This window comes from Nonomuraea sp. LPB2021202275-12-8 (genome assembly GCF_037044575.1).
Lineage (GTDB): Bacteria > Actinomycetota > Actinomycetes > Streptosporangiales > Streptosporangiaceae > Nonomuraea.
This window is the reverse complement of record NZ_JBAHWD010000010.1, coordinates 1-108761: the sequence shown is the minus strand read 5'-3', so window position 1 is coordinate 108761 and position 108761 is coordinate 1. Positions and strand designations below refer to the sequence as shown.

The 108761-nt window shown below is 69.3% G+C and carries 125 protein-coding genes, 2 tRNA genes and 1 pseudogene (1 of these 128 running past the window's edge); 67 read left to right on the top strand and 61 right to left on the bottom strand.

All coding sequences use genetic code 11. From position 1 onward, the window contains the following. A protein-coding gene (gene mshD, locus V5E28_RS20640) for a mycothiol synthase (RefSeq protein WP_336208593.1) crosses the window boundary here: on the top strand, positions 1-202 show its 3' portion. Its footprint begins 764 nt before the window's first position; 202 of the gene's 966 nt are visible here — the last part of the coding sequence; its start codon lies off the left edge, out of view; the stop codon is at positions 200-202. Here the strand turns inward: mshD and V5E28_RS20635 are convergent. The 3 genes from V5E28_RS20635 to dcd all read right to left on the bottom strand — a co-directional run bounded on the left by V5E28_RS20635 (position 135) and on the right by dcd (position 2572). Further along, positions 135-1139: an inorganic phosphate transporter gene (locus V5E28_RS20635; protein ID WP_336208592.1), complete on the bottom strand. Its 1005-nt coding sequence runs from the start codon at positions 1137-1139 to the stop codon at positions 135-137. The two genes, mshD and V5E28_RS20635, sit on opposite strands and share 68 nt — an antisense overlap. A gap of 4 nt (positions 1140-1143) precedes the next feature. Beyond that, positions 1144-1761, bottom strand: coding sequence for a DUF47 domain-containing protein (locus V5E28_RS20630; protein WP_049567507.1), 618 nt, complete (start codon positions 1759-1761; stop codon positions 1144-1146). Positions 1762-1996: 235 nt separating this feature from the next. Further along, complete coding sequence (dcd, locus tag V5E28_RS20625) at positions 1997-2572, bottom strand: dCTP deaminase (protein WP_336208590.1); 576 nt, start codon at positions 2570-2572, stop codon at positions 1997-1999. A 112-nt stretch (positions 2573-2684) separates the two neighbouring features. Here dcd and V5E28_RS20620 point away from each other — a divergent pair. Next, positions 2685-2755 (top strand) — tRNA-Gly (locus V5E28_RS20620). Positions 2756-2885: 130 nt separating this feature from the next. On the opposite strand, the gene V5E28_RS20615 is transcribed toward V5E28_RS20620, so the two are convergent. The 6 genes from V5E28_RS20615 to V5E28_RS20590 all read right to left on the bottom strand — a co-directional run bounded on the left by V5E28_RS20615 (position 2886) and on the right by V5E28_RS20590 (position 8686). After that, positions 2886-3299, bottom strand: a complete 414-nt coding sequence (locus tag V5E28_RS20615; RefSeq protein WP_336208589.1) for a type II toxin-antitoxin system VapC family toxin — start codon at positions 3297-3299, stop codon at positions 2886-2888. Further along, positions 3296-3556 (bottom strand): CopG family transcriptional regulator, encoded by a 261-nt coding sequence (locus tag V5E28_RS20610; RefSeq protein WP_132610645.1) that lies wholly within the window; start codon positions 3554-3556, stop codon positions 3296-3298. Before V5E28_RS20610 ends, V5E28_RS20615 begins: the two co-directional genes overlap by 4 nt. Positions 3557-4022: 466 nt before the next feature. Then, complete coding sequence (locus V5E28_RS20605; protein ID WP_336208588.1) at positions 4023-4220, bottom strand: hypothetical protein; 198 nt, start codon at positions 4218-4220, stop codon at positions 4023-4025. A gap of 195 nt (positions 4221-4415) precedes the next feature. Beyond that, positions 4416-4928, bottom strand: coding sequence for a hypothetical protein (locus V5E28_RS20600; protein WP_336208587.1), 513 nt, complete (start codon positions 4926-4928; stop codon positions 4416-4418). 406 nt (positions 4929-5334) lie between these two features. Beyond that, positions 5335-6225: a hypothetical protein gene (locus tag V5E28_RS20595; RefSeq protein ID WP_336208586.1), complete on the bottom strand. Its 891-nt coding sequence runs from the start codon at positions 6223-6225 to the stop codon at positions 5335-5337. Positions 6226-6685: 460 nt separating this feature from the next. Continuing rightward, the gene (locus V5E28_RS20590; RefSeq protein ID WP_336208585.1) at positions 6686-8686 is read right to left on the bottom strand and encodes a BRCT domain-containing protein; all 2001 of its coding nucleotides are present in this window, start codon (positions 8684-8686) and stop codon (positions 6686-6688) included. Here V5E28_RS20590 and V5E28_RS20585 point away from each other — a divergent pair. Together V5E28_RS20585 and V5E28_RS20580 are read left to right on the top strand one after the other, a co-directional pair. Beyond that, positions 8679-9053 (top strand): hypothetical protein, encoded by a 375-nt coding sequence (locus V5E28_RS20585; RefSeq protein WP_336208584.1) that lies wholly within the window; start codon positions 8679-8681, stop codon positions 9051-9053. The two genes, V5E28_RS20590 and V5E28_RS20585, sit on opposite strands and share 8 nt — an antisense overlap. Before the next feature lie 24 nt (positions 9054-9077). After that, complete coding sequence (locus tag V5E28_RS20580) at positions 9078-9467, top strand: hypothetical protein (RefSeq protein ID WP_336208583.1); 390 nt, start codon at positions 9078-9080, stop codon at positions 9465-9467. A 115-nt stretch (positions 9468-9582) separates the two neighbouring features. On the opposite strand, the gene V5E28_RS20575 is transcribed toward V5E28_RS20580, so the two are convergent. The 3 genes from V5E28_RS20575 to V5E28_RS20565 form a co-directional block, all read right to left on the bottom strand. Further along, on the bottom strand, positions 9583-9837 hold the full coding sequence (locus tag V5E28_RS20575; RefSeq protein WP_336208582.1) for a hypothetical protein: 255 nt from the start codon (positions 9835-9837) through the stop codon (positions 9583-9585). Positions 9838-10015: 178 nt separating this feature from the next. Further along, positions 10016-10534: a hypothetical protein gene (locus V5E28_RS20570; protein WP_336208581.1), complete on the bottom strand. Its 519-nt coding sequence runs from the start codon at positions 10532-10534 to the stop codon at positions 10016-10018. 38 nt (positions 10535-10572) lie between these two features. After that, positions 10573-11223: a hypothetical protein gene (locus V5E28_RS20565; RefSeq protein WP_336208580.1), complete on the bottom strand. Its 651-nt coding sequence runs from the start codon at positions 11221-11223 to the stop codon at positions 10573-10575. 261 nt (positions 11224-11484) lie between these two features. On the opposite strand from V5E28_RS20565, the gene V5E28_RS20560 reads away from it, so the two are divergent. Both V5E28_RS20560 and V5E28_RS20555 read left to right on the top strand, forming a co-directional pair. Continuing rightward, positions 11485-12195, top strand: a complete 711-nt coding sequence (locus tag V5E28_RS20560) for a hypothetical protein (protein WP_336208579.1) — start codon at positions 11485-11487, stop codon at positions 12193-12195. Positions 12196-12341: 146 nt separating this feature from the next. Further along, entirely contained in the window at positions 12342-12782 is a 441-nt protein-coding gene (locus V5E28_RS20555) for an NADPH-dependent F420 reductase (RefSeq protein WP_336208578.1), read from the top strand. Between the two features lie 97 nt (positions 12783-12879). Here the strand turns inward: V5E28_RS20555 and V5E28_RS20550 are convergent, their stop codons facing one another. Continuing rightward, complete coding sequence (locus tag V5E28_RS20550; RefSeq protein WP_336208577.1) at positions 12880-13236, bottom strand: VOC family protein; 357 nt, start codon at positions 13234-13236, stop codon at positions 12880-12882. 82 nt (positions 13237-13318) lie between these two features. Here V5E28_RS20550 and V5E28_RS20545 point away from each other — a divergent pair, with 82 nt between their 5' ends. Continuing rightward, complete coding sequence (locus tag V5E28_RS20545) at positions 13319-14215, top strand: aminoglycoside phosphotransferase family protein (RefSeq protein ID WP_336208752.1); 897 nt, start codon at positions 13319-13321, stop codon at positions 14213-14215. A 34-nt stretch (positions 14216-14249) separates the two neighbouring features. On the opposite strand, the gene V5E28_RS20540 is transcribed toward V5E28_RS20545, so the two are convergent. Beyond that, a complete protein-coding gene (locus V5E28_RS20540) occupies positions 14250-15053 on the bottom strand; it encodes an inositol monophosphatase family protein (protein WP_336208576.1) in 804 nt (267 codons plus the stop codon). A gap of 134 nt (positions 15054-15187) precedes the next feature. Here V5E28_RS20540 and V5E28_RS20535 point away from each other — a divergent pair, with 134 nt between their 5' ends. Both V5E28_RS20535 and V5E28_RS20530 read left to right on the top strand, forming a co-directional pair. Beyond that, positions 15188-15466 (top strand): hypothetical protein, encoded by a 279-nt coding sequence (locus V5E28_RS20535; RefSeq protein ID WP_336208575.1) that lies wholly within the window; start codon positions 15188-15190, stop codon positions 15464-15466. A gap of 640 nt (positions 15467-16106) precedes the next feature. Continuing rightward, positions 16107-16400, top strand: a complete 294-nt coding sequence (locus V5E28_RS20530; RefSeq protein WP_336208574.1) for a GNAT family N-acetyltransferase — start codon at positions 16107-16109, stop codon at positions 16398-16400. 182 nt (positions 16401-16582) lie between these two features. Here V5E28_RS20530 and V5E28_RS20525 read toward each other — a convergent pair whose 3' ends face one another. The 4 genes and pseudogenes from V5E28_RS20525 to V5E28_RS20510 form a co-directional block, all read right to left on the bottom strand. Then, positions 16583-17128 (bottom strand): dihydrofolate reductase family protein, encoded by a 546-nt coding sequence (locus V5E28_RS20525; RefSeq protein WP_336208573.1) that lies wholly within the window; start codon positions 17126-17128, stop codon positions 16583-16585. Positions 17129-17257: 129 nt separating this feature from the next. After that, positions 17258-17959 carry a helix-turn-helix transcriptional regulator gene (locus V5E28_RS20520; RefSeq protein WP_336208572.1) on the bottom strand — a complete coding sequence of 234 codons (702 nt, stop codon included), beginning with the start codon at positions 17957-17959 and terminating at the stop codon, positions 17258-17260. A gap of 366 nt (positions 17960-18325) precedes the next feature. Further along, positions 18326-18778: a RidA family protein gene (locus V5E28_RS20515; RefSeq protein ID WP_442945845.1), complete on the bottom strand. Its 453-nt coding sequence runs from the start codon at positions 18776-18778 to the stop codon at positions 18326-18328. 220 nt (positions 18779-18998) lie between these two features. After that, a pseudogene (locus tag V5E28_RS20510) lies at positions 18999-19166 on the bottom strand (VOC family protein); the annotation flags it as partial. 153 nt (positions 19167-19319) lie between these two features. On the opposite strand from V5E28_RS20510, the gene V5E28_RS20505 reads away from it, so the two are divergent. The 6 genes from V5E28_RS20505 to V5E28_RS20480 all read left to right on the top strand — a co-directional run bounded on the left by V5E28_RS20505 (position 19320) and on the right by V5E28_RS20480 (position 24362). After that, positions 19320-19709: a TraR/DksA family transcriptional regulator gene (locus V5E28_RS20505; RefSeq protein WP_336208570.1), complete on the top strand. Its 390-nt coding sequence runs from the start codon at positions 19320-19322 to the stop codon at positions 19707-19709. A gap of 48 nt (positions 19710-19757) precedes the next feature. After that, a complete protein-coding gene (locus V5E28_RS20500; RefSeq protein WP_336208569.1) occupies positions 19758-22454 on the top strand; it encodes an ATP-binding protein in 2697 nt (898 codons plus the stop codon). 184 nt (positions 22455-22638) lie between these two features. Next, on the top strand, positions 22639-23388 hold the full coding sequence (locus tag V5E28_RS20495; protein WP_336208568.1) for an SDR family NAD(P)-dependent oxidoreductase: 750 nt from the start codon (positions 22639-22641) through the stop codon (positions 23386-23388). Positions 23389-23444: 56 nt separating this feature from the next. Then, positions 23445-23789 carry a DUF1801 domain-containing protein gene (locus tag V5E28_RS20490; protein ID WP_336208567.1) on the top strand — a complete coding sequence of 115 codons (345 nt, stop codon included), beginning with the start codon at positions 23445-23447 and terminating at the stop codon, positions 23787-23789. Between the two features lie 41 nt (positions 23790-23830). Further along, on the top strand, positions 23831-23953 hold the full coding sequence (locus V5E28_RS20485; RefSeq protein WP_336208566.1) for a hypothetical protein: 123 nt from the start codon (positions 23831-23833) through the stop codon (positions 23951-23953). A gap of 52 nt (positions 23954-24005) precedes the next feature. Beyond that, positions 24006-24362, top strand: coding sequence for a hypothetical protein (locus V5E28_RS20480; RefSeq protein ID WP_336208565.1), 357 nt, complete (start codon positions 24006-24008; stop codon positions 24360-24362). 52 nt (positions 24363-24414) lie between these two features. On the opposite strand, the gene V5E28_RS20475 is transcribed toward V5E28_RS20480, so the two are convergent. Then, positions 24415-24960, bottom strand: coding sequence for a GNAT family N-acetyltransferase (locus V5E28_RS20475; RefSeq protein ID WP_336208564.1), 546 nt, complete (start codon positions 24958-24960; stop codon positions 24415-24417). Positions 24961-25148: 188 nt separating this feature from the next. Here V5E28_RS20475 and V5E28_RS20470 point away from each other — a divergent pair, with 188 nt between their 5' ends. Further along, complete coding sequence (locus tag V5E28_RS20470) at positions 25149-26303, top strand: retropepsin-like aspartic protease (protein ID WP_336208563.1); 1155 nt, start codon at positions 25149-25151, stop codon at positions 26301-26303. Positions 26304-26334: 31 nt separating this feature from the next. Here V5E28_RS20470 and V5E28_RS20465 read toward each other — a convergent pair whose 3' ends face one another. Beyond that, on the bottom strand, positions 26335-26910 hold the full coding sequence (locus V5E28_RS20465; RefSeq protein WP_336208561.1) for a DUF305 domain-containing protein: 576 nt from the start codon (positions 26908-26910) through the stop codon (positions 26335-26337). 54 nt (positions 26911-26964) lie between these two features. After that, positions 26965-28554: a peptide chain release factor 3 gene (locus V5E28_RS20460; RefSeq protein WP_336208560.1), complete on the bottom strand. Its 1590-nt coding sequence runs from the start codon at positions 28552-28554 to the stop codon at positions 26965-26967. A 146-nt stretch (positions 28555-28700) separates the two neighbouring features. On the opposite strand from V5E28_RS20460, the gene V5E28_RS20455 reads away from it, so the two are divergent. The 3 genes from V5E28_RS20455 (at position 28701) to V5E28_RS20445 (ending at position 32129) form a co-directional block, all read left to right on the top strand. After that, positions 28701-29417: a spermidine synthase gene (locus V5E28_RS20455; protein ID WP_336208559.1), complete on the top strand. Its 717-nt coding sequence runs from the start codon at positions 28701-28703 to the stop codon at positions 29415-29417. A gap of 252 nt (positions 29418-29669) precedes the next feature. Further along, positions 29670-29996, top strand: a complete 327-nt coding sequence (locus V5E28_RS20450) for a hypothetical protein (RefSeq protein WP_336208558.1) — start codon at positions 29670-29672, stop codon at positions 29994-29996. Positions 29997-29999: 3 nt separating this feature from the next. Further along, on the top strand, positions 30000-32129 hold the full coding sequence (locus V5E28_RS20445) for a carbon starvation CstA family protein (RefSeq protein WP_336208557.1): 2130 nt from the start codon (positions 30000-30002) through the stop codon (positions 32127-32129). Here the strand turns inward: V5E28_RS20445 and V5E28_RS20440 are convergent. Continuing rightward, entirely contained in the window at positions 32068-32343 is a 276-nt protein-coding gene (locus V5E28_RS20440; RefSeq protein ID WP_336208555.1) for a response regulator transcription factor, read from the bottom strand. The genes V5E28_RS20445 and V5E28_RS20440 overlap by 62 nt on opposite strands. Positions 32344-32482: 139 nt before the next feature. On the opposite strand from V5E28_RS20440, the gene V5E28_RS20435 reads away from it, so the two are divergent. Beyond that, entirely contained in the window at positions 32483-33013 is a 531-nt protein-coding gene (locus V5E28_RS20435; RefSeq protein ID WP_336208554.1) for a DUF6609 family protein, read from the top strand. A 39-nt stretch (positions 33014-33052) separates the two neighbouring features. Here V5E28_RS20435 and V5E28_RS20430 read toward each other — a convergent pair whose 3' ends face one another. Beyond that, entirely contained in the window at positions 33053-33859 is an 807-nt protein-coding gene (locus tag V5E28_RS20430; RefSeq protein WP_336208553.1) for a class I SAM-dependent methyltransferase, read from the bottom strand. Between the two features lie 131 nt (positions 33860-33990). On the opposite strand from V5E28_RS20430, the gene V5E28_RS20425 reads away from it, so the two are divergent. Continuing rightward, positions 33991-34935, top strand: a complete 945-nt coding sequence (locus tag V5E28_RS20425) for a DNA polymerase domain-containing protein (protein WP_336208552.1) — start codon at positions 33991-33993, stop codon at positions 34933-34935. A gap of 19 nt (positions 34936-34954) precedes the next feature. Here the strand turns inward: V5E28_RS20425 and V5E28_RS20420 are convergent, their stop codons facing one another. From V5E28_RS20420 to V5E28_RS20395, 6 genes are all read right to left on the bottom strand, one after another. Then, positions 34955-35473 (bottom strand): hypothetical protein, encoded by a 519-nt coding sequence (locus V5E28_RS20420; RefSeq protein ID WP_336208551.1) that lies wholly within the window; start codon positions 35471-35473, stop codon positions 34955-34957. 174 nt (positions 35474-35647) lie between these two features. Further along, positions 35648-36253, bottom strand: coding sequence for an energy-coupling factor transporter transmembrane component T family protein (locus V5E28_RS20415; protein ID WP_336208550.1), 606 nt, complete (start codon positions 36251-36253; stop codon positions 35648-35650). Further along, a complete protein-coding gene (locus V5E28_RS20410) occupies positions 36250-36924 on the bottom strand; it encodes an energy-coupling factor ABC transporter ATP-binding protein (RefSeq protein WP_336208548.1) in 675 nt (224 codons plus the stop codon). The genes V5E28_RS20415 and V5E28_RS20410 overlap by 4 nt, the downstream gene beginning before the upstream one ends. Further along, the gene (locus V5E28_RS20405; RefSeq protein ID WP_336208547.1) at positions 36925-38088 is read right to left on the bottom strand and encodes a thiolase family protein; all 1164 of its coding nucleotides are present in this window, start codon (positions 38086-38088) and stop codon (positions 36925-36927) included. It abuts the gene before it with no gap. Continuing rightward, complete coding sequence (locus tag V5E28_RS20400; RefSeq protein ID WP_336208546.1) at positions 38085-39443, bottom strand: class I adenylate-forming enzyme family protein; 1359 nt, start codon at positions 39441-39443, stop codon at positions 38085-38087. Before V5E28_RS20400 ends, V5E28_RS20405 begins: the two co-directional genes overlap by 4 nt. Before the next feature lie 7 nt (positions 39444-39450). Beyond that, positions 39451-40050 carry a biotin transporter BioY gene (locus V5E28_RS20395; RefSeq protein WP_336208545.1) on the bottom strand — a complete coding sequence of 200 codons (600 nt, stop codon included), beginning with the start codon at positions 40048-40050 and terminating at the stop codon, positions 39451-39453. Between the two features lie 242 nt (positions 40051-40292). Here V5E28_RS20395 and V5E28_RS20390 point away from each other — a divergent pair, with 242 nt between their 5' ends. Both V5E28_RS20390 and V5E28_RS20385 read left to right on the top strand, forming a co-directional pair. Further along, entirely contained in the window at positions 40293-40877 is a 585-nt protein-coding gene (locus V5E28_RS20390) for a DedA family protein (RefSeq protein WP_336208544.1), read from the top strand. Positions 40878-40945: 68 nt separating this feature from the next. Further along, positions 40946-41494 carry a GNAT family N-acetyltransferase gene (locus V5E28_RS20385; RefSeq protein ID WP_336208543.1) on the top strand — a complete coding sequence of 183 codons (549 nt, stop codon included), beginning with the start codon at positions 40946-40948 and terminating at the stop codon, positions 41492-41494. Here V5E28_RS20385 and V5E28_RS20380 read toward each other — a convergent pair. Further along, positions 41481-42098: a dienelactone hydrolase family protein gene (locus V5E28_RS20380; RefSeq protein WP_336208542.1), complete on the bottom strand. Its 618-nt coding sequence runs from the start codon at positions 42096-42098 to the stop codon at positions 41481-41483. The genes V5E28_RS20385 and V5E28_RS20380 overlap by 14 nt on opposite strands. 66 nt (positions 42099-42164) lie before the next feature. On the opposite strand from V5E28_RS20380, the gene V5E28_RS20375 reads away from it, so the two are divergent. Further along, on the top strand, positions 42165-43367 hold the full coding sequence (locus V5E28_RS20375; RefSeq protein WP_336208541.1) for an FUSC family protein: 1203 nt from the start codon (positions 42165-42167) through the stop codon (positions 43365-43367). 19 nt (positions 43368-43386) lie between these two features. Continuing rightward, positions 43387-44061, top strand: coding sequence for a hypothetical protein (locus tag V5E28_RS20370; protein WP_336208540.1), 675 nt, complete (start codon positions 43387-43389; stop codon positions 44059-44061). Here the strand turns inward: V5E28_RS20370 and V5E28_RS20365 are convergent. The 3 genes from V5E28_RS20365 to V5E28_RS20355 form a co-directional block, all read right to left on the bottom strand. Continuing rightward, positions 44051-44419, bottom strand: a complete 369-nt coding sequence (locus tag V5E28_RS20365; protein ID WP_336208539.1) for a hypothetical protein — start codon at positions 44417-44419, stop codon at positions 44051-44053. The two genes, V5E28_RS20370 and V5E28_RS20365, sit on opposite strands and share 11 nt — an antisense overlap. An 84-nt stretch (positions 44420-44503) precedes the next feature. Further along, positions 44504-47956, bottom strand: coding sequence for a tetratricopeptide repeat protein (locus V5E28_RS20360; RefSeq protein ID WP_336208538.1), 3453 nt, complete (start codon positions 47954-47956; stop codon positions 44504-44506). Positions 47957-48081: 125 nt separating this feature from the next. After that, complete coding sequence (locus V5E28_RS20355) at positions 48082-48774, bottom strand: response regulator transcription factor (RefSeq protein WP_336208537.1); 693 nt, start codon at positions 48772-48774, stop codon at positions 48082-48084. 175 nt (positions 48775-48949) lie between these two features. Between V5E28_RS20355 and V5E28_RS20350 the strand changes: the two genes are divergently transcribed. From V5E28_RS20350 to V5E28_RS20305, 11 genes are all read left to right on the top strand, one after another. Next, positions 48950-49201, top strand: a complete 252-nt coding sequence (locus V5E28_RS20350) for a MoaD/ThiS family protein (RefSeq protein ID WP_336208751.1) — start codon at positions 48950-48952, stop codon at positions 49199-49201. A 73-nt stretch (positions 49202-49274) separates the two neighbouring features. Further along, on the top strand, positions 49275-49940 hold the full coding sequence (locus V5E28_RS20345) for an LmeA family phospholipid-binding protein (RefSeq protein ID WP_336208536.1): 666 nt from the start codon (positions 49275-49277) through the stop codon (positions 49938-49940). 37 nt (positions 49941-49977) lie between these two features. Beyond that, on the top strand, positions 49978-50490 hold the full coding sequence (locus tag V5E28_RS20340) for a sigma-70 family RNA polymerase sigma factor (RefSeq protein ID WP_336208535.1): 513 nt from the start codon (positions 49978-49980) through the stop codon (positions 50488-50490). Continuing rightward, complete coding sequence (locus V5E28_RS20335) at positions 50490-51311, top strand: anti-sigma factor family protein (protein ID WP_336208750.1); 822 nt, start codon at positions 50490-50492, stop codon at positions 51309-51311. The genes V5E28_RS20340 and V5E28_RS20335 overlap by 1 nt, the downstream gene beginning before the upstream one ends. A gap of 28 nt (positions 51312-51339) precedes the next feature. After that, positions 51340-51891 carry a TlpA family protein disulfide reductase gene (locus tag V5E28_RS49570; protein ID WP_442945844.1) on the top strand — a complete coding sequence of 184 codons (552 nt, stop codon included), beginning with the start codon at positions 51340-51342 and terminating at the stop codon, positions 51889-51891. A gap of 32 nt (positions 51892-51923) precedes the next feature. Beyond that, positions 51924-52007: a putative leader peptide gene (locus tag V5E28_RS49565; protein WP_350668905.1), complete on the top strand. Its 84-nt coding sequence runs from the start codon at positions 51924-51926 to the stop codon at positions 52005-52007. Between the two features lie 60 nt (positions 52008-52067). Continuing rightward, the gene (locus V5E28_RS20325) at positions 52068-52481 is read left to right on the top strand and encodes a DUF4395 domain-containing protein (RefSeq protein WP_336208534.1); all 414 of its coding nucleotides are present in this window, start codon (positions 52068-52070) and stop codon (positions 52479-52481) included. Then, positions 52478-53317, top strand: coding sequence for a sulfurtransferase (locus V5E28_RS20320; RefSeq protein WP_336208533.1), 840 nt, complete (start codon positions 52478-52480; stop codon positions 53315-53317). The genes V5E28_RS20325 and V5E28_RS20320 overlap by 4 nt, the downstream gene beginning before the upstream one ends. Next, positions 53317-53619 carry a DUF1416 domain-containing protein gene (locus V5E28_RS20315; RefSeq protein ID WP_336208532.1) on the top strand — a complete coding sequence of 101 codons (303 nt, stop codon included), beginning with the start codon at positions 53317-53319 and terminating at the stop codon, positions 53617-53619. Before V5E28_RS20320 ends, V5E28_RS20315 begins: the two co-directional genes overlap by 1 nt. Positions 53620-53719: 100 nt before the next feature. Next, the gene (locus V5E28_RS20310; RefSeq protein WP_336208531.1) at positions 53720-54271 is read left to right on the top strand and encodes an RNA polymerase sigma factor; all 552 of its coding nucleotides are present in this window, start codon (positions 53720-53722) and stop codon (positions 54269-54271) included. Further along, positions 54268-55155: a methylated-DNA--[protein]-cysteine S-methyltransferase gene (locus V5E28_RS20305; protein ID WP_336208530.1), complete on the top strand. Its 888-nt coding sequence runs from the start codon at positions 54268-54270 to the stop codon at positions 55153-55155. The genes V5E28_RS20310 and V5E28_RS20305 overlap by 4 nt, the downstream gene beginning before the upstream one ends. A 20-nt stretch (positions 55156-55175) precedes the next feature. On the opposite strand, the gene V5E28_RS20300 is transcribed toward V5E28_RS20305, so the two are convergent. Further along, complete coding sequence (locus V5E28_RS20300) at positions 55176-55724, bottom strand: helix-turn-helix domain-containing protein (RefSeq protein WP_336208529.1); 549 nt, start codon at positions 55722-55724, stop codon at positions 55176-55178. Positions 55725-55839: 115 nt separating this feature from the next. Here V5E28_RS20300 and V5E28_RS20295 point away from each other — a divergent pair, with 115 nt between their 5' ends. After that, the gene (locus tag V5E28_RS20295) at positions 55840-56775 is read left to right on the top strand and encodes an ADP-ribosylglycohydrolase family protein (protein ID WP_336208528.1); all 936 of its coding nucleotides are present in this window, start codon (positions 55840-55842) and stop codon (positions 56773-56775) included. Between the two features lie 106 nt (positions 56776-56881). Then, complete coding sequence (locus V5E28_RS20290; RefSeq protein ID WP_336208527.1) at positions 56882-58141, top strand: hypothetical protein; 1260 nt, start codon at positions 56882-56884, stop codon at positions 58139-58141. Here the strand turns inward: V5E28_RS20290 and V5E28_RS20285 are convergent. Genes V5E28_RS20285 through V5E28_RS20275 form a run of 3 tightly spaced genes read right to left on the bottom strand, consistent with a single transcriptional unit; the run spans position 58131 to position 60363 of the window. Further along, complete coding sequence (locus tag V5E28_RS20285) at positions 58131-59060, bottom strand: hypothetical protein (protein WP_336208526.1); 930 nt, start codon at positions 59058-59060, stop codon at positions 58131-58133. The two genes, V5E28_RS20290 and V5E28_RS20285, sit on opposite strands and share 11 nt — an antisense overlap. A 2-nt stretch (positions 59061-59062) precedes the next feature. After that, entirely contained in the window at positions 59063-59707 is a 645-nt protein-coding gene (locus tag V5E28_RS20280; RefSeq protein WP_336208525.1) for a hypothetical protein, read from the bottom strand. Beyond that, on the bottom strand, positions 59707-60363 hold the full coding sequence (locus tag V5E28_RS20275) for a hypothetical protein (RefSeq protein WP_336208524.1): 657 nt from the start codon (positions 60361-60363) through the stop codon (positions 59707-59709). The genes V5E28_RS20280 and V5E28_RS20275 overlap by 1 nt, the downstream gene beginning before the upstream one ends. Positions 60364-60530: 167 nt before the next feature. Between V5E28_RS20275 and V5E28_RS20270 the strand changes: the two genes are divergently transcribed. The 4 genes from V5E28_RS20270 (at position 60531) to V5E28_RS20255 (ending at position 67559) form a co-directional block, all read left to right on the top strand. Next, on the top strand, positions 60531-62519 hold the full coding sequence (locus V5E28_RS20270; RefSeq protein ID WP_336208523.1) for a hypothetical protein: 1989 nt from the start codon (positions 60531-60533) through the stop codon (positions 62517-62519). 81 nt (positions 62520-62600) lie between these two features. Continuing rightward, complete coding sequence (locus V5E28_RS20265) at positions 62601-65570, top strand: ATP-binding protein (RefSeq protein ID WP_336208522.1); 2970 nt, start codon at positions 62601-62603, stop codon at positions 65568-65570. A 56-nt stretch (positions 65571-65626) separates the two neighbouring features. Beyond that, the gene (locus V5E28_RS20260) at positions 65627-66856 is read left to right on the top strand and encodes a MurT ligase domain-containing protein (protein ID WP_336208521.1); all 1230 of its coding nucleotides are present in this window, start codon (positions 65627-65629) and stop codon (positions 66854-66856) included. Then, positions 66846-67559 (top strand): type 1 glutamine amidotransferase, encoded by a 714-nt coding sequence (locus V5E28_RS20255; protein ID WP_336208520.1) that lies wholly within the window; start codon positions 66846-66848, stop codon positions 67557-67559. The genes V5E28_RS20260 and V5E28_RS20255 overlap by 11 nt, the downstream gene beginning before the upstream one ends. A 29-nt stretch (positions 67560-67588) precedes the next feature. On the opposite strand, the gene V5E28_RS20250 is transcribed toward V5E28_RS20255, so the two are convergent. After that, positions 67589-67951, bottom strand: coding sequence for a DsrE family protein (locus tag V5E28_RS20250; RefSeq protein WP_336208519.1), 363 nt, complete (start codon positions 67949-67951; stop codon positions 67589-67591). A gap of 77 nt (positions 67952-68028) precedes the next feature. Here V5E28_RS20250 and V5E28_RS20245 point away from each other — a divergent pair, with 77 nt between their 5' ends. The 4 genes from V5E28_RS20245 (at position 68029) to ygfZ (ending at position 70475) form a co-directional block, all read left to right on the top strand. Continuing rightward, positions 68029-68526, top strand: a complete 498-nt coding sequence (locus tag V5E28_RS20245) for an FABP family protein (protein WP_336208518.1) — start codon at positions 68029-68031, stop codon at positions 68524-68526. Positions 68527-68532: 6 nt separating this feature from the next. Beyond that, positions 68533-68829 (top strand): DUF2470 domain-containing protein, encoded by a 297-nt coding sequence (locus tag V5E28_RS20240; protein ID WP_336208517.1) that lies wholly within the window; start codon positions 68533-68535, stop codon positions 68827-68829. A gap of 284 nt (positions 68830-69113) precedes the next feature. Continuing rightward, a complete protein-coding gene (locus V5E28_RS20235) occupies positions 69114-69527 on the top strand; it encodes a Fur family transcriptional regulator (RefSeq protein WP_336208516.1) in 414 nt (137 codons plus the stop codon). Between the two features lie 9 nt (positions 69528-69536). Then, the gene (gene ygfZ, locus V5E28_RS20230) at positions 69537-70475 is read left to right on the top strand and encodes a CAF17-like 4Fe-4S cluster assembly/insertion protein YgfZ (protein WP_336208515.1); all 939 of its coding nucleotides are present in this window, start codon (positions 69537-69539) and stop codon (positions 70473-70475) included. On the opposite strand, the gene dtd is transcribed toward ygfZ, so the two are convergent. Further along, entirely contained in the window at positions 70472-70897 is a 426-nt protein-coding gene (gene dtd / locus V5E28_RS20225) for a D-aminoacyl-tRNA deacylase (RefSeq protein WP_336208514.1), read from the bottom strand. The genes ygfZ and dtd overlap by 4 nt on opposite strands. A 59-nt stretch (positions 70898-70956) precedes the next feature. Here dtd and V5E28_RS20220 point away from each other — a divergent pair, with 59 nt between their 5' ends. Beyond that, a complete protein-coding gene (locus tag V5E28_RS20220; protein WP_336208513.1) occupies positions 70957-71871 on the top strand; it encodes an asparaginase in 915 nt (304 codons plus the stop codon). Positions 71872-71877: 6 nt separating this feature from the next. Here V5E28_RS20220 and V5E28_RS20215 read toward each other — a convergent pair whose 3' ends face one another. Then, entirely contained in the window at positions 71878-73485 is a 1608-nt protein-coding gene (locus V5E28_RS20215) for a DUF2207 domain-containing protein (RefSeq protein ID WP_336208512.1), read from the bottom strand. Positions 73486-73583: 98 nt separating this feature from the next. Between V5E28_RS20215 and V5E28_RS20210 the strand changes: the two genes are divergently transcribed. Next, on the top strand, positions 73584-74255 hold the full coding sequence (locus V5E28_RS20210; RefSeq protein WP_336208511.1) for an ankyrin repeat domain-containing protein: 672 nt from the start codon (positions 73584-73586) through the stop codon (positions 74253-74255). 9 nt (positions 74256-74264) lie between these two features. On the opposite strand, the gene V5E28_RS20205 is transcribed toward V5E28_RS20210, so the two are convergent. After that, a complete protein-coding gene (locus V5E28_RS20205) occupies positions 74265-74999 on the bottom strand; it encodes an alanyl-tRNA editing protein (RefSeq protein ID WP_336208510.1) in 735 nt (244 codons plus the stop codon). A 78-nt stretch (positions 75000-75077) separates the two neighbouring features. Here V5E28_RS20205 and V5E28_RS20200 point away from each other — a divergent pair, with 78 nt between their 5' ends. Further along, the gene (locus tag V5E28_RS20200; protein ID WP_336208508.1) at positions 75078-75725 is read left to right on the top strand and encodes an SGNH/GDSL hydrolase family protein; all 648 of its coding nucleotides are present in this window, start codon (positions 75078-75080) and stop codon (positions 75723-75725) included. On the opposite strand, the gene V5E28_RS20195 is transcribed toward V5E28_RS20200, so the two are convergent. The 5 genes from V5E28_RS20195 to V5E28_RS20175 all read right to left on the bottom strand — a co-directional run bounded on the left by V5E28_RS20195 (position 75710) and on the right by V5E28_RS20175 (position 78474). Beyond that, the gene (locus tag V5E28_RS20195) at positions 75710-76078 is read right to left on the bottom strand and encodes a DUF2516 family protein (protein ID WP_336208507.1); all 369 of its coding nucleotides are present in this window, start codon (positions 76076-76078) and stop codon (positions 75710-75712) included. The genes V5E28_RS20200 and V5E28_RS20195 overlap by 16 nt on opposite strands. A 118-nt stretch (positions 76079-76196) precedes the next feature. Then, the gene (locus tag V5E28_RS20190) at positions 76197-76658 is read right to left on the bottom strand and encodes a hypothetical protein (RefSeq protein ID WP_336208506.1); all 462 of its coding nucleotides are present in this window, start codon (positions 76656-76658) and stop codon (positions 76197-76199) included. A 3-nt stretch (positions 76659-76661) separates the two neighbouring features. Continuing rightward, positions 76662-77156, bottom strand: coding sequence for a helix-turn-helix domain-containing protein (locus V5E28_RS20185; protein WP_336208505.1), 495 nt, complete (start codon positions 77154-77156; stop codon positions 76662-76664). A 59-nt stretch (positions 77157-77215) separates the two neighbouring features. Beyond that, positions 77216-78121 carry a M56 family metallopeptidase gene (locus V5E28_RS20180; RefSeq protein WP_336208504.1) on the bottom strand — a complete coding sequence of 302 codons (906 nt, stop codon included), beginning with the start codon at positions 78119-78121 and terminating at the stop codon, positions 77216-77218. Further along, positions 78118-78474, bottom strand: coding sequence for a BlaI/MecI/CopY family transcriptional regulator (locus V5E28_RS20175; protein ID WP_336208503.1), 357 nt, complete (start codon positions 78472-78474; stop codon positions 78118-78120). The genes V5E28_RS20180 and V5E28_RS20175 overlap by 4 nt, the downstream gene beginning before the upstream one ends. Positions 78475-78528: 54 nt before the next feature. Here V5E28_RS20175 and V5E28_RS20170 point away from each other — a divergent pair, with 54 nt between their 5' ends. Next, the gene (locus tag V5E28_RS20170; RefSeq protein ID WP_336208502.1) at positions 78529-79032 is read left to right on the top strand and encodes an O-acetyl-ADP-ribose deacetylase; all 504 of its coding nucleotides are present in this window, start codon (positions 78529-78531) and stop codon (positions 79030-79032) included. A 1-nt stretch (position 79033) separates the two neighbouring features. Here V5E28_RS20170 and V5E28_RS20165 read toward each other — a convergent pair whose 3' ends face one another. Together V5E28_RS20165 and V5E28_RS20160 are read right to left on the bottom strand one after the other, a co-directional pair. Continuing rightward, positions 79034-79828, bottom strand: coding sequence for a class I SAM-dependent methyltransferase (locus tag V5E28_RS20165; RefSeq protein WP_336208501.1), 795 nt, complete (start codon positions 79826-79828; stop codon positions 79034-79036). Then, a complete protein-coding gene (locus V5E28_RS20160; protein ID WP_336208500.1) occupies positions 79821-80564 on the bottom strand; it encodes an SDR family NAD(P)-dependent oxidoreductase in 744 nt (247 codons plus the stop codon). Before V5E28_RS20160 ends, V5E28_RS20165 begins: the two co-directional genes overlap by 8 nt. Positions 80565-80668: 104 nt before the next feature. Here V5E28_RS20160 and mshA point away from each other — a divergent pair, with 104 nt between their 5' ends. Genes mshA through V5E28_RS20140 form a run of 4 tightly spaced genes read left to right on the top strand, consistent with a single transcriptional unit; the run spans position 80669 to position 83960 of the window. Continuing rightward, positions 80669-81946, top strand: a complete 1278-nt coding sequence (mshA, locus tag V5E28_RS20155; RefSeq protein WP_336208499.1) for a D-inositol-3-phosphate glycosyltransferase — start codon at positions 80669-80671, stop codon at positions 81944-81946. A gap of 10 nt (positions 81947-81956) precedes the next feature. Beyond that, positions 81957-82439 (top strand): YbjN domain-containing protein, encoded by a 483-nt coding sequence (locus tag V5E28_RS20150; protein WP_336208498.1) that lies wholly within the window; start codon positions 81957-81959, stop codon positions 82437-82439. 11 nt (positions 82440-82450) lie between these two features. Then, on the top strand, positions 82451-83206 hold the full coding sequence (locus V5E28_RS20145; RefSeq protein ID WP_336208497.1) for an SAM-dependent methyltransferase: 756 nt from the start codon (positions 82451-82453) through the stop codon (positions 83204-83206). 10 nt (positions 83207-83216) lie between these two features. Beyond that, positions 83217-83960: a phosphoglyceromutase gene (locus V5E28_RS20140; RefSeq protein WP_336208496.1), complete on the top strand. Its 744-nt coding sequence runs from the start codon at positions 83217-83219 to the stop codon at positions 83958-83960. Positions 83961-84000: 40 nt separating this feature from the next. On the opposite strand, the gene phoU is transcribed toward V5E28_RS20140, so the two are convergent. Further along, on the bottom strand, positions 84001-84645 hold the full coding sequence (gene phoU, locus V5E28_RS20135; RefSeq protein WP_336208495.1) for a phosphate signaling complex protein PhoU: 645 nt from the start codon (positions 84643-84645) through the stop codon (positions 84001-84003). Between the two features lie 132 nt (positions 84646-84777). Between phoU and V5E28_RS20130 the strand changes: the two genes are divergently transcribed. Together V5E28_RS20130 and V5E28_RS20125 are read left to right on the top strand one after the other, a co-directional pair. Further along, positions 84778-85947 carry a sensor histidine kinase gene (locus tag V5E28_RS20130; RefSeq protein WP_442945848.1) on the top strand — a complete coding sequence of 390 codons (1170 nt, stop codon included), beginning with the start codon at positions 84778-84780 and terminating at the stop codon, positions 85945-85947. A gap of 67 nt (positions 85948-86014) precedes the next feature. Beyond that, complete coding sequence (locus V5E28_RS20125) at positions 86015-86707, top strand: response regulator transcription factor (protein ID WP_336208493.1); 693 nt, start codon at positions 86015-86017, stop codon at positions 86705-86707. Positions 86708-86774: 67 nt separating this feature from the next. On the opposite strand, the gene V5E28_RS20120 is transcribed toward V5E28_RS20125, so the two are convergent. Further along, a complete protein-coding gene (locus V5E28_RS20120; protein ID WP_336208492.1) occupies positions 86775-87353 on the bottom strand; it encodes a copper chaperone PCu(A)C in 579 nt (192 codons plus the stop codon). 255 nt (positions 87354-87608) lie between these two features. Between V5E28_RS20120 and V5E28_RS20115 the strand changes: the two genes are divergently transcribed. From V5E28_RS20115 to V5E28_RS20100, 4 genes are all read left to right on the top strand, one after another. Then, on the top strand, positions 87609-88091 hold the full coding sequence (locus V5E28_RS20115) for a CarD family transcriptional regulator (protein ID WP_043624891.1): 483 nt from the start codon (positions 87609-87611) through the stop codon (positions 88089-88091). 17 nt (positions 88092-88108) lie between these two features. Continuing rightward, positions 88109-88585, top strand: a complete 477-nt coding sequence (ispF, locus tag V5E28_RS20110) for a 2-C-methyl-D-erythritol 2,4-cyclodiphosphate synthase (protein ID WP_336208491.1) — start codon at positions 88109-88111, stop codon at positions 88583-88585. A gap of 170 nt (positions 88586-88755) precedes the next feature. Further along, positions 88756-89043 carry a GlsB/YeaQ/YmgE family stress response membrane protein gene (locus V5E28_RS20105; protein ID WP_336208490.1) on the top strand — a complete coding sequence of 96 codons (288 nt, stop codon included), beginning with the start codon at positions 88756-88758 and terminating at the stop codon, positions 89041-89043. Positions 89044-89138: 95 nt separating this feature from the next. Next, on the top strand, positions 89139-89408 hold the full coding sequence (locus tag V5E28_RS20100) for a GlsB/YeaQ/YmgE family stress response membrane protein (RefSeq protein ID WP_336208489.1): 270 nt from the start codon (positions 89139-89141) through the stop codon (positions 89406-89408). Between the two features lie 235 nt (positions 89409-89643). Here the strand turns inward: V5E28_RS20100 and V5E28_RS20095 are convergent, their stop codons facing one another. Then, positions 89644-90993, bottom strand: a complete 1350-nt coding sequence (locus tag V5E28_RS20095; protein WP_336208488.1) for a DUF2637 domain-containing protein — start codon at positions 90991-90993, stop codon at positions 89644-89646. 53 nt (positions 90994-91046) lie between these two features. Between V5E28_RS20095 and V5E28_RS20090 the strand changes: the two genes are divergently transcribed. From V5E28_RS20090 to V5E28_RS20075, 4 genes are all read left to right on the top strand, one after another. Beyond that, the gene (locus V5E28_RS20090) at positions 91047-91433 is read left to right on the top strand and encodes a PPOX class F420-dependent oxidoreductase (RefSeq protein ID WP_336208487.1); all 387 of its coding nucleotides are present in this window, start codon (positions 91047-91049) and stop codon (positions 91431-91433) included. 43 nt (positions 91434-91476) lie between these two features. Continuing rightward, positions 91477-92868, top strand: a complete 1392-nt coding sequence (cysS, locus tag V5E28_RS20085; protein ID WP_336208486.1) for a cysteine--tRNA ligase — start codon at positions 91477-91479, stop codon at positions 92866-92868. A 149-nt stretch (positions 92869-93017) separates the two neighbouring features. Next, positions 93018-93977, top strand: a complete 960-nt coding sequence (gene rlmB / locus V5E28_RS20080; protein WP_336208485.1) for a 23S rRNA (guanosine(2251)-2'-O)-methyltransferase RlmB — start codon at positions 93018-93020, stop codon at positions 93975-93977. Positions 93978-93998: 21 nt separating this feature from the next. Then, a tRNA-Thr gene (locus V5E28_RS20075) sits at positions 93999-94071 on the top strand. 100 nt (positions 94072-94171) lie between these two features. Here the strand turns inward: V5E28_RS20075 and V5E28_RS20070 are convergent. The 9 genes from V5E28_RS20070 to V5E28_RS20030 all read right to left on the bottom strand — a co-directional run bounded on the left by V5E28_RS20070 (position 94172) and on the right by V5E28_RS20030 (position 101646). Next, a complete protein-coding gene (locus tag V5E28_RS20070) occupies positions 94172-95389 on the bottom strand; it encodes a tyrosine-type recombinase/integrase (protein WP_336208484.1) in 1218 nt (405 codons plus the stop codon). Next, positions 95386-95571: a helix-turn-helix domain-containing protein gene (locus V5E28_RS20065; RefSeq protein ID WP_336208483.1), complete on the bottom strand. Its 186-nt coding sequence runs from the start codon at positions 95569-95571 to the stop codon at positions 95386-95388. Before V5E28_RS20065 ends, V5E28_RS20070 begins: the two co-directional genes overlap by 4 nt. Continuing rightward, positions 95568-96887 carry a replication initiator gene (locus tag V5E28_RS20060; RefSeq protein ID WP_336208748.1) on the bottom strand — a complete coding sequence of 440 codons (1320 nt, stop codon included), beginning with the start codon at positions 96885-96887 and terminating at the stop codon, positions 95568-95570. Before V5E28_RS20060 ends, V5E28_RS20065 begins: the two co-directional genes overlap by 4 nt. Before the next feature lie 246 nt (positions 96888-97133). Continuing rightward, the gene (locus V5E28_RS20055; protein WP_336208482.1) at positions 97134-97472 is read right to left on the bottom strand and encodes a hypothetical protein; all 339 of its coding nucleotides are present in this window, start codon (positions 97470-97472) and stop codon (positions 97134-97136) included. A gap of 14 nt (positions 97473-97486) precedes the next feature. Beyond that, positions 97487-98143, bottom strand: coding sequence for a DUF2637 domain-containing protein (locus V5E28_RS20050; protein WP_336208481.1), 657 nt, complete (start codon positions 98141-98143; stop codon positions 97487-97489). Between the two features lie 27 nt (positions 98144-98170). Next, complete coding sequence (locus V5E28_RS20045; RefSeq protein WP_336208480.1) at positions 98171-99505, bottom strand: FtsK/SpoIIIE domain-containing protein; 1335 nt, start codon at positions 99503-99505, stop codon at positions 98171-98173. Beyond that, complete coding sequence (locus V5E28_RS20040) at positions 99498-99827, bottom strand: SCO3933 family regulatory protein (RefSeq protein WP_336208479.1); 330 nt, start codon at positions 99825-99827, stop codon at positions 99498-99500. Before V5E28_RS20040 ends, V5E28_RS20045 begins: the two co-directional genes overlap by 8 nt. 323 nt (positions 99828-100150) lie before the next feature. Further along, entirely contained in the window at positions 100151-101347 is a 1197-nt protein-coding gene (locus V5E28_RS20035; protein ID WP_336208747.1) for a helix-turn-helix domain-containing protein, read from the bottom strand. A 2-nt stretch (positions 101348-101349) separates the two neighbouring features. After that, positions 101350-101646, bottom strand: coding sequence for a putative quinol monooxygenase (locus V5E28_RS20030; RefSeq protein WP_336208478.1), 297 nt, complete (start codon positions 101644-101646; stop codon positions 101350-101352). Positions 101647-101831: 185 nt separating this feature from the next. On the opposite strand from V5E28_RS20030, the gene V5E28_RS20025 reads away from it, so the two are divergent. After that, on the top strand, positions 101832-102251 hold the full coding sequence (locus V5E28_RS20025) for an ATP-binding protein (protein WP_336208477.1): 420 nt from the start codon (positions 101832-101834) through the stop codon (positions 102249-102251). Continuing rightward, on the top strand, positions 102248-102517 hold the full coding sequence (locus tag V5E28_RS20020) for a hypothetical protein (RefSeq protein WP_336208475.1): 270 nt from the start codon (positions 102248-102250) through the stop codon (positions 102515-102517). The genes V5E28_RS20025 and V5E28_RS20020 overlap by 4 nt, the downstream gene beginning before the upstream one ends. A 330-nt stretch (positions 102518-102847) precedes the next feature. Here the strand turns inward: V5E28_RS20020 and V5E28_RS20015 are convergent, their stop codons facing one another. Then, entirely contained in the window at positions 102848-105790 is a 2943-nt protein-coding gene (locus tag V5E28_RS20015; protein WP_336208474.1) for a hypothetical protein, read from the bottom strand. 1758 nt (positions 105791-107548) lie between these two features. On the opposite strand from V5E28_RS20015, the gene V5E28_RS20010 reads away from it, so the two are divergent. Beyond that, positions 107549-108761 (top strand): hypothetical protein (locus V5E28_RS20010; RefSeq protein ID WP_336208473.1); only part of this gene is annotated, 1213 nt, incomplete at its 3' end.

Below are 108761 nucleotides of genomic sequence, written 5' to 3'. Positions count from 1 at the left end.
CGCCGGGCTGAGCCACCTGCGCTCGCGCGGCCTCGCCCAGGCGATGCTCTACGTGGACGAGGCCAACACGGCCGCGATCAGGTTGTACGAGTCCCTCGGCTTCGCCCGGTGGGACGTCGACGTCATGTACGCCGCTACTCCACGATCCAGTGCAGAACGTAGTACGACAGCGCCGCCACCAGAGCCGCCGCCGGGATCGTGAGGATCCAGGCGGTCACGATGTTGCCCGCCACCCCCCACCGCACCGCGGACAGCCGCTTGGTGGAACCCACGCCCATGATCGCCGAGGTGATCGTGTGCGTCGTGGAGATCGGCGCCCCGAACCCGATGGCCGCGCTGTACAGCACCGTCGCCGCGGCGGCCTCCGCGGCGAAGCCCTGCGGCGGGTCCAGCGCGATGATGCGGCGCCCCAGCGTCCGCATGATGCGCCAGCCGCCGGCGTAGGTGCCCAGCGAGATCGCGCCGGCCGCGGCCAGGATCACCCACTGCGGGATCGGATCGTCCGGCGTCGCGTAGCCGCCGACCACGAGGGCCAGGAAGATCACACCCATGGTCTTCTGCGCGTCCTGCAGGCCGTGACCGAGCGCCATCGCCGCGGCCGAGACCGTCTGCGAGTAGCGGAAGCCGCGGTTGGTCTTGCCGGGCTGCGCGTGACGGAAGATCCAGTAGATCGCGATCATGATCGACGCCGCCAGCGTGAAGCCCACCAGCGGCGAGATGATCATGGGGATGACCACCTTCTCCAGCACGCCGTCCCAGTGCACGAGGCTGGCCGAGGCCAGCGCCGAGCCGACGAGACCGCCGATCAGCGCGTGGCTGGAGGAGGAAGGCAGGCCGAAATACCAGGTGATGAGATTCCAGACGATCGCGCCGATGAGCGCCGAAGCCACGATCACCAGGCCGTGAGAGCCCTGTGGGGCGTCGATGATCCCTTTGCCGACGGTCTGCGCGACCTGGGTGCCCAGGTGGGCGCCGATGAAGTTCATCGCCGCGGCCATGAACAGCGCCGCCCTGGGAGTGAGCGCACGGGTGGAGACGGAGGTCGCGATGGCGTTCGCCGCGTCGTGGAACCCGTTGGTGTAGTCGAAGATCAGCGCGACGACGACCACGCCGATGACAAGGGCGAGCGTGAGGTCCACTGAGTTAGCTTTCCTTGACCGCGATCGACTCGACGGTGTTCGCCACATGCTCGAAGGCGTCAGCCGCCTCTTCGAGGGCGTCGATGACTTCCTTCATCTTCATGACCGTCAGCGCGTCGTACTCGCCGCTGAAGAGCTTGGCCAGCAGCCGTCGATAGACCTGGTCGCCCTGGTTCTCCAGGCGGTTGACCTCGATCCAGTATTCGTTGAGGTTCTTCATCGACCGCAGCCGGGGCATGGCCTCCGCGGTCAGCTCCGCAGCCCGCTCCAGAACCTCGACCTGCCGGACGACATCCTTGGGGAGATGGTCGATCTGGTAGAGGACGATGAGGTCCGACGCGGCTTCCATGGCGTCCATCACGTCGTCGAGGTTCGACGCGAGGCGGTAGATGTCCTCCCGGTCGAAGGGAGTGATGAAACTCTCGTTGAGCCGGTTCATGATCGCGTGAGTGCGTTCGTCCCCGGCGTGCTCGCAGGCGCGCATCTTCTCGGCCAGGGCCTCGCGGTCCGAGCCGTCGCTGATGATCTCTACGAGCAAGCGTGATGCGGTGACCAGATTGTTCGCCGAGTCGGCGAACAGGTCATAGTAGCTGTCCTCACGTGGCGTGAGACGCAGGCGCACGTCGTTCTCCAGATGTGCGGGGATGGTCCGTGGAAGAGGGTACGGGTTACCAGGGAAAATGCGAACTTCATGTCCCTTTCTCCTGGTCGCTACCCTCCGTATGCTGTACGACACCGGGGCCAAGGCTACTTTGAGCGCCCCAATGCCCCGAAGGCGGGTGACGGTCGAGCCACCCCATGGCCCATCTTGGTGACATTCACCCCTGACCACCAGCCCATCTGACGTGCGGACTCCGTCAGATCTTCGTCCGATGGAAGTTGCGGAACGACCGCGAAGGCGTCGGCCCCCGCTGCCCCTGATAGCGCGACCCGTACTTCTCCGACCCGTACGGGAACTCCGACGGCGAACTCAGCCGGAACACGCACAACTGCCCGATCTTCATCCCCGGCCACAGTTTGATCGGCAGCGTGGCGACGTTGGACAGCTCAAGGGTCACATGGCCGCTGAAACCAGGATCGATGAAGCCGGCCGTCGAGTGCGTCAGCAACCCCAGCCTGCCCAGCGAACTCTTGCCCTCCAGCCTGGACGCGAGATCGTCGGGCAGCGTGATCACCTCGTACGTGGAGGCCAGCACGAACTCGCCCGGATGAAGGATGAACGGCTCATCACCATCAGGCTCGACCAGCCGCGTCAGATCGGGCTGCTCGACGGCGGGATCGATGTGCGGGTATCTGTGGTTCTCGAACACGCGGAAGAACCTGTCGAGCCGGACATCGATGCTGGAGGGTTGGATCATCTCCTGGTCGAACGGGTCCAGCGCGAGCCGGCCGGAGTCGATCTCGGCGATGATGTCACGGTCAGAAAGCAGCACGTTGAGCAACCTACCGTGCGGCTGCTGTGCGGCCGCTGGAAAGTCGGGCGCGTCACGGCTTGGTGAAGTGGGGCGGGTTTCCGCTACAGTGGTGGCGCGGCCCAGGCCGTATGCGGGTGTAGTTCAATGGTAGAACATCAGCTTCCCAAGCTGACAGCGCGGGTTCGATTCCCGTCACCCGCTCTCAGTGCGAAGGCCCAGGTCGGAAGTGGTTGCCGAGACCTGGGCTTTGATGTTGTCCAGAGTTGTTGGTCTCTGCGTGCCGTTAGGGCGGGAGATCACCCTGTCAGAACCAGCAGGTCAGAAGCATGACTCAGACCTTGATGACAGTGACGCGTGCGCCGCACAGGGCGGCGAGGTCCTCGGGGTCGGAGGTGAGAACCGTGACTGGACCTGGGGCAGCGAGGGCGGTGGCGCTGAGCATGGCATCGATGGCGTACTTGTGCCCGTGCAGGCTGGCGTCAGACAAGAGCGTGGCGGCGTGGCGGGCGATTGGTTCGGTGACCGGCTCGATGACAAGGCGGGACAGCGTCCACTCAAGGGCTGGCCGGTTGACGCGGGGGTGGACCACCTCGACGAGGGTGGCGGCAGAGGTGATGACGCGAAGGTCGTCGGCACGGGCGAGAGCCAGCCATGCGGTGACCGTACGGTCGCGCAGGAAGGCCTTGGCCAGCCCTTCGCTGTCGAGGACAAGGGTGCCGCCGGGAGTGGCGGGAGAACGGGTCACGCAGCCGCCCCACCATTGGCCTGTCCCTGCCGGGCCTGGTGGAGTTGGTCGCGCAGTGCCTGGACCTCGTCGTCGGTGATGGGGCCGTGCTCGGCCTCGGCGACCTGAATGAGTTCGCTGAGGTTGTCGCGCTCGATCTGGCGGGCGACGGCGGCGGCGACGTAGGCGGACAGGCCGGAAGGGCCGCTCCGGGACCGGGCGGCCTCGGCGATGTCACGTGGCATAGTGATCGAATACTTGCCGGTAGGCTCGCTCATGCCCTTTATCCTACCTCCCATCCTCCTTCGGTGTCTCGACCGTTCGCTTGCGTCGGGAGGACCGCCGCCGACGAGTTGTGCACCGGGCGAGAGCTGAGCGGTCTCCGTGCAAGCGAAGGTCACTGGTTCGGGTTCCGGGATGGCGACCGTACGAAGCCCTCGCGCGGGCTTGGTACCTGCGTCGCGCGGGAATCACCAGGTCGCGGGCTGATCGTCGTGCCATTAGCGTGCCATTAAGGGCAGTAACGAGGGGTCAACCACGGTCACTCACGACCGGTCTCAACTGCAGGTCAGCGCCTCCACGAGCCGAGATCCCTGCGATTCCCAAGCTGACAGCGCGGGTTCGATTCCCGTCACCCGCTCTCAGCGCAATGGCCCAGGTAGGGGCATGGATCCCGACCCGGGCCTTGATTGTTTCTGCACTGGTTCGATCTTCGCGGGCCATTAACGGGCCATTGGCTCGTGATCACTCTGCCGGGACCAGCGCACCCGCCGTGCCCTCGTCGTCATCGTCGCGCGCTTCGAGTTGCCGATCGATGGCGTTGGTGATCGCCTCGTCGGCTTCCCTGAGCGCGTGCTGGTAGATCATGGCCGCCCGGACGTTGTCGTGTCTCATGCGGGCCAGGAGGTCCTTGAGCCCCGCGCCTGACTCGGCGGCCAGCATGTTGCCCGTGTGCCTCAGGTCGTGGAAATGAAGCCCAGGCGGGCCGTCGCTGGACCTGTGCCAACAACGGCCACGAACGAAGGCAGATCAACTCAGACTTCGGAACCGACGTTCTACGCAACGGGAGCCGTACGACCTCGTGAATGATCGTGCTCATGAGAAGCGGTCACCATGCGCTGATCTTCGTCCTGAAGCCTAACCCTTGTCCTGCGTCTTGGCGGAGAAGGGGTACGCATCGTTGACCAGCAGTTCCGTCACTTTGAGCAGGCGGCAATGGTAGTCATAGGCGTCGTGGAAGGGGGAGGGGTAGCCCAGGTGGCGCCCCAGATGCCCGTGGAGTTTGCGCAGGCACCTGAGGAGAGTGGCCTTGTGGCCTGAGCCGGTCGTGCCGTTGTTGCGTAGGTAGGTCGATATGCAGTCGGCAAGGGTGGCGTTCAGTTCGACGAGGTCGTCCCTCACCGAGGTTGGTACGTCAGGGAATGGGACGGGCACATGCTGGCCCCACAGGATGCCGATCTCTCGGAACATCACCCGATGACCTTCCGGGCCGGGCCATCTCCACCCATGCAGATATCGCACCTCCCGCGCCAACGGACTACGGCGATGCTTCGGCTTTTCGAGGCGGCGTCGGTCGGCGAAGGCGTCGATCTCTGCGAGCCAAGCGTTCCGGCTGAGCTCCAGCGTGTCCAGCGCCCAGATCAGAGCCAACTCATCGCGTCGAAGGTTTCCTACCGTGGTCAGGTATGACCAAGTCGCGTTGAAGCCGATCGGGTGGTAGCAGCCGACTGCGCACCTCAGCGCGCGGAAGCGCCTCCCGAAAGGAAGATCACGGTCGCGAACGCGTCTGGCGTATGTCCCGAAGCCCACAGCACGATCATCCCTTGCTTTCCACTTCGGGTGGGTCGAGGCAGACGGGATGATCTCAGACGGGCGAGATGCGCGTCGCCCGAGAAATACCAGCTCACGGGCTGATCGCCGGGCCATCAGCGGGCCATTAAGAGGGGCGACGAGGGGTCAATCACGGTCACTCATGACCGGCCCTGTGCCCAGCTAAGAGCCTCGCCAGGCCGTGATCGATGCAGTTCCCAAGCTGACAGCGCGGGTTCGATTCCCGTCACCTGCTCTCATAGCGAAGGCCCAGGTCGGAAGTGGTTTCCAACCTGAGCTTTGATCTTGTTGGGGCTTGTTGATCTCTGCGTGCCATGAGCGTCGACATCGACGGCAGCCCACACAGCATGAGTTCCCACGTCACCGTCGCAGCCAGCCCGAAACTCGTCGAGCTCATCGCCGAGGCACAGAATGTCCCTTGCGGATGAAGCTGACGGATGGGACACGTGTTGGACTGCGGCGCGACACCTTGGTCTGGACGGTTTCTGGTGGAGCTGTCCAGGTTTCCTGTCGGCCGGATTGCGTCATAGCCGGCGATCGCTGCGGGCCACGGGATCACCACACGTCGACGTCCACGCCGATCGCGATGGTCCGCAGGGCGCTGAGCGCGACCCAGGTACGCGCGTCGCTGTCCAGCCCGTACTTGCCGGGGCGTGGCGTCCCTGGCAGCAGTCCCGAGCACGGCACTGACGTGTCCGCAGTCCGCCGCATTCCTGGCCACCTGCGCGGACTCGCGACGCTTCGCCGCCTTGGGGAGTTTCGCCAGCTTGGCGTGTTGTGCGGAGAGATCGGGCAACTGGTCGCCGGGCGGGCCAGTGGGCCTGCCCTCGGCCGCGATTCGCTCGGCCACCGGCAGGTCGCGCCGCACCGACGCCCCGTTGATGTCGCCCCACAGCCGGAGCAGATCCGGCTGCCCGTAGACGGTGAGCGCGCGGGCCGCCGTCCAGTCGTCGAACCAGCGCACGCCGTAGGCATGCGGCTTCTCCGGGTCGTTCGGCTCGCTGCGCTCCCCGATCAGCTCGCGCACCAGCTCGGTCTCGCCCCGCCTGAGCAGGCAGACCAGCCAGGGCACGCCGTGGTGCCGGTCACTCGGCGTGCCCACGCCCTCGTCCAGCACGACGCGGGCCTCCTGCTCCCGGCCGCACTCGGTGAGCGCCCAGACCAGCGGCAGGCGGACTTCCCAGTTCGAACGGTGGGCGTCGGCGGCCTCGCGCGCGGCGGCGAACCATGCTCGGAGCGTTCATGCCGCCCCAGGACCGCGCAGGCCCCAGCGATCGCGGCCACGTCCGCCGCGTCGCTCACGTCCGCGGGATCGTTGCCGGCGTACGGGAAGATTGCGGCGGCTTCGGCCTTGAAACCGGCCGCGCCGAGCACGAGCGCGATCCGCGCGAGGTGTCCAAGACGTCGCCGGTGTTCTGGCATCGCCAGGGCGAGTTCGCGGGCTTCGGCAGCCTCCCCTCGCCGGGCGCAGATCATCGCGAGCTGCTGAAGCGTGTCGACGGTCCATTCGGCCTGGACGACCGAGTTCTGATCGGTCAGGTCGACAAGCGTTCCCCGGACCACCGTCATCAGATCCCTCACGGTGGCGGTGTCGGGGGCGGCCACGTCCCTGCCGACATGCCACCTCCCCTGAACGGCGCCAGCAGCCGCTCGGTATCGGGCGAGGCCGCCTCCGCTCCCGCGTGGGCGGCGTCGGGGAAGATCTTCAGGTCGCCCCAGCGGAACGGCCAGGCGAAGCGGCGGGCGATGGACCAGCAGAGCCGGCCGTCGAGATCGTCGTCCCGGCCGGGCTGCGCGATGACCGTGCCGTCCTCGAACGCCACTGCCCAAGTGTTCTCGTCCAGCGCGAACGTCGGGTTGAGCCGGAGCTGGTCGCCGACGTCTCGGCCGGTGAGGAAGAGCGGGCGGCGAGCGGCCGGGGTGTGGTGGAAGGGGTGGTCGGCCACGATCTCGCCGGTCTCGGGGCGCAGGAAGCGCACCGCGTGCGAGCCGATCGCGATCAGCACGTCGTCGGCGGGCCATTCCAGGCCGAAGCCGTGATCGCACTGGCCGATGGCGCGCCGGATACCGTCCAGGACGCGCAGCCGTTCGGGGCGTTCGCCGAGCGACCAGATCTCGATCCGCCCCTCGCCGGTGACACAGGCCGCCTGCTCGCCGTCCGGTGACCAGGCCCACGACCGGGCGTCCCAGCCGCGCGGGTTGGAGGGGGCGGCCTGAATGTTCAGGTCGTGGCGGTGCTCGCCGGTCGTCGCGTCGATGATCCCGACGGTCCCGCCCGCCGGGTCCACCACCGCCAGCCGACCGCCCGGCCCCCAGCACAGGACATCGGCGCCCGGGTAGCCCGCAAGCTCCGCCGCCGTCTCACCCGTCAACGCGTCGGCGATAATGAGCTTTCCGCCACGCTGGTAGGCCAGGAACCGTTCGTCCAAGCTCCACTCGGGCGGAGCCGCATCCGGATTCTCTTCCAGGCCCAGAATCCAGGAGACCTGCCGTTTCTCCACGTCGAGCGAGATCGCCGCGTACTCGTCCTCCGCCTGTCCGTAGACACGGGAGCCGTCGCGCGACCAGAACGCCCGGCCGAGGATCAGCTCGGGCTCGTCGTCCCAGGTTTCCCGGAACTCCTCCGGCAACGGTCCGCTGAACTCGATCGGCTCCGTTCCCTCCGGATGGGCGTCCGGCGGCCCGGCGACCGAGCCCTCGTGCATCGCCACGATGACGTTGCGAAGGAAGTCCGACTCGCCTCCGTAGACGAACGCGCGCCTGCCGTCGGGGGCGAAGGCCATGCCCGACGGCCTGCCGGAGGCAAGGAAGAACGCGTCGGCGATCGGCTCGCGAGCGGTGCCGAACGGGTCCCATACCCCGGTCGCGTTGGTGTTGTACTCCAGCGCGATCCGCGTGCCGTCCGCCGACCACTGGAGGCTGCGCGTGTAGTCCGGGAAGCCGATGCCGCCCATGATGCCGTCGATCGCGTGGACGCAGCGGCCGGTGGCGACCTCGAAGATCTGCAGGACGCCGCCCCGGTCGTAGTCGTCGCCGGTGTGGCTTCCGACCGCGAGGTGGTGGCCGTCCAGGCTGAGCGCGTGGCCGGTCACCTCGCCGCGATGCACGTCGGAGTGGCGCAGCAGCGCACCTGCGTCGCGAAGCCTGGCGGTCGCGAGGCGATGCGCGTCGGTGACGCCGTGGGCGCGCTCCAGAGCCTGGAGGGCGTCCCGCAGCGGCACGGTGTCGCGCTCCGCGCAGAACGCGGACCAGTCGGCCTTCTTGAGGGTGTCGAAAGCCTCGTCGGGGCCCATCCGCTCGTCCGGGACGCCGGTGAACAGCGGGGACGGCGGCGCAGTGCCGGGCTCCCGGCCTTCGAGCACGGCCACCAGCGCGTTCTCGTCGTAGATCGGAACGCCGCGCACCGCCGCCGGCCCCGCCTTGGCCCCCGACTTCGCCCCGGCGAAGACCAGGTCCGTCTTCGCCGAGACCGACGCGGTCACCTTCGCGCCCAACGCCTCCAGGCCGCGCTTTGCCTCATCCTTTGAAAGCCGGCCGAACCGACCGGCCAGCACGACCGTCCTGCCACTGATGATCATGCTCAGCGACCGTAGCGGAGATGACCGACACATCACCTCTTGTTCGGCGATCAGCTGGTCTTTGGAGTTCCGGTTCTCGCGTTCGGTGTGTTCGGTGCAAACCGGCTGCGCCCTGGACGTTGTGAACAGCAATGTCGGGCCTCTGCAGGTTTGCTCACGCTCCGGTTTCGACTGCCCGCGCACGCCAGCCCGCTGTCGTCCGACAGGAACCCGTTCAGGCGGCGCCACCGAGATCGGAATCGAAGGCGACATCCGACAACTCGACCTGAACACCGACACGAGCACCGACAACAACACACGGACGCCGACAGCTTCAACCGCTCATAACCACCGCTTTCTCAACGAGGCCGCACTGCCTGGCATCTGACGGCCAAGCATCCCTGCATGCCGAATGCTCAGCGACTCCTTCGGCCACACGAGCGACTCCACCGCGTGGAACGAGTCGGGCAAGCTGACCGACGGCTACGGGCTCCAGGTGATCGTCTACGGCGGTAAGGCCGTCGAACGGGTCTCCGAGCGGATGGCCGGATATGGCGAGCAGGGCGCCGAGCCGATCGTTATCCGCGGCAAGGAGGCGTACCTGGTGAGCGTCGGCGAACCGCCCGGCGAACTCGCCAACGACAAGAACACCCCGTCCGGCGAGCCTCGCGCCCGCGTCCTCACCTGGATCGAGAACCCCGGCCTCGCCATCGAGCTCCTGATGAGCCCCGCCTACGCCAAGAAGGTCAACGCCGACGCGGAACTCAAAAAGATCGCCAACGCCCTCCGCCCGGCCGAGTAATCCCTCCCCAGTCAGAGCCGCCGCGTCCGCCTGCCCGTACCAGCGCCTTGCGCATCAGGCGGCCGGCTCGCTCGGCCACCGCCTCTGGGCTCCACCGCCGCTCAGAACTCTGAGATCAGCGACGACGGAAGATGCAGGTCATCAGCGGGAGGACATCTCCAATGAGGGTCTCCGACATATGGCTGAGTTGCCACCCTTCACGCTCGACGCCCTCAATCAGCTCGGCCGCATCCGGAACCGCCCAAGCACGCATGCTTTCGGACTTGGCTCGGAGACGAGACACGAAGATCTCGTGCCCCTCTTGATAGGCCCGCTGAGCCTCCGCGATGGTTTGCCCGATGGCCTGCTCGTCATTCCGAAGCCATGCCATGGACCGCCGGTCTCCTCTGTTGAAGTTGATGCATCAGCCGCCGAGGGGAGCAACGCTCTTGTGATCGGAAGGGTTCCAGGAGAAAGCGATGCCTCCGGCGGGGACACACTCGGCTCCGGGATGCCCGCCCGCCATCGACCCGGACAAGCCGAAGTCGATCCAGGTCGAACTTCAGGGTTTAGAAAGTACCGGAAGGTTCACTCGTAGATTTCAGTACGGCCGGATCATGCTGTGGCGCAGGCCATATCTGAAGGTAGTGGTCATCCAGCGAGTGGCGCTCTTCATCCATTCCTCGGACGTGATACCGCAAGCGGTACGTTCCGGGACCAGCGAGTAGCGGAGAAAGGTTGTACGCCTTTTTCTCGTCCCAATCCATGAGCCATCCCACCATGAAGACCTCGCCCGACGGGGACTCGAAGCTGATCTCCACGATGTCCTCATAGCCGTCAAGGTCAGCACCCGGATCCCGGTCGGCGACAGCCACCGTGAAGGGAATCAGGCCCCACTGCGGTGCGATATGCAGCCTGACGACGCCTCTCTGCTTCACTTCAACGAGCCCGACGGAGTGAGCCGGTGACTCATCCGACTTGTCGGCGGCCCCGTAATCCCCCCGATCCAGGAGATAGACCAGACCACAGTCCTCCACCTCCACATCCATCCGCTTGGTGTGCATGACAGAGATCTCGTTGCTGCTCATGGGTGGGGAAGCATAGAACCCGTCACCGACAATTCCGGCTATCGAGAGCCCCGGTCGTTGACCTCGATGGCAGCCCACGGGGAATGGGCGAGGCGGTCGTTGACCCAGCGCTGTCGTTCCGCCGAGAGACCGCGAGCAGTCATGGCCCTGTGCAGAAGTTCTGAATCGAACCCCTGCGCCGCCATGTGGTCGAGGAGAGGTTCGTATCGATCGGGCCGATCACGCAGGAGTTCTGTGGCCAACCGCAGTTCCAGGCGCACCACAGGAACACGATGCGAGCCACACGTGACCAAGACGTAGTGCTGCCACGGGCCACGGCCGATGCACTCCATCTCATCGGAGTCGGTCTCCTGCTCGACCGTGCTGATCTCTAAGTGGACCCCGTTCACCTCATACCTGGCGAAGTACTGCGAAGTCTCGGGGAGCCAAGATGCCGCGTACAGGCAGGGGAAGGACGAGAGAGCGCCAGCGACCGTGTCCACGTCCTCCCGCCGGGCCACCAAGAGGTCGACATCTCCGACAGGAAGATGAACACCTTGCAGCAGAGCGGCACCTGTGCCCCCCACGCGGTACATCGGGTCGGCCCCCACGGCCCTCAGGGCGGCGAGAGTCGCCTCCAACGCCGACGTCACGTCCACCAGCCGTAGAGATGCCTCACCAGATCCCATGACGATCAGCGTACCGATCACGAGCCTCCAAGGTCAGACTGCGGTTGTCGGGCCATCAGCGCCATTGGCCAGGGTGGCGAGATGCCGGCCATGAGGTCCTTGATGCCCGCTTCGGAGTCGGCGACCGGCATGCTGCCCATCCTGGGGCCGCGCGGCGGCGAAGCACGGCGCATCCACCGCTGCCTCATCCGGACCGTCCCGTCATGACCCGACTTTCGACAGGGGTACGGGTTGACGATCGACGGATGATTCACCCGGCCCTTCCGCGACAGGCTCGGTCCCATGAACTCGTACTTTCCCGGACGGCGGATCGGCGGCGTGACGCTCGTCCTGGGACCGGTCGTCCTGTGCGCCGGATACCTGCTGCGCTATCTGAGCTCGACCACCGTTCTCTCCCCGCAGCAGCAGGCGTGGGCCGAGACGCAGCCCTTCGCCGCCAACGGCCAGCTCCTCGCCTACACCTCACAACCCGCCCTCCTCTCCCTCTCCTACGCGGTCTTCGCGCTGGGGGCGGTGCTGCTCTTCCCCGCCTTCATCGCCCTGGCTCAGCGGGTGGGCGGCGGCCTAGCGTTCTGGGGGGCCACGCTGCTGGTCGCCGGGCTCTTCGCCCGCCTGTACTTCGCCGGCGCCGACCAGACCGCCTTCCAGCTCACCGAGGTCATCGGGCTGGACCAGGCGACGAACGCCATCATGAAGGAGTACGTCGACATCTCCTACGGGCCGTGGCGGGTACCGGTCTGGGCTTCGGTCGGCCAGTACGCGGGCTCGCTCCTGCTGGCCATCGCCACCTGGCGCTCGGGCGTCTTCGGCACCGCCCGCGCCCTGATGCTGCTGGTGGCGGGAGGCACCTGGATGGGCGTACTGAAGGCCGCCTCGATCCCCGATGTGCTGGTCACCGCCCTGCTCTGCGTGGCTCTGGTCCCGCTGGGCGCGCAGGTGCTGCGTGCGCGGCCACCGGTCCCGACCGGCCGATCGCGGGTGCTCAGCTGGTGAGCGGTGCCCCGTCGAACGGGCGGCCGAAGTTGCTTGGGATGCCCCGGGTAGCCGGCACCTGGTGACAAGGGGAATCCTGTTGGCATGAGCTACCCGCCCCCGAACGTCGGCGCGCCGTCCAGGGCACGGAGATCGGCGCTGTATGAGTGAGCACGATGTGTTCCTCGCCGACTGCCCCGCTGCACGGCAAGCCGATCGTCGACTGCACCAACCCGGTCGAGATAGACAGGTTCACACTGGTCACAAAACCCGGCCGGTCGATGGCGCAGGACATCGAGCGGACAACCGGCGGCCACGTCGTCAAGGCATTCAACCTCTGCCAGGCGCGCGTATGGCAGATGGAACCTCCACTGTTCGACGGCCGCCGCCTGGTCGTTCCGTACTGCGGTGACCACTCGGCCGCACGAGACATGACGCGGCAACTGATCGTCGACATCGGCGGTGAGCCGCTGCCGATCGGCGACCTGCAGCACGCTCTCCACCTCGAGTCGATGGCCGCGATCGTGATCTCGCTGCTGTTCGGCGGACGTGACCCTCACACGGTCTTCAATCTCGTCGACCGCGGTCCCGTCACCACGAACGGGTAGCCGAAGGTGCCGTCACGGTGAACAGCACCGCGTCATCGTGAACGTGGCCGCCGGGGGTTCGGTGGCCTGCGAGGCCGTCGCCCAGCGGGAGCCGGCGTCAGTTCACGCAGAGACAGAAGGGATGCCCTGCTGGGTCGAGGAAGACCCGGAAGGACGAACCGGGCTGGTGCTCGTGCTTGGTCGCACCGAGAGCGAGCACCGCGGTCTCGGCGGTGTCCAGGTCGTCGACGATCACGTCGAGGTGCATCTGCTGGGGCACTTCCTGCATCGGCCAGCTGGGCGGGGTGTAGGGGTCCACCTTCTGGAAGGAGATGCACTGACCGTAGTCGGCGCGTACGTCAGCCCAGTCGGGGGAGACCTCGACCTTCCAATCCAACATCGCGCCGTAGAACGCCGCCAGGGCGCCGGGGTCGGGACAGTCGATGACGATGCCTGGGAAGCGTGCGATTGCCATGCCGACCACGCTACGGCCGTCCTGCATCGCGCGAAAACACGTTGCGGGGAAGTCGGAGACGCGGAAGGCTCCCGGCGTGAAGATGCACGCCAACCAGCTGACGGTGTCACCGGAGACGGTGCGTACCCTGGTCGATGAGCAGTTCCCCGAGTGGCGGAGCCTGCCCGTCACGGGCATCGCCGCCAACGGGACGGTCAACGCCATCTTCCGCATCGGCGACCGCTTCACAGCTCGGTTCCCTCTGCAGCCCGGGGACGTCGACGCGACGCGGCGCCGGCTGAAGTCCGAGGCGGAAGCAGCCCGCGAGCTGGCATGTCGCACGCGGTTCCCCACGCCCGAGCCGGTCACGCTCGGTGAACCCGGCGCGGGATACCCGCTTCCGTGGTCGGTGCAGACGTGGCTGCCCGGCGTCGTGGCCACCGATGAGGACCCGGGCGAATCGGTCGCATTCGCCCACGACCTGGCCGATCTCATCAGGGACCTGCGCGCCATCGACACGCGTGGCCGTACGTTCGTCGGCAGAGGCCGGGGAGGCGACCTCCGGTCCCACGACGCGTGGATGGAGACCTGCTTCAAGCAGAGCGAACAACTCCTGGACGTACGTGAGCTTCGCCAGGTGTGGAAAGACCTTCGAAGCCTGCCGCGCAGAGCAGCCGACGTGATGGCCCACAGTGATCTCATTCCCGGCAACGTGCTCGTGTCCGCTGGTCGGCTGGCCGGGATCCTCGACAACGGCGACTTCGGACCGGCCGATCCCGCTCTGGATCTCGTGAGTGCCTGGCATCTGCTCGAGGCCGGGCCGCGGCAGGTGCTCCGTCTGGACCTCGAGTGCGACGACCTTGAATGGGAGCGGGGCAGAGCGTGGGCCTTCGAACAGGCGATGGGGCTCGTCTGGTACTACCTCGAAACCAATCCCGCCATGAGCCGGCTGGGCCGACGCACCCTGGACCGCATCTTGGCAGACGAGTCACCCGCCTGAGTGTCAAAGATTCCGACCGTGCGGTACGTGCGGGCTACCGATCCGGCGGGAACCGGTTGCCGATGAGTTTCAGCAATGCGGCGTGCGTGTCCAGGTCAGCCGCCACGACGAGCCCGCCCGCGCCGGTGTGCAGTGGCTGACCGTGGATGCCGGTCACCACGCAGCCGGCGGCCTGGCACAGCGCGATCCCGCTGGCGAAGTGCACGCTGTCCCGCAGATGGCCGTCGGTGACGTACGCGGCTCGCCGGCCGGCGGCGACCCAGGCCACTGCCAGGGTGGTGGAGACGACGCGGGGGCTGAATCGCTCGACGAACCCTGGGTCGGCAAGCAGCCGGGCAGCCCGGAAGCTCGGTTCGTTCGGAAACGGGGGATCGAGGTTGACGTCCACCAGCCGCGAATCGGGCGACGGCGTGAGTCGCTCGTCGACGCCGTCGCGGCGGACGTACGCGTGATCGCCGTCCGTCCAGAACACCTCTTCGGCGAACGGGTCGGCTGAGGCCGCCACCGTGATGTCCGAACCCACGCGCAGGGCGATGTTCACCGCGACCAGCATGCTCCGCGCGGCGTAGTTCAGCGTGCCGCACAGGGGATCGACCAGCCACATGCGCTCCGCGCTGCCCGAGCCCGTACACCCGCTCTCCTCGCCGGTCACGGCGTCATCCGGTCGGGCGGTGCGGACGACGTCGAGGATGGCGTTCTCCGCTTCGATGTCAGCAGTCGTTGCGAAGTCGCTCTCAGACTTCTGGAAGCGCGTCAGCGACGCGCCGTACATGGACCGCACGACAGCGGCTCCTGCTTGCGCTGCCGTGAGAGCCAATTCCTCGTCCGTGATCAGCATGCACGCAGGATAGACAGGGCGGGGTCCGCCGGTGACATCGGGCGTCGACCCGTACCTCCACCAGCCCGCGGAGGTTCGGTGGCCCGCTATCCGGTCGCACGTTGTACGGTGCTATGGAGGAGGGTGGACGCTTTATGGCAGACGAGCAGATCACGACAATCGGCAGATGTTACTTGTGCAAGCGCACCTTCAGCTTCACCCCTGCGAATGTCATGACGGTCATGATGGACCCCGGGACCAATCTTCCGCTGGGCATGACGGTGTCAGGGACTTTCCGTGAGCCGACACCGGAAGCCACCGCCAGATCGGTCAAGGAACATGTCTGCCCCGACTGTGTGACCAGGGCAAAGCAGCTCAAGGAAGTCATGGATACGCCCCTCCAATTCGACACGTGGCAGAGGGACAAACCTTGATCGTGCGCTGCGTGAGCTACGGGCGCAGCCTCTCAGGCTCGTGGAGCACGATGTCCGCCAGACGGGGCGGGAACATACGCCTGACGCTGTCCGCATAGCCCCCACCGTCGACGGGCTTCCTGACCTGATCTCCGTCCACCCGCACGGGCATGGAAGTGCCTCCCGGTGGAATGTCAGCCGTCGGCGTCATCGTGCAGATCGCCCAGGCGAACGACGAGGAGCCCTCCCTGCCGAGTAGGCGGACCTCGCAGGTACCCCGGCCCCAAAGCAAACTGTCTGGCAGACGCGCGGCGAGGCGTTTCTCCTCAGCTCGCACAGCCGGCGTGTTGCGGTCCGGCAACTGATACGGCGACTCGGAGCAACCGGACAGCATTCCGACCGTCAATCCGATGCCGACAACGTATCGACGAAACATGCTGCCGATGATGCCATCCCCGCACCGCACATTCGCGAAAAGTCTCGGCCGCCTGGCGCAGCAGAGGCGTATGCGGCCGGGCCACCTCACAAATGAGTCCAGCGGATTCCGGCGGCGACAATTTCGGATGCGGTAAAGAGCTGCGGATCGGAGCCTGTCGTGGGGACCTGATCGATCAGGAATCGAGAAGCGCCCACCCAGATCCTGGGAGACGCCACCGTCTTCGTGCAGACGGTCACCGTGGGTGGCGAGCCGGCTGGTCATGTCGTGGCCTGGTGGGTACAGGACCGGCGTTTCATCGGATATTGGCTCGGTCGTCCCTACTGGGGGCAAGGCGTCGGCACCAAGGCGCTGACGCTCTTTCTCCAGCGGGAGGAAGCCCGCCCCCTTCACGCCGACCCCTTCGCCGAGAACACCGGTTCGGTGCGGCTCCTGGAGAAACTGGGCTTCCATCGCACCGAGACGGTACGGCACGGCGAGAACGAGCACCTCATGCTCGTGCTCGGCAGCGCCCGCTGACTGACCTCGGCGGGAGGGGCGAGACGCTCCGTAAGGCGCCGGCTGCCGGGGCGGGCGGTTTCATGCTGAAGGACGCGCCGCCCGCCCGGCTGGCCGAGGCGATCTGAGCCGGGCCCGGAGGCAGCCGAGGTAAGCAGGCCCGATGACCTCCGGGTGGGTCAGCGCGTGGATGTACGGCTCGCTCAGCCGGCGTCCGGAACGTAGGTCAGGTTGAGCACGCCGGTCTGGAAGGTTTCGGACTCGACCAGCTTCAGCGGGTGGGTGGGGGTGTCCTCGAACAGCCGCTGGCCATGGCCGACGGCGATCGGGTGGACGAGCAGCTTCAGCTCGTCGAGGAGCCCGTTGGCCAGGAGCCATCGCACGGTCGTCGCGGAGCCGGACATCTGGATGTCGCCGTCGAGCTCCTTCTTGATTTCGCGCACCTGGGCCGCCACGTCACCGGAGATGATGGTGGTGTTGTTCCAGTCCGCCTTCTCCAGGGTGTTCGACACGACGAACTTGCGGGCGTTGTTGATGGACTTGGCGACGTCCGGGTCGGCTTCCGCCGTCGGCCAGTACGCGGCCCACTCCTCGTACAGTTTGCGCCCCATCAGCATCCCCACCGAGCTCTGCATACCCGCCTCGACCACGGCGCCCATCTCGTCGCTCCAGTAGGGGAAGTGCCACTGGTCCGGCGCCTCGACCACGCCGTCCACGGAGATGAAGAAGTTCGAGATGATCTTAGCCATTGCTCTGTTCCTTTGCCGTCAAGGGTTGGTTCACCATCACGCGGCGCACAATACGACGAGGATCCCCGCGCACGAAGACGATTCCCCCCGTCGTCGCCTGCGACTGGGAGGCTAGGCGAGAACGAGTGCTCAGGTCTTGTACAGAAGCGACAGCGGCTGCGACGGATCCCCATCTATCAACTGCATGGCGGTCCGCCCGATATAGCGGGTCAGCGAGCGCGCCAGGTGTGATTGGTCGAAGTATCCGAGCCGGTGGATCACGTCATGGGGCGGCACACCCTCCTGGATCAGGACCGCAGCCCGCCTGGCACGACCGATCTGCCGGACCGCGCCGCGGGTGAGCCCGGTCGCCGCCACGAAGCGCCGCTGGACGGTGCGTTCGGACACATCCGGAGACGCGCCACGGAGCACGGCGTCCACGATCGGGTCACGGACCAGAACATCTTCACGCACCATCCGCCGTACGAACGCCTCGGCATTGTCGTAGTCGGGAAGGTGCCAGGCGGAACCCTTAAGCCAGAACGATCTGCGCGTCGCATCGGGAATCTCCGCGGAGCCGTCGACGAGCCGGCTGATCGGAATATGCGGCATCGACATGCCGAGCGAAAAGATGATCCCGAAGAACGTGGCGTCCTGCGGAACGGGGGCCGGACTCGCCCTCGACTCCGGCCCTTGAACGGCCACGTTGACCTGACCGCGGTGCTCCCAGAAAACGAGATCCCAATGCGCTGTCGCGACCGAGGTCATCCGGCTGACCTCATCGCTCCTGCTCCGCCACACCCGCTCGATATACGGCGAGTCGGACGATCGACTCTCGACCTTCAACGCCATCCGAGTCATCCCCCTAACTCCCCCCAGCCCATGTTCGCAGAGCCGCCCTCGGCCGTGCCAGATGTCGAAGCGCGAGAGAAATGCGACGGAAGGGCATCGAACTCCCAAGCATGACCGCCTGACCTCAAGGCGGCAACAGACCCGGTTCGACGTCGAGGCCGCTGTCGTGTGGGTCACGGACCCGGTGAAATGAGCTCAGTGGGCGGGTCCGGTTCGAGGGCCTGCCACTTCAGGCGTTCCCGGTGGAGTCGTTCCATCGCCATCCAGCCGAGCGAGAACGTGGGGATCGGACACGTCAGGCTCGCCCTCCCTGAATGGCCCGGCAGTGGATCTCAGAACTGATTCCAGGGCGGCCCGGCGGGACGGTCAGGCGTCGAGTACGGCGGCGACGGCTTCGATCTCGACGAGTTGGCCTTGGTAGCCCAATACGGTGACGCCCATCAGGGTGCTCGGCACGTCATGCTCACCGAACGAGTCCCGGACCACCTCCCACGCGGCCACCAGGTCTTCCTGCCGCGTGGACGCGACGAGGACCCTCGTGCTGATGACGTCCTGCAGTGATGCGCCAGAGGCGGTGAGAGCCGCCAGCATGTTCTCGATGGCTTTCGCCGCTTGGCCGGCGTAGTCCCCGAGTGCTGCCGTCGAGCCGTCCTCGTTCAGCGGACAGGCTCCGGCGAGGAAGATGAGTCGTGACTCGGCGGGCGCCGTGGCCGCGTAGGCGTATTCGGCGACGTCGGACAGGGAGGCGGAACGGATCAAGGTGACGGCGCGAGGCACGGTCGTTCGGTTCCTTTTCGCGTTGGGCCGGAAAGCGCCCATCCTGACACGGGCCTTCCTGCGTCCGCCTTCCCTTTTTCGCCCTATGGTCCGCCTGCCGGCCCTGGACTTGAGCGGCCGGCTGCGGGGAACTCGGCCTGCCGACCACCTCGGCGTGACACCTCCGGCGGGCCTCACCAGCCGAGCGAGCTGATCTCGCCCCCCACAGGCAAGCTCTCGCCGCCCGAATCGACCGAGACGCCGCAGCAGCTTCGCGTCAGGACGGGGCGAGGACGCAGAACTCGTTGCCCTCCGGGTCGGCGAGGACCATCCACGGCACTTTGCCCTGGCCCACGTGCGCGGGCGTCGCACCGAGAGCCTGGAGGCGCGCGACCAACTCCGCCTGATGGGCCGCAGAGGTGGTGGCGAGATCGAGGTGCACACGGTTCTTTGCTCGCCCACCAGCGCAATGCCCAGCTCACCGTTGGTGAGGCCGAGGTTGACCAGGCGGCGGAGGTTGAGTGCGGCGGCGCGTCGCCTTCCGTCCTTCGCGCCGCCCTGGTCGGCAGCCAGGCACGTAGCCTGGCGGGGAAGGGGGACTGTGATGAACGACGGCGATCGGGGCCCGGTGCTCTCCCCTTCGGAGCAGGAGACCATGCGAGAGTTGCTCCGGGCCGACCATCAGATGACGACGGCCCGCGTCGCCATACTGGGCCGTGACCGGGACGCGATCGTGGAATCGTCGGCGCTGACCGCCCCCGACGACGAGCACGACCCTGAGGGGACGTCCACCGCCTTCGAGCGGGCCCACGTCCAGACCCTCCTCGACCAGGCCCGGACGCACCTCGCCGATCTGGACCTCGCCTTCGAGCGGCTACGCCACGGCACTTACGGGATCTGCGCGAAATGCGGGCAGCCCATCGCCGTCGAGCGTCTGATGATCCTCCCGGCTACCCGGACCTGCGTCGTCTGCGCCGCCAGTCGCCGTCGATGAAACTGGTGGTATGGGGGTGTCTGTACGGCGAGGCGTTACTGTGCGGTCATGCTGAAAGGACGCCGCCCTGAGCGGAGTCGCCTGGAGCGGCTGCTCGCGGAGGCTCGGGACGGGCGCAGCGGGGCCCTGGCGGTCCGGGGCGAGGCGGGGGTCGGCAAGTCCGCCCTGCTCGACGATCTCGCGTCGGCCGCGCACGGGATGCGGCTACTGCGGGGGGTCGGCATCGAGACCGAGGCCGAGTTGCCGTTCAGTGGCCTGCACCTGCTCCTGCATCCGTTCGTGGACCGGCTGGACGTGCTGCCGGAGCAGCAGGCGGAGGCCATGCGGTCGGTCTTCGGGCTGGCGGAGGTCCCGGTGCGCGACCCGTTCCTCGTCGGCGCCGCGACGCTGACCCTGCTGTCGGATCTTGCCGGGCGGCGACCGCTGGTCTGTCTGATCGACGATGCCCAGTGGCTGGACCGGGCCTCCTCGGACGCGCTGCTGTTCGCGGCACGGCGGCTCCACGAGGAGCCGATCGTGATGGTCTTCGCGGTACGGGACACCGCGCAGCCCTTCCTCACTCCGGGGATCGAGGCCATGCGGCTGGACGGGCTGGACCGCGGCTCAGCCCTGGAACTGCTGCTGGAATGCGCCCCCGAGTTGACCGTTCCGGTGCGCGACAGCCTGCTCGACGAGGCGGGCGGCAATCCGCTGGCCCTGATAGAGCTCGCGCACGTGTCGCGGAACGGTCCTGTCGCGCCGGTCGGCCCGCTGAGGGTCACCGGACGTGTCCAGGACGCCTTCCGGGCCCAATCGGGCGACCTGCCCGACGCCACCCGCCTGCTCCTCCTCCTGGCGGCGGCCGACGGGACGGCCGAGCTGGATCTGGTCCTGCGGGCGGGCGCGAGTCTCGGCGCGTCACCTGTCGATCTCGGCCCGGCCGAGGAGGCCCGTCTCGTCGTCACATCAGGAGACGAGATCAGGTTCCGCCATCCGCTCATCCGCTCGGCCGTCTATCAGAGTGCCCCGCACCACCAGCGCATCGCCGCGCACGCAGCCCTGGCCCGTGCTCTGTCCCCCGCGGAGGATCACGATCGCCGCACCTGGCACCGGGCAGCCGCCACCACCGGCCCCGACGAGGAAGTCGCCGGAGACCTGGAACGCACAGCAGAGCGGGCCCGGCATCGAGGCGGGACGGTAGCGGTCGCCCTGGCGTACGAGCGGGCCGCGCGGCTCAGCGCCGACCAGGAAGGCAAGGCCCAGCGGATCGTCCGTGCCGCCCGGTCGGCCTACGACGCCGGCCGCCCCGGGTGGGCGACCCGGCTCGCGACCGAGGCCGCCGCCCTGACCGACAGGCCCGCCGTCGTCGCCGAGGCGATCTACGTGCGGGCACAGGTGGCCTACGAGAGCACCTCACCTGCCGCCGACGCCGCTCTGGCATTGCAGGGCGCCACGCTGATCACGCGGAGCCACCCGGAACGGGCGGTGTCCATGCTGACCGAGGCCGTGTGGGCAGCCCGTGACGCCTGCGCACACGATCTCCTCGGCCGCGCCGTCGCCCAGTTGGAGACCGTCCAACTGCCCCCGGATGCGGCGCTGAGACCCGTCGTCGCGGCGCTGATCGGGTACGGCAGGCTCGCCGGCGGAGATCCGGGCGCGGCGGTCGTACCGATGCGCGCGCTGGTCGAGGCGGTCAGGGCCGGCACCGTCCAGGACTTCGTGGAGCGGGTGATCGCCGGGTTCATGGGGCTGCTGACCGCGGACGACGACGCGGCGACGGACGTGCTGGAGTCGCTGGTGGCCGACGTCAGGGCGGCCGGGGCGCTCGGCTGGCTGCCCTACGCGCTGGAGCCTCTGGCGATCGGGCGGTTGTTACGCGGCGACTTCCGCGGAGCTCAGGCCGACGTCGCCGAAGGCCTCTCGCTGGCGTCCGACATCGGCATGGACATGCAGGTGACCGTGCTGAAGGCCATCTCGGTGTGGCTCGCCGCGGTGACCGGCGACGTCGCCCACTGCCGTGCGCTGGCCGGCGAGGTACGCGAACACGCGGCGCCGCATCCCACCAACGCGGCGCTGGCCGCGTGGGGCGAGGGCCTGCTCGATCTCGCCGACGGGCGCTTCGAGCAGGCGGCCGACCGGCTCGACGAGGTATGCGGGGGACCCGCCCGGCACGATCTGCTCATCAGGGCCGTACCGGATCAGGTCGAAGCCGCCATTCGCGCCGGACGCGCCGGCCAGGCCCGCCGGCACCTGCCGGCCTTGGCGGCGTGGGCCGAGCACAGTGCCGTCGGGAAGGCTCTGGAATCGCGTTGCCAGGCCATGCTCGGCGACGGGGACCAGGCCGAACAGCACTATCGCGCCGCGCTGGAGCTCGTCCCCGGCCGGCCGTACGAACTCTCGCGGACCAGGCTCGTCTACGGCGAATGGCTGCGCCGCAAGCGTCGCCGCTCTGAGGCCCGCGCCGTCCTGGCACAGGCGGAGGAGACCTTCGCCAGGCTCGGCGCGGCGCGGTGGGCGGAGCGTGCCCGCGCCGAGCTGGCGGTGCTCGGCGACCGGCCGGTGACCCGCGCCCAGGCCGACGACCCGCTCCAGCGGCTGACCCCGCAGGAACTCCAGGTCGTGCGATTGGCCGCCGCCGGGCACAGCAACAGGGAGATCGCGGCGCGGCTGTACCTCAGCCCGCGGACCGTGGGCCACCACCTCTACCGGGCCTATCCGAAGATCGGCGTGACCCGCCGGATGGAGCTCGCGAAACTCGAGCTGTAAGCCCGTATCAGTCGACGTACTTAACTCCCGGCCGCAGCCGCACCGACGAGGACCCGAATCCCGGACCGAGTCACCCTCGCCGGCCCCGCTGACCAGCGCATCCACCGATGCGGTCATCAGGCCGATGCCGCCTTGACGTGCCGTTCCTATATTCGAGACATCGAACCGACGGACGGAGACGACCATGCTTCTGGCGAACAAGACCGCGGTGATCTACGGGGGAGGCGGCGCCATCGGCGGCGCGATGGGGCGGGCCTTCGCCGCCGAGGGCGCGAGGGTCTTCCTCGCCGGTCGCACCCCCGACAGGCTCGACGCCGTCGCCGGCGACATCCGGCGCGACGGCGGCCTGGCCGAGACGGCGATCGTGGACGCCCTGGACGAGACCGCCGTCAACGGCTGGGTCGACTCCATCGCGGCACAGACCGGCAGCGTCGACATCTCGGTGAACGTCATCTCACAGGACGCCCTGTTCGTGCCGCTGCTCGACATGCCCGTCGCCGACTTCGGACGCGCGATGGACAAGGTGGCGCGCTCGTTCCTGCTGACCGCCCAGGCCGCCGCACGGCACATGGTCAAACAGGGCTCGGGAGTCATCCTGCACTTCGGCGGCTCCGATCCGACCAACTCCATGCCCGGCATGGGCACCGTACAGGTCGGCTTCGACCTGGTCGAGGCGGTGCGCCGCCAGTGGGCCTGCGAGCTCGGCCCGCACTCCGTCCGCGTCGTCTCGATGCGGACCGGCGGGATCCCCGAGACCCTCCCCGATCTCCCCGAGACGGCCCCGTACAAGCAGCAGATGGTCGACGCCACGCTGCTCAAGAGGGCGGCGACCCTGGACGATGTCGGCCGCGTCGCCGCGTTCCTGGTGTCGGAGCAGGCCAGGAGCATCACCTCCACGCAGGTGAACATCTCCGCCGGGGCCCTCGTCGACTGACACGGCAGGAGAGGTACTCGAAGGGGTTCACGGAAGCGACGTCAGGAGAGACAGCGATGAACGACGAAGTCACCCGGTACATCGACGGCGCCGCGCCCTGGCAGACGGCCGTCTGCGAGAAGCTGCGCTTGATGGTCCACGAGACCGTTCCCGAGGTCGAAGAACAGCTTCAGTACGGCAAGCCGCATTTCCTTCAGAACGGCGACCACGCGGCCGTCATAGCGGTCGCCCGGAACAAGGTCTCGTTCATGGTGTTCAACGCCACGGAGATCCCCGTGGTCAAGGGGTTCGTCCGGGCACTGGGCAAGGGGGACCGCAAGTGCGTCGACATCGCGGAAGGGCAGGAGGTCGACTACGCCGCGCTTGCCGACATTCTGCGGAAGACCACGATCGCCCCGTAGCCGGCGGCCTGCGAAGCCGCGGCTGCCGACATCATGGCGTCATGGGTACCTGGGTCTATGTACGCGGCTGGCTGGAGTTCTCGGGGCAGCGGCCGGCCGCGGAACACGTCATCGACGAAGGCGGGCGCGAAGGCTGGACCTTCCCCGAAGGCGGCTGGAGATAGGCCGGTCATCCCTCAGGCTCGCCACGCGCCGAGATCACTATGGTGGGATGTCATGGCACGAAAGGCGGGCCGGGCACGTCCATCCGGAATCTACGCGGCCGAAGAACAGGTGTTCCGGTTCTATCCCGACGGCGTAGTGCTTGACGTGCTGGTCAAGCCGTCTCCGGGACCGGCCGAGGGGCAGGCCGTCGCGACCTGGCTCCACCGGGAGGCGGAGCCGCTCGGCGGCGTCCACCTCGCGCGCTATGAGATCTCCGACGGCTCCATCTCCTTCACCACGCGGAGCCACTTCCGGGACGAAAGCGTCGAGGTGCGGGGATCCTGGAGCGCGGGACGACTCGTGCTCGCCCTGCGTGAGGCGGGGCGATGGCGGACAGAGCGGGATTTCCCGCGCATCTGGCCCACCTGAACGACGGGGCCGGTCCGCCTCGCCGGCCCTGACGCCAGAGCGCCTGGGGAGCTCAGAGGTCGTCGACCAGCTTCGAGTAGACGTACATGTCGCGCCGCTCGCCGCCCACGTCCTGCCAACTGCGCAACAGCCCCTCACGGACGAACCCCGCGCGCTCAACGGTCCTGCGGGACGGCGCGTTCCACGGTTCCACGTGCAGTTCCAGCCGCGGGATCCGCAGCTCTTGCAGGCCCCAGGACGAGACCGCCCGCAACGCCGCGCCCGCGGCGCCCTGACCGCGGGCGGACGTCACGACCCAGCAACCCACCGAGGCCCGGCCGTGCGGGCCCAGCCACAGCCCGATCTGTCCCACCGCCCGGCCCGCACCGGCATCCGCGATCGCGAAGGAGTAGCCGACCCCGCTGGTGGCCCTGCTCCACTGCCGTCGGATGAACGCGGCGCCCTCCTCGTCCGTGTAATTCGCCGGCAAGCTCGTGATCAGAGGGATGTACGCGTCTTCGGAGGCCTCTCGCACCAGCGCGACATCGTCCAGCCGCCACGGGCGGAGCGTGAACCTCTCACCCGCGGGGAGTTCGGGAACGACGAGTGGTCTGTCCATCCCGGCATCATGCCACCGGAAATGATCTCGGCGAGGCCCGCTCCCGGGCGAATGGGCGGATGACGAATCCGCCCTGGATGGTGCTCATCGGCGCATTCCGGATAAGTACGCTATTCCGTAATTACGGAATAGCGAATAACGTCAAGGTGGGGCTCGGCTAGGCGCACAACGCTCGGAACGGAGCCGGCATGACACCGTCACGACCCCGCGCAGCCCGGCAGGCGTGGATCTCGGGGGAGGTGGAGGAGGCCGCGCGCCTGGCGGCCGAGGCGGGCGACGACCGCCTGCTCGTCCTGGCGGATCTCGTACGTGGCCGGTTCGAGCCGGCGCTGGCCCGCTACGAGGCCCTGACCAACGCGCACCGGCTCCGCGCGCTCGATGAGCCGGTGGCGCACGCCTGGCTGCACCTGGACCTCCCGGACAGAGCGTGCGAGCACCTGCGCCGCAGGCGCCGCCGCGTCCCGCCCGACCTGGCGCTGCGGCGCGATCACCCCATGACGGTCAAGGCGCCCGAGCCCGTCACTCTGCCCTTCGCCGATCACCCGCTGGCCGCGTACCTGCCCGCCGTCGAAGGCGCGGTGAACGGCCATCAGGTCCTGCTGCACCTGGACACCGGAGGGACGTTCCTGGTGATGGGCGCCGAGCGGGCGGCGGCGATGGGCGTCGAGTCCGTGCCGAACGGCCGTCGCTTCCACGGCGTCACCCGTACGCAGGTCCGGGTGGGCCTCGCGCACGAGCTGGACCTCGGCGGGGCGGTGCTGGCGAACGTGCCGGTGGACGTCGTGCCGACGCTGACCGGCGCCCAGGACATCGTGATCATGGGCACCTGCCTGCTGCGGCGCTTCCTGTCCACCGTCGACACCCCCGCCGGCCGGCTGCTCCTCGCCCCGCGCGGCCGGCACGCGCCGCCGGTGGGGACGCAGGTCCCGTTCTACCTGTGGGGCGATCACTTCATGTTCGCCAGGGGCGGCTACGGCACCCGCGATCTCGTCTTCTTCGTCGACTCGGGCCTGGTCCACGTGCTGGAGGACGAGGACGGCACGCTCAGGCAGGCGGCCGTGCTCGCCACCAGGTCCCAGTACCGCGCGTGGGGCGTGCCCCGCGCCGACCTCGCCGCCACCCACCTGAAGGCCGCCCACCCCCTGCGGCTGGGGGCGCTGGAGCAGCCCGGCCACCTCCTGTCGATCGCCCCGACCAGGACCGCGCCGTGGTCCGGCTTCGGCGGCATCACGGTCGAGGGGCTGCTCTCCCAGGCGTTCCTCGCCGAGTACGCGTGGACGCTGGACTTCGACAGGCACGAATACACGTTCCTCGATGGCCGGGGTACTCCGAGCCGGCCCTGACGATCCAGGGCAACCACCCCGTGTCCAGCGATCAGGTGAGATGTGCGGCGATTTCGGCGATCTTCGCGCGCTGCTCGGTGATGAGCCTGCCCGCGAGGTCGGCCGTAGGCGCGTGCTTGCCGCGAGATTGTACGGTCTGCGCCATCTCGACCCCGTGGCCGAGGTGCCTGGACAGGGTCGTCAGCCACGAGCGGTCGAACTCGGCGCCGGACTGCCGCCCCAGCGTGGAGATCTGCTGCGCGGACAGCATGCCGGGCATGGAGTGGGTGCTTGCCGCGTTCTCCGCCGGCACCTGCTTCTTCCAGGACCGCAGCCATGTCGTCATCAGAGTGATGTCGGCGCGCTCGTCGTGGATCAGGTCCTCGCTGAGCTTCCAGACGTACTCGTTGGTGGTCCGTTCGGCCACGAGCTCGGCGATCTGGATGGTCTGCCGGTGATGGGGGATCATCTCCTGGGCGAAGCGGATGTCGGCGTCGCCGTAGGCCGCCGACGCGTCTCCGGTCGTCGCGGCGGAGACGGGCTCGCCGCTGGCGGGTGCGCAGGCGGCGAGCAACGGTACGGACAGGGCCACGGCCACCACCGCGACCCGGAACCGGGAAAACTGCATGATCGCCCTCTCTCTGGCGGCTAATCGGAGATACGCCGCCCGATAAGAGAAGGTTCAGCCGGTTGCGGTGGTGTCCGCGATGAGGGGTTCCAGCACCAGACCGGGGTGGTCGGACTTGATGGAGCCCATCCGCCAGCGGTCGGTGAAGACGGCCAGCAGCGCCTGATCGTTGCTGCGGACGAGGACCTCGGCGCCGCGCTGACCGGCCATCAGCTCCGCCGAGGCGCTGTCGGTGCGGCGGGCCAGGGTGTATTCGAGGTGGTCCAGGCTGATCTCGGCGCCGAACTCGGCGGCCAGGCGGTGCTGGACGACCTCGAACTGCATCGGCCCTACGGCGGCGAGCACGGGAGCCTGGTCGCCGCGCAGGTCCGAGCGCAGCACCTGGATGACGCCCTCGGCGTCGAGCTGGTCGATGCCGCGGCGGAACTGCTTGGACTTGCCGCTGTTGCGGGCGCGGGCGACGGCGAAGTGCTCCGGCGCGAAGCTGGGGATCGGCGGGTAGGTCACCGCCGGACCGTCGTACAGGGTGTCGCCGGGCCGCAGCGCGGTGGCGTTGACCAGGCCGACGACGTCACCCGGGAAGGCCTCGTCGACGGTGGCGCGTTCCTGCCCGAACATCGCCTGGGCGTACTTGGTGGCGAAGGGGCGGCCGGTGGCGGCGTGGGTGAGGACCATGCCGCGCTGGAAGCGGCCGGAGCAGACGCGGACGAACGCGATCCGGTCGCGGTGCGCGGGGTCCATGTTGGCCTGGACCTTGAACACCAGCCCGGAGAACGGCGCCTCCACCGGGCGCGGCTGATCGCCGAGGTCGAGGCGGGGACCGGGAGCCGGAGCCAGGTCCGCGAGGGCGTCGAGCAGCCGCCCGACGCCGAAGTTGGTCAGCGCGGCGCCGAACAGCACGGGAGTCGACTCGTGGGACTCGAACGCCTTCTGGTCGTGGTCCGCGCCGATCTCGTCCAGCAGCGCCACCTCCTCGCCGGCCCGCTGCCAGTCGGCTCCCCACTCGTCCTGCGCCTGCTCGGCGGTGAGATCGGCCTCCTGCGCTCTGGTGGCGCCGCCGGGGGTGCGCAGGTAGCGGATCAGCCGCCCCTCGGCGCGGTCGACCACGCCGTGGAAGTCTCCGGCGATGCCGATCGGCCAGGTGACGGGTGTCGGGCGCAGGCCGGTGCGCTCCTCGATCTCGTCGAGCAGTTGCAGCGCCTCGCGGCCGGGCCGGTCCCACTTGTTGACGAACGTGATGACCGGGATGCGGCGGTGGCGGCAGACCTCGAACAGCTTCATGGTCTGGGGCTCCATGCCCTTGGCCGCGTCGATCAGCATCACCGCGCAGTCGACGGCGGCCAGCACCCGGTAGGTGTCCTCGGAGAAGTCGGCGTGGCCAGGCGTGTCGACCAGGTTGAACACGTGGCCGCGGTGCTCGAACCGCAGCGCCGCCGAGGTGATGGAGATGCCGCGGGTGCGTTCGATCTCCATCCAGTCGGAGGTGACGCCGCGCCGCCCGGCCTTGCCGTGCACCGCTCCGGCCTGCGTGATCGCGGAGGCGTGCAGCGCCAGGGCCTCGGTCATGGTGGACTTGCCCGCGTCCGGGTGACTGATCACCGCGAACGTCCTGCGCCGCCTCGCCTCCCCGGCAACGTCCGTCATCGTGTCACTCCGTGGGTCTCGAACAGCCAGGGTTTCGGCGCACGTCACTGTACCCAACGATCCGGTGGGGCGGCGCCAGCTACCCTGGCCAGCGCGACGCGGGCCGACAGGGGCACGGCGGCGCGGCGACGACACGGGAGAACGCGATGGGCGTCCGGTTCGAAGAGCTCGACTGGCGGCCCACACCGCTCGGTGACCTGAGCCTGCGCAGGCGGCGCGAGCCCACTCTCGGCACGGACGTCTACGAGATCAAGCTGGGCGACGACTTCCTGATGTCGAGCCTGTTCACCGAGGCCGAGATCCAGCTCGCCAGGCTCGGCCTGGCGGCCCTGGACCAGGACGGGCTGGACGTCGCCGTGGGCGGGCTCGGCCTGGGCTACACCGCGCGCTCGGTCCTGGAGGACGAGCGGGTGCGCTCCCTCGTGGTGATCGACGCGCTGCCGGAGGTGATCGAGTGGCACGAGCGCGGGCTGCTGCCGCTCGGCCCCGGGCTGACGGCGGATGCCCGCTGCCGGCTCGTGCACGGGGACTTCTTCGCGCTGACCGCCACGCCCGCTGGGCTCGATCCGGCGAATCCGGGACGGCGCTTCCACGCCATCCTGGTGGACATCGACCACGCCCCCGACCACGTCCTGCACCCCGGCCATGCCGCCTTCTACCAGCCGGACGGGCTGCGCCGGCTGGCCGGCCACCTGCACCCCGGAGGCGTCTTCGCCCTGTGGTCGAACGACCCGCCGAGTGACGAGTTCACCGGCGCCCTGGGGCAGGTCTTCGGCGCCTGGGAGGCGCACGTCGTCACCTTCCCCAACCATCTGCAGGGTCGCCCGGCGACCAACACGGTCTATGTGGCGAGGTTTGCGTGAGAAGCGTCTAATGTCCGCCTCACGGATCCCTCACCGCAGGTCGAAATCCTTCTGGTGGCCGGGCAGAACAGTCCGAGGCCGACCGGAAGCCGCAACTCGGTCGGCGGCAACAAGGAGGACCAGTGCCGCCGCTTCTGAGCTCCCGTGTTCCTCTCTGACACGTCAAGAGACACGAATGCTGTGTTTCAGGCATTACGGGAGGGGGAAGGCCGACGTTAGCTTCTGGGTTACCAGGACTTTCAGGAGCCCCAGATGTCCCGGATCACGCTGACGACCGCCGCATGTGAGGCGCTACGCGCCGACGAAGTGATCTTTTTCGACTGGCATGTCACCGGACTCTGCTGCGCGGACGCGGGGGAGTTCTCGGTCAGATCACTGCGCCGGTCCCGGCTGCCACGCAGGGCACGCCCGCTCGGGACCAATCTGGTGTACGCCCACCCCACCGCCTGGGTACATCTGGTCGAGCTCCCAGTGACGATCGACTGCCGCCCGCTCTGGCGCTGGCGGCGCTTCACGACCGATCTGCCACCGGACGCGGGACTGCGCTGCTGCCTGGGTCGTCCCGTCCATGGGAGGTAATCGGTGAACGTGCGTTCCATCATCGTCTGGACGGTGGTCGCTCTCGTCGGCGCCACGGGGTGGGGCGTGCTCGCCCTGTCGAGAGGCGAGAACGTCAACGCGGTCTGGCTGCTGGCCGCCGCACTCGGCTCCTACGCCATCGCCTACCGCTTCTACGCCCGGTTCATCCTGCGCAGAGTGCTCGGCGCCGACGACCGCAGGGCCACCCCGGCCGAGCGGCTCAACAACGGCATCGACTATCACCCGACGGACCGGCGGATCCTGTTCGGTCACCACTTCGCCGCCATCGCCGGAGCCGGACCCCTGGTGGGGCCGGTGCTGGCGGCCCAGATGGGCTACCTCCCCGGCACCATCTGGATCGTCGCCGGAGTGATCTTCGCCGGGGCGGTCCAGGACATGGTCATCCTGTTCTTCTCCATGCGGCGCAACGGCAAGAGCCTGGGCCAGATGGCCCGCGACGAGATCGGCCCGTTCGGCGGGGCCGCGGCGCTGATCGCCGTCTTCGCCATCATGATCATCCTGCTGGCGGTGCTGGCCCTGGTCGTGGTCAACGCCCTGGCCCAGTCGCCCTGGGGTGTCTTCTCGATCGCGATGACGATCCCGATCGCCCTGTTCATGGGCTTCTACCTGCGTGTGCTGCGGCCGGGCCGGGTCGTCGAGACCACCGCGATCGGCGTCGCCCTGCTGCTCCTGGCGATCGCGGCCGGCGGCTGGGTGCAGGACTCCAGCTGGGCGTCCGTCTTCACGCTGACCCCGTCGGCGCTGGCGCTGTGGCTGATCGCGTACGGCTTCGTCGCGGCGGTCCTGCCCGTGTGGATGCTGCTCGCGCCGCGTGACTACCTGTCCACGTTCATGAAGATCGGCACCATCGTGCTGATCGCCATCGGCATCGCCGTCACGCTCCCGCCGCTGCAGAACACCGCGTTCACCGACTTCGCCTTCAACGGCAAGGGGCCGGTCTTCGCCGGATCGCTGTTCCCGTTCGTGTTCATCATCATCGCCTGCGGCGCCCTGTCCGGCTTCCACGCGCTGATCTCGTCCGGCACGACGCCCAAGATGATCCAGAAGGAGTCCCAGGTCCGGATGATCGGCTACGGCTCCATGCTGATGGAGTCGTTCGTCGCCGTCATGGCCATCACCGCGGCGTCGGTGCTGAGCCCCGGCCTCTACTTCGCCATGAACTCCCCGGCGGGCGTCGTCGGCGCGACCATCGAGTCCGCCTCCCAGGCGGTCACCAACCTGGGGTTCGTGATCACGCCCGAACAGTTGCAGTCCGCCGCGGACGCCGTACAGGAAGAGACCCTGATCGCGCGCACCGGAGGCGCGCCCACGCTGGCCGTGGGCATCTCGCAGATCTTCTCCGGCTTCCTCGGCGGCGCCGCGCTGCAGGCCTTCTGGTACCACTTCGCGATCATGTTCGAGGCGCTGTTCATCCTCACCACGGTCGACGCCGGGACCCGGGTCGGCCGGTTCATGCTCCAGGACACGCTGGGCAACCTGTGGAAGCCGATCGGGCGGGTGAGCTGGTGGCCCGGCCTGGTGGCGTCCAGCGCCGTCGTCGTGGCCGCCTGGGGATACTTCCTCTATCAGGGCGTCAACGACCCGCTCGGCGGCATCAACCAGCTCTTCCCGCTCTTCGGCATCGCCAACCAGCTGCTCGCCGCGGTGGCGCTCACCGTGGCCACCACGTTGCTGATCAAGAGCGGGCGGCTGAAGTGGGCGTGGGTGACGGCGGTGCCACTGGCCTGGGACGTCGCGGTCACCCTGACCGCGAGCTGGCAGAAGGTCTTCTCCGGCGACCCGACCCTCGGCTTCTTCGCCCAGCGCGACCGCTATCAGGGCGCGCTGGACCGGGGGGAGTTGCTGGCCCCCGCGAAGTCGGTCGACGCGATGCGGCAGATCGTGGTCAACTCCACCGTCGACGGGATCCTCGCGGCGCTGTTCGCGATTCTCATCATCATCGTGCTCGTGGACGCCGTGCGCGTCTGGGTGAAGGCGATCAACACGCGGACGCCGTTGCCGAGCACGGAGGCGCCGTTCGAGGAGTCCAAGATCCTCGCTCCGGCCGGGCTCATCCCCACCCGGGAGGAGCGCGAGCTGTTGGCCAAGGCTCCGGGCGACAGCGGCGGCTGACGTGTGCGGGCCCTGGTCGGGCGGCAGCGCCTGCAGGGCCCCGCAACGCCTTGCGCGAGGGCAGGCTGAGCTCGCGCAGGGTGCTGGCGACGTGGCTCTCCACCGTCCGGCGCGACAGGAACAGCTCGTCGGCGATCTCCTGATTCGTCTCCCCCTTCGCCGCGCCCGCCGGACGCGCTGGAGGTCGACTTCGCTGGAGCAGCGGTGACCGCACGACAGAGGGAGAACGCGCCCCCGATCCCCCGGCGGGATCGGGGGCGCTCCCGAGCACAGGTGGGCGAGCGGAAGCGTGGGGACGGCATCACCTGCGAGGATGATGGCCTCGAAGTGGATCAAATCCGAAGGAACCCGAAATGTCCCCCCTCCTCGCCTTGCTCGCCGACGTAGCCGACCACCCCTACCCCCTGATCCGCGGCGGCGGGCTGTTCCTGCTCGGCGTGGGTACGGGGTTCCTGCTGAGCTGGATCTTCGCCAAGTACTGGCTGCCGTTCGTCATCGGCGGCTTCGTCGCCGGCTTCGTGGGCAGCGGCCTGAGCGCGCTGCTGCCCAGCCTGGGGACGCCGTCGTTCGCGCAGATCGCCGGCCTGGTGGGGTCGTTCCTGCTGGAGATGGGGCTGATCTTCCTGGTGCTCAGCAGGACCAAGGGCGCCGACGACCGGACGATCCTGCTGTGGATCCTGCTCGTGGTGGGTGCGCACTTCGTCACGATGGGGCTGGCGCACGGTCCGCTGATCAGCATTCTCGGCGTGCTCACCATGGCCAACGCCTATGCCGGACTCAAGCTCAAGGCGGCGCTCCCGGTGTTCGGGGTGATCGACGCGCTGCTGAAGTTCGGCTTCGGCGCGGTGATGCTGTTCGCCTATCCGGCACTGACGTTCAGCTGAGGCGTGGGTCGCGGCCCAGGCGGAGGCCGCCACCATCGGCTAGGCCCTGGTGGCGACCGTGATCTGGAACTCCCAGTCGTGGACCAGCGTGCCGTCCACGGCGCGGTTGGACTTGCCGGCCAGGGAGACCAGGTCGTCGCGGAAGGCGCGCCGCTCCTCGTCGTTGAGCCGTTCGGCGGCCTTGAGCGTCGGGCCGTAGTGCTCGATGAAGAAGTCGGCGAAGTGTTCCGGCGAGAGGAACCGCTGCGTCACCGAGGCGTTGGTGAACGACAGCTCTGCGGCGCCACCGCCGAGCAGCTCCCGCATCGTCCCCTCGGTGCCCCAGCGCGTCGGAGGCAGGGCTCCGGGCGGCGGGGGCGCGTAGCGGCTGACGACCTTGAGCATCTCGCCGATGAACCCCGTCGGCGTCCAGCTCGCCGTGGCCACGTGCCCGCCGGGCCTGCACACGCGCAGCAGCTCGCCGGCCGCGCGCGGGTGGTCGGCGGTGAACATGACGCCGATGGCCGAGAGCACATAGTCGAACGACGCGTCGGCGAACGGCAGGTTCTCCGCGTCGGCCTCACGGAACTCGATCTCCAGGTCCTCCGACTCGGCCCGCCGGCGGGCGCGTTCGAGCAGGGCGGGCACGTAGTCGATGCCGGTGACGTCGCAGAAGCGGCGGGCCGCGGCGAGCGCCACGTGGCCGGTGCCGGTGGCCACGTCCAGGACGGTCGAACCGGCCCGCAGGTCGACCCCGTCACACAGGGCGTCGGCAAGCGGGATCGTCAGCCAGGCGATCCTGGCGTAGTCGCCGCTGGCCCACGTCTTCTGCTGGCGCTCTTTCAGGGCTTCGAGTTCTGCTTTCATGTCTGCATTCCTTCCGGAACGTTCCATCGTAGGAGAAGTGCCTCGAACGATGCGGCACGGCCGTGTGACCGAGCGTGTGACGCCGGCCGGTGATGTTGACCTGGCCGTTCCCGATGGGCATCGTGGGGCGGGTGACCAGCGATGAGACGCGGGACGGCGTGCCGCTGACCAATCTCGACCAGCCGCTCTTCGACGGGGCGGATGCGACGAAGCGGGATCTGGTCGACTATCTGGACGCGGTCCGTGACCGCATCATCCCCGCCCTGCGCGACCGGCCGCTGTCGGTGCTCCGCGTGCGGCCCGGCCAGGCGCCGTTCATGCAGAAGAACCTGCCCAAGTACGCCCCGTCCTGGATCCGTACACAGGCCATGTGGGCGGAGGCGTCGCAGCGGCAGGTGACCTACGCGGTGTGCGACGACCGCCGGACCCTGCTCTGGTTCGCCAACCAGCGGGCCGTTGAGTACCACCCGGGGTTGATCCGCGGTGATCATTTCACGCACCTGATCCTCGACCTCGACCCGCCGGAGGGGGAGGCGTTCGGGCTGGTGGTGCGCGCCGCCCGGCTCGTGCGCCAGGCGCTGGACGACGCCGGGCTGGCCGGGGCGGTCAAGACCAGCGGGGCGAAGGGGCTGCACGTGTTCGTGCCGGTGGTGGCCGGGATCGCGCTGGACGATCTGGCCGCCGCCACCCGGGCGCTGGCCGCGCGGGCCGAGCGCGTCGACCCGGCGCTCGGCACCACCGCCTTCATCCGCGAGGACCGTGCGGGGAAGGTCTTCCTCGACTCGACGCGGGCCGGCGGCGCGACCGTGGTGGCCGCCTACAGCCCGCGGATCCGGCCGGGCGCGCCGGTGTCCTTCCCGGTGGCGTGGGAGGACCTCGACCAGGTCGCGCCGGGCGACTTCACCCTGCGCACCGCGCCCGGGCTGCTCGGCGACGGCGACCCGTGGGCGGAGCGCATGCCGCCCCCGCAGGAGCTGCCCGCCGACCTGATCGAGGAGGGCCACACGATCCCGATCGCCCGCGTCCAGGCGATGCACGAGGGCAAGCGCCGCGCCCGCGCCAGGCGCGACGGCTGAGCGGTGGTGGCGAGGCTCGTCACAGGATGATCAGTATTGCCAGGGCGAGTGCCGAGCCGGCGAACACCACCGTGTGCCGGACGTTCTGCAGGATGGGCACCCAGGAGGGGAAGCCGCTCTCGGCGGCTCTGAGCAGCGTCGGCACGTCGATGCGGGCGAGCATCGGGTCGCCCTTGCGGGCGAAGGCGGACCGCACCGACTTCGCGGCGGTCAGCTGGCTGTAGAGGATGAGCGCGTTGCCGATGAGCACGAGCGGCTGGAAGATCCAGGTCAGGACCTCTCCCCAGGGGCTGCCGGCGAGGTTGAGCGCGGCCAGGACCGCCATGATGACGGCGACCGTGGCGGGGGCGGCCGTCTCGTGACCGCTGGCGTCGAAGCTGAGCTTGTTCTCCTCCAGGACGGAGACGGGCACACCCTGGCGGGTCAGTTCCGCCTCCGCGTTCACCTTCGCGCTGTCGCCGAAGCGGTGACGGACGACCGGGATGCTCACGAAGGCCAGGGCGACGAGGAGTTGCAGGACCGCGACTGAGACGAGCATGGGGTTCTCCTTAGAAACTTGTACTTTGTTCAAGTCGAAGTTAGACCAGAACTTGAACATTGTGCAAGTCCTTTCTTGAACTTTGTGCAAGACGATGGCGCGTGCCCCACCCTGGGTGCGTGCCGCGCGAGGAGTTCGGTCTCCGGGCCGTCCTCGACGGCCTCGAAGCCCGGCTCAGTCGTCCAGACCGCGAGCGCTCAGGGCCTCACCCAGCGCGTCGGCGTGGCGCAACGCGCTGACCACCAGCGGCACGGCGAAGGCGCGCACGCTCCACTCGACGCCTCTGGCCCGCTGCGCCTCCCGGACCCGCGCCGCCAGGTCGGCGACGACCGGCACGCTGCGGATGGTGAGGGAGAGCAGCAACGACAGCCTGAACGGGTCCAGCCCCACCGATCGCAAGGGCGACAGGCCGCGCTCCAGGGCCGCCATCATGGCGGAGGTCCTGGTCGTGAGCGTGACCAGCCCGGCCAGCGCGACGGCGAGCACCACCCTGGACGTGATCAGCACCGCGCTCGGCAGGTCGGCGAACAGCAGCTGCATCCCGAACAGTGCTACTGCGAACCAGCGGACCGGCCGGATCTGGGCCCAGGCGGCCGCCACGCCCACCCGCGAGGCGGCGAACAGCAGCGCGACCACGCCGCCGGCGGCGGCCATCGCCCACGGCGAGCGCAGCAGGACGAGCACCGTGCAGGCCAGCGCCAGCGCCGCCAGCTTGGCCCCGACCGGCAGGCGGTGCACGAGCGAGCCGCCCGGCACGTAGGCGCCCGTGAGGCCGTTCACGTCATGAGCTTCCTGTAGTGGCCGACGGCCGCGTCCGGCGTGCCGTCGGCCACTATCCGGCCCTCGTCGAGCACCAGCACGCGGTCGAAGCCCTCCAGCAGGGGCAGATCGTGGGTGACCGCGACCACCTGCATCGGCAGCGTACGCAGCGCCTCGGCGACCAGGCGCGAGTGGCGCAGGTCAAGCAGGGTCGTTGGCTCGTCCATGACGAGGATCTCCGGCTCGAGCACCAGCACCGAGCAGAGCGCGAGGAGCTGCTTCTGACCGCCCGACAGCTGGTGGGCGGGATGGTCGGCGTGCCCGTCCAGGCCGTAGCGCCCCAGCATCGCCTCGACCCTGCGCCGCACCTCCTCGCCGGGCAGTTTCCTGCGGCGCAGGGAGAAGGCGACGTCCTCGGCCACGGTCGGCATCACGATCTGCGCGTCGGGGTCGGTGAAGAGGAACCCGACCCGCCGCCGGATCCGCGCCGCGTGCCGCCGAGTGTCGTCACCGAATACGGTGACGCTGCCCGAGGTCGGCAGAGCCAGGCCGTTGAACAGCCGGGCCAGCGTGCTCTTTCCGGAGCCGTTGGCGCCGATCACGCCGATCCGCCGCTCGGAGAGCGAGGCGGTGACTCCGCGCAGCACCTCGCGCTGCCCGAGCCGGACCCCCACATCGACCAGCTCGATCACTCACACCACCTCGAACAGGGCCGCGACTCCGAGCCCGCCGCCGACCGCCGCCGTCGCCAGCCCGAGCGTCCCCGGCGGCGCGCCCCCGCGGACGAGCCTGGCGAACAGCCGCGTGACCACGACCGCTCCGCTCGCGCCCCACGGGTGACCGAGCGCGAGCGCCCCGCCGTCACCGCACACCCGCTCGCCGTCGGCGCCCAGCGGATCGAGCCCGAGCGCGTCGGTCACCGCCAGCGTCTGCGCCGCGAACGCCTCCACGATCTCCACCGCCTCGATCCGCTCCATGCTCACTCCCGTACGTTCGAGCAGCCGCCGCACGGCCGGCACCGGCCCCCAGCCGGGCAGCGCGGGATCGCAGCCCACCACCGCTCCGGCCAGCAGCCGCAGCCCCGGCAGCCCGGCCCGCAGCCGCTCCGGCACCACGGCGACCGCCGCCGCGCCGTCGCTGTTGGGGGCGGAGTTGCCCGCGGTCACCGCGCCCCCCGGGACGAAGGCCGCGGGCAGCCGCGCCAGCGACGCCGGGCGCAACAGGCGTGGCCGCTGGTCGTGACCGCGCCCCTCGACGGGCACGATCTCCCCGTCGAACCCCCCCGCCTCACGGGCCGCCACCGCCTTGGCGTGGCTGGCGCACGCGTAGCGGTCCTGCCGGTCCCGTGCCACGCCGCGCTCGACGCCGAGTGCCTCCGCCGCAGCGCCCATGTCCGGATCCGGATGGCCCGCCGGGGCGAAGGGCGCACGCTCGTACGGCGCGCCACCTCGGTGCGCCCGCACCGGCGCGGTGGAGGCGCTCTCGGTCCCTCCCGCGATCACCACGTTCATCTCGCCACTGCGTACGGCCTGGCCGGCGATGAGGATGGCGGCCAGCCCGCTGCCGCACTGCCGGTCGATCGTGACGCCGGGCACGGATCGGTCCAGCCCGGCGCCGAGGGCCGAGACGCGGGCCAGGTTGCCGCCCGGCCCCATGCAGTTGCCCAGCACCACGTCGTCGACGGGCTCTCCCAGGCAGGCCACCTCGCCGGCGAGCGCGGCGATGACGGCGGAGGCCAGCCGATCGGCCGTCACCAGCTTGAAGGCATGTCCCGCGGTGCCGATCGCCGTACGACGCGCGGCCACGACGACCGGTGTGTCGCCGGTCGCCGCGGGTGCGGGACGCGGGCGCTTCACGCCAGCCTGCGCAGGGCCGGGTCGCCTCCGGCGAGCCGGGCGGCGACGAGCCCGCGGGCCGGTTTGCCCGAGGGGGTGCGCGGCAGGTTCTGCACCGCGTACCAGCGGCGGGGGCGCTGCGCGGCGTCCAGCCCGCCGCGCGCGATCGCCTCCAGGGCCGACCTCTCCGGCGGCATCCCGGTGCCGACCTCCACCACGGCGGTGACGACCGCGCCGAGGTCGGGGTGCGGCGAGCCGACGACCACGATGTCGCCGACGCCCGCCACACTCCTGAACACGTCCTCGACGTCCTCGGGCACGACGGTGGCCCCGCCCGTCTGGATCGCGCCGCCGCCCCGGCCGCGCAGCCGCAGCGCCTCACCGGGCAGGTAGGGCTCGGCCACGTCGCCCACGCTCATCCAGCCGTCACCGTCGGCGAGCAGCGGGCCCGCCGCTCCGGCCAGGTAGCCCTCCGCGAGCCAGGGCGAGCGCGCCCAGACCTCGCCGAGCCGCTGCCCGGGCGGCGTCCTCACCTCGATCTCCACACCGGGGAACGGCCGCAGCCCCGTCCCGTCGGTGTCCACGGCGACGAAGGACAGCTCGGTGGCGCCGTAGTAGGACACCACGCGCACGCCGGCGGCGGCCGCTCGCTCGCGCAGCCCGGGGCCCAGAGCGGCGCCGCCGACCACCGCCGTCCGCAGTGGGCCGCCCTCGGGCAGGGCCTCCAGCAGCGCGGGCAGGCTGTGCGGCACCAGGTGCACGGCGGTCGCCCGGCGCAGCAGGCGGGGCAGCGAACCGGGCGACCAGCGGCCGGGCGCCAGCACCGTCGCGCCGACGGCCAGCGCGTGCACGGCCGCGAAGCCGTACAGGGAGGACTGGAGCGGACCGGGCACCAGCACGACGTCGCCCGAGCCGATCCCGGTGAGTTCGCTGAGCGGCTCGAACGAGCCGGTCCAGGAGGCGCGGGTGCGGACCACGGCGCGCGGCCGGCCGGTGCTGCCGGAGCTGAAGCACGCCCAGGCGAGATCGCCGGGCGCGGGCACATGGGCGGGCCTCGCGGCGTGAGCCGGCGGCGGACCGGAGGGGATCGCGTCGACGCGCGGGGCCGACTGCCTGACGTTCCGCGCGGGGTCGCACAGCAGGGGCGTGCCGCCGAGCAGGTCGACCGCGAGGGCGGCGGTGAGCTGGTCCACCGGGTCGGCCAGGCTGATCGCGACCGGCTCGTCCAGGATCCCGTCCCGGGCGGCCAGGTGGGCGGCCAGGTCCTCGATTCGCCGCCCGAACGCGGCGTGGCTCCATTCACCCAGCGGCCCGCACACCGCCGTCCGGTCAGGGTGGGTGGCGGCGTGCCGCAGTATCCGCGCTGCGACTGGCATGCCTGGTTCAGTCCTCCTTGCCGGCTCGGAGCCGCTCCCGGCGGACGACCGGGATCGCGTCGGGGTAGGCCCGCTGGGTTCCTCTGGCCACGTAGGCGGCGAGCACCGCCTTCAGCACGTCGCCGGGGAGGAAGATCGCGGCGGCCAGGGCCGCCTGCCACAGGGTGAGCCCGGTGACGGCCGCCTGGACCGGCACTCCGACGAGGTAAATCACCCCGATGCCACCGGCCAGGCAGGCTACCAGCAGCCGGACGTAGCCTGGGCTGCGGCCGCCCCGCTCGACGATCCATCCGGTGACGGCCGCGCCGGGCAGCCACCCCAGCAGGAATCCCGCCGTCGGTGAGACGAACACCGGCAGCCCGCCCCGCCCGCCGGCCAGCAGCGGCAGGCCCACCGCCACAAGGGCGATCAGCACGGCCACCGCCAGGGCGGCACGCCACGAGCCGAGGATCGCGCCGGCCAGCATGACACCGAACGTCTGCAGGGTGATCGGCACCGCGTTGCCGAAGACGTTCAGGGCGCCGGGCAGGCCGAGCACGGCGATCAGCGCTGCGAAGACGGCGACCCGGGCCACGTCCCCGGTGGGGAACCGTCGGAATTGGGGCATTCCATCTCCTCGAGTAGTCGTGGGCGTGCGGATCCGATCCCACACCACTACGCCGGGCCGCACGCATGGGGGGATGCCACAACATTCCTTCGCCAGAGATGTCGCAGGCGGATGGGCGCCGTGACATCGGTGCGAGCGGGCAGGCATACGTGGGCCCGTCTGGGCTAGACATTACGTGCGGCGAAAGGACGGGAATGGCATCCAGCACTCTTGGCGGGATCGTTGAATGGGCGACGGGGCTCATGGAGACATTGGGCGCACCCGGCGCGGGCATCGCGGTCGCGCTGGAGAACCTGTTCCCTCCGCTGCCCAGTGAGGTGATCCTGCCTCTGGCCGGGTTCACCTCCAGCAAGGGGGAGATGGTCCTGTGGCAGGTGCTGCTCTGGACGACGCTGGGCTCGGTGGTGGGGGCGCTGGCGCTCTACGGACTCGGCGCGCTCCTGGGCAGGGAGCGGATCCACGCCCTGGCCGTGAAGATCCCGCTGCTCAAGTCCGAGGACGTGACGAGGACCGAGGAGTGGTTCGCCCGCCACGGCCGCAAGACGGTCTTCTTCGGGCGCATGATCCCGCTCTTCAGAAGCCTGATCTCCATCCCGGCCGGGTTCGAGCGCATGCCGCTGCCCACGTTCCTGCTGTTCACCACGTTCGGCAGCTTCATCTGGAACACGGTGCTGGTCATGGCCGGATACCTGCTCGGCGAGCAGTGGGAGCTGGTGGAGACCTACGTCGGCATCGTCACCTGGGTGGTGATCGGGCTCGTGGTCCTGGCCATCGCGGTGTTCGTGTGGAAGCGGGTGACCGAGAACCGCAGGGCTCCCCAGGGGTGACCGGGCGCCTGTCGTAGCCGGGAGGTGACGGAGTTCCTGGCGCGGGCGGTCGGATAGCCTCGACGCTCGTGAAGATCCGACCGGGCGCCGCCGACGATGTCGAAGCGATCGCCGAGCTGCACACCGAGAGCTGGCGGAGCGCCTACGCCGGGATCATGCCCGCCGGCTATCTCGACGGCCCTCTGCTCGAAATCCACCGGGAGCTCTGGCACGCCAGGCTCGACAGCGAGCAGTACCTCAACGGTGGCCCACCCTCCTGCTTGCTGGTCGCCGACGCCGACGACGGCGGCCGGGGCGTCACCGCCTTCGCCTACCTGACTCCGCAGCGGGACGAGCGGATCCTGCTCGACAACCTCCACGTCCAGCCTGGCATGAAGCGCTCCGGCATCGGGCGCCGCCTGATGGGCCAGGGCCTCGGCTGGGCGGCCGCGCACCACCCGGGCCGTCCTGTCTATCTGGAGGTGCTGCGCGACAACACCCCGGCACGGGCCTTCTACGAGCGCATGGGCGCCAGCCTCTCCCGAGAGTTCGTGGAGAGCTTCCACGCGGGCTTCGACCTGGACGTGGTGGAGTACACCTGGGCCCCCGAGGTCGCCAGGGAGGTCAGCGCCCGGTGAAATGGCCGGCGAACCAGTCGCCGGCGAGCCCGGCGACGCTCTCCAGAGCGCCCGGCTCCTCGAACAGGTGGGTGGCGCCGGGGACGATCTCCAGGCGGCTCTCACAGCGCAGCAGGCGCCGCGCCTGCTGATTGAGCTCCACCACCTGCTCGTCGTGGCCGCCGACGACGAGTAGCGTGGGCGCCCGCACCGCCGCCAGCCGTGATCCCGCCAGATCGGGCCGCCCGCCCCTGGAGACGATGGCGGCCACGTCCGCGTCCGGCTCGGCCGCCGCCCACAGCGCGGCGGCGGCGCCGGTGCTGGCCCCGAAGTAGCCGATCGGCAGCCCCATCGCCGCGGGCTCCTCCCGCACGCGGGCGGTCGCCCGCAGCAGCCGCCCGGCCAGCAGCTCGATGTCGAACACGTTGGCCCGATCCGCCTCCTCCTCGGGTGTCAGCAGGTCGAACAGCAGCGTCCCCAGGCCGGCCGCGCCGAGCTCGCCTGCCACGAACCGGTTGCGCGGGCTGCGGCTGCTGCTCCCGCTGCCGTGCACGAAGACCACCACGCCCATTGCGTCATCCGGCACCACCAGCCGTCCCGAGGCCTCGACATCCACCCGCGTCACCTCCACCAGTCTGTTTACCCAGTTGAAGGGGTGTTGTACTGCGGCGATGCAGGGCAGGAGCGTGACGTGGAGGACGAACCACGCGGGCGGCCCCAGACGCTCCCGCCGCTCGAACGCATCGCCAGGCACTTCACGCTGGTGCTGGAGCGGGCCCGCCGCCTCGGCATCGGTCACTGGCTGCGCGCCGAGCGGCAGGAACTGGCGCAGACGGTCAAGGTGACGGGCTCCTGCGTGATCGCGTGGTGGCTGGCGGCGTGGGTGCTGAAGGCCGACGTGCCGGTCCTGGCGCCGATCGGGGTGCTGCTCACGGTCTCGGCCACCGCTTACAGCACGGTGGTCCGGGGCGTGCAGCAGGTGGGCGCGGTGCTGGTCGGGGTGGCGGCCGCGATCGCGCTGATCCGGCTGATCGGGAGCAACTTCGTCACTCTGGCGGTGCTGGTCGTCGCGGGCCTGGTCCTGACCAGGCTGCTCAACCTGCCCAAGCAGAACGTCCAGATCCCGATCACGGCCCTGCTCGTGTTCGCGCTCGGTGACGTCTACGGCAAGGCGCGTCTGCTGGACCTGCTGCTCGGCGCGGGGGTGGGGATCGCGGCCAACCTGCTGGTCCTGCCGCCCCGCTACGTGGAGGAGGCGCAGAAGGACCTGGCCGACCTGGCCGGAGACCTCGCCGAGCTGGCGGCGGACATCGGCGCCGGCCTGCGCGGCTCGTGGGAGGAGGACGACGGCCGCCGCTGGCTGGATCGGGCCAGGGAGCTGGCGCGGCGGCTGGAGGACAGCAAGGAGATGGCCGACCAGGCCGCGGAGTCGGTACGGCTGACAGTGCGCCGCCGCAGCCGCTACGAGGGGCGCCTCGACCAGGTGGCCGAGGCCATGACCTGCCTCGACCACGCCTGCCAGCAGCTACGGAGCATCGCCCGCTCGCTGGTCGACCTGGTGGCCGGGGTGCGCGGGCTGCCCGCGGAGGAGGCCGCCGACCTGCCGCGAGCGCTGGGGGAGGAGCTGGAGGCGATCTCCCGGGCCTTCTCCGGATTCGGCAGGCTCCAGGTCGGGCGGGGCAGCGCGAAGGACCTGAACAGGCTCAGGGACGCGCTGCGCGAGGGGGAGAGGCAGCAGTCGCGGGTCGTCGAGACGGTCAAGGACACCGAGCACGTCCCGCTCTGGTCGCTCTACGGCTCGATGCTGGACCAGTGCGCGGCGATCAGGCACGAGCTCGACCCGGACAACGGCCCGCACCGGGCGGCGTTCCCGGCGCACCGGCTGCCCCGATGAGTCTGGTGAAATAGGGCGGATGTCGCATTGGGAGAAATTTGTCGCCAGGGGCCGCGAGGCACTTCTGTCCGGTCGCACGACGTACGACGTGCCCATGGTCGAGGGCGGCCACCGATGGGGGGCCACCGTGATCCTGCGGCCCACCGGCGCGGTGCTCGACCGGCTGATCGCCCTGGCCCGCTCGGCGGGCGGGGCCGCGGGGCCGGGGCACTGGGTGCACGGTGGGGACACCCTGCACCTGACGCTCAGGTCGCTGGAGAACTACCGGCAGTCGATCCCGCCGGGCGACCCGCTGCGGACGGCCTACGCGGCGGCGCTGGGCGAGGCCGCCGAGGGGCTGCCACCGGCGCGGGTGCTGCTCAGGGGCGTGAGCCCGCACGCCGGCGGCGTGCTGGCCCGCGGCCATCCTGAGGACGACACGCTGGTGAGCCTGCAGAAGCGGTTCGCGCACGCCCTGGCGTCCCGGGGTCTGCACCACTTCGAGTCCGGCATGGTGCGCGACGTCTGGTACGTCAGCCTCCTGCACTTCGCGGCGCCGGTGGCCGACCCCCGGCCGCTCGCCGCCTGGTGTGACGAGCACGCCGGGACGCCGGTCGGCGTCGCCGAGATGCCGGCCGTCGAGCTCGCCCAGGCCGTGCACCTCGGCGCCGGGGTGCGCCTGGACACCCTGGAGCGGGTGCCTCTCACACCATGAACAGCGCGGTCACGAACTGCAGGACGTGCCAGGCCACGTAGGCGCCGAGCGAGGTGAACGCCCACTCCTTGGCCCTGGCGACCCTGGTGATCCGGCGCAGGGCCTCGACCGGCTCGCGCTGCTTGCGGGCCGACCTGGACAGGAAGTACACCGACACCAGCCAGGACGCCGCCGAGATGGCGAGCAGCCCGGCGGACAGCGCCAGCAGCAGCCCGGGAACGGGCATCGCGTCGCCGGGGGTGAGCTGGCGGACCCACGCGGCGGGCACCCCGGCGAGCAGGGCCAGCGTGATCCGCCTGTCCTTGCGGGCCTGTCGCTGGAGCCACTGTAGGTCTCGACGCAGATGGTTCTTGAGCATCCGGATCACCTCCGCTTTGGAGTAGCTGTGAGATCAGCTAACGGGAGGTGCCGGGCGAAGATCTGCGACCTAAGACCTTAGAAATCACGACATTTCGCGGAGTTCTGTGGCGGCTTTCCGCAACTCGAACACGTCGCCCACCTCCTCCAGGATCCGCACCGCCTCGCCCAGATGCCCCACCGCGGCGGCCGCGTCGCCCCGCCGCCACTCGATCAGGCCCAGCGCGCGCAGCGCGCACCCCAGGTCGCGGCGGGTGCCGCAATCGAGGTGCACGTCCCTGGCCTGTGAGGCGTGCGCGTACGCCTCGTCCGGCCGGTGGAGGTCCAGCAGGATCATGGCCAGCGTGGTGAGCGCGGCCCCCCACCGGTCCCGTGTGCCGCTCTCGTGCTGCAGCTCGACCGTCTGCTCGGCGTACCCGAGCGCGGCGGCGGCCCGGCCCGCCACGTGCGTCGCCTGCGCGATCGACAGCAGCGCGCCCGCCTTGTTGTCGCCCACCTCCTCCCTGATCGCCAGCGACGCCTTGGCCGCCCGCAACGCGTCGACGTGCCGGTTGAGCGAGAGGTAGGTGTACGCCAGCGTCTCCTGCACGTCCGCCTCAGCCCTGCGGTTGCCCATGCCCTGCACGATGTCCAGCGCCTCCAGCGCGTACACGAACCCCACCTGCGGCAGCCCCTGACGCCGCCGCACCCGAGCCAGCCGGTTCAGCATGCGCGCCTCGACGGGCAGGTCATGGATCACCCGGCTGATCGCCAGCGCCTGGCTGAGGTAGTCGTCCGCCCGCAGGTAGTCGGCCAGCCGCCAGTGCACCAGCCCGATGTCCCCCAGCGTCTCCGCCTTGCCCTGCTCGTGGTGAAGCTCCAGCTGTACGGCCAGAGCCTGCTCGTAGTAGTCCAGGGCCTCGTCGTAGCGGGAGCCGTTGCGCGCGATGCGGCCCAGCGTGCACAGGGCACGGCCGCACCCGTGCTGGTCACCGGTGGCGGTGTACCCGGCCAGGGCGCGCTCGGCGTCACGCTGGGCGTCCTGCTGCAGCCGGAGCGAGTCGTAGACCTCGGCCAGGCAGAGCAGCGTCTCGGCCTCGGCGTGCTCGTCGCCGAGCCGGTGGCAGATCGACAGGGCCTCCAGCCCCTCCGACAGCGCGGCGTTCGGCTCGCCGAGGCTCTGCTGCACCCTGGCCAGGATGATCAGGCTCTGCGCGGTCCCCTTCCGGTCGCCGATCTGCTCGCGCACCTCCAGCGCCTGCCCGGCATGGTCCAGCGCCAGCTCGTGCCGCTCCTGCGACAGGTGCAGGCGGGAGAGCGTGTGCAGGCAGTCGGCGACCCCGGCCAGATCGCCGATCTCCCGGTAGAGCTCTAGCGCCTCGGCCGCGCACTTCAGCGCGTCCTCGCCGTTGCCCGCGATGCCGTGCACCTCGGCCAGGTCGTTGAGCGCGCGCGCCCGCCCTTCGCGGTCGCCGAGCGTGGCGAAGTCGGCCAGCGCCTCGCCGATGTAGCGGGCGGCGCTGGTCGAGGGACCGATGTCGCGGTGGATCGAGCCGAGGTGGCTGCGCATCAGCGCGATGGCCCGCCGGTTGCCGATCCGTAGGGCGGAGCCGAGCCCGGTCTGCTGGATCTCCAGGTTGTTCTCGTAGTAGCGCAGCCGCCTGAACGGTTCGAACACCGCCTCGGCCAGCCGCCAGGCGATACCGTGCGCGCCCGACTCCTCCGCCAGCCGCACCACCGAGACCAGAGCCCGGCGCTCGGCCTCGAACCACCCGAGCGAAGTGTCAGGAGCGTCCGCGACCGCCAGGTAGTGGTCGAGCAGCCGCACCCGCGCCTCGCGCACGCCCGCCTCGGCATGCCTGCCCAGCTCCCTGGCCAGCCGCTTGACCAGGTCGTGCACCCGGTAGCGAGGCCCCGGCATCGGCTCGACCAGGTAGGCCCTGTGCAGCCCCTCCACCGCCATGACGGCCTCGCTCACCGGCACGCCGAGCGCGGCGGCCAGCACCTCCGGCGCGAAAGGGCCACCAGGCAGCAGCCCGACATGCCGGAAGGCGCGGCGCTGCGACGGGCTGAGCGACTCGTAGGCCAGGTCGAGCGCCGAGCGGAAGGCCTCTTCAGGATCGCCGGAGAACGTCTGGTGCCGGTCCGGCCTGCGCAGTTCCTGCACCCGGGAGGCGACGCCGAGCCCCGGGTTCTCGGCGAGCTTGGCCGCCGAGATGCGCAGCGCGAACGGGTGGTAGGAGCAGACGCGCGCCAGCTCGGCCAGCCCGTCGCGATCGGCGGCGCGCGGCGACTCCTCGCCCAGCACGGCCACCAGCAGCGCCACCGCGTTGCCCGGATCGAGCACGGACAGGTCCATCAGGTCGGCGTGCCCCGTGGCGCGCAGCGGCGCCATCCTGGTCCTGCTCGTCACCAGCACCACGCAGTCCCTGCTGCCGGGCAGCAGAGCGCGGACCTGCGCCGGGTCGGCGGCGTTGTCGAGGATGAGCAGCAGCTTGCGACCGGCGAGCCTGCTCCTGTAGAGCAGCATCAGCTCGGCCTCGTCGGAGGCGGGCATGTGCTCGCCGACGCCGAGCGAGCGCAGGATCTGGCCGAGCGCCTCGGCCGGGGTCATGGGCGGCTGGCTGGGCGACTGGCCGCGCAGGTCGATGACGATCTGCCCGTCGGGGAACCTGTCGGCGTGCACATGCCCCCAGCGCGTGACCAGCGCCGTCTTCCCCACTCCCGGCAGCCCCTGGACCACCATCGTGTTCGTCCTGCTGGGCCGCTCCAGCCATCCGGTCAGCAGGTCCAGGCTCTGCTGCCGTCCGGTGAAGTCCGGCACGTCGGCCGGCAGCTGCGCCGGCCGCGGCACCTCGGCGGCGAGCAGCGGCTCGTCCGGCGCGCTGGACTTGCCGAGGAAGGAGGTGACCCGTCCTTCCCAGGGGACGGCCAGATGCTCCCAGCTCCCCGCGGCGGCGCGCAGGGCGGCGGGGTCGGCGATCCGCAGCCGCCGGTACCGGGGCCGCACCACCCAGCCGCGCCGCGCCCACTGGGCGAGCTGCCGCTGCACCACGTCGGGCGAGCTGCCCACCAGATCGGCCAGCGTCTCCATGGACAGCGGGGGCGCGGTTTCGGCGGCCAGCCCGTAGCGCTCGTCCAGATTCAGCAGCCACACGGCCAGCCGTGCCGCCACGGGCGCCCGGGCCAGCGCCTCGTGCCTGCGGGCGGCCAGGTTTCGCGCGAACAGCTCCTGCACCAGCGCGGTCGCCACGGCCGGGGCTGCCGCCGCGTGCTCGCGCAGCCGCCGCATGTCGATGGGCCAGGCCCGCACCTCGGTCAGCGCGTCGACCTTCACCCGCTCGCCGGCGTTCCAGAACGCCAGCTCCCCCACGAGATCCCCGCCGGCGCGCAGGTCATGGATGACCTCGCGATCCCCGGCCGGCACGTACTCCCGCGCGTAGCCGTAGTCGATCACGTAGACCCGGTTGGCGGCGCGAAGCGGCGAGCAGATGTACTCGTTACGCCGGTAGACCCGAGGCCGGGCCCCCTCGTCGACGAGCGACCTGAACAGATCCACCGACACCACCCAATCTCGGGACGGCGGTGTCCGCGACATAACAAGTCATGACAGGTCTAGTGCAGACCCGTCACAACAGTGCACTCCGCGTCGGGGCGCCTGTCAATATCGTCAGATGGCGGGGCTCACACGTGCGCGGGGTCGGCGCGGTCGGGCACGAACCGGTAACCGACGTTGCGCACGGTGCCGATGAGGGACTCGTACTCGGTCCCGAGCTTGGCGCGCAGCCGCCGCACGTGCACGTCCACGGTCCGGGTGCCGCCGAAGTAGTCGTAGCCCCACACCTCCTGCAGCAGCTGGGCGCGCGTGAACACGCGGCCGGGGTGCTGGGCGAGGTATTTCAGCAGCTCGAACTCCTTGAAGGTCAGATCGAGCACCCTGCCGCGCAGGCGGGCGGTGTAGGTGGCCTCGTCGATCGACAGGTCGCCGCTGCGGATCTCGTCGGGCACATCCTCGGTGGACGTCTGCGAGATGCGGCCGACGGCCATGCGCAGGCGCGCCTCCACCTCGGCCGGGCCCGCGCTGTCGAGCAGCACGTCGTCAACGCCCCACTCGGCCGTCATCGCGGCCAGCCCGCCCTCGGTGACGATCACCAGCAGCGGGCAGTCGATGCCCGTGGTGCGGATCAGTCTGCACAGGCTCTTGGCGTGCGCCAGCTCCTTGCGCGCGTCGACCAGGACTGCGTCGGCGGGCGGTGTGTCGATGAGCGCGGACGCCTCCGCCGGTGAGACGCGGACCGAGTGGAGCAGCAACCCCAGCGCCGGCAGCACCTCAGCGGACGGCTCGAGGGCGTTGGTCAGCAGGAGCAAGTTGCTCATATCGGCCTCCTCAAACACGCAAGGACCCGGGGGCTACGTCGCCCAGGTCCCGTAGGCGAGGATATCCCACGAGTAAGTGGAGTCCATTGCGCGTCCACCAGGTGAACGGCGCATCCCCTGAAACGCAGGTGTTAAGCGCGGCGCACAATGGTTCACAAGCGAAAGTGAGGTGCCCATGGCCATGGGAAAAGTGCGATATTGGGCCGCCGCGAAGGAGGCGGCCGGGGTCGCCGAAGAGTCGTTCCACGCCGCCACGCTGGGCGAACTCATGACCAAAATCACAGAAAACCGTCCAGAGCTCGCGCGTGTCGTCAGCAGATCCTCATTCCTGGTCGACGGCGCTCCTGTCGGGAAACGGCCCCATGACGAGGTGGTTCTCGGCGAGAGCGTGACGGTCGAGGTGCTGCCGCCGTTCGCGGGCGGGTGAGACGCCTCTTTGCCGGGGAATGGGGCTTTGCGAGTCGATAAGCTCATGACCCCCGCGTGAGACTGGGAGCCCGATGCGCAAGCTGGCCGTATTCCTGATGGTGCTGATCGTCCTCCTCGTCGTCGTCGACCGCGTCGCGGTCACCGGCGTGCAACGCGACCTCGCCAACAGGATCGCGGCCTCGGCCGACCTCGACGGCCCTCCCACGGTCACCATCGAGGGCATCCCCTTCCTCACGCAGGCCGTCTCCGGGCACTATCCAGAGGTGCGGTTCGACCTCGGCACGCTCCGCTACGGCGGCGTGCCGGTCAAGGATCTGCAGGGTGTCGCCTACGACGTGACCGCTCCGCTGGCCGACGTCATCCAGAACCGGGCCGACATCAGGGCCGGGCGCCTGACCGTCCGCGGCACCCTGACCAGGGCGACGATCGACGGCTACGCCCCCAAGGGCGTCAAGATCACTGGCAACGGCCAGCGGCTCGTCGCCTCCGGCGAGCTGATGGTGGGGGTGAACAAGGTGAAGTTCAACGCGGAGATGCGGGTCCAGCTGGTGGACGGCGGCATCCTGCTCCAGGCGGAGAAGATCGAGGGCGTGCCCGACCAGCTCGCCAGGTTCGTCAGCTACACGATCCCGTTCAAGGGCAAGCTCCCCTTCGACGTGAAGGTGACCGGGGTGAGGAGCGTGGCCGACGGATTGGAGTTCTCGGCCGAAGCGTCTGACGTGCCGCTCCGTGGATGAGATCGAACCAGCCCGCCCCGCCGTACGTGATGAGGGGGTGAGCTCAGCTGGCACCGCCGACGAGGAACTCGTGAGGACCCTTTTCGACGAGCACGCCGGGCCACTGTACGGATACGTGCTGCGACTGACGGGTGACTCGGGACGGGCGGAGGATGTCGTGCAGGAAACGCTGCTGCGGGCCTGGCGGCACCCTGACGCGCTCTCGGACCGCCCCATCCGCGCGTGGCTGTTCACGGTGGCGCGCAATCTCGTCGTCGACCAGCATCGTGCCCGCAAGGCGCGACCGCAGGAGACCGGCGACGAGGCGCTGGCCGTGCTGCCCGCCGACGACGAGCTGGAGCGCGCGGTCGAGTCGTGGGCCGTCGCGGAGGCGCTGGCGGCGCTCCGGCCCGAACACCGCGAAGTGCTCCAGGAGGTCTACTACCGGGGGAGATCGGTGAGGGAGGCGTCGGCGAAGCTCGGCATCCCGCCGGGCACCGTCAAGTCGCGCACCTACTACGCGTTGCGGGCGCTCAAGCTCGCACTGCAGGAGCGGGGGCTGGCGCCGTGATGACGTGTGAGGAGGTCCGGCTGGCACTCGGCGCGCACGCGCTCGGCGCGCTGGAGCCCGACGAGGCCGAGGAGATCGACACGCACCTGGCCACCTGCGAGGCGTGCGGCGCGGAGCTGCTGGAGCTTGAGGGGGTCGCGGGGTTCCTGGGCAAGGTCTCGGAACGGGATGTCGCGCTGGTGGCCAGCCCGCCCCGGCAGGTGCTCGACCGGCTGCTGAACGACCGCGCCAGGCGTCACAGGCGCGGGCGGCTGATGCTCGCCGTGGCCGCGTCCGCAGCGGTGCTGGTCGTCGGCGGCACCGTGTGGTCGGTCGTCCAGCAGCCCGCGGGTGACCACGCCAGCGTGTCGGCGCCCGCGGCGGACAGCCCCGAGGAGGTCGCCCCGTACCTCGCCCCGGACGACGACGCGAGAGCCGAGAGCGAGGCGAGCCGGCCGCCGGACAGGAGCGAGAGGCAGGCCCGGCAGACCCCCCGACCGAGCCGGTCGGAAGCGGCCAGCCTGCTGAAGACGGATGAGGGCGGGGAGTTCTCCGGAGCCGACGGCGACCGCCAGGCCACGGTGACGGCGAGCCCGGCGGGAGGCGGGACGGATCTGCTGGTGCGGGTCACAGGAGTGCCGCTCGGCACGACCTGCAGGCTCCTGGTCGTCGGCGCGAACGGCGAGAGCGAGCGCACCCAGTCCTGGACCGTGAGCCGTGAGACCTACGAGGACAAGGTGGCCTTCCCGCGCGAGACGGGGATCGCGATGGCGGACATCGTGCGGTTCGAGGTCGTCGACGCCACCGGCAGGACGCTCGTCACGGTGCCGGTGCGGAAGTAAACGGCGTGCCTCGTGGTTGCACCCGGAGATGACAGGTCTGTGGGTGGTGCTGGCGACGCTGGCGCTCGGGTCGCTGATCGGAGCGCTACGGCTGCGCCGTGATGGCCGGATGCGCGACTTCGGGCGCGGGGCGCGTCGGCGGGCGGGACCCGGGTCCGCCGAGGCCGCCGCCGACCGGCCGGCGGGAGCGCCCGCCGGACGGGATGATCGAGAGGTGGACGACGTGGCGGGGCGGCTGACCGGGTCCGAGCTCGGGACCCCGCTGGGGGAGCGGGCCACGCTGGTCCAGTTCTCCACCGCCTTCTGCCAGCCCTGCCGGGCGACACGCCGGGTGCTCGCCGATGTGAGCGAGCTGGTGCCCGGGGTGGCGCACGTGGAAGTCGACGCGGAGTCCCGCCTGGACCTCGTGCGGCGGCTCGACGTGCTGCGCACGCCGACGGTGTTCGTCCTCGACAGCTCCGGAAACATCGTGAAACGGGCCTCTGGCCAGCCGCGTAAGGCCGACGTCCTGAACGCGCTCGCACAGGCCGTGCCCGGGGGCTCGTCTCAGAACGTGTCTCATGAGTCGGACGAGATGTGACAGATGGCGAGACGACGAGTACTGTCGTCACCATGAACCCATCGACAGAGCTGCTGACGAAGCGGCGCGCGGTTGATTTCTGCCGCGTAGCCACCGCGCTCTGTCGCGCTGCCTGAGGACGGTCTCGCGCGGACTCTGATCCGCCCCAATCCGACCCCTTCAGGGAGCATCCTGCGATGCGTGCTGACCCTAGAGCGCTGCGTTTCGGCGCGGCTGTCACGACTGCGATCCTCGCCCTCGTCCTGGTGACGGGCAGCGCCTGGCTGCTCGCCGCCCAGGCGCTGGTGTTCGCGCTCGGCGTGGCCGGCCGCTCACCGTACGGGATGCTCTTCAAGGCGCTCGTCAGGAGTGCCCCGAAGGAGACCGAGGACGCCCGCCCGCCGCGCTTCGCGCAGGCGGTGGGGCTCGCCTTCGCGGTCGTGGGGCTGGCCGGATACCTCGTGGGGCTCACGCCGCTGGCCCTGGTGGCCACGGCCGCGGCCCTCCTCGCCGCCTTCCTCAACGCAGCCTTCGGATTCTGCCTTGGCTGCGAAATGTACCTGCTCATTCGCCGTCTACTGCCCGCCGCCAAAATGGAGGTTTCCCAATGAGCCGCTCTGCCGTCCTGGTGGATGCCGAATGGGTCGAGTCCAACCTCGACACGCCCGGTGTCGTGCTCGTCGAGGTCGACGAGGACACCAGCGCCTACGACAAGGGCCACATCCGTGGTGCCGTGAAGATCGACTGGAAGCAGGACCTGCAGGACCCGGTCCGCCGCGACTTTGTCGACAAGACCGGTTTCGAGGCCTTGCTCTCGGAGCGTGGCATCTCCAACGATGACACCGTCGTCCTGTATGGCGGCAACAACAACTGGTTCGCCGCCTACGCTTACTGGTACTTCAAGCTGTACGGCCACGACCAGGTGAAGCTGCTCGACGGCGGGCGCAAGAAGTGGGAGCTCGACTCCCGCGAGCTCGTCAAGGACGCGCCGCAGCGCGCCAAGACCCAGTACGCGGTGTCCGGCGAGGACACCAGCATCCGCGCCTTCCGCGACGACGTGGTGTCGGCGATCGGCAAGCTCAACCTGGTCGACGTGCGCTCGCCCGACGAGTTCAGCGGCAAGCTGCTCGCCCCCGCCCACCTGCCGCAGGAGGCGGCCCAGCGCGGCGGCCACGTGCCCACCGCCCGCAACATCCCGTGGTCGAAGGCGGCCAACGACGACGGCACCTTCAAGACCGACGACGACCTGCGCACCCTCTACGGCGAGGCGGGCGTCGACTTCGGCAAGGACACGATCGCCTACTGCCGCATCGGCGAGCGTTCCGCCCACACCTGGTTCGTGCTGCACGAGCTGCTCGGCCAGGCGAACGTGAAGAACTACGACGGTTCGTGGACCGAATACGGCTCGCTCGTGGGCGTGCCGATCGAGCTGGGGGAGGCCCGCTGATGACCACTGCACAGGGTTGCGGAGCGCCGGAGCAGACCATCGCGCTGCCGGCCGGAATCGACCTTTCCAACCAGGCCGTGATCCAGGGCCGGGTGACCGGCGCGGGCACCGCCTACGCGCGCCTGCTCGACCACACGGGCGAGTTCACCGGCGAGGTGGTGGTGTCCGACGAGGGCGTCTTCCGCTTCTTCGCCGCGCCCGGCGACTGGACCGTCCGCATCATCGCGGGCGGCGGCGTCACCAGGGACGTCCAGGTGGAGGCCAGGCTCGGCGAGGTGTCCGAGCTGGCCGTGGCCGTCTGACAGGTTCTACGAGGGGCCCGCGTTCTCCGGACGCGGGCCCCTTCGCATGTCCGGACGCAACCGATTCCGGGCCCGCGGTGTTGTATCCGATGTGAGTCACATGGACTGTCTCGATCCCGTGCGCAAGGCGCTGCTGGACGACCTCGACCAGGGGTTCGCCGAGCTGTTCGCCGCGCATCGCGGGCTCGTTTTCACCACCGCGCTGCGGCTGAGCGGCGGCTGGGCCGACGCCGAGGACCTGACCGCCGAGGCGTTTTTGCGGGCTTACCGCGCGCTGGCCGGATACGATCGCGACCGCATCGCGGCGTTGCAGCCCAGGGCGTGGCTCATGACGATCCTGATGAACATCTGGCGCAACTGCGCCCGGGCCCGATCGCGCAAACCGCCCCCCGACCTGCGCGAGGTGCCCGTCGAGACGGCCGATCCGCGCGAGAGCGTCGAGGATGCGGCCGTGCGCCACGAGACGGGGGACGAGCTGCAGGCGCTGCTCGTCATGCTGCCCGCGGAGCAGCGGGCGGCGGTCGTGCTCCGGCACGTCGTCGATCTGCCGGTCAGCGAGATCGCCACGGTGCTCAGGATCCCGCAGGGGACCGTGAAGTCGCACGTATCGCGCGGGCTGAAGCGGCTGCGCGCACTGGGAGGCGCCCGATGACTGAGAGCAGGCCGACCCCGGACCCCATGCGTCCGGACCCGGTTTCAGGCGCGACGGCCCCGGACCCGCTGCTCGCCGGGCTGGCCACCCCGGCGACCGACGTGCCGGACGGACTGCTCGCCGGGCTGGCCACCCCGGCGACCGACGTGCCGGACGGACTGCTCGCCGGGCTGGCCGCCCTGGCGACCGACGCGCCGGACGGACTGCTCGACCGGATCGCGGCCCGCTGGGTGCGCGTGCCCGGGCCGATCGGCGAGATCTCGGTCGCCTACACCGATCACGGGATCGCGTACGTGCGCGAGAGCGCGGACACCTTCGCCGAGGCGTTCAGGAAGCGGTTCGGCCGCCCGCTGCTGCCCGCCACCCGGCCGCCGGCCGGGCTGGTGCCCGCCCTGCGCGCCGGCCGCTCGCAAGGGCTGCGGCTGGACCTGCGCGGGCTCAGCGACTTCCAGCGTGACGTGCTGCTCGCCGCCCGATCCATCCCGAGGGGCGAGGTACGGCCCTATGCCTGGATCGCCGACCGCATCGGCCGGCCCGGGGCGGTCCGGGCGGTGGGGACGGCGCTCGGCGGCAACCCGGTGCCGCTGCTCGTCCCGTGTCACCGGGTGACGCGCTCCGACGGGGGCGTGGGGGAGTACGTCTTCGGGCCGGAGGCCAAGGAGCGGCTGCTCGCGGCGGAGGGCGTGGATCTCGACCGGCTCCGCGACCTGGCCCGCGAGCGGGTGTTCTACCTGGCCAGTGACACCACCGGCGTGGTGTGCTTCCCGACCTGCCACAACGCCCGGCGCATCACGCCCGCCCACCGGCACGGCTTCCGTACGCTGGCCCAGGCTCGCACGGCCGGCTACAGGCCATGCCGCACCTGCCGGCCCGCTGCCGCCTGACCCGCACCCGCGTACGGTTGTCAGGGTTTGGCGGGGTAGCGCATCAGTAGCGTGGCGCGCACCACCTCGGTGCCGGTGGCGCGGTAGCCGTGCGGCACGTCGGAGCGCCAGGAGATGTGGTCGCCGGGCCCTGCTGTCAGCGGCGCGTCCAGCGGCCCTGCCGTCAGCGTGCCGCTGAACACCGTGATGTGCTCGCTGGCCCCCTCCAGATGCGCGGGAGAGGTCTGCGTGATCCCGGGCGGCACCCGCAGGCGGTAGAGCTCGTATGTGACCAGATCGTCCTCGAACACCTCGAGCAGCGCCGCCTCGACGGCCGTGCCGCGGACGATCTGCGGCTCGGGAGCCGAGTCGAGTATCGCTCCGATCGGCACGCCGAGCTGCGCGGTGATGGCCCAGAGCGTCTCCAGCGTCGGGTTGCGGGTGCCGGTCTCCACGCCGGAGAGCGTGGCCTTGCCGATGCCCGCCCGCCTGGCGAGCTCCGACAGCGAGACCCCGCGCGCCTGGCGCAGCTGCCGGACCCGCTGTCCGACCACACGCGGGTCGGTGTCCAGTGCGGGCCGCGACTCCATGCCGCCATCGTGCCGCACCGGCGCGCCGATCGGGGGCCTTCGTCCCCACCAATCGGCTCACCGGCCTCTGGGCCTGCTGTGAAGGCGGTTCGCGGCCCCCCGCTAGGCTGCGGTGATGGACCGTACTCAGCGCGCCGTCGGCGCGGTCGTGGGCTCGGCCGTGGGGGACGCACTGGGAGCCCCCTTCGAGTTCGGACCCGCCGGGGCGTTCACGAGCCGGTTTCCGGCCCCCTCCACGGGCGGCGAGATGTGCGGTGGCGGCGGCTGGGATCCGGGAGAGGCCACCGACGACACCCAGATGGCCGTGCACCTCGCCGAGTCGCTGCTGGAGCGCGGCGGGCTCGACCTGCCGGACATCTTCGCCCGCTTCCAGCGGTGGGCCGCCGCCGACCCCAAGGACATAGGTCTGCAGACCGAGGAGGTGCTCACCAACGGCATGCCGTGGGACCTCGCCGCGGGCTTCCACTTCCAGCGCACCCGGCGGGCCGCCGGCAACGGCTCGCTCATGCGCGCCACCACCTCCGCCGTCTACTTCGCCCCGCAGGGGTGCGAGACGACCATGGACGCCGCCCGCCGCATCGCGGCGCTGACCCACGGTGATCCCGCCGCCTGGGCGGGCACCGCGATCTACCACGAGTTGCTCCGCGTCGCGCTCGACGGCGGCGACCCGCTCGACGCCGTGCCCGCCGCCCTCGGCCACGTCCCGGCGGAGCATCGCGAGCGTTATGCCGTCGTGCTCGCGCCGGACTGGCATCCCGGTCAGGCCACGGAGTTCAACGGAGCCGTCTGGCCCTGCCTGGGCTCGGCCGTCTGGGCGTTGCGCACCACCTCGTGCCTGGAGGGCGCGCTGCGGGCCGCGATCGACCTCGGCGGCGACACCGACACGGTGGGCGCGGTCACCGGCGGCCTGGCCGGAGCCGTCCACGGTGCCGGCGCGATCCCGGATCGCTGGACCGAGCCGCTGCACGTTCCGCTGCCGGGCGCGGGGAAGCGGGTGCTGCGCCTGCCGGATCTGGTCGAGCTGGCTCACCGCCTGGACCGCCGGCTGTAGCGGATAGGGGCTGCGCCGCTTCGGACAGACCGATACGATTCTGCAGATGTCCGGATCCTCAGGCGTAATGGCGCCGCCCCGACCTGGGCCTACGCCGGCTCAGCCGGTGCCGTCGCCGTTCTCGCTCCCCCTGCACGCGCTCAAGCTCGCGGGGAAATGCGCGCTGCCGCTGATCCTCTGGTACTCCGCGGGGGAACTGGCCCGCTGGGCCACGCTCTACCTGGCCTCGGAGATCCAGCACGGCGACTTCCGCCAGGCCCGCCTCATCGCCGCCTACGTGCTGCTCACCCTGGTCATCCTGATCTCGATGACGATGATCACCGGCATGCTGCAGTCGCTGCGCCGGGTGCTCTGGGAAACCCGGGCGCGCCGGGCCGACGGAGAGCAGGACGAGAGGTTCTGGAGCTCGCTCAACCGGGTGGCGCCCGCCTTCGCGGTCATCTACATGGCCTGGTCGCTGCACATCGAGGACGCGTCGGACTTCCAGCAGATGGACCTGTTCCACAACCTGGACGACAACCTCTACACGCCCATATTCAACAACGTCGCCAACGGAACCAACGAAGCGGCCACCTACGGCGTGGGCCTGGTCAGCCTGGACTGGCGGGTCTCGCTCGCGGCCATGGTCGTCACCTTCGGGCTTCGGGTGCTGTTCGGCAAGCTGGTCGAGCAGGGGAAGGGCAACTTCAGCGGGATCGCGGCCGCCTTCGCCGAGTTCTCGTTCGTCTTCTGCGCGCTGATGGCCCTCTACAACCTGACCTCGGCGCGGGGTGACTGGACCGAGCATCGCGCGGTCGTCGGCGGCGTGAAGAGCACCTGGGAGCAGGCCAAGGAGAGCATCCCCGGCTGGGAGGCGTTCTGGGCCTGGGTCGCGGAGATCTGGCCGCACGTGGTCGACGCCCTGGCCGTGCCGCTCACCTGGCTGGCGGTGGCCGTGCTGGTCTTCGGCGCCTCCGTCGACGACACCCGGCGGGCGCTGCGCGGCACCAGGCTGGAGAAGGGTGTCGACAAGCTGGAGCAGAGCCACTCGCTCACCCAGCGGGCCGTGGACCGGGTCATCGGCGGCTTCACGGAGCGCTGGGTGCCCGTGGTCAACGCTTTCAGGATCACCATCAAGGGCGGGGCCACCCTGTTCGGCCTGGTGTGCCTGCTCTACGTGGGGCTGCACGTGGGCGCCGACTGGGCGGAGCGGGGAGTCCGCACCCTGATCGGCTCCGACGTGCCCTACATGTGGCTGTTCGTGAGCTACCCGGTGGTGTTCGTCAAGGAGCTCCTGATGACGGCGCTGACCTTCTGCGTGCTCGCCGCGGCCTTCGACATCGCGGCCACCAGGGCGCGGCTGCGCGGCGAGGACATCACCGCCTGAAGACCAGCACGTCGTTCCGCGCGCGCTTCTCCTCGTCCTCCGGCTTGATCTCCAGCAGCTTGTCCGTGGGCGTGTCCGAGCGGTAGGTGATGTTGGGCGCGAGGTGCAGCTCCACCTCGCCCGCCACCGCCTTGGGCACGATGGCCACGGAGGTGAAGGAGTAGGCCTGACCCACCTGGTGACCGTCGGTGGGCATGTCGTCCCGGAGGGTCTCCACCATCCATTTGCGTCCCTGCCTGTCGTGCACGGTCAGTTTCGGGCTGCCGGTGAGGACGGCGCCGGTCTTGTCGACCGCCGTCCGGGTGACGGTGATCTTGATCCACAGCTTGTCGGGAGCGAGTGGCTTGGAGCCCTCCGGCGCTTTCATCGGCTCGATCGCCGACTTCCACGTCACGTGCTCGAACGTCAGCGGCCGGCCCGCCGCCACCACGTGCACGGTCTCGCTCGGTTGCCCGCTGGTGTAGAAGAGGTAGCGGTCGGCCGTCGGCAGGCCCATCCCGAGCGCGAACGCGACCAGCGCGCCGACGCCGAGGAGCAGCGTGCGCGAGCGCCGCGGTGCCGGTGCGGCGGGCGGAGGGGCGGGCGGAGGGGCGGGCTCGGACGGAGGGGGAGGACCCGGCCGGAACGCCGGCTGAGCCGGCGGCAGCGGTCCGGCACTCGGGATCACCGGGATCGGCTGGGTCGAGCCGACGACCGGCTCCCGGCGCGCGGGCGGCCATACCTGCTGGTCCGGATGCGTGGCACGCCGTGGCCGCGGCCCGCTGCCGAACGGCGCCGGCCCCTCGCCTCGGGGCTGGCCGCGCTGCGCCCGGCGAGGCCGGAGCGGCGGCTGCGGGCCCTGCGGCGGCTGCGGCGGTGGCTGTGACGGCTGGTTGGACGGCGGGGCGAACCAGTCGCGGCTCGGGTCGTTGGTGCTCATGCCTACTTCTCTTCGGCCAGGTCGACGACGTCCGCAGGGGTGGACGCGAGCTGCTTGCCGGCCGCCTCGTCGATGCCCAGGTCGATCTGCGCCTCCGGCGGCAGAGGCTCGCTGTAGAGGCCGCTGACCGGCAACTGGAACACGGCCTGCGCGCCGGGCAGCGCCGAGGACGGCACCTCGAACACGAACTTGCCGCGGGACCACCAGCCGGGCTGGATCCACGGGTTGGCGAGCGTCAGCGACTTGTCCACTTTGTCGGTGGCGACGAACTTCTTGCCGTCGGCGGTCAGCAGTGTGGGCGGCGCCAGGTGCACCGGCTCCTTGCTCACCGTCGCCTCCGCCTCGACCACCAGGAACAGCTGCTCTGCCGGCACGTCCCCGCCCTGGCCCTTGACCGCCTTGGCCGAGGACACCTTGAGCACCCGCACGGAGAAGCGGCCCGCGTCGACCGCCTCACCCTTGGCGCCCAGGAAGGTGAGCGGCGCGTCCTTGCCCTCCTGGGTCAGTTCCAGCGACTGGACGGCCACCGCGCCGGCGGCCAGGACCAGACCGGTCAGGACACCCAGCACGGCCCTGCCCGCCCGCCGGCGCGGCGGCTGCCGGCGCACGCGGCGTGGCGCGGCGGGACGTCGATCGGTGGCGGTCATCACGCCCCCTCCGGCTTGACGGGCAGGGTGACCTTGGCGGCCACTTCCTTCGTCTCCGCCTTGCCGAGGAAGCCGCCCTCTGTGGGCAGCAGCCACAGGGACTCGCCGGTCAGCGGGTTCTCCGCCTTCTCGTACACGCCCACGTCGAACGTCACCTGCTCCGGAGGCCGCGCCGCGCCTTCGAGCTCGAAGCGGGCGATCACGGTGGCGGGCACGGCGGGGTGCAGCTGGACGGATTCGACCCCCTTGGAGTCGACGAACATCCGGGGACCGTACTTGGACTTGATCGGGGGGTCCATCTTCAACAGCGAGCCGCCGAAGCTGTAGCCGCGGCTCTTGTCGTACGGCAGGCTGCCCACGCTGATGGTCTCGTCGGTCTTGTTCGTCACCTTGAAGACCACGTCCACGAAGCGCTTGTCGTCGGTGAACGGGCTCTTGGCCCGCTCGACCGTCAGCTTCGACTCGACGAACTGCGTCTCGAACTGCCCCTGGTCCAGGCTGTCGCCCGGCTTGAGCTGGGGCGGCGGGGAGTCGGGACGCTCGTCGAGGCCGCCCAGAAGGACGGTGATGCCGATGGCGGTCAGCGCCACCAGGCCGATCACGGGCACCGCTACGGGGCGTTTGGCCTTGTCGCTGCCGCCGGAGGGTTCCGTCATGGGTAAGGATGGTAATAGGTCACGCTTGTCCCACCCACCCCAATCCGCCCATTGTGCTGGTCGAATTGCCGAGAACCCTGCCGCAGCAGGGGTTGTAGCTCATACGCTGTCACGGAGCGGAGGGACACCGCCCCTACTGAGGACACAGCGCAGCCGGAGGGGGTCACGTGGCGGACGTGCATCCCGATCACGCGCAGTTGCAGGCGGACCGCATCTACCTGGGCTGGCAGTACATCCTGCTGCACCCCGACCCGGGGCCGCCACCCAGGCGGCCGTCACCCGTCGAGGAGCCCGAAGCCACCAAAGGGGCCGCCGGGGTCGACGACGCCGCCGAGGAGCGGGCCCAGTTGCTGCGCCGCGAGCGCATGCAGGAGGACATGCTCAACCGGCCGGTGCGGCTGGTGCGGATGTTCATGCTCCTGCTCACCCTGCTCATTCTCACGCTGGCCGTCACGGGCTACCTCGGCTGGTCCTTCGCGCTCATCGGCCTCGTGGCGGCCGGCGGCGTGGCCGGCATCTGCAGCTACGCGCTGGTGCAGGGCGACAGGGCGGTGAAGTACCGGGTCTACGAGCAGCAGGTGAGGCACGACCGGCAGCGTCAGGAACGTGACAAGGAGCTGTTCCGCGCTCAGGAGGAGCACGCCCAGCGCTACCGGGAGTGGCAGGAGGTCAAGGAGCGCCACGACCGCCAGCTCACCTGGTACGCCGTCGCGGTGCCCGACGAGATCGACCGCATCGACGTGGCGGGCGGCACGCTGCCCGGCTGGTCGGCGCTGATCACGCTGCTCGGCGCCACCCGCCTCTACAGCGGCGGCCACCTGACCGTGCTCGACCTGTCGGAGGGCGCGATCGCCAAGGACCTGATCGAGCTGGCCCGCAAGGGCGGCGACGACCCGCTGGTGTGGGTGCTGCCGGTCGACCTGCCCAGGCTCGACTTGGGCGCCACGCTCAAGCCCGAGGCGTTCGCCGACGTGCTCGCGCACGTGGTCAGCGTGAGCGAGGAGCACCGCAGCACCCGCGACCTCAGCTTCGACAACGCGATCCTGGAGCGGGTGCTGGAGGTGCTCGGCGAGAACGCCACGATCAGCCAGGTCACCGCCGCGCTCCGGGCACTGGCCCAGGTCGGCGACCCGCGCGAGGACCTGCGGTTCGGCCTGATCACCGCGACCCAGCTGGAGCGGATCGGCACCCTGTTCGGGCGCGGGGTGAGCGACCGCGTGGTGATCGAGCGGGCCTGGGCGCTGGAGTCGCAGTTGCGCAAGCTGGAGACCCTCGGAACCCAGGCCGTCCGCCTGCCGCCCGCCAGGCTCAGGGTCGTCAGCATGGACCGGCAGGCGGGCGTGTTCGGCAACCGGGTGCTCGGCACGTACGTCGCGACCGCGCTGACCCACATCCTGCGCCAGTCGGCCGCCTCCGACAGGCCCTGGTACCACACGATCATCGTGGCGGGCGCGGACAAGCTCCGCGGCGACGTGCTCGACCGGCTGATGGACGCCTGCGAGACCTCCAGGACCGGCCTGGTGCTCACCTACCGGGCACTCACCCCGACCGTTCGCGAGCGGCTCGGCAGGGGCCACGCCGCGGTCGCCTTCATGCGCCTGGGCAACGCAGAGGACGCCAGGGTCGCCAGCGAGCACGTCGGCACCGAGCACCGGCTGGAGCTCGCCCAGCTCACCGAGACGATCAGCGAGTCGCTGCCCGGCCTCGACGGCGGCTACACCTCCACCATCGAGCAGCTCGACGACTCCGACCAGCAACGCGCCGAGAGCCCCACCGACCTCGCCGAGGACATCACCGAGTCGACCGAGTGGGGCAGGACCGCGGACAAGATCTCCGAGAAGGAGCGGGTGCTGCAGCGCTCGCGGGAGTTCCTCGTCGAGCCGCACCAGCTCCAGCTGCTGCCCACCACGTCCGTGATCGTCACGGACGCCACCGCGCAGGGCAGGCGGGTCCGCCTGGCCGACGCGAACCCCGCCATCCTCACCTTCCCCAAGACCACGCTCGGCGAGCTGGAGGACGTCCGTGAGGCCGTCATCGCCGTCGAGCGCGGCAACGGCAACGGCGACGGCAACGGTGACGGCAACGGCGACGGCGAGCCCCCGCCCAACCTCGGGCCACCACCGCCACGCCTGGACTGGCGCAAGGACAGGCAATGACAGTCGATGAAATGGTCAATGTCGAGGTGATGTGCTGGCGGGCGGCGGAGTTTTACTAACAACCGTCTGTGGGGGGATGAAATGCAGCCGAGTGTGTCGCTGAGCGGGCCCTGGTACCGAATCCAGTCGATCGCCGCACCCTCGCGTAGCTCGTCAGCGGAGTGGGATTTCGTCACCGTGCTGCCCGCCGTTCTGTCGGCGGCGCAGCGCGACCGGCCATTCGTCATCGGCTGGCTGTCCCGAGGCTCCGGCGCGCCGCTCGAACTGATCACCAACGCGGGGCCGCTGTCGCCGCCACGCCAGCCGCGTCGGGCACCCGACACGCCGGACCGGCCGGGTGGCCCGCAGCCGCTGCTCTTCCCGGGCGGCGCGCGCGGCGTCGAACTCGACGAGGGCTACCTCGCCGACCTGGCCGACCTGGTGTGGACGCCGTGCCCGGGCCGCCAGGCGCCGCCGCTCGGCAGCCGGCGCGAGTACGCGGGGACGGACCCGGACGAGCTCAAGCGGCCCACGCTGTTCGAGTCGACGCTGGTCACGCTGATGTCCAGGCCGTTCGCCTGGCTGGTCGTGGCCGAGCCGACCGACCTGCTGGACGCCGAGGTGGCCCACCTGCGCACCCAGCTCAACGTGCTCAGGCAGTACGGCGACGCCTCCGAGCGGTCCAGGTTCGACGCCGAGCGGGCCGAACGCCGCATGCAGGAGCTCGACGCATTCCGCGAGGCGGGCCTGTGGAACGTACGCGTGCTGGCCGGCGGCGCGACCGCCGACGAACTGCGCCAGATCGCCCCCGTCCTGGTCGGGTCGGTGGAGATGAGCCACCACCCCTACCGGCTGCGCAGCGCCCAGGGGTCCGTCTACGCCCTGTCGGAGGCGCTGGCCATCACCATGCAGGATCCGGCCGACGGCGCCGCCGCCCCGTTCGCCGCGACGGCCGGGGCACTGGCCGCCCTGGCCGGGCTGCCCCGCCGCGAGGTGCCGGGCGTGCGGGTGCTCGACTCCGGGTTCTTCGACGTGACCTCCGAGGCCGAGGAGGGCGAGCTGGAGCTCGGCCAGATCCTCGACGGGCAGGACCGCGGCGTCGGCTCGTTCCGGGTGCCGCTGGCCACGCTCAACCGGCACGCCTTCGTCACCGGCGCCACCGGCTCGGGCAAGTCCCAGACCGTCAGACACCTGCTGGAGCAGCTCAGCCGGGCGAACATCCCCTGGCTGGCCATCGAGGCCGCCAAGTCCGAATACGCCGCCATGGCCGGGCGCATCGAGTCGCTGGCGCCGGTCACCGTGATCAACCCGTCGGCGCCCGGCGGCGTGCCGTTCAGCGTGAACCCGCTGGAACCCGAGCCCGGCTACCCGGTCCAGGCGCACATCGACATGGTGCGGGCGCTGTTCATGGCGGCCTTCGACGCCGAGGAGCCGTTCCCGCAGATCATGTCGCTGGCGCTGCAGCGCGTCTACGAGGCCACCGGCTGGGACGTGGTCACCGGCGGCGCGGTGCCCGGCTCCAAGGTGCCGCCCAGCGTGCCGACCCTGGAGCAGCTCCAGCAGCACGCCATGGACGTGATCAAGGAGATCGGCTACGGGCGCGAGGTCCAGGCCGACGTCGAGGGCTTCATCTCGCTGCGGCTGCGCTCGCTGCGGGTCGGCTCGGCCGGCCGCTTCTTCGAGGGCGGCCACCCCGCCGACATCGGCGGGCTGCTGCGCCGCAACGTGGTGCTGGCGATCGAGGACGTGGCCAACGACGAGGACAAGGCGTTCCTCATGGGCACCCTGATCATCAGGATCGTGGAGCACCTCCGGATGCGGGCCAGGCAGGAGAAGTCCACCGACCTGCGGCACGTCATCGTCATCGAGGAGGCCCACCGGCTGCTGCGCGACCGCGGCGCCGGGCGGGCTGCCACGCACGCGGTCGAGCTGCTCGCGGGCATGCTCGCCGAGATCAGGGCATACGGCGAGGGCATCGTGGTGGCGGAGCAGATCCCCACCAAACTCGTCTCCGACGTGGTCAAGAACACCGCGCTCAAGGTCGTGCACCGCCTGCCCGCCGAGGACGACAGGCAACTCGTCGGCGCGGCGATGAACCTCAGCGAGGAGCAGTCCCGGCACGTCGTCTCGCTGCCGCCGGGCGACGCCGCGGTGTTCGCCGACGGGATGGACCGGCCGCTGCGCGTCCGCGTGCCGCTCGGCGAGTCCCGCGAGAAGCTGCTGACCAGCCCGCCGCCGCCGATCCGCGGCCGCAGATCGGCGGCCTGCGGCGCCCAGTGCCGCACTGGGCAGGCGTGCACGCTGGTCGAGCTGCGCGAGGCCGACGTGCTGGCCGACGCGCCCGACTGGGCCTGGCTGCGCATCTGGTGCGACACGGTCGTGCTCGCCTTCGTCAGCAACCGGCCGCTGCCCGGCGTGCCGCGCTCCCTGTCGGCCGCCTGGGCCGACCTGCCGGCGCGGCGCAGGGAGTGCCTGCTCGCCACCCTCGTCGAACGCGCGGTGCAGCGGCGCGCCTGGTCGCTGCGCAGCTGGTTCGACCCGGCGCTGCTCACCGAGAAGGCCGCGGAGACGGCCTCGCGGCTGCTCGGCACGCTGGAGAACGGCGGCGAGCGCCCCGGCGCCTCCTGGGTCATCCCGCAGGTGCGCTGGCTGCACGAGGTCGACAGGCTCTTCCCGTACGGCAGGCCGGCGCCCGACCTGCGCAGCCCGGCGCCCCCGATGGAGTACTCGCTGTTCCGCCAGCAGCCCAACGGCAACGGCTCCACCGACCTCGTCCACGCCGAGCTGCTCGGCCACCGCGCCAAGGCGCTGCGCCACCACCCGCTGTCGATGGAGGTGGACCACAACAGGGCCCTGGCGTGGCGGGTCATCCTCGGCGACGACGAGAACGAGGGCGTCCAGCGGGACATCACCTCGGTCGCCGTCGGGATCGAGGCGCCCGCCAGGCTCCGCCACGTCGGTCAGACGATGGGGGCGGGATGGCTGGAGGGGGTCCTGTCGTGGCCGCGCAGGTTCGTGCTCCCGTTCGAGCACGGCGGTACCCCGGAGCTCGCCTTCGCCGAATCCGGCTGAGCGCCGACAGCGAGTAGGAGGTGCCGCGTCCCCAATGCCGACTAGGATCCCTCTACATGACCCAGCTTCCACTGCGGGCTCAGCTCGCGAGCGCCCTGGGCCGCAGTGCCGCGACGCTGTCCAGGATGACCGGGCGCGGCGACGGCTCGGTGATCGGCGGGCGGGTCGGCCTGATGCTCGAGCCGGACCTGCTGCGCCAGCTCGCCCGCGATCGCAAGCTGGCCCTGGTCAGCGCGACCAATGGCAAGACCACCACGACGCGGCTCATCACCTCGGCGCTGCTGCAGTTGGGGCAGGTGGCCACCAACGCGTTCGGCGCCAACATGCCCGCGGGCCACGTCTCCGCGCTGTCCCAGCACAAGGGCGCCCCCTACGGTGTGCTGGAGGTCGACGAGAAATACCTGCCCGAGGTCCTCGACACCACCGGCGCGAGCGTCGTCTGCCTGATGAACCTCAGCCGCGACCAGATGGACCGCGCGGCCGAGATCTGGCTCCTGGCGCAGAAGTGGCGCAAGGCCCTGTCGGGCAAGCCCACCCACGTCATCGCCAACTGCGACGACCCGCTCGTCACCTGGGGCGCCTCCACCGCGGCCAAGGTCACCTGGGTCGCCGGCGGGCAGCGCTGGAAGGAAGACTCCTGGAGCTGCCCCGAGTGCGGCGGCCCGCTCGAGCGCAAGGGCATCGACTGGGCCTGCCGCGAGTGCACCTTCCACCGGCCGGAGCCGCAGTGGGTCCTCGACGACGACGCGGTCATCGACCCGCGCGGCGAGCGCTGGCTGCTCGACATCCAGCTCCCCGGCCTGGCCAACCGCTCCAACGCCGCGATGGCGCTGGCGGTCGCCGAGGCGTTCGGCATGCCGGTGGCGCAGGCGCTGCCCGCCCTGCGCGAGGTCACCTCGGTCGCCGGCCGCTACACCACGGTCGAGCGTGACGGCCGCCAGGCGCGGCTGCTGCTGGCGAAGAACCCGGCGGGCTGGCTGGAGGCGTTCGACGTCAGCGACCCCAACCTGCCGATCATCCTGTCGGTCAACGCCCAGGGCCCCGACGGGCGCGACACCTCCTGGCTGTGGGACGTCGACTACCGGATCCTGCGCGGCCGCCCGGTTTTCATCACCGGCGAGCGCCGGCTCGACCTGGCGCTCCGGCTCGAAGTGGCCGACGTGCCGTTCGCGGTCTGCGCCTCCTTCTCGGAGGCCCTGGCCATGCAGCCGCCCGGCCGCGTCGACGTGATCGCCAACTACACCGCCTTCCAGCAGATCCGATCGGAGTTCGGTCGTGCCGTCTGACAGCGCCCTGCGCATTGTCTGGATCTATCCCGACCTGCTGAGCACCTACGGTGACCAGGGCAACGTGCTCGTCCTGGAGCACCGCGCGCAGCGCCGGGGCATCGAGACCGAGACCATTCACGTCCGCTCCGCCGACCCGGTGCCGGAAACGGGTGACATCTACCTCATCGGCGGCGGCGAAGACCGCCCCCAGATCCTCGCGGCCGAGCGCCTGCGCCGCGACGGCGGCATCCACCGCGCCATCGCCCGCGGCGCCGCCATGCTGGCGGTGTGCGCCGGCTACCAGATCATGGGCAGCACCTTCGGCGGGGAGGAGGGGCAGCCGGTCGACGGCATCGGCCTGCTCGACATAGCCAGCACCCGCGGCCCCGCCCGCGCCGTCGGCGAGCTGGTCGCGGAGGTGGACGCCGCCCTCGGCCTCCCCACCCTGACCGGCTTCGAGAACCACATGGGCGTCACCAGCCTCGGCCCCGGCGTCCAGCCCCTGTCCAAGACCATCAAGGGTGTCGGCAACGGCAACGGCTTCGAAGGCTGCTACGCGGGCCACGTCGTCGGCACCTACCTCCACGGTCCCGCCCTGGCCCGCAACCCGGCCCTGGCCGACCTGCTGCTCTCCTGGCGCGCCGGCCCCCTCGCCCCTCTGGACGACACCCGCTACGAGCAACTCCGCCAGGAGCGCCTGAGCACCGTGCTGTCCCAGTGACTCCGCGTGCCGCCCGGGGCTGAGGCGGGTCAGTACACCAGCGCCTGGGCGCCCTCCGCGACGGCCTCCTCGACGAACGTGGGGGCCCCGGCGATGCGGATGCCGTCGATGACGTCGTCGACGGTGATGTCGCGGCGGGCCGCGCACTGGGTGCACAGGGTCACCTGGCCGCCCGCGAGGACGGCGTCCAGGAGGTCCGGCAGCGCGACGGCGTGCGGGAGGGTGAACTCCTTGGCCCGGCCCGGCAGGGCGAACCAGGAGGCCTCGCCGGTCAGCCAGAGGGACACGGGGACGCCGCTCGCCAGCGCTGCGGCCGCCACCGTGAACGCCTGGTTGCAGCGCTCGGGGGCGTCGGCGCCTGCTGTCACTTTGATCACCAATGATCGTGCCATGTCCGTCACCCTAGCCCTCCGGACACCCGGCGCTGCGGGGGAGGTCGGCGCGCCGGGGACTCAATAGGGTTGGGGCCATGGGAGTAGAACATGAGGAGCCGCTGCACCCCGACCTGGAGCCGATCGCCTTCCTGCTGGGCCGGTGGGAGGGGGCGGGCGTCGGGGGCTACCCGACGATCGAGAGCTTCAACTTCGGTCAGGAGATCGAGTTCGGGCACAACGGCAAGCCGTTTCTCAGCTACGTGAGCCGTACGTGGCTGCTCGACCAGGACGGTAACCGGGTCAAGCCGCTGGCGACCGAGTCGGGCTACTGGCGGACGCAGCCCGACCGGCAGCTCGAGGTGGTGATGGCGCATCCGACCGGGGTCGTGGAGATCTACGTCGGCGAGGTCGTCTTCCACAAGATCGAGCTGCAGACCGATGTGGTGGCGCGCACCGCGACGGCCAAGGAGTACACGGCGGGACGCCGTCTGTACGGCCTGGTCAAGGGAAATCTGATGTGGGCGTACGACATGGCCGCCGTCGGGCAGCCGCTGACGTCGCACATGTCGGCAGAGCTGAAGAAGGTTGGTTGAGCAGGCATGAGCTCACCGTTCACCGCTGACGCGGTTGAGGCGATCAAGCGCCACATGAACGACGACCACGCCGGCGACGCGCTGATCATCGTGCGGGGTCTCGGCGGCAGGCCTGACGCGACGGCGGCGGTGACGAGCGGAGTCGACGGCGAGGCCATCGAGTTCACCGTCGACGGCGGCGAGCGGGTCAGGGTGGCGTGGGGGGAGACGCTGACCGAGCGCGCGCAGGTGCGCATGGCGGTGGTCCGCCTCTATCGCGACGCCTGTCAGGAGCTCGGCATCCCCGCCCGGGGAGAGCACTGAGAAATGAAGAAGGGCCCCAGGCGGCGCTCCGCCTGCCGAGCAGACGGGCCGGATGGACCAAGGTCGGGATCGACTCCCGCCCTCCGGCTGCCAGGGGCCCCGGTGGTTGCCTCGTACTCGCGAACGACCCGAGACAACAAGTCCGCGTCGTTAGCGGACAACCACCTCGCTAGTCCAACTATGAATCACCATTGTTTGGACCACCTCCTTTCCGCGTACCCATGAAGCTATGTGGTCCCGCGCGAGCGAGGCAAGCGAATAACCGGCGGCCGTAGACTCGGGGCATGACGGAGACGCAGTGGCATGAGGAGCTTCGCGCCAAGGGCTATCGGGTGACTCCACAGCGGCAGCTCGTGCTGGAGGCGGTCAAGGAGCTTGAGCACGGGACTCCGGAGGAGATCTGCGTCAAGGTCCGCCAGACCGCTCGCGGAGTGAACATCTCGACCGTCTACCGCACCCTGGAGCTGCTCGAAGAGCTCGGCATGGTGACCCACACCCATCTCGGCCACGGCGCTCCCACCTACCATCTGGCGGCCGAGGCCGATCACGTGCACCTGGTGTGCCGCGGCTGCGGCGAGGTGGGCGAGGTGCGTCCGGAGCTGGCCGAGGGCCTGGTCAGAGGGCTGGACGACGAGCTGGGGTTCGAGGCCGACGTGCGGCACCTGACCGTCTTCGGACGCTGTCGCAACTGCCGATAGCCTGGAGTCATGCGTAGCCCTCTGCTCGATCTGCCCGGCGCCGTCCCGGCCGACGGTCCCGACGCCGACGTCGCGGCGCACTACGGCGACCTGTTCGCCGAGCAGCGCGCCCTCGTCAAGGGTGAGGCGGTCGTCGACCGCAGCAACCGTGAGGTGGTCCGCATCGCGGGGGCGGACCGGCTGAAATGGCTCAACGACCTGACGTCGCAGAAACTCGACACCCTGGCCGCCGGCGCGTGGACCCAGACGCTGCTGCTCGACCTGCAGGGCCGCGTGGAGCACCACCTGACCCTGGTGGACGACGGCGAGGCCGTGCTCGCCCACGTGGAGCCGGGCACCTCGGCCGCGCTGATCGACTATCTCGACCGGATGCGGTTCATGCTCCGCGTGGAGGTGTCCCTGGCCGACGACCTGGCGGTGCTCTCCTCGGCGACGGAGGACTTCCTGGTGCCGCGTGCCGAGCTGGCCGACCATCTGGGCAGGCCGCTGGCGGGGCTCTGGGCCTACGAGGCGCTGCGGATCGAGGAGCACCGGCCGCGGCTGGGCTTCGACACCGACCACAAGACGATCCCGCACGAGGTGGGCTGGATCGGCTCGGCCGTGCACCTGACCAAGGGCTGCTACCGCGGTCAGGAGACCGTCGCGAGGGTGCACAATCTCGGCCACCCGCCGCGCCGCCTGGTCTTCCTGCACCTGGACGGCAGCGTCGACTCGCTGCCCGCGCACGGAGCGCCGGTGATCTTCGAGAGTCAGGAGATCGGCACGGTGGGGTCCGCCGCCCGCCACCACGAGCTCGGGCCGATCGCCCTGGCCGTGGTCAAGCGCACGGTCCCGGTGGACGCGACGCTGCTCGCCGGAGGCGTCGCCGCCGCGCAGGAGGTCATCGTGCCGCCGGACGCGGGCCGCAACGTCACCATCGACCCGAGCCTGCGCCGCCGCATCCGCTAGACGTCCAGGACGAGGGTGATCGGGCCGTCGTTGACGAGGCTGACCCGCATGTCGGCGCCGAAACTGCCGGTCTCCACGTGCGCGCCGAGCCCCCGCAGCTCCTCGGCCACCGCGTCCACGAGAGGCTCGGCGACGGGCCCAGGGGCGGCGGCCTGCCAGGTGGGCCGCCTGCCCTTGCGGGCGTCGCCGTAGAGGGTGAACTGGCTGATCACCAGCAGCGGCGCCGCGATGTCGGAGCAGGACTTCTCGCCGTGCAGGATGCGCAGCCCCCACAGCTTGGCGGCGAGCCTGGCCGCCTGCGCGCGGGTGTCGCCATGGGTGACGCCGACGAGCACCAGCAGGCCCGGCTCGTCGATCGCGCCGATCGTCTGCCCGTCCACCGTCACCGACGCGGAGGTCACCCGCTGCACCACTGCTCGCATGGGATCCCATTCTGGCCCAGACGGAAGGCTCCGTAGACTCAGGGCGAAAGAGGTGGGAAATGTCGTTGATGGTAGAGGTTGTCCGGTCCGGCTTCGTGGAGTCCAGGCACCAGGCGCGCATGCTGACCCTGGACGCGGCCGGCAGCCCCGTCGCGGCGCACGGCGCGGTGCACGTGCCGGCCTCGCCGCGCTCGTCGATGAAGCCGCTGCAGGCGCTCGGCATGCTGCGCGGCGGGCTGGGCCTGAGCGGTGAGCTGCTCGCCCTGGCCTGCGCCTCCCATTCAGGCGAGCCCTTTCACGTCGACGGCGTCAGGAAGATCCTCGCGGGAGCGGGGCTGGAGGAGTCGGCCCTGCTGTGCCCGGAGGACTATCCCGAGGACAGGCAGGTCACCGAGCGTGGCCGCGTCTTCATGAACTGCTCCGGCAAGCACGCCGCCATGCTGGCGACCTGCGCGCTGAACGGCTGGCCGCTGGAGACCTACCTGCGACCGCCGCATCCGCTGCAACGCGCGATCCGCGCCACCGTCGAGGAGCTGACGGGTGAGCGGGTCGCGGCCTCCGGGGTGGACGGGTGCGGGGCGCCGCTGTTCTTCGTCTCGATGCTGGGAGTGGCCAGGGCGTTCCGCGCGCTCGCGCTGGCCGGCGCGGACAGCCGGGAGCGGGCCGTCTTCGACGCGATGCGCGCCCACCCCGGGTGGACGTCCGGCACCCACCGGCCCGAGGCGGCCCTCATGCGCGCCCTGCCCGGCCTGATGGTCAAGGCGGGGGCGGAGGGCTTCCAGGCGTTCGCGTTCGAGGACGGGCGCGCCGGAGCGGTCAAGGTCGAGGACGGCTCCGGGCGGGGCCGTACCCCGCTCACGGTGGCGGCCCTGCGCTCGGTCGGGCTGACCTCGCCCGAGCTGGACGCGCTGGCCGCCCAGCCCGTGCTGGGCGGCGGCAGCCCGGTCGGCGAGCTGCGCGTCCGCCTGCCCTGAGGCCCGCTACAGGGTGCGGAACTGGCGGGTCGCCGAGATCGCGCCCGAGGTCGTCGTGGTGAAGGTGCGCATCGAGCCGGCGAACTTGGACAGGTCCCATTCGGCCGGCCCGTGATACCAGTAGAGGTTGTCGGAGGGGGAGCCGTTGCCGGTGACCGAGGCGACGACCCGCGACCAGTGCTCCACCCCGTCGAAGATCACGGCGTACGGGAGATAGCGGGAGAACAGCTCGACCCGATGCTTCTCCGGCACCTCACCCAGGTCGCCGGAGAAGAGGTATTCGCGGAAGCCGAGCGTGTGCGCCAGCGCGGCCGACCCCTTGGCGGTCTTGGCGGGCATGTACTGGCCGCCCACGGCCAGCGCGCCGCCCGCGATGATCAGCGCGAGCCCGAGCAGCCCGTAGGTGGTGAACCAGGCCAGCGCCACGGTGGCGAGCACGCCCACGCCGATGAGGACGACGCCGATCGTGGTCCAGCGGGTCCGCTCCGCGTCGGGGCGGCGGGCGAACCAGCCCTGCGAGACCACGTCGGCGTACAGCGCGTCGCGGACCTTGCCGAGATGGGCGGCGAACGAGCCGGACAGGTGCGACAGCAGCACCGCGTCGCGCCTGTCGAAGATCGCGTCGTGGAGCGCCCGCTCGTAGGGGAGCAGCGTGTCGGCGGGCGCGTTCGGCAGCTTGACGAGCATCCAGTCCGGCGCGTCGTAGGTCTGCCTCGGCTGTTCGTCGATGCGCAGGTAGCCGCGGACGGCGAGATCCACGATGGTGGCAGTCACGTCGACCACGTCGGCCTGCTCGTCCACCAGCGTGCCGATCTGGCCGGGCCGGACCCCGTCCGGTGGTGAGAAGTGCCCGTTCTGCACGGGGTCGACCGCGCCCTTCTCGTGGTCGGCGATCCGCGCGTCCCGGCCGCGCGTCCAATACAGCAGCCCGAGGCCGCCGAGGAGCAGCACCAGCAGGCCGGCCAGCGCGCCGCCGGTGACCGGGCTGAGTGCGAAGGCGTTGGCCAGGGAGAAGCGCTTCTCGATGATCGGCTTTCCGCCGCTGGTCCCCTGAGGGAAGCCCACGACCACGGTGAGCGCCTGGCCGGCAGCCAGACCGGTCTGCTCGAAGTCGGCCCGGGTGGCGGTGTGGTCCATGGAGGCCGAGGTGCAGCCGATGGCCGAGGTCAGCTCACCGGCGAAGCACGACAGGTTCTGCACCTGGCCGGGGCCGCTGACCTTCACCGTGGCCTTGGCGACGGGGGTGTCCCAGCCGTTGACCGCGAACCAGCGCAGCTCCTCGATGCCGGCCGTCGCGGTCACCGCGCCCTTGACGTCGTACTCGACGGTGGCGGGCGCGGTCACGGTGAGCACGTCGTCGGCGAGCTTGCCGCCCTTGACGCCGGAGATCTCGTAGAGCCGGTCGCTGGCGTCGTCGTAACGGGTCCTGGTCAGGAACGTCCGCTTGAGCTCGCCCTCGAAGCCGCTGATCTTCTCGACCACGTGCAGGGTGCCGCCCTTGCCGAGGGTCATCGTGACCTCATCGGTCATCCCTGCCTCGGCCATGGCGGGAGCGGCGGCCAGCGCCAGAGCAGTGGCTCCCAGTGCGGCCAGCATGTGCCTGAAACCCGTCATGGCCGCAAATCGTAGCGGTTTCCCCCGACACCTCTCGGTTCGATGGACTACGCCCATGCCACCGGCGATGATGCGGGGAACCGGCCGAGGAGGGACCGATGGCGGAGAAAAGCGCGGTCGAGGCGATCCGCGCGGGCGACGTGCCGGCACTCCGGCGGCTGCTGGAGTCGGAGCCGTCGCTGGCCACGGCCCGCGTGGACGGCGCCCGTACGCTGCTGCACGTGGCCACCGCCTGGCCGGGGCACTTCCCGAACGTCGCGGAGACGATCGCCGTGCTCGCCGGGGCGGGCGCCGACGTCGACGCCCGCTTCGCCGGCGAGCACGCCGAGACGCCGCTGCACTGGGCGGCGAGCACTGACGACGTCCAGGCCCTCGACGCCCTGCTCGACGCGGGCGCCGACATCGAGGCGCCGGGAGCGGTCATCGCGGGCGGGACGGCGCTGGCGGACGCCGTGGCGTTCGCCCAGTGGAACGCGGCGCGGCGGCTGGTGGCGCGCGGCGCGGCCGTCGAGCCTCGCCACGCCGCCGCGCTCGGCCTCATGGACCAGGTCACGGTGTCCGGTCAGGTCGAGCTCGACCTGGCCTTCTGGTACGCCTGCCACGGCGGGCGGCGCGAGGTCGCCGAGCGGCTCCTGGAACGGGGCGCCACGCTGGACTGGCTGCCGCCCTGGGAGCGCCTGACGCCGCTGGACGCGGCCGAGCGCCACGGGTTCGCCGCCGTCGCCACCTGGCTGCGGGGCCGGGGCGCGCGCTCGTACAAGGACCTCTGAGAGGCGCGGTCAGTCGGAGATCGCGATGCGCAGGCGACGGAAGCCGCGGCCCTTGCTCTCCACCTTGGTCACCCTGACGCGGCCGATCTGCTTGGTGGAGCCGACATGGGTGCCGCCGTCCGCCTGGGTGTCGAGGCCGGTGATGTCGACGATCCGGACGTCCTGCACCTCCGGCGGCACCAGGTTGGTGGCGGTGCGGATGATGTCGGGGATGGCGAACGCCTCCTCGCGCGGCAGGACGCGCACGTCGATGCGCCGGTCGGCGAGGATCTCGGCGTTGCAGGCCGCCTCCACCGCCTCCTTGAAGCCCGCCGGCACCTCGGGCAGGTTGAAGTCCATCCGGGCGGTCAGGGGCTCCATGTTGCCCCCGGTGACCGGGCAGCCGTAGTCGCGGAAGACGACCCCGCAGAGCACGTGCAGTCCGGAGTGGGTGCGCATGAGGGCCGAGCGGCGCTCGTCGGCCACGGCCGCCCGCACCACCGTGCCCACCGGCGGGACCGGGTCGCCTTCTGCCGGGATCAGGTAGAGATCATCGCCTTTGCGCACTCCGACGATGCGTGTTTCCACCCCTTGCCAGATGAGAACTCCGTGATCCGCCGGCTGGCCGCCGCCACCTGGATAGAATGCCGACCTGTTCACCACGATCCCCTCAGGGGTGGATTCGAGGACGACGGCTTCGAAGTCGCGAAGGCTCTGGTCGGACAGTTCAAGCCGTTGCGTGCGCCCGTGGAGATCGGTGGTCATACCGGCAGCCTAGAGCTTTCGAGGTGGTAAATGCGCGGTCCTATGCATCGCCCATTAGTCGCCCGGGCGGCTGCTTTGATGGCGATTTACGGCACTACGTCGGGTTGCAGTACGGCAGCGGCGACGCCCGAGACCACACCGGCGCGGCAGGGCACGCCGGTGGTGATGTTCGTCGGGGACAGCTTCACCGTCGGGTCCGGTCCCGTCCCGCGCTGGCGCACCTACGCGGCGGAGGCCGCCCGCCTGCTCGGCTGGCAGCCGGTCGTCGCGGGCGCGGGCGGCACGGGATACCTCAACGAGGGGCGCGTGGGCCGTACGTTCCGGCAGTCGTTCGAGGCGGAGCTCGCCTGGCGCCCGGCGCCCGACGTGCTGGTGATCTCCGGCGGGCACAACGACTGCCGCTGGTCCTCGCCGCAGGTGCGGAGCGCGGCCGCCAAGCTCGTTCAGGAGGCGAGGGCGACGTGGCCGCGGGCCAGGGTCGTCATGGTGGGGCCCATCTGGCTGGACCGCGCCCCGGCGAAGGCCTACCGGGTGCGCGACGCCCTGGCCGAGGTTGCCGGGCGCGAGGCGGTGCCGTTCCTCGACCCGATGCGCGAACGCTGGGAATCCGGAGCGGAGGCGGAGACGGTGCTGCCCGACGGCGTCCATCCGACGTACGCCGGGCACGTCCTGCTGGGGAAATGGCTGGCCGGAGCGCTGAGCCGGCTACGTCACCAGGGCCCGTAGGGGCCGCTGTTGCCGCCGCGGCCGCCCATGCCCTTGACAGCAGGCTTGACGTCGACGATGTAGACGGTGGCGGCGATGACGGCCAGGATCGAGAAGATGCCCAGGCCGATGCCGATGAACTGCATGCCTCCGAAGAGCATGAAGGCGTTCAGATAGGACCAGGCGCCCGCGGCCGAGAACAGCGTCGCCAGGATGAGGATGACCAGCCAGATGTTCTTCTGCAATTTGCCCGCCGACACGAACGCGTTGGTGGGCACGCGGAGCGCGTGCACCAGCGCATAGCCGGACATGCCGAGAATGATTACGGAGAGCAGCAGGAAGAGAAAGTTAAGCCCGAGATTGATGTATTCCATAGGTTTGGCTCCGCCCAATGCCGCGATGAGTCGGGCCCCAGCCTAATGGGCGCCTCCCGCCGGCGGGGACCCTCGCAGGCGAAAGGCCCGCCTCGGGTGAGGCGGGCCGTCGCGTGCGTCAGGCCTTGGCCTTGGTGGTGCGGGGCTTCCTGACCGGGGTGGCGACGGGCGGCTCGGCGGCCTCCGACAGCTCCTCCAGCTCCAGCGCGGCCTCGCCGGTCGTCTTGCTCACGACCTTGCGGCCCCTGGAGGCGAAGTCCTCGTAGGCTTCGACGGCGCGCTGGGTGAACTCGTCGGCGTAGGTGCGCGCCTTCTCAGGGAGCTCCTTGGCGAAGCCTTCGGCCTTGTCGGCATAGGTGCGCGCCTTCTCAGGGAGCTCCTTGGCGAAGCCCTCGGCCTTGTCGGCGTACGTGCGCGCCCTCTCCGGCAGGTCCTTGGCGATCTCGGTGCGCCGGGACTGCAGCTTCTGCAGCTGCTCGGGAAGCTCGCGGAGCTTCTCCACGGCGTAGTCGCCGACACCCGCGACCGCGTAGAACGGCTTGGTATCGGTGAGCTTCTTGACCTCGGTGGCCAGCGTCATGGGTTAACCTTCCTTGGTTTCCGGGTTGACGGTGCCGTTGCCGGCGCTCGCCGCATAGGGCTCTAGTGCGGCGAGAAGCTCCGGGGGCAGCGGTTGCTCGTCGTCCGTTTCGGAGTCGCGCCGGGGTTGGGCATTCTGGGAGGTCTGCTCATCCCCGGTGGGATTCTCCTTGCGGAACGACTCGTAGATATCGATCAGCACCTGGCGTTGCCGCTCGGTGAGATGTGCGTCGGCCCTGATCGTGGTGATCACGTCGCTGGGCGGCTCGCGGTCCTCGATCAGCCCCGCCTGCACATAGAGCGCCTGCGAGGAGATGCGCAGCCCCTTGGCGATCTGGTTGAGGATCTCCGCGCTGGGCTTGCGCAGACCGCGCTCGATCTGGCTGAGGTAGGGGTTGGAGACCCCGGCCGCGGCCGAGAGCTGGCGAAGCGAGATCTTCGCCTGCTGACGCTGCTCACGGATGTATTCGCCGATCGAGCCGACCTTCGGTAGTGCCATGCCCTCAGTCTGCCCTGTCGTGCTTGCAATTGCAAACACAAAGCTAACTACAGCAAGCGCTAGAGCTGGATCATCCAGAGGAACGGCGTGGATGTGACGAGGCACACGGACAGGGCGAGCACTCCGTAACGCAGGCTCACGGGCAGCTCGGGGCCCGGCTTGAGCAGCCGGTCGACCCTGGCCATGACGTGCTGCGCGTGCACGCCCAGCATCCCGCTGGGCGTCGGCATCGCACCGGCGGTGCCGAACCTGAGCAGCGCGGTGGCCAGCCGGCGCGGCGAGCAGTAGCGGCGGGCCCGGTCGTCGGCCGCCATCTCCACCAGCAGCTCCACCTGCGCCTGCGCCTCGCAGACCACCTTGGACCAGGGCAGGGCCCGGCGCAGCGCCGCGAACGGCAGCAGCACCAGGTCGTGGCGCTCGCGCACATGCGCGGCCTCGTGCGCGAGCACCGCCGTCATCTCGTCCTGCGACAGCAGCTTGAGCGCGCCCTCGCTGACCACCACCTGGGAGCGCAGTCCCGGCACGCAATAGGCGGCGGCGCTCGGGTGGTCGAGCACCCGCACGCCCGGCACGCCCGGGTCGTCGCGGGAGATCAGCGTCAGCAGCACGCGATGCCGCCTGCGGGCACGCAGCGCCTGCACCCCCGCGGCGAGCAGCACGACGACGAGCACGGCGAGCGCGGTGAGGCCGGCGATCATCGCGAGGACGTGCAGCGGGTCCCACGCCTGACGCGGCGCCTCGCCGACGGCGAAGGCAACCAGGCCGGGCAGCACCCCTATCTCGTAGGGCTGCACGCCGAAGGCGAGCATGGCGCCGGTGGTGGCAAGGCCCCAGGCGAGGCCGAGCGACTGCCAGAGGATGATGGCGACCCGGGGCGCGCGCGAGGTCCACCGGGCGGTAGTGAGACGCCAGGAGCCGATCGCGCACGCCATGGCGAGCGCGGCCAGCACCGCTGCCGTGATCACTCCTCCTCCAGCTCCGTGAGGGCTCTGCGCAGGATCTCCGCCTCAGGCCCGGAAACAGTCTGGGCGAAACGGGTCAGGGCGGCCGAACGGTCGCCGGTCATGCCCAGCGCCTCCAGCATAAGCTCAGCGATGTAGCTGTCGCGGGTCTCGGCGGGAGCGTAGCGCCAGGCGCGCCCGTCACGGGTGCGGTCGAGGAAGCCCTTGCGGGTGAGACGGTCGAGCACGGTCATGACCGTGGTCGGGGCAAGGTCGCGGTCGGCGATGAGCCTGCCGACTTCGCGGGCGGTCAGCGGGCCGCTCTCGGCCCACAGGATGTCCATGATGCTGCGTTCAAGCTCGCCAAGACCCTTCACACTCTTCAGCGTAGTACTACAACGTGTCGAGCAGCCATCCGGGATTCTGATGAGATGAACATCACGCTGGTCCAGGGCGATATAACCGAGCAGCGGGTCGACGCGATCGTCAACGCCGCCAACTCCTCTCTCATGGGCGGCGGCGGGGTCGACGGCGCCATCCACCGCCGCGGTGGCCCGGAGATCCTCCAGGAGTGCAGGCGGCTGCGCGCCTCCCACTACGGCGAGGGCCTGCCCACCGGCCAGGCGGTCGCCACCACCGCGGGCAGGCTGCCGGCCCGCTGGGTCATCCACACGGTCGGGCCGGTGCACTCCACCACGGAGGACAGGTCGCACCTCTTGGCCTCCTGCTACCGGGAGTCGCTGCGGGTGGCCGGCCATCTGAGAGCGGCCACCGTGGCCTTTCCCGCGATCTCCACCGGCATCTACGGCTGGCCCGTCGACGACGGCGCGCGCATCGCGATCCAGACGGTGCGCGCGGTCGGCGCGTCCGTCGACGAGGTGCGTTTCGTGCTGTTCGACGCGCCCGCCTACGCCGCGTTCGAGGCCGCGCTCTGACTCAGGAGTCCGGCGCGACGGCGGCCCAGGGGAGCGTCACCTCGCCCAGCCGCCAGCGGCGCCGGCCGCCGAGCGGCGGCCGGCGCGTGACCGGCCAGGAGGCGCTCAGCGCACCGATCGCGGCGAGCCAGCGCTGGCGCAGCCCGTGCGCCCCGTACGGCGCGCTGACGGCCCAGGCGTGGTCGAAGTCGCGCAGGAACGCGTGGATCCGCTCCCCGGGCACGTTGCGGTGGATGAGCGTCTTCGGCAGCCGGTCGGCCAGGTCGGACGGCCGGTCGAAGGCGTCGAAGCGGGCCGAGAAGGTCAGCGTCCGCGGCCCGTCGCCGTCGAGCCCCACCCACACCGCCCGGTGCCCGGTCTCGGAGCAGGTGCCCTCCACCAGCACGCCGCCAGGCGCGAGCCTGGCCCGCAGCGCGTCCCAGTAGTGCCACGCCTCGGCCTCGCCGTACTGCCTCAGGACGTTGAAGGCGCGCACGAGCGCCGGCGGGCGGGCGACCGGCAGCTCGAACCCGCCGAGTGCGAAGCTCAGCCCCTCTCGCTCGTACGGCTTTGCCAGCGCGACCCGGGCCGGGTCGATCTCGATGCCGACGACCTCGACGCCGGGCGCGATCGCGCGCAGCCGGGTGAAGAGCTCCAGCGTCGTGGCGTGCGAGGCGCCGTAGCCCAGGTCCACCACCAGCGGCCGGTCGGCGGCTCGCAGCAGCGGGCCGTGCGCGGCGGCGATCCACCGGTCGGCGCGGCGCAGCCGGTTGTGGCCGGTCGTCCCCCGGGTGATCGCGCCGACCGGCCTAGCCACTGACGCGGTGCACCTTGTGCTGGGCGGCCTGGGCGCGGGGGCGCAGGACCAGGCGGTCGACGTTGACATGCGCGGGCCTGGTGACGCACCAGGCGATGGCGTCGGCCACGTCGTCGGAGGACAGCGGGTCGGGCACGCCCTCGTAGACCCGCGCGGCGGCGGCCTCGTCGCCGCGGAACCGGGTGACGGCGAAGCCCTCGCTGCGCACCATGCCCGGCGCGATCTCCACGATGCGCACCGGCTGCCCCACCAGCTCCAGCCGGAGGGTCTCGGTCATCGAGGTCTGCGCGTGCTTGGCGGCGCAGTAGCCGCCGCCTCCCTCGTAGGAGGTCAGGCCGGCCGTCGAGGTCAGCATCACCAGCACGCCGTCGCCGGACTCGACGAGTCTGGGCAGCAGCGCCTGGGTCATGCGCAGGGAGCCGAGCACGTTCGTGTCGTACATCCGCTGCCAGTCGTCCAGCCGGCCCTCGGCCACCGATTCCAGGCCGAACGCGCCGCCGGCGTTGTTGACCAGCACGTCGCACCGGCTCAGGGAAGCCGCCAGCGCCTCGACGGACTCCTGGGAGGTCACGTCGAGCGTGACGGGCCTGATCCCCGGCACCTCGGCGGCCAGCTTGTCGAGCCGCTCGCGCCGCCTGGCTCCCGCCACCACGTCGTAACCCTCGGCGGCCAGCCGCCTCGCCGTCGCCTCGCCGATCCCGCTGCTCGCGCCCGTGACCACAGCAGTTCTCTTCATGGGCCATATCCTGCCAGGCCGGTGCTGACGGCACCCCGCCGCGCCCCTCTGCCGGGAATGGCACAAAGATCTAGTTAGTTAACTTTGTTCGGAGGTGTTGTCGGGTGAGGCGTCGACGGGTCAACCGGGTCGCGACCATCAGCATGCACACGTCACCCCTGGACCAGCCCGGAACGGGCGACGCCGGCGGGATGAACGTGTACATCGTGGAGTCGGCCAGACGGCTGGCCCAGCTCGGTGTGGAGGTGGAGATCTTCACCCGGGCCACCGCCCGCGACCTGCCACCGGTCGCCGAACTCGAGCCCGGAGTCACGGTCCGCCACCTGACCGCCGGACCGTACGAGGAGATGGACAGGGCCTCCCTGCCCGGCCAGCTCTGCGCGTTCCTGTCGGAGGTGCTGCGCACCGAGGCCATGTACGAGCCGGGCCGCTACGACGTCATCCACTCGCACTACTGGCTGTCCGGCCAGGTCGGCTGGCTGGCCAAGGAGCGCTGGGGCGTGCCGCTGGTGCACACCATGCACACCATGGCCAAGGTGAAGAACCGGCTGCTGGCCCGCGACGACAGGCCCGAGCCGCAGGCCCGCGTGGTCGGCGAGGAGCAGGTCGTGGAGATCGCCGACCGGCTCGTGGCCAACACCGCGGACGAGGCGAGCGAACTCATCGACCTGTACGGCGCGTCCGAACAGCGCGTCGCCGTGGTGAACCCCGGCGTCAATCTCACCGTCTTCCAGCCCGCCTCACAGGGAGCGGCCAGGCGCCGCCTGGGCCTGCCCCAGGACGCGCACGTGCTGCTGTTCGTCGGCAGGATCCAGCCGCTGAAGGCGCCCGACGTGCTGCTCCGCGCGGCCTCCCGGATGCTCATCGAGGACCCCTCGCTCCGCGGCCGCCTCGTGGTCGCCTGCGTGGGCGGCCCCTCGGGCAACGGCCTCGCCAGGCCCTCCATCCTCACCGAACTGGCCGCCGAACTCGGCATCGCCGACGTGGTCCGGCTCGTGCCGCCCGCTCCGCAGCACGAGCTCGCCGATTGGTATCGGGCGGCCGACGTGACCGTGGTGCCCTCCCACAGCGAATCGTTCGGCCTGGTGGCCTTAGAGTCACAGGCCTGCGGCACCCCGGTCGCGGCCGCCGCCGTGGGCGGGCTGCGCACCGCGGTCCGCGACGGGGTGTCCGGACTGCTCGTGGACGGACACGACCCGCACGACTGGGCCCAGGCGCTGCGCCGCTTCGTCACCGAGCCGCGCTGGCGCGCCACCCTGTCGGCCGGCGCCCGCGAGCACGCCGCCGCCTTCGGCTGGCAGGCCACCTCCTCCCGGCTGATGGAGGTCTACGCGGAAGCGATCGCGAACCTGCACAGGCAGCCCGTAGCGGTCAACTCGTAGGGTGTGAGGCATGCGCGACGTCGTCGAAACCGCGCTCAAGGCCGCGGACGTCACCTATGACGAGCCGCGGCCGGGAGCGTTCCTGGTCAAGCTGCCCGGACAGCACAAGCTCGCCACCATGGTCTGGCTGATCGTCGGCGACCGGGTGCTGCACGTCGAGGCCTTCTTCTGCCGCCAGCCCGACGAGAACCACGCCGAGTTCTACAAGTGGCTGCTCGGCAAGAACGGCGCCATGTACGGAGTCCACTTCTCGGTCGATCCCGTCGGCGACGTCTATCTCGTCGGCAGGACGCCGCTCACCGCGGTCACCGAGGACGAGGTCGACCGGCTGCTCGGCTGCGTGCTGACGTACGCGGACGACTGGTTCGACAGGGCCCTGGAGCTGGGCTTCGCCTCCTCCATCAGGCGCGAGTGGGAGTGGCGCGCCAAGCGGGGCGAGTCGCTGGCGAACCTGCAGGCGTTCGCCCGGTTCGCCGACCCGGAGCGTCGCTAAGATCGTTGGCTGTGACCGAGCCAGGCAACTTAGCGCCTCAGGAACACGCGAGGCCCAACGTCGCGCGGATGTACGACTACCTCCTCGGCGGCACGGACAACTTCCCGGTCGACCGCGAGGCGGCCGACCGCGCCCTGGAGATCCTGCCCGGCATCCGCACCGGCGCCCGCGAGAACCGCGCCTTCCTCGGTCGCGCCGTCCGCTTCCTGGCCGGTCACGGCATCGGCCAGTTCCTCGACATCGGCTCCGGCCTGCCGACCAGGGGGAGCGTCCACGAGGTGGCCCCCGGCAGCCGCACGGTCTACGTGGACAACGACCCGGAGACCGTCTCGCACGCCCGCGCCCTGCTGCCCGGCACCCCCGGTGTCCACGTCCTGCACGGCGACCTGCGCGCCCCCAAGGAGATCCTCGGCCATCCCGGGGTCCAGGAGCACCTCGACCTCGACCGGCCCGTCGCGGTCCTGCTCCTGACCATCGTGCACGTCGCCTCCGGCGACCCCCGGCCGGTCATCTCCGACCTCATGGCGCCTCTCGCCCCCGGCAGCCACCTCGTCCTTTCGCACATGTGCGGCGACATCCAGCCCGCCGCGGCGGAGATCTACCTCTCCACCGGCCGCCCGTCGCGGATCAGCACCTTCTTCGACGGCCTCGACCTGGTCCCGCCCGGCATCGTCAACCTGGCCGAGTGGCGGCCGGACACCCCCAAAGCCGTCCGCCCGCCCGGAGCGGCGCCGTACATTCTCTGCGGGGTCGCCCGCAAACCATAGGATTGGCCGCATGGCGACTTTGGTGCTGCTGCGGCACGGCGAGAGTGACTGGAACGCGAAAGGCCTGTTCACCGGCTGGGTGGACGTCAGCCTGTCGGCCAAGGGCGAGGACGAGGCCCGCCGGGGCGGCAAGCTGCTGATCGAGGCCGGCGTCTATCCCGACGTCGTGCACACCAGCCTCATGACCAGGGCCATCCAGACGGCCCAGCTCGCGCTCGGCGAAGCCGACCTGCTCTGGCTGCCGGTCAAGCGCAGCTGGCGGCTCAACGAGCGCCACTACGGCGCGCTCCAGGGCAAGAACAAGGCGCAGACCCGCGAGGAGTTCGGCGAGGAGCAGTTCATGCTCTGGCGGCGCTCCTACGACGTCCCGCCGCCGCCGATCGCGGACGACGACGAATACTCCCAGGCGGGCGAGCGCCGCTACGCCCTGCTGCCCTCCGAGCTGATGCCCCGCACGGAGTGCCTCAAGGACGTCGTCGACCGCATGCTGCCCTACTGGTACGACGAGATCGTCCCCGACCTCGCGGCGGACCGCACGGTCCTCGTGGCCGCTCACGGCAACTCGCTGCGCGCCCTGGTCAAGCACCTCGACGGCGTCGGCGACGAAGAGATCGCGGGCCTCAACATCCCCACCGGGATCCCGCTGCGCTATGAGCTCGACGCCGACTTCCGGCCGCTGCGGGCGGGCGGCGAATACCTCGACCCCGACGCGGCCAAGGCGGCCATCGAGGCCGTCGCCAACCAGGGCCGGTAGAAGGTTCGCGCCCCGAGGCCGAAGCCTCGGGGCGGAGCCGTCAGCTGGGGCGTGAGCCGGTCACCAGATAGACGACCGACGTGGCCACGCGCACCGCGTGGTCGGCGTACCGCTCGTAGTAGCGCCCGATCAGCGTGATGTCGATGGCCGGCTCGACGCCGTGCGCCCAGTCCTTGGCAAGAATGATCTTGAAGAGCCGCCGGTGCAGCTTGTCCATGGCGTCGTCGTCCTGCTCCAGCTCCAGGGCCGACTCGACGTCCCGGGACGCGACGCAGCTGCCCGCCTTGGTGACCAGGTTCTCGGCGATCTGACCCATCTCCAGGATCGTGGAGCGGATCTCCGCCGGGATGGCCGACTCGGGGTGGCGCAGTCGGGCCACCTTGGCGACATGCACCGCGAGGTCGCCCATGCGCTCCAGGTCGGTGCCCATGCGCAGCGACGTGACGACCCTGCGCAGGTCCACCGCGACCGGTTGCTGCCTGGCCATCAGGTCGAAGATGGACGCCTCGATCTCTTCGAAGAGCGAATTCACCTCCTCGTCACGGGAGATGACGCTTTCGGCGAGCTGCAGATCGGAGTCAAGCAGTGCGGTCGTGGCCCGGGAGATGGCCGAGCGGACCAGCCGGGTCATCTCGACCAGCTTGTCAGTGAGGGAATCGAGTTCTTCATGGTATGCGTCGCGCATGCCGTCACCGTATGGCCCGGTCGATGAACGAACTCCGACGCCGAGATGAACTTTCCGGGAAAGGCGGATTCATCCCCAGGTGAGAGGGCTGTCACCGGCCGAGCGCCGCCTACCATCGAGAGCATGAGTGAGATGGCCATGAGCTTCGCGGCCCTGGCCGGCTTCGTGGTGGGGGCCCTGGCGGTGCTGTTCTACCGTAACCAGATCGAGGCGCCCAACCGCTCCGGCGAGACCGCCGAGACCGAGGCCGGCGCGCTGCCGCAGGGCATAGCGTCCGTGCTTGCCGTACTGCCTTCGTCCGCGGTGGTGCTGGACGCGCACGACCGGGTCCTTCGCGCGAGCTCGGCCGCGCGCGCTTTCGGACTGGTCAAAGGCGACAGGCTGATGGCCGCGGAGCTGCTCGCGCTGGCGAGGCAGGTACGGCGCGACGGCGAGATCCGTGAGACGGAGATCGACGTCGCCGCCCACAAGTTCGGGCACGAGAACACCAACTTCGCGGTCCGCGTGGCCCCGCTCGGCTCCCACGGGCAGGTGCTCGTCCTGGCCGAGGACCAGACCGAGCGGCGCAGGGTCGAGGCCGTGCGCCGCGACTTCGTGGCGAACGTCAGCCACGAGCTCAAGACCCCGGTCGGCGCGCTCAGCCTGCTGGCCGAGACCGTGCAGGACGCGGCCGACGACCCCGAGGCCGTCACCCGCTTCGCCGGGCGCATGCAGCACGAGGCGGCCCGGCTCACCTACCTGGTGCAGGACCTCATCACCCTGAGCAGGATCCAGGGCGCCGAGGAGATACCCGTCCCCGAGCAGGTCTCCATCGACGAGGCCGTCCACGTCGCCATCGACTACTGCAACACCAGGGCCGGCGCCAAGGACATCACGCTCGTCACCGGCGGCACCGAGGGGCTGCGCATCTGGGGCGACGACGAGCTGCTCGTCACCGCGCTGCGCAACCTCATCGACAACGCGATCGCCTACAGCCCCGAGCGCACCCGGGTCGTGGTCAGCTCGAGGCCCGCGGGCGACAGCGTCGAGATCAGCGTCAGCGACCAGGGGATCGGCATCCCCGAGGAGTCGCAGGAACGCATCTTCGAGCGGTTCTTCCGCGTCGACGCCGCCCGCTCGCGCGCCACCGGCGGCACCGGGCTCGGCCTCGCCATCGTCAAGCACGTCGCCGCCGCGCACGCGGGCGAGGTGTCCGTATGGAGCAAGGAAGGCTCCGGCTCGACTTTCACCCTGCGCCTGCCCGCCTTCGGCGGGACGGCCGTAGCCGCACCACCCTCGATTCCCCTGGAGGTCGCCCCGTGAACGAGCGGAGCGAAGAAACCCTGACACACAGCCCCCTTCGGCGTACGAGTCCGGCGGAGGCCGGAGCATGACGCGCGTCCTGGTCGTGGAGGACGAGGAGTCCTTCTCCGACGCCCTGTCGTACATGCTTCGCAAGGAGGGGTTCGAGGTCTCGATCGCGGCGACCGGCCCCGACGCGCTCGACGCCTTCGACCGCAACGGCGCCGACCTGGTGCTGCTCGACCTCATGCTGCCCGGACTGTCCGGCACCGAGGTGTGCCGCTCGCTGCGGCAGCGCTCCAAGGTCCCGGTGATCATGCTGACCGCCAAGGACAGCGAGATCGACAAGGTCGTAGGCCTGGAGCTGGGCGCCGACGACTACGTGACCAAGCCGTTCTCCTCGCGGGAGCTGGTGGCCCGCATCCGCGCGGTGCTGCGCCGCCAGGGTGACGTCGTGGAGGAGCTGGACTCCGCCGTGCTCGCCGTCGGCCCGGTCCGGATGGACGTCGACAGGCACGTCGTGGCGGTCCGCGGCGAGCAGGTGCAGCTCCCGCTGAAGGAGTTCGAGCTGCTGGAGGTGCTGCTGCGCAACGCCGGGCGGGTCCTGACCCGCGGGCAGCTCATCGACCGCGTGTGGGGCGCCGACTACGTCGGAGACACCAAGACCCTGGACGTGCACGTCAAGCGGCTGCGTGCCAAGATCGAGGCCGACCCGTCCAACCCGCGCTGCATCCTGACCGTGCGCGGCCTCGGCTACAAGTTCGACGCCGGCGAGGAGTGAGAAAACCCTTGTTCAGGTACGGGGACCCGTATCTGAACAAGGGTTTTCGCGTGCCCGCGGGCAGGGGTCAGTGGGCCTCTTCCGCGGCCTGCGTCGGCGTGGCCGACGGGGTGGGAGCGGGGATGGCGCCGGGGACCGCCGGGTAGTCGGCGAACTCGCGGCTGCGCGTCACCACCGGGACGTTCAGGGACACGGTGCCGGCCTTGGCGAACTGCAGGTCCAGGCGGATGCTCTCGCCGCCTCTGAGGCCCGTGGAGATGCCCTCCAGGATGATCTGTGGGGCGGGCTTGCCGGTGTTGACGAGCTGGTCGCTGGGGAGCTGGATGGGGGCGGCGAGCTTGACCGAGGCCACGTTGCCGGCGCTGATCGCCGTCAGCGTGTCGGGAGTGGAGCCGGAGTTGAGGATGTTCAGATAGACGGGGGCGGAGCCGCGCCAGGGGATCTGCCCGCCGGAGTCGGGGCCGAGGACGAACGCCTGGGGGATGTGGATGCTCTGCTTGCCGTAGGAGCCCTGATCTATGAGCGCCGCGGCCTCGACCGGTGCGTACGGCTTGGTGGTGTTGGCGTCGAATCCAGCAGAACAGCCGGCGACTACAGGGGCTGCCAGGAACGCGGCGGCGGCGACAATCCAGCGACGGCTGGTCACGGGGCGGGTTCTCCTTGGGTCTCGCGCATGGGTCTCGCGCATGCGGGATGGGCAGCGCCTACCATATCGACCCGTTTCCAAGGTCATATCCGCGCCCCTGCAGGTCATTAGCTATGTCCAGATATGCGATTCATAGAGTTGACGGCTTGTCAACCCCCAATATGCGGCTTTGACCTGCAGTTATGATGATTTCACTGTTCCGGAAGCCTGTGGATGCGTGGTACCCTGGAGTACAGCGGAAGGGGTACTTGTCACATGACTTTCCAGGTCGGCGACACTGTCGTCTACCCCCACCATGGGGCTGCTCGGATCGAAGCAATCACGAAGCGATCCATCAAGGGTGAGGAAAAGACCTACCTGGTGCTCAAGGTCGACAAGGGCGACCTTACCGTCCAGGTGCCAGCCGAAAACGCAGAACTCGTCGGTGTGCGCGACGTTGTTGGTCAGGAAGGCCTTGAGCGGGTTTTCGATGTCCTTCGTATGCCGCACACGGAAGAGCCAACCAACTGGTCTCGCCGTTACAAGGCCAATCTGGAGAAGCTCGCCTCCGGCGATGTGAACAAGGTCGCTGAAGTCGTTCGCGACCTGTGGCGGAGGGACCGCGAGCGCGGTCTGTCCGCAGGCGAGAAGCGCATGCTCGCGAAGGCTCGCCAGATCCTGGTCAGTGAGCTCGCTCTCGCCGAGAAGACCAATGAGGACAAGGCGGAAGCCCTGCTCGACGAGGTTCTCAACTCCTGAATACGAAACTTCCACGGGTGGGCGTCGGTATCGACGTCCACCCGTTCTCTTCTGGCCGGGAGCTTCGCCTCGCCGGCCTGCACTGGCCCGGTGAGACCGGCCTGGCCGGACACTCCGACGGTGACGCCGCCGCGCACGCGGCCTGCGACGCCCTGCTCTCGGCCGCGGGTCTGGGCGATATCGGCGGCCTGTTCGGCACCTCGGACCCCCGCTGGGCGGGCGCGTCCGGACTCACCCTGCTGGAGGAGACCGCGCGCAAGGTGCGCGCGGCGGGTTTCGAGATCGGCAACGTCGCGGTCCAGGTGATCGGTAACCGCCCCAAACTGGCCCCCCGACGCCTGGAGGCCGAGAAGGCGCTCAGCGCGGCTGTGGGGGCCCCTGTGAGCCTCAGCGCGACCACCACGGACGGGCTCGGCCTCACCGGGCGCGGCGAGGGCGTCGCCGCCATGGCGACAGCGCTCGTGGTCAACCGTTCCGGGGCGCCGGGCGTCTAGTACGGGGATGCGGTGAGCGTCCCAGCGGTCCCGGCGTACGGTCCGCTCACTCCATGGGCGGCGGCGGTCCGTTACTGGCGCGGTACGGATCGCCGTCTACCAGGGATAACCAGCGCTTTTGTCGGGTAGGTCCCATAAAGACATGTGAACGTCTCGGGGGGAGCTACCACATGATCGGCGCGATTGTTTCCGCAGTAGTCATCGGAGCCATCGTCGGCGCGCTGGCCCGGCTGCTGGTGCCCGGCAAGCAGAACATGTCCATCGGGCTGACGCTGATCGTCGGCATCGTGGCGGCCCTGCTCGGCACCCTGATCGCCCAGATGCTCGGCTGGGCCGACACCAAAGGGATCGACTGGATCGAACACATCCTCCAGCTAGTGCTGGCGGTGGTCGGTGTGCTGATCGTGGCGCGAATGACCCCGGGGAGAACTGGTGGAAGCGGACGAACCATGACCTGACCTGCGTAAACAAAACTTCGGCGAATAATCGCCGAGGACCGGGTATCCACCTCCCGTGAGGATGAACGGCTCACCCTCACGGGGAGGTTCGCGTCATGACAATTCAGTCCATTCTTGGCGCCATCGTGATCGGCGCCGTGATCGGTGTAATCGGTCGTCTGCTGCTTCCCGGTAGGCAGGCCATCGGGTGGATCCTCACCATCGTCGTCGGCATCGTGGCCGCGCTGGTGGGCACGCTGCTCGCTCAGGTGCTCGGCGTCGAGACGACTTCCGGCATCGACTGGATCGAACTGGTGATGCAGGTCGTCCTGGCCATCGTCGGTGTCGGCCTCGTCGCGGGGCTACGCCGCGGTAGCAGCGTCTAGTGGCGGCATCGCCCAGACGACGGAGAGCATGATCTGGAAACCGTGTCGGGTCCCCATCGGCACGGCAGCGATACACGCACCAGGCCCGCTCGGCTCAGCCGAGCGGGCCTTCGCGTTGCCGCTCCTCGTGCGGGCGGCTCCGCGCGCCGGCCTGGGAGCTCAGCTTGAACGCCGGTCACGTGGAGCTCAGCTTGAGCGTCAGTCACCTGAGGCGGGGGCTTCGCCTGTGTGCCGGTTACTCCTCGGGCGGGAGTGGAGTGCTGCGCAGACGGCCCGAAGGGGCGTCGTCCCGCGCTGGGGGCCGGGCGGGGTCGGTGTCCTCCGTGATGACGGGGTGCGGGGCCGTGTCCTCCATGGCCTCGTCGCGTAACTCCGCCGCGCCGCTCCTCCCCGGCTCGTCGGCGTCACGACGTTCGTGATCGTCCGCGGCCTCCCCGCCGAGGCGGGGATCCGTGGTGTGACCGGTGCCCGGGGTGTCACCGGGGGTTCGGCCCGCAGCTGCCGGGCGGGCAGGCGGCGCGTCCTCGACGACGCTGACCGGCTGCGTGTCGGCGTCCTTGTCCGTGACCGGGGTCTGGCGGGGATGTACGAGCACATCGGCCGGCTTCACGCGGTCACCCCAGCGGACGGGGCGTCGCGGCTCGGGCTCCGGCTCGGGTCGAGGCTCAGGCTGCGGTTCGGGCTCCGGCTCGGGTCGAGGCTCGGGCGTGCGCTGGTACGGGGGCTCCGGCGCGGGCTCATAGGCTCGTGCCGGTGCCGGTGCCGGTGCCGGTGCCGGTGCCGGTGCCGGTGCCGGTGCCGGTGCGGGTTCGGGTTCGGGTTCGGGGGCTCGTACGGGTTCAGGGGCTGGTGCCGGCTCGGGAGCCGGTGTGGGGGCCGGCCGGGGTTCGGGCTCCGGGTCCCGCTCAGGGGGCGGAGGGGCCTGCCAGCGGGTGACCTGTTCCGAGATGGGCGGGGTCTCCGGCGCCGGGGTGGGGCCGACGACCGGGGTCGACTCCAGCAGGACCGGCCTCCTGGGCTGTGGCACGGTCTCGGAGGGCCGCTCAAGTGGCGGCGGGATCTCGGCGGGACCGTCGTGCCCCGGTGTCGTCTGGGCGGGTCCGCCTCGGCGGAACGGCACGAGGTCGTCCTCGTCCGTACCGTCGTCGCCGGATGTTGAGGACCTGAGCGCCCGCACGTGCTTGATCAGCAGCAACCACAGCCACAGCGCGACGGCCAGCATGGCCCACGGCGCGACGGCCACGCCCACGGCGGACGGCGAGATCGGGAATTCGTATCGCAGCGCGCTGGACACGTTGACGGCGGCGGCCGCGACGATCAGCAGGACCAGCACGACCGCGGCCTGGACCCGCACCAGCGTCCGGGCCGAGCGCAGCAGCAGCACGCTGATCAGCGCGACCGCCAGGAGGGCGTCGAACCCCGCCGGATAGAGGTAGGCGAGGTCCGGCCTTGCCTCGCCGCGCACGGCGAGGGCTCGGAGATCGTCGAAGGAAAGCACGCAAGCGGCCCCGGTGAGGGCGGCGACGGCGAGCCCGGCCAGGGCGATGCCCAGGTGGCGGAGCGCAGAGGGGGGAGTCACGTCCATGGCGTTTTCGAGACTACAGAACAATGGGGGCCAGGACCGATCAAGGGAGACACATGGCAGAGCTGCCTGACGCTGCTCGCAAGCTGCTGGACGCGCCGAACCTCGCCGTCGTGACCAGCCTCAACCCGGACGGCGGGCCGCAGTCGACGGTCGTGTGGGTGCGCACGGACGGCGACGACGTGCTGTTCTCGACCGTGGCGGGGCGCCGCAAGCCGCGCAACTTCGACCGTGACCCCCGCGCCAGCCTGCTGGTGATCGACCCCGACGACCCCTACCGCTACGTGGAGGTGCGCGGGCGGGTGACCATGCGGGAAGACCCGGCCGGCGACCTCATCCAGGAGCTGTCTCACAAGTACACGGGCAAGCCCTGGGAGGACAAGCCGGGCACCGAGCGGTTGATCGTACGTATCGAGCCGGACAAAGTGACGTTGCGCGGGTGACTATTCGGCATGTGATGCCGGCTGAGGCGTTAGCCTTGCCTTTGTGAGCCTGCACCTTTACGACACGAGCACGCGCGCCATCCGCGAATTCGTTCCGGTCGAAGCCGGCCGGGCCTCGATTTACCTGTGTGGTGCGACCGTGCAGGCTCCCCCGCATATCGGACATATTCGCTCTGGCGTGAACTTCGACGTCCTCCGGCGCTGGATGATGCGCTCCGGATACGACGTGACTTTCTGCCGCAACGTCACCGATATCGACGACAAGATCATCCGCGTCTCGGCCACCGAAGGCGTGCCCTGGTTCGTCGTGGCCGAGCGCAACCAGCGCGCCTTCACGTGGGCGTACGACACGCTCGGCTGCCTGCCGCCCACCGTCGAGCCGCGCGCGACCGGCCACGTGCCGGAGATGATCGTGCTGATGGAGCGCCTCATCGAGCGCGGCCACGCCTACGCCGCCGGCGGCGACGTCTACTTCAACGTGCTCTCGTACGAGGACGAATACGGCAAGCTGTCCAACCAGAAGCTGGCCAACATGCGGCCCGCCGCCGACACCGACGACGAGTCCTGCAAGGGCGACTCCCGCGACTTCGCCCTGTGGAAGGGCGAGAAGCCCGGCGAGCCCACCTGGCCCACTCCGTGGGGCCCCGGCCGTCCCGGCTGGCACCTGGAGTGCTCGGCCATGGCCACCAAGTATCTGGGACCGACGTTCGACATCCACGGCGGCGGCATCGACCTGATCTTCCCGCACCACGAGAACGAGATCGCCCAGTCTCAGGCGGCAGGCGACGGCTTCGCCCATTACTGGATGCACAACGGCATGCTCAAGATCGGTGCCGAGAAGATGAGCAAGTCGCTCGGCAACTCGCTGCTGATCCCGGACATGGTCCGCAAGGTGCGCCCGGTCGAGCTCCGCTACTATCTCGCGGCGCCTCACTACCGCTCCTCCATCGAATACTCGGAGGAGGCGCTGCAGGAGGCGGCGGCGGCCTACCAGCGCATCGAGGGCTTCGTGACCAGGGCGGCGGAGGTCATCCACGACGTCGACGCCGACGCCCCGCTCCCGCAGGCGTTCGCCGACGCGCTCGACGACGACCTCGGCACCCCTCAGGCGCTCGCCGTCGTGCACGAGGTGGTGCGCGAGGGCAACGTCGCCCTCGCCAAGGGGGACAAGGAGGCGGTGGCCCGCCTGCTGGCCGAGACGCAGAACATGCTCGACGTGCTCGGCCTCGACCCGCGTTCCCCGCAGTGGCGCTCGGCGGGCTCGGACCTGAAGCCGGCCGTCGACGCGCTGGTGGAGGTGGCGCTGGAGCAGCGCAAGGCCGCCCGCGCGCGTAAGGACTACGCGGCGGCGGACGCCATCAGGGACCAGCTCGCGGCGGCGGGCATCACGGTCGAGGACACACCTCACGGACCTCGCTGGGAGCTCAGCCACTAGCCCGTCCTGCGCGCCCCTTGGCGGTCACCCCTGTTCCGCCTGCCACAGCCGCGGCTTCGGTGGGCGGCGCGTAGAAGATTGTCGGGGTTGTCTGGTCCATGAACGCAAGAGAGGCATGAGCTGGGTGGTGGCCCGAGTACCCTTGACGCATGGCAGCTGGGGGTAGGGCGTCGGGTAGGCCTTCGAAGAAGAAGGGCCCGTCCAAGGGCACCGGAGGGCAGGTGCGCCGCGGGCTTGAGGGCAAGGGCGCGACTCCGCCTGCCGAAATGCGTCACTGGTACAAGGACAAGGCCCGCACGGAGCGCATCGCCCGGGAGGATCGCGGAGGCGCCCGTCGCCCCGCCACCCGGGCCAAGCGGTCGGAGGACGCCCCCGAATACATCGGCGGGCGCAACCCCGTCCTGGAGGCCCTGCTCGCCGGAGTGCCGGCCAACGCCCTCTACGTCGCCCAGCGCCTCGAGAACGACGACCGCGTACGCGACGCCATCAAGGTGGCCACGGAGCGCGGCATCGCGCTGCTCGAAGTCACCCGCGACAAGCTTGACCGGCTGACCGAGGGCGCCGTCCATCAGGGCGTGGCCCTGCAGATCCCGGCCTACGACTACGCGCATCCATCGGAGCTCGTCGACCTGGCCCACGAGGCGGCCGAGGTGCCCCTCATCGTGGCCCTGGACGGTGTCACGGACCCGCGCAACCTCGGAGCCATCGCCCGATCCGCGACCGCCTTCGGAGCCCACGGGCTGCTGGTTCCGTCGCGGCGATCCGCGGGGGTCACCGGCGGGGCCTGGAAGACCTCCGCGGGGACACTGGCCAACCTCCGGGTGGCCCGGGCCGCCAACCTGACGGCCGCACTGCGTGAATACCGCGAGGCCGGGCTGTTCGTCATTGGGCTCGACGGTGAGGGCCGCGTCGACATCGGAGATGTCGAGCTGCTGGGCGAGCCCCTCGTCGTCGTGGTGGGGTCCGAAGGGAAGGGCCTCTCGCGGCTCGTGCGGGAGCACTGTGACGTGGTGGCCAGGATTCCGATGCGGGCAGCGGCCGAATCGCTGAACGCGGGAGTGGCGGCTGGGGTGACGTTGTACGAGGTCGCTCGTCATAGACGCGGGTGAGCGTCTACACTGGTGGGCCGTGCCGACGTAGCTCAATCGGCAGAGCATCTGTCTTGTAAACAGAAGGTCAGGGGTTCGATTCCCCTCGTCGGCTCTGCGTGAAGAGGCCCCTGAACTGGTGTTTCCGGTTCAGGGGCCTCTTAGTTTGTCAGGACAATCTTGAGATCTTGCTAACAGGCTTGCTAACACGGCCGTCACCCACCGACGGCCTTGGCGAAGACGTCGGCAGCGGTGGCCGCCTGCTCGTGGATGACGTGGGCGTAGACCCTGAGGGTGATCGCCGGGTCGGCGTGGCCGAGTCGGGCCGCGACGACGTGAACGGGAACGCCGGCCAGGAGCAGCGTCGTGGCGTGGATGTGGCGAAGGTCGTGCAGGCGGGCGTGGGGGAGTTGGGCTCGCGGGTTCTGCTTGTTGTGGGTCTCGATGAGCTTGGGCATCAGGGAGCTGGGCGTGTCCGGGAAGAGCGGGTCTCCCCAGCCGGTCGTGAAGACGTACGCGCCGCCGCCTTTCCAGGACTCGCCGAGTCGAAGGCGTTCCTCGTCCTGGCGGGCGCGGTGGGCCTTGAGGACCCGGACCGTGCTGGGGTCGAGGGACACGACGCGGGAACGTCCGCTCTTGGTGGTGCCCTCGACTCGTTGGCGGTCGATCACGGCGGCGGTGCCGGTGATGTGGATCTGCGGCTTGTCCAGGTCCACGTCCGTCCAGCGAAGGTTGAGCAGTTCGCCGCGACGAGCGCCGGTGTAGGCGGCCAAGTGGAAGAAGGCATACAGGCGGTGCTCCTGAGCTGTGGCGAGGAAGGCCCGGAGCTGGGCGGGTGTCCAGATCATGCCTGGCTCGGTTGGCTTGATGCGCGGAAGCTTGGCCCGTTCAGCGGGGTTGTTGGGAAGCAACTCGTCCACCAGCACGGCGTCCGTGAGTGCCTTGCGGAGCACTGTGTGGACATGCTTGACGGTGTTCGCCGCGAGCGGGCCGCCCTTCCTGCCGCCGCCTGTCAGCAGGTCGCGGTAGAACTTCGTGATCGCCGCCGGGCGTAGTGCTTGCAGGCGGACGTTCCCGATTCGAGGTCCGATGTAGAGGCGGATCATGTCGCGGTAGCCCTTGAGGGTGTGGGGCTTGATCTCGACGGCGTGGCCCTCGATCCACTCGGCGAGGTACGCGGCGACCGTGATCGTGTTCCGATCGATGTACTCGCCGCGCCGAGCCTTCACCCTGGCCTCGTCCCGGGCCGCCTTGGCGTCGTCCTCGGTGGCGAAGCCGCTCACCCAGCGGGGCTTGCTCTCACCGGTCTCCGGGTCCTTGACGCGGATCACGTAGGACCAGGTGGTGCCGCGTTTCATCACGCCGTCACGGAGCTTCGGGGTCTTCTTCTTGCGCGGCTCGTCGCCTGGCGCTGCCGTGAGGGTCTTGGTCATGCTGCGTTCTCCTTCGAAGTCATGCGGGCGATGTAGTCGTTGAGCGCCGTGATCGGGACGCGGCGAGAGCCGTCGATGCGGAGAGAGGCCACCACGCCGGTGGCGAGGAGTTGGTAGAGCTTGCTGCGCGAGATGGCCAGAGCTTCGGCGGCTTCGGGCACGGTGAGCAGGAGTCGGGTCATAGATGGCCTCCCGAAGTGGTGCCGGTGATGGCTGCGGCCAGAAGCGCGTCGCCGGCCGAATGGCCCTGACCGGCGTACTGCCAGTGAGCGATGACGAGGACGGTGTCTTCGTCGAACAGGGGCAGGCGTCCGTGCGTGACCGCATCAGTGCGGACGAAGCGCTCTCGCGCTGCTCGGAGTTCGCCGAGCGTGGTGGAGTAGCGGCGGCTCTTGGTGGAGAAGTGGCCGCGGAAGCCGAGCATGTGGGCCCAGTGGGTGAGCCGGAGTTCGGCCAGGCCGGGGTGGCTGCCCAGGCGCATGCAGGCGGCGATGAGTCGTCGAGCGTGGTCCCTGACCGGTAGGGCGTCGAGGTTGTCGAGCGGCTGAACGCGCCGGTCGAGAGTGCCGACGCATTCGGCGGCCTTGGTGGCGTACTTGGCGATGTAGGCGGCGACGGCTTGTTCGGTGAGGTCGCCGTTCATGGTGATGCGGCGGACGTCGAGCTGTGTGCCCCACTGGAAGGCGCGGCTGAGCGGCTTGACCTCAGCTGTCACGACGGCTGCTGCGTGCTGGACGGTTTGGGTCAGGGCGTCGGCGGTGGCCCAGGCCGGTGGCGGCGAGTTGGGGCCATCCGGTCCGTCGAGGCGGATGACGGCGTGGAAGTGGACGACGCCACGGCGCTGGTATTCGGCGACCTTGGCGAAGGCGATGCTGACGTGTTCGCGCAGGGTCTTGACGGTCAGGCCGTTGAGCCTGGCGAAGCGGCGGCGAAGGGCGAGGGTGAAGCGGCGCCACAGCTCCGGGCTGATGGCGTTGAACAATACCGAGCCGTCGTAGTCGTAGCAGTCTGGGCACAGCGGTTCGCCGAGTCTCGGGTCGTCGGCGCTGTGCCGGTCGGTGCAGGACATCACTTGACCGTGCGGGCAGGCCGGGGCATCGCGGCGGGCATAGCAGGGCAGCACCTTGCCGTTCTTCTCGCGCCGCACGTGGACGGCTCCGAAGGACGGTGCGGTGAGGGTGACGAACAGGCACGGGTGGTTGCTGACGGTCTCGGGCACGCCCTTGCCGCCGACGAGGCCGGCGCGGACGAGTTGGTAGGTGTCGGCGCGGTAGACCTCGGCGCAGGCCGGGCAGCGGGAGGCGCGGCGGGTCTTGCACGGGACGCGCAGGACACCGTTCGGCTCCTGTCGGGTCGTGTAGCGGTGCAGGAGCTGGCCGGTGGCCTGGTCGTAGTGTTCGACCTTGCCGTGCAGGTGGATGGGCTGTCGGCAGCCGCCGGTGCGCTTGATCTGGCTGGCCCAGCGGTCGTAGTCGGGTTGGTTGAGCCGGTGAATCATTCCAGCCACGGCGTGGCTGTGAGCAAGGTGGGGCAAGATGGGTCCTGTCCTATCCGGTGACTCTGGTGTGGATGGCCCCCGGCCTGGCGCGGATCTTGGCGGATGTGTGGCCAGGCGGGGGGCGCTACAGCGGCTATGCGCCGTGGTTGTCGATGCCGCTGCCGTCGCAGTCGGCGCAGGTCTGGTCGTCGTAGATGCCGGTGCCGTTGCAGGTGCAGCAGCGATAGCGGGTGACGGTGTCGATGTTCATCGGTCTTCGCCCGGGCCGTAGGGCGTGATGCAGCCTCGGTAGCTGTCGTGGGCGTCGTACCGGGCGCGGGACTCGGCGAGGATCGCTACGGCGCGGTACTCGATCGGGCCGAGGCACAGCGAGGTCGTGTAGTGGCCGCCGTCCCCATCGACGTGGCTGCCGAGCAGCGCGGCTAGGCGGTGAAGCTCGGCGTGCATGTCGGCGTCCTGGGCGTCGTGCACGAAGTGGTGTACGACGGTGCTTCGTGGGATCGGGATGTCGAGACGGGCTTCCAGCAGGTCGGCCAGGGCGCGTAGCCCGGCGATGAACGCGGGCCGCGAGTGCGTGGTGGACATCGATGGCGTTCCTCTCAGTGGGCTTGGGCGGGTTGCAGGGTGTGGAGCAGGTCGGTGGCGAGCTGTTCGGAGACGCCCAGGCGGGCGCGGAGGGAGTCGGCGGAGATCGGTTCACCGTGCTTGGCGTGGTGCTCGTCAGCGACGCGGCGGGCGTAGTCCACGAGGGCCGGATCTGGTGCCGGGCTGTCGTGCCGAACCAGGACGTCGCGGGACTCTGCTGGGACGGTTGAGGACGGCTGCGCGGAAGTTGAGGACATCTGCGGGACGTCCTGTGGTGTCTCGGTGCTGGTGGTCGTGGCGCGGCGTTCGAGCATCGACACCGCGACGAGGAAGGCGCCAGCGGGGGTTGCGGCGGTGATCCAGCCCCAGACGGTCGGTGTGGCTTGGGCGAGGTTGGCGGCCAGGGACAGGATGATGCCTCCGGTCAGGACGAGGACGGGCCAGGAGATCGGGCCGCGCCGGGTTCGGCGGGTCTTCTTGTCGCGTTGGCGTTCGCGGGCCGCCATGACGCAGGTCAGGTCGATGCAGATGGCGATGGCCCAGGACATCCAGCCGGTCTGTCCGTGTTCGCTGGCGGTGTCGCGGATGTGGGTGAACGAGCCTGCGCCCGCGATGAGTGCCAGGACGAGGACCGGGCCGGTGTCAAGGAGCCAGGCGGTGATGCGGCGCATCTCAGCTCCTCCTCGCAGCGACCGGGTTCAGGCGGTCTGCTGGTCGGGTGTTGGTACGGGTTGAGCGGTCATCACCTCGGCCCAGGGCGGTGCCAGGTGGGCGTAGGTGGTGGCGGCCTGTTCGGCGGTGTGCTCGCTGACGTAGAAGGAGCGGGCGCGGTACCACTGGCCGTCCTGGGAAGCGACAATGGCGACGCCGGGTGTCTCGGCGGCGATGGCGCGGGCCGAGTCGAGCGCGGCCGGGGCGAGGTCGCCGAGGGTCATGGTGGCGGTCTCCGGATCGTTGACGCGGTGACAGATCCGTCCGGAGCACTGGGCCCGCAGGGCAGTGACGCCGGGTCCGAGGTCGGAGCCGATGCGCTGGCCGCAGCAGAACAGGTAGATGCCGAACGCCCGCCCGAGCTGGGCAACCCGCAGGAGCGCGGTCGAAGTCTTGGCGATCTCGTCCTTCTCGGACTTGTCGGCCATCAGGTAGAGCTCGGCCAGCTCGTCCACCAGGACCACAACCGGGACCGGGCGCATGGTGGGCGGCAGTTGCCAGATGTTGCGCGCCGAGGCCATCCGGCACACGCCCATCCGGTCGGTCATGAGCGCCACCAGGTCATCCAGCAGGCCGCCGCACTCGGCGCGCGTGGTGGCCAGGGCGGACAGCCGGGGCGCGTACGGAGTGAACTCGACGCCGCCCTTGAGATCGAAGCCGACCAGGGCGACCGGTTGCGGCGCGAGTCCGACGATGAGCGCGTTGGCGAGATTGGATTTGCCGGACTGAGTGGCTCCGGCGTTGATCCAGTGCGGCACGGTCCGGAAGTCGATGACCCACGGTGTGCCGGTCTCCAGCCGCCCTACGGTGATCTTGAGCAACTCGGTGGACGGTGGTAGTTCATCGACCTTGACCAGCGGGTCACGGACGGTGGCAGCGAGGCGTACCCGGCCAGGCTTGTCAGAGGAGACGCGCACGGCGTGCACGCCCCAGGAGTGCGCGAGCCGCTCGGCGACCTCGGCGTAGTCACCCGGGATCTGCCCTTCGAGCGAGTGCAGGGTGACCCGCCAGCCGTGCCGGGTCGGCAGCGGCAGCCACATGAACGGCTTGGTGTCCACGGCGATGCGCTGCCACTTGCGCCGGATGCGGACGACGCCGGTCGAGGCGACCAGTCCGGGAACGGTGGTGAACCAGAAGCGCTGCCGCTTCTTGGTGAGGTTGCAGCCGAGAGCGACCTTGCGCCAGGTCGCTCGGATGGTGATGGCCGTGATCGGGAAGCCGATGACGAGCCAGAAGGAGCGGTAGTGCCAGCGGCGCCAGGCCCAGAGCCCGGCCGCGATGGCGGCCAGGACTCCGAGCATCCACCAGAGCGGGTCAGACATCGGCGGCCTCCTGCTGGGGGAGCAGGGCGGTGGCGCGGTAGGAGATGCCCCACCGTCCGGCGATCTCCCAGATGTAGCCGAGCAGGCCGACCGCGTGGACGGTGTCGCCGGCCTTGATAGGCGGCTCTCCGGTAATGCCGATCTTGACGAGCTCGATCCTGCCGAATTCGTCTTCGACGGAGACGGTGACCTCGTAGACGGTGTTGCCGTTCTTGTCGGTCTTGATCTCGCCGGTGTCGCGGTTGAGCACGCGAGGGCGCGGGGCCTTCACGCAGGTGATGGTGAGCTTGCTGACGTCCACGGGAATGGGGACGGTACGCATGGTGAGTTGACCTCTCGTCGGCCTGTTGATCAGGCGTTTTGGGACGAGGGAGGCCGTGCCGTCAGCTCGGAGGCGATAGCATCGAAGCGCCAACTAGGGTGCTTATCGCATCCGGCCTGGGCGGGTCTCCCGCTCAGGCCACTTTCATGTGTGGCCTCTCTCCGCCTTCCGTGAGCGGACCTCCTTGATCCACGCCTGAAACGCGAAGAGCGTTCGTGCTGGGCTGCCACCCTCCGACTACGGAGAGTTCCAGCTACAACACGAACGCTACCTGATACTGAGAGTAATCGCTAGTACTTAGAGTACGTGTGCGCGTACTTTTTCTACGCCCCCACTCGATCGGCCAGTTCCCGCAGCTCAGAAGAGGCCGGATCCTGCATCGACAGTAGGTCCGAGACGAGCTGCCGGACAACCCGATGGCCACGAATCTGCTCAGGAGTGACAGCCTCAGCCTCCAGCAAAGCGGCCACCGCCTCATCAACCTGACGACGCTGCGCATGCGCCCGCGCCAGATCCACCGCCAGCCGCGCCCGCCGCTCCGCCGACAGTGACGAGGCGTCCACCGCGGCCCCAACCCGCAGCGCATGACCGGCGTCGCCCACCTCCACCGCCACGGCCACTTCATGCAGCGCCACGTTGGCCGGCCCGAACTCGGTGTTGTAGTCGTTGCGCCCCTCACCGACCCGCGCCGCCATCTCCCGGGCTCGCGACAGATGCTCATACGCCACGTCGGCCTGATTGAGCCGCGAGGCGGCCACGGCCCGCTGGAGGGTGAGCCCGCCCCACAGCGACATCGCTTCCACGTTGCCTTGATCGGTGAGGAACCACAGTGCCTCAGCAGTGGTCCGCGCGGTCTCCTCAACCTGATCGAAGTGACGCGCTCCCAGGAACACGAACCCCAGCCGGAACGCACCGGCCGCCATCAGCAACGGACTGCCCGCCCGCTCGGCCGCACCGATGGCCCGATCAGCGGCGATCCACGCCGCCTCCGGCTCGCCCAACTTGGCCAGCGACGCCGAACACGTCTGATAAGCCACCGACAGCAACTCGAACAACTCTCGCTGCTGCTCAGCCGGAGCAGACCGGGCGGCGTTCTCCAAGGTGGGCACCAGCCCGCGCAGCAACTCAGTCAGCTCGACGTAGCGGCTGGAGTGCGTCAGCTCCCACGCATGATCGACCCGCGGCTTGAGCTGATCGATCGCGGGCACCGGCGTGGCGTGCAACATGGCCTGCAACGAGTGCGCGCCGGACAGCACCAGCCGCAGCCCGGCCGTCCCTGGCACCTCCTCGCTGGTGGCGGCGACCACGGGCGCTTCGGCGGCCAACTCCGACAGCGGCACATCCAGCGTCTCGGCGACCTTCTCCAGCACCGACATGCGATCGACCTTGCGCACACCCCGCTCCACTTGCGAGATCCACGCCACCGACCGATCTACCAGCCGCGCCAGCTCGGCTTGTGACAGGCCGCGCCGCTTGCGTTCCTGGGCGATACGCCGTCCGAGCGCCCGCTGATACTCCATGCTCACGACGTCGTGCCCTTCCCGCTCAGCAGATCCAGCCAGTCAACCTCAACCGAGGCCAACAGCTCTTCCCGCGCCGCCAGGAAACGCCTGGTGTGCTCGGTCTGCTCATGGGCATCGAAGGCGTCCCGGTCCCGGTACAGCTCGTAAAAGATCCGCTGGAGCGGCTGACCGTCCACCCGGTGTGACGCGTACACGATCGTTCCCGGCTCGTGTCGGCGGATCGCCTCGATTGTCTCACTGACGAGGGTGTCGAACGCCGTAGCGCTGTCCTCGTCCTTGCAGGTGAATCGAACCATTAGTCCGAACATGTGCACCCTCCTGGGTCGCCGCCGACGTCTGGGATCTCGGTTCTTTACTCGACCAGTACTTATTGTGCGGCGCAAGTACATCAAGTCGCTTGTACTTGAAGTATAGCACTAGTACTTTAAGTACGGAAAGCGGATCGCAGTGCTTTGACCTGCATGAACGCAAGGAAACGGCAATGTCTCCAGCGCTGAACAGCCCCAGTGAGATCCACCGGTGGTGCCGCAACTTCGTCGGCGCCCAGGCCCAGATCAGCGAAGCGCGCCGGTTCGTCAACAGCTACCTGGGAGACCGCCCCGAGACCCACACCGCCGAACTTGTCATGTCCGAACTCGCCACCAACGCCATCCGCCACACCCGCAGCGGCATGGCCGGCGGCCGATTCGGCGTCACCCTCCACGCAGGCAACGCACTGCTGATACTCGCCGTCCATGACGAAGGTGGCCCCTCCGCCCCGTACGTCTGCCAGGCCGAGAACACCGATCAGAGCGGCCGGGGGCTGCATCTGGTGGAGAGTCTGACGACGCGGTGGGGCGTCCACGGCGACGAAGGCGGGCGCACAGTGTGGGCGCTCATCCCGCTCGGCCGCACCGCATGAGTGACTGCCTGTCTCCCCACCTTCCTGAGCCAGAGCCGAATCACGAGCGGCTGACCTGGTTCAAGGCCAGCAAGGAATCGCGACGGCGCACGCTCGCCTGGACCTGCCACTGCGCTGTGATCTTTCACGAACTGTGCGCCGCAGGTGGACAGTCCTTCCTGCGCCGTACAGACCTTGCGACTGACGAGTTCTACGAGACCCATCGCATGCGCATCCGAGACGGTGACGCCTTGTGGCTGGCGCTGCTTGAAGGCCGAGCGCGGTGAGGCGCAGGACCGCCCAGCAAGATCATCGACCTGGCAGTACTTGCTGGATGAGAATTTTCTCTACGTCTTCAAGGCAGCCCGCCTGCGGCGGGCCGCTGCGTGGGGCGGTCGCTGGCCGCGCTGCGGCTCTTCGGCCGGTCGCGGCCCGCACCGCCCACACGCACAAATCGCATCGCAGAGACTGGCATGGCGATGCCGTGTGGCCTTGGCATACGAGCAGCCCACGCTACTCGACGTCATCATGCCACTCAACGTTGTTTGTGGCGCGGCTCACAGAGCCACACGCCATGGCGCGATCGCGATCCGACGAGTCAAGCTAGAACTCGCCGATCAGTTCGATTGGTCTGCCAACTCCGAGAGATATACCACTGATGCCATTCGGAATAGCGCCAGCCGAGTCATCTGCCACAACATTCCCCAAGACTGCGTTTCTACATCTCGGCCATCCTGGAGATCGCCTGGGCTGATGCTCAACAATATTGTTTCCGCTTGCTCTATTCTCCCAGAAATCAGATCGCGGATACTCGCAAGAAGGCGTAGGCGCGAAGTAACCCCCCGGCCGGACTGTTCCAGCACATCACATACTAGAGGTAGGCTAAGGACGTCTCCCAACAAACGAGCACCCTCCTCGCTATCCTCGGTTAATGCCGCCAATGCGCATGCATGTCCTACGTTGTGTGCAAATAGTCTTACAATCTGCGGGTAAAGTTTAGTGGATCCGAACTTCTGTTTAAAGTTCAGAAACTCTTCCTGTGCACTAATCCATTTATGCTGCCGCGTCAGAGATTCAACGAGTACGCGCCGCGCTTCCAGTTCCATTGAACCCGCAAGATAGTCAGACCTAAGCGCCTGTCGGCAAAGCTTTTCAGCTCCAAGGAAACGCTCATTGCTTATCAATTCGTTGGCGCGGGAGAGCGCATCCACAGTCCTGGAGTATGGACTCGGCCCAAGCTCGGCTATTAGATGTGAAAACTTCTCGTAAATCTCTCGAAACTTGGCGAGTCGAGCTTGCTCCGCCAACGGGCGCTCTAGGAAGACTCTTGCATCGATTGCCAATTTCGAGGCGGCATGAGGGTGAATGGGCTTAACGCTTTGCGCGTACCGATAAATATGTTCAAAAAATTCCGCCGCCGTATCGGTATTTATCGAAGCGTCGGTCGGGGTGTCAAACAGGATATCTATCAACTGAAGTTCTGCCTGCACCGTCAAGAGTTCATTCGAATTCGCAGATTGCTGCAGCAGGTACAGCTCCGCCTGCAAAAAAGCTTCCGCCCTCTGAGTATCTCCTCCTGCACGACATGCTGTAGCAAGGTTTCCGTAGAAGAGCGGTATGTTGGAACCTCCGATATTCAAGCGGAGAAGATGGCCGGCCAAGACCATAGCATGATTGAAGACTACCGAGGCGCGCTCCAGCAGATTCAAGTTGAGAGCTGTATTCAACCACCGCTCAACATGATTTGCGAGGCGATTTAGTGCAGAGGCAATGTTCTCATCGAAGTCACCGTGAACTCGGATCAAGTCCTGAATAATGGAGTTTATAGCGAGTGTGCGATCGCCATACTGCACTGCTACATTACCTAGGCGCTGAAGATCCTCGTCAAAGGCAACAAGCGAGAATCGCCGAAGCTCGCGAACCACTTCAGCAAGATTAAATTCTGAAGGGTCCAGGAAGACGGGTCCAAAGTTTTCAGTGTGGCTAGGATCAGCGAGGAAAGCGGCGGCCACCATATGCACGGGCAATTGATGAGAAGCCAGGTAGGCCGAATTTGTAATCATGCCAAAGGCTATGTGCGGACGGTAATCATACACACCATTCCGCTGAATGCGAGCCTCCAGTTGATCCAAGCAGAGAAATAGCGCGGCGGCCAGAGTACGTGGATACCCCGGTGGAAGTGAGTCTGCATCAGCCAGCGAGCGTATTCGTAGTCGGTCCAAATAGTCATCGACATCTTCAAGTCTTATCCCACATGTGGAAATATAGCCGGTACTGAGTTCTAGCGCGAGTGGCCAATATGACATACCTTCAGCCAATCGCCTCAACTCCCCGTCAAATCTAAGGGCCTCATCTTGGCCAATATTAAGTCGACGGCATATAAGCTCTCTCGCTTCGTGCGGCTCCATAACGCCAATTTGAAGCACGGTAGCAGGACCGTGTCTGGCCGTCTCATCGATTAGCGTTAGAAGAACATCTCCGTTGCCAACGCGCGGCACCCACGGTTCGACCTCACGACTGTCTCGTACGTTGTCGAAGACAATTGCCCAACGTCCGGTAAGCCGACTTAGCTCAGAATGTACAACATCACGGATACGGGACGAGTCGAGCGCGTAATTGCTCACGATATTGTCGCCAATATTCAGGGAAGCCGCAGTGCGAGCGTAGGAGGCTAGCAGCGAATCTTCAGATTCACCATCCATCCAGAAGATCCAGTCATAGGAATCCGCACGATCGGCAACATAACCGGCGGCTAGGCTGGACTTGCCAATTCCCGAAGGTCCTACTAGAACTACACGACGAACATCGGAACGACCAGATCGAGGGAGCGCTTCGCATATGGCTCGGAGGAGAGCGTTGCGGGTGACGTCTGGAATCTGAGGCATTGCGCCTACGACTACACCCCAATCTCGACGCCCCCCGAGTAGCGCGAGTTTCTCCCCATCAATCAAAACATGCGAGCGAAGTTCCGCTGTAGTGAATATTGCGTCACTTTCATCGGCAGCTTTCCGCAGCATTTCCGAAACAAGGTAGCCGCTAAGCAGCCCCGCGGACTTCTGGCCCAGGCCGGCTTCCGCGTGATTGCGGTATAGTCTGAGCCTTTCACGCAATGCTTCCCGGATTTCGATATCATCTCGTCTGTCAAACGTAACTGTACAGCGCATTAGGCGATCAAGCTGATCTCGTGATAGAGACTCAAGTTGAGCAAGTCGGCTCGGGTGGCGTGAGAGGAGGCGGGACAGTTCATCTCGTAGCTGGTCCAGCTCAATATCTGCCCGAAGGAAACTCGCCATGCGCTCAGCAGGCTCCGTAGGCAGTGCGTTAGTCATCAGCTGATATGAACGGGCTTCCTGATTCTTGATGAGGCTGATGAGTATCTCAAGAATGTCGGGAGCATATATATGCCCTCCTGGAGCTTTGCTCTTAACCTGCACAGCCAAGAGGCAGCTCTCATCTGCGCCTATTATATCGAAATCGACGCTATCCCTGTCCACACCTACGCCCGGGGCCCCCTCAACGCGCAGCGCCTGCACGTTTGGGTCATCAATCACGTCGAGCATGGCTTCAAGTGTTCGCAGATACTGGTACTGAAATCCCCTGGCAGCGACGCGACCACCATCTGGCTTCATGAACGCGGTGCCATTCTCTCGGGCTCCATCAATTTATCTCCGGAAGCGGCCCCGATAGACCTAGTATCCGGAAGGCTATCCAAACCTAGTAGAGGACGTTGCCCCGAAACCATAGGTTGTAGCGATGGGTAGAGTGCCCATAGCTCGCTAGTGTCTCGATATAGTGAAAGGGCCGATAGTAAGTCAATTGCTACGTGGGCCATTGCCAACCCGCCGTGCTGAATAGTCGCCGCGCGGGTTTCTAGTAATAGGTCGTAGTTTGACGTCCATTCCGGAAAGAACATCCAGGTGAGCATGTAGGGAGAGCGATGAGCCCCGACCGAGAAGGATCCGTGGATTAGCTTGTCGCGCCCTTCTGGGCACGGCAGTATGGCTGGAGCCTCGAGGGAGGGATCGTTCTTCGATTCTCGTTGAAGTGTGGGGTCCCGACAGATGCCGATATCAATGCATCGTTTAAAGGAATCTGTCCAGATAACTGCGTGGCCATCCGTGGTGCCGTCGGATCGCACTACAGGCGGATGTTTCCAAACACCGATATCCGTTTTCCGATTCCCGTCACGTTTTGGATGAAATACACTGGTACATGCCGCTATTATTTCTGCTTGGAATCCCAAATATTCCAGGCCACACATGAACTGGGCAGCTGCCACCACGCTCGAATAATCTGGGCGTCGCGCCACTGCGTGATGGGCCGCTACCATCAACGCATAAAGCGGTGTAACCTCCAGAGGAAGAGCTTTGATCGATCCGCCTATGTAAAGCTCGAACCCGGGGACAAGAAATTTTCCTGTTCGCGCATCGGGCGTGCTTTCAGCAGCGTTTGGTGATTGCTTCAGCCGGGGTTGGACATGGTTACGACGTGGCTCACGTCGGGAGCGCCTAGTGTTGCGTTTATGCCCCACGGCTCCTCCAGCCAGACGGATTGTTCGTCCTGGACGGAGGGTAGCCTAAGAGGAGCCCAACGGCGCTGCCCTACCCGCCACTGGGTGGTTACTGTAGCGGCGGAGTTACATCTTCGCGGTAGTGATGCTGGCCGGGTTTGTGTGATACGACTCTTGGGGTCCTGTGCGCCGGCCGGCCTCCTCTTTTGTAAGTGGCCTCGCTCCTTAGAGGTCCGGTCTGGTGGTAACGGTCCCAGGTTCGATTGCCAATGGATGGCACTTTGTCCACGGTTGCGTAGTCCGTCGCGGGACATTCGCAGGTGATCAGGTGTGTTCTGTCAGTCTTCCGCAGCGTTGCAGCAACTCAGTGCGCGTGAGTCGGCGTTACCACTCGCGTTCTCCTTATCTAGAGGTCGGTTGGCTAGGGCCGTGACGATCGCGTACTTCGCCATTCGCCAACCGGGTTGGGGCGATCGACGCCGAGACCCTCCTTCGTCGGGCCCCGGCACTGGGTGACCTTGGCTGAGGTGACAGCAGCGCTGACAGCAACGTCCCCACACGCCGACATGTCCGCGCCACCGCACACGCGCGCCTGACCACGGTCTCGGTCGGCCGAGCAGGGTGATTGCTCCGTCTGAAAAGCGGAAGATCGGGTGGTCGCGCCGCTCCGTGCTCGCCCTGGTGGCCGCACACAGGGCTTCGATCATGCTCAACCGACGCGCTCCCCGGCTTCGTGTGGTCTCACAGTTCGATGAAGGTTGCCGGAGATTGGCTTCGGAACTTGACCGCTCTGCTTGACACTCTTGGGATGGCAGTCTGGAATCTCCTCGTGCTGGTGGTATTGCTGGCCGTCCGAAACCGTAAAAACGAACCGACGGAAAAGCCTATTGGTCCATACGAGTCGACCTGGGAACCCTGGGTCGAGGCGAGCACGTCGCACCCATATGACCATACGGTCCGAGTAGAGTTCGAAACCCCGGCCGAGGATGCCGAGTTGGTTCCTGTGATGTGCAGGTCCCGCGGATGGCGAGTACGTCAATCCACGAATGGTTCACAGTTCCAGGCCGATGTACCAATCGCCGGATCGCGTATCGGATCGCTCAACGCAGGAAGGAGCCATCTGCTGCGCTCTTGCATCCAGGATGGAATCTTCGTCCGCATCAGGTGGACTCACCTTCGCCGACCGCCAGGAACTTTCGACGCCCGGTATCGCGTTTTTGACTCCTTGACGAGGCGTCCGGTCGACGGCGAAATCCATGCGCAGTCTGTGGCAGATGCGGAGGCCCTCGCGAGCAGTCGCACCACTGAATTCAATGGTCGCCGGCTGATGGTGCGCAAGGCGTGGGGCGAGAGCTCCGAGGACGATCTTCGGCGCATGGAGGCAAAATATCGCTCGGCGAAGCCGCCGCGTGTGGCGACGATCGCCACTGGCGCTGCGCTCTCCCTGCTCGCGCCTTTCGCTGGTGGTGTCATCTTGGGGCAAAGCTGGCCGAGCCAATCGTGGACTGCTGTCGCGCTCGTCGTCGTGGCCGCGTCAGCCATCCCTTGCCGATGGCTGATGCGCTCCTGGCTGTTGGGCTGCACGTTCCCACTGGGGATGGCGTTCTTGGGATGGGTCCTCGCTGCGGATCCGCCGCCAGACGCCATCCGTCTGGCGGGTTTAGCATTGATCACGCCTGCCACCGTTTCCGGAGTTCGTCACTTCTTCCACTACACGTCGCTAAAGGTTGCCCTTTCATGGCTGCTGCCCATGCTGGCGACCATCGCGATACCGCTGCCCATGGTCTATGGGCAACTGACGTACGAGACCTATCTCAGCATCTTCGGCCTGGGCGCGGATGACGTTGAGCTGCCGTGGTGGCAGGCATTGCGGCCGTCGTGGTCCTTGACCGGTCTCACGCTGCTGCTGGCCCTGGGGTCACTGGCGATACTCGGATGGGGCTATCACATGAACCTGATCGTTCCTCTCTGGATGGTCACGATCGTCACGCTGTTCGCATTGACGGTCGCGGTTCTAGTTC

Bases quoted from the DNA above. Each gene is read 5' to 3' on its own strand.
- V5E28_RS20610 (WP_132610645.1), bottom strand. From the start codon at position 3,556: ATGAGCGAGCCTACCGGCAAGTATTCGATCACTATGCCACGTGACATC.
- V5E28_RS20605 (WP_336208588.1), bottom strand. From the start codon at position 4,220: ATGCTGGCCGCCGAGTCAGGCGCGGGGCTCAAGGACCTCCTGGCCCGC.
- V5E28_RS20585 (WP_336208584.1), top strand. From the start codon at position 8,679: ATGATCATGCTCAGCGACCGTAGCGGAGATGACCGACACATCACCTCT.
- V5E28_RS20590 (WP_336208585.1), bottom strand. From the start codon at position 8,686: ATGATCATCAGTGGCAGGACGGTCGTGCTGGCCGGTCGGTTCGGCCGG.
- V5E28_RS20580 (WP_336208583.1), top strand. From the start codon at position 9,078: ATGCTCAGCGACTCCTTCGGCCACACGAGCGACTCCACCGCGTGGAAC.
- V5E28_RS20575 (WP_336208582.1), bottom strand. From the start codon at position 9,837: ATGGCATGGCTTCGGAATGACGAGCAGGCCATCGGGCAAACCATCGCG.
- V5E28_RS20570 (WP_336208581.1), bottom strand. From the start codon at position 10,534: ATGAGCAGCAACGAGATCTCTGTCATGCACACCAAGCGGATGGATGTG.
- V5E28_RS20560 (WP_336208579.1), top strand. From the start codon at position 11,485: ATGAACTCGTACTTTCCCGGACGGCGGATCGGCGGCGTGACGCTCGTC.
- V5E28_RS20550 (WP_336208577.1), bottom strand. From the start codon at position 13,236: ATGGCAATCGCACGCTTCCCAGGCATCGTCATCGACTGTCCCGACCCC.
- V5E28_RS20545 (WP_336208752.1), top strand. From the start codon at position 13,319: ATGCACGCCAACCAGCTGACGGTGTCACCGGAGACGGTGCGTACCCTG.
- V5E28_RS20540 (WP_336208576.1), bottom strand. From the start codon at position 15,053: ATGCTGATCACGGACGAGGAATTGGCTCTCACGGCAGCGCAAGCAGGA.
- V5E28_RS20535 (WP_336208575.1), top strand. From the start codon at position 15,188: ATGGCAGACGAGCAGATCACGACAATCGGCAGATGTTACTTGTGCAAG.
- V5E28_RS20525 (WP_336208573.1), bottom strand. From the start codon at position 17,128: ATGGCTAAGATCATCTCGAACTTCTTCATCTCCGTGGACGGCGTGGTC.
- V5E28_RS20520 (WP_336208572.1), bottom strand. From the start codon at position 17,959: ATGGCGTTGAAGGTCGAGAGTCGATCGTCCGACTCGCCGTATATCGAG.
- V5E28_RS20515 (WP_442945845.1), bottom strand. From the start codon at position 18,778: ATGGGCGCTTTCCGGCCCAACGCGAAAAGGAACCGAACGACCGTGCCT.
- V5E28_RS20505 (WP_336208570.1), top strand. From the start codon at position 19,320: ATGAACGACGGCGATCGGGGCCCGGTGCTCTCCCCTTCGGAGCAGGAG.
- V5E28_RS20500 (WP_336208569.1), top strand. From the start codon at position 19,758: ATGCTGAAAGGACGCCGCCCTGAGCGGAGTCGCCTGGAGCGGCTGCTC.
- V5E28_RS20495 (WP_336208568.1), top strand. From the start codon at position 22,639: ATGCTTCTGGCGAACAAGACCGCGGTGATCTACGGGGGAGGCGGCGCC.
- V5E28_RS20490 (WP_336208567.1), top strand. From the start codon at position 23,445: ATGAACGACGAAGTCACCCGGTACATCGACGGCGCCGCGCCCTGGCAG.
- V5E28_RS20485 (WP_336208566.1), top strand. From the start codon at position 23,831: ATGGGTACCTGGGTCTATGTACGCGGCTGGCTGGAGTTCTCGGGGCAG.
- V5E28_RS20480 (WP_336208565.1), top strand. From the start codon at position 24,006: ATGGCACGAAAGGCGGGCCGGGCACGTCCATCCGGAATCTACGCGGCC.
- V5E28_RS20475 (WP_336208564.1), bottom strand. From the start codon at position 24,960: ATGGACAGACCACTCGTCGTTCCCGAACTCCCCGCGGGTGAGAGGTTC.
- V5E28_RS20470 (WP_336208563.1), top strand. From the start codon at position 25,149: ATGACACCGTCACGACCCCGCGCAGCCCGGCAGGCGTGGATCTCGGGG.
- V5E28_RS20465 (WP_336208561.1), bottom strand. From the start codon at position 26,910: ATGCAGTTTTCCCGGTTCCGGGTCGCGGTGGTGGCCGTGGCCCTGTCC.
- V5E28_RS20460 (WP_336208560.1), bottom strand. From the start codon at position 28,554: ATGACGGACGTTGCCGGGGAGGCGAGGCGGCGCAGGACGTTCGCGGTG.
- V5E28_RS20455 (WP_336208559.1), top strand. From the start codon at position 28,701: ATGGGCGTCCGGTTCGAAGAGCTCGACTGGCGGCCCACACCGCTCGGT.
- V5E28_RS20450 (WP_336208558.1), top strand. From the start codon at position 29,670: ATGTCCCGGATCACGCTGACGACCGCCGCATGTGAGGCGCTACGCGCC.
- V5E28_RS20435 (WP_336208554.1), top strand. From the start codon at position 32,483: ATGTCCCCCCTCCTCGCCTTGCTCGCCGACGTAGCCGACCACCCCTAC.
- V5E28_RS20430 (WP_336208553.1), bottom strand. From the start codon at position 33,859: ATGAAAGCAGAACTCGAAGCCCTGAAAGAGCGCCAGCAGAAGACGTGG.
- V5E28_RS20420 (WP_336208551.1), bottom strand. From the start codon at position 35,473: ATGCTCGTCTCAGTCGCGGTCCTGCAACTCCTCGTCGCCCTGGCCTTC.
- V5E28_RS20400 (WP_336208546.1), bottom strand. From the start codon at position 39,443: ATGCCAGTCGCAGCGCGGATACTGCGGCACGCCGCCACCCACCCTGAC.
- V5E28_RS20395 (WP_336208545.1), bottom strand. From the start codon at position 40,050: ATGCCCCAATTCCGACGGTTCCCCACCGGGGACGTGGCCCGGGTCGCC.
- V5E28_RS20390 (WP_336208544.1), top strand. From the start codon at position 40,293: ATGGAGACATTGGGCGCACCCGGCGCGGGCATCGCGGTCGCGCTGGAG.
- V5E28_RS20370 (WP_336208540.1), top strand. From the start codon at position 43,387: ATGTCGCATTGGGAGAAATTTGTCGCCAGGGGCCGCGAGGCACTTCTG.
- V5E28_RS20365 (WP_336208539.1), bottom strand. From the start codon at position 44,419: ATGCTCAAGAACCATCTGCGTCGAGACCTACAGTGGCTCCAGCGACAG.
- V5E28_RS20355 (WP_336208537.1), bottom strand. From the start codon at position 48,774: ATGAGCAACTTGCTCCTGCTGACCAACGCCCTCGAGCCGTCCGCTGAG.
- V5E28_RS20350 (WP_336208751.1), top strand. From the start codon at position 48,950: ATGGCCATGGGAAAAGTGCGATATTGGGCCGCCGCGAAGGAGGCGGCC.
- V5E28_RS20345 (WP_336208536.1), top strand. From the start codon at position 49,275: ATGCGCAAGCTGGCCGTATTCCTGATGGTGCTGATCGTCCTCCTCGTC.
- V5E28_RS20335 (WP_336208750.1), top strand. From the start codon at position 50,490: ATGACGTGTGAGGAGGTCCGGCTGGCACTCGGCGCGCACGCGCTCGGC.
- V5E28_RS49570 (WP_442945844.1), top strand. From the start codon at position 51,340: ATGACAGGTCTGTGGGTGGTGCTGGCGACGCTGGCGCTCGGGTCGCTG.
- V5E28_RS49565 (WP_350668905.1), top strand. From the start codon at position 51,924: ATGAACCCATCGACAGAGCTGCTGACGAAGCGGCGCGCGGTTGATTTC.
- V5E28_RS20325 (WP_336208534.1), top strand. From the start codon at position 52,068: ATGCGTGCTGACCCTAGAGCGCTGCGTTTCGGCGCGGCTGTCACGACT.
- V5E28_RS20320 (WP_336208533.1), top strand. From the start codon at position 52,478: ATGAGCCGCTCTGCCGTCCTGGTGGATGCCGAATGGGTCGAGTCCAAC.
- V5E28_RS20315 (WP_336208532.1), top strand. From the start codon at position 53,317: ATGACCACTGCACAGGGTTGCGGAGCGCCGGAGCAGACCATCGCGCTG.
- V5E28_RS20310 (WP_336208531.1), top strand. From the start codon at position 53,720: ATGGACTGTCTCGATCCCGTGCGCAAGGCGCTGCTGGACGACCTCGAC.
- V5E28_RS20305 (WP_336208530.1), top strand. From the start codon at position 54,268: ATGACTGAGAGCAGGCCGACCCCGGACCCCATGCGTCCGGACCCGGTT.
- V5E28_RS20300 (WP_336208529.1), bottom strand. From the start codon at position 55,724: ATGGAGTCGCGGCCCGCACTGGACACCGACCCGCGTGTGGTCGGACAG.
- V5E28_RS20295 (WP_336208528.1), top strand. From the start codon at position 55,840: ATGGACCGTACTCAGCGCGCCGTCGGCGCGGTCGTGGGCTCGGCCGTG.
- V5E28_RS20285 (WP_336208526.1), bottom strand. From the start codon at position 59,060: ATGAGCACCAACGACCCGAGCCGCGACTGGTTCGCCCCGCCGTCCAAC.
- V5E28_RS20280 (WP_336208525.1), bottom strand. From the start codon at position 59,707: ATGACCGCCACCGATCGACGTCCCGCCGCGCCACGCCGCGTGCGCCGG.
- V5E28_RS20275 (WP_336208524.1), bottom strand. From the start codon at position 60,363: ATGACGGAACCCTCCGGCGGCAGCGACAAGGCCAAACGCCCCGTAGCG.
- V5E28_RS20265 (WP_336208522.1), top strand. From the start codon at position 62,601: ATGCAGCCGAGTGTGTCGCTGAGCGGGCCCTGGTACCGAATCCAGTCG.
- V5E28_RS20260 (WP_336208521.1), top strand. From the start codon at position 65,627: ATGACCCAGCTTCCACTGCGGGCTCAGCTCGCGAGCGCCCTGGGCCGC.
- V5E28_RS20250 (WP_336208519.1), bottom strand. From the start codon at position 67,951: ATGGCACGATCATTGGTGATCAAAGTGACAGCAGGCGCCGACGCCCCC.
- V5E28_RS20245 (WP_336208518.1), top strand. From the start codon at position 68,029: ATGGGAGTAGAACATGAGGAGCCGCTGCACCCCGACCTGGAGCCGATC.
- V5E28_RS20240 (WP_336208517.1), top strand. From the start codon at position 68,533: ATGAGCTCACCGTTCACCGCTGACGCGGTTGAGGCGATCAAGCGCCAC.
- V5E28_RS20235 (WP_336208516.1), top strand. From the start codon at position 69,114: ATGACGGAGACGCAGTGGCATGAGGAGCTTCGCGCCAAGGGCTATCGG.
- ygfZ (WP_336208515.1), top strand. From the start codon at position 69,537: ATGCGTAGCCCTCTGCTCGATCTGCCCGGCGCCGTCCCGGCCGACGGT.
- dtd (WP_336208514.1), bottom strand. From the start codon at position 70,897: ATGCGAGCAGTGGTGCAGCGGGTGACCTCCGCGTCGGTGACGGTGGAC.
- V5E28_RS20220 (WP_336208513.1), top strand. From the start codon at position 70,957: ATGTCGTTGATGGTAGAGGTTGTCCGGTCCGGCTTCGTGGAGTCCAGG.
- V5E28_RS20215 (WP_336208512.1), bottom strand. From the start codon at position 73,485: ATGACGGGTTTCAGGCACATGCTGGCCGCACTGGGAGCCACTGCTCTG.
- V5E28_RS20210 (WP_336208511.1), top strand. From the start codon at position 73,584: ATGGCGGAGAAAAGCGCGGTCGAGGCGATCCGCGCGGGCGACGTGCCG.
- V5E28_RS20205 (WP_336208510.1), bottom strand. From the start codon at position 74,999: ATGACCACCGATCTCCACGGGCGCACGCAACGGCTTGAACTGTCCGAC.
- V5E28_RS20200 (WP_336208508.1), top strand. From the start codon at position 75,078: ATGGCGATTTACGGCACTACGTCGGGTTGCAGTACGGCAGCGGCGACG.
- V5E28_RS20195 (WP_336208507.1), bottom strand. From the start codon at position 76,078: ATGGAATACATCAATCTCGGGCTTAACTTTCTCTTCCTGCTGCTCTCC.
- V5E28_RS20190 (WP_336208506.1), bottom strand. From the start codon at position 76,658: ATGACGCTGGCCACCGAGGTCAAGAAGCTCACCGATACCAAGCCGTTC.
- V5E28_RS20185 (WP_336208505.1), bottom strand. From the start codon at position 77,156: ATGGCACTACCGAAGGTCGGCTCGATCGGCGAATACATCCGTGAGCAG.
- V5E28_RS20170 (WP_336208502.1), top strand. From the start codon at position 78,529: ATGAACATCACGCTGGTCCAGGGCGATATAACCGAGCAGCGGGTCGAC.
- V5E28_RS20160 (WP_336208500.1), bottom strand. From the start codon at position 80,564: ATGAAGAGAACTGCTGTGGTCACGGGCGCGAGCAGCGGGATCGGCGAG.
- V5E28_RS20150 (WP_336208498.1), top strand. From the start codon at position 81,957: ATGCGCGACGTCGTCGAAACCGCGCTCAAGGCCGCGGACGTCACCTAT.
- V5E28_RS20140 (WP_336208496.1), top strand. From the start codon at position 83,217: ATGGCGACTTTGGTGCTGCTGCGGCACGGCGAGAGTGACTGGAACGCG.
- phoU (WP_336208495.1), bottom strand. From the start codon at position 84,645: ATGCGCGACGCATACCATGAAGAACTCGATTCCCTCACTGACAAGCTG.
- V5E28_RS20130 (WP_442945848.1), top strand. From the start codon at position 84,778: ATGGCCATGAGCTTCGCGGCCCTGGCCGGCTTCGTGGTGGGGGCCCTG.
- V5E28_RS20125 (WP_336208493.1), top strand. From the start codon at position 86,015: ATGACGCGCGTCCTGGTCGTGGAGGACGAGGAGTCCTTCTCCGACGCC.
- V5E28_RS20115 (WP_043624891.1), top strand. From the start codon at position 87,609: ATGACTTTCCAGGTCGGCGACACTGTCGTCTACCCCCACCATGGGGCT.
- V5E28_RS20105 (WP_336208490.1), top strand. From the start codon at position 88,756: ATGATCGGCGCGATTGTTTCCGCAGTAGTCATCGGAGCCATCGTCGGC.
- V5E28_RS20100 (WP_336208489.1), top strand. From the start codon at position 89,139: ATGACAATTCAGTCCATTCTTGGCGCCATCGTGATCGGCGCCGTGATC.
- V5E28_RS20095 (WP_336208488.1), bottom strand. From the start codon at position 90,993: ATGGACGTGACTCCCCCCTCTGCGCTCCGCCACCTGGGCATCGCCCTG.
- V5E28_RS20090 (WP_336208487.1), top strand. From the start codon at position 91,047: ATGGCAGAGCTGCCTGACGCTGCTCGCAAGCTGCTGGACGCGCCGAAC.
- rlmB (WP_336208485.1), top strand. From the start codon at position 93,018: ATGGCAGCTGGGGGTAGGGCGTCGGGTAGGCCTTCGAAGAAGAAGGGC.
- V5E28_RS20070 (WP_336208484.1), bottom strand. From the start codon at position 95,389: ATGACCAAGACCCTCACGGCAGCGCCAGGCGACGAGCCGCGCAAGAAG.
- V5E28_RS20065 (WP_336208483.1), bottom strand. From the start codon at position 95,571: ATGACCCGACTCCTGCTCACCGTGCCCGAAGCCGCCGAAGCTCTGGCC.
- V5E28_RS20060 (WP_336208748.1), bottom strand. From the start codon at position 96,887: ATGATTCACCGGCTCAACCAACCCGACTACGACCGCTGGGCCAGCCAG.
- V5E28_RS20055 (WP_336208482.1), bottom strand. From the start codon at position 97,472: ATGTCCACCACGCACTCGCGGCCCGCGTTCATCGCCGGGCTACGCGCC.
- V5E28_RS20050 (WP_336208481.1), bottom strand. From the start codon at position 98,143: ATGCGCCGCATCACCGCCTGGCTCCTTGACACCGGCCCGGTCCTCGTC.
- V5E28_RS20045 (WP_336208480.1), bottom strand. From the start codon at position 99,505: ATGTCTGACCCGCTCTGGTGGATGCTCGGAGTCCTGGCCGCCATCGCG.
- V5E28_RS20040 (WP_336208479.1), bottom strand. From the start codon at position 99,827: ATGCGTACCGTCCCCATTCCCGTGGACGTCAGCAAGCTCACCATCACC.
- V5E28_RS20035 (WP_336208747.1), bottom strand. From the start codon at position 101,347: ATGGAGTATCAGCGGGCGCTCGGACGGCGTATCGCCCAGGAACGCAAG.
- V5E28_RS20030 (WP_336208478.1), bottom strand. From the start codon at position 101,646: ATGGTTCGATTCACCTGCAAGGACGAGGACAGCGCTACGGCGTTCGAC.
- V5E28_RS20025 (WP_336208477.1), top strand. From the start codon at position 101,832: ATGTCTCCAGCGCTGAACAGCCCCAGTGAGATCCACCGGTGGTGCCGC.
- V5E28_RS20020 (WP_336208475.1), top strand. From the start codon at position 102,248: ATGAGTGACTGCCTGTCTCCCCACCTTCCTGAGCCAGAGCCGAATCAC.
- V5E28_RS20015 (WP_336208474.1), bottom strand. From the start codon at position 105,790: ATGCTCGACGTGATTGATGACCCAAACGTGCAGGCGCTGCGCGTTGAG.